General features: G+C 43.8%; 99 protein-coding genes and 28 pseudogenes. 60 read left to right on the forward strand and 67 right to left on the reverse strand.

Annotation, left to right across the window (positions count from 1 at the left end; genetic code table 11):
* The first annotated feature begins 3 nt into the window (after positions 1–3).
* Positions 4–948 carry a zinc-binding dehydrogenase gene (locus tag AM1_RS32305; protein WP_012167331.1) on the forward strand — a complete coding sequence of 315 codons (945 nt, stop codon included), beginning with the start codon at positions 4–6 and terminating at the stop codon, positions 946–948.
* A 133-nt stretch (positions 949–1,081) separates the two neighbouring features.
* Here the strand turns inward: AM1_RS32305 and AM1_RS32310 are convergent, their stop codons facing one another.
* Complete coding sequence (locus tag AM1_RS32310; RefSeq protein WP_041661310.1) at positions 1,082–1,990, reverse strand: LysR family transcriptional regulator; 909 nt, start codon at positions 1,988–1,990, stop codon at positions 1,082–1,084.
* Positions 1,991–2,274: 284 nt separating this feature from the next.
* On the opposite strand from AM1_RS32310, the gene AM1_RS32315 reads away from it, so the two are divergent.
* The 3 genes and pseudogenes from AM1_RS32315 to AM1_RS44580 form a co-directional block, all read left to right on the forward strand.
* Entirely contained in the window at positions 2,275–2,700 is a 426-nt protein-coding gene (locus AM1_RS32315) for a nuclear transport factor 2 family protein (RefSeq protein WP_012167333.1), read from the forward strand.
* A 45-nt stretch (positions 2,701–2,745) separates the two neighbouring features.
* Positions 2,746–3,414 carry an NADPH-dependent F420 reductase gene (locus tag AM1_RS32320; protein WP_238549368.1) on the forward strand — a complete coding sequence of 223 codons (669 nt, stop codon included), beginning with the start codon at positions 2,746–2,748 and terminating at the stop codon, positions 3,412–3,414.
* 235 nt (positions 3,415–3,649) lie between these two features.
* Positions 3,650–3,802 (forward strand): annotated as a pseudogene (locus AM1_RS44580) (alcohol dehydrogenase catalytic domain-containing protein); the annotation flags it as partial.
* 461 nt (positions 3,803–4,263) lie between these two features.
* Here AM1_RS44580 and AM1_RS32325 read toward each other — a convergent pair.
* A complete protein-coding gene (locus tag AM1_RS32325) occupies positions 4,264–4,830 on the reverse strand; it encodes a TetR/AcrR family transcriptional regulator (protein WP_041661311.1) in 567 nt (188 codons plus the stop codon).
* Positions 4,831–4,931: 101 nt separating this feature from the next.
* Between AM1_RS32325 and AM1_RS32330 the strand changes: the two genes are divergently transcribed.
* Positions 4,932–5,489 (forward strand): carboxymuconolactone decarboxylase family protein, encoded by a 558-nt coding sequence (locus AM1_RS32330; RefSeq protein WP_012166566.1) that lies wholly within the window; start codon positions 4,932–4,934, stop codon positions 5,487–5,489.
* Positions 5,490–5,833: 344 nt separating this feature from the next.
* Here AM1_RS32330 and AM1_RS32335 read toward each other — a convergent pair whose 3' ends face one another.
* On the reverse strand, positions 5,834–6,733 hold the full coding sequence (locus tag AM1_RS32335) for a WecB/TagA/CpsF family glycosyltransferase (protein ID WP_148216054.1): 900 nt from the start codon (positions 6,731–6,733) through the stop codon (positions 5,834–5,836).
* An 895-nt stretch (positions 6,734–7,628) separates the two neighbouring features.
* Here AM1_RS32335 and AM1_RS32340 point away from each other — a divergent pair.
* The 5 genes from AM1_RS32340 to AM1_RS32360 all read left to right on the forward strand — a co-directional run bounded on the left by AM1_RS32340 (position 7,629) and on the right by AM1_RS32360 (position 10,426).
* Positions 7,629–7,841, forward strand: a complete 213-nt coding sequence (locus AM1_RS32340) for a DUF2811 domain-containing protein (protein ID WP_012167338.1) — start codon at positions 7,629–7,631, stop codon at positions 7,839–7,841.
* Positions 7,841–8,275, forward strand: a complete 435-nt coding sequence (locus AM1_RS32345; protein ID WP_012167339.1) for a double-stranded RNA binding motif domain-containing protein — start codon at positions 7,841–7,843, stop codon at positions 8,273–8,275. The genes AM1_RS32340 and AM1_RS32345 overlap by 1 nt, the downstream gene beginning before the upstream one ends.
* Positions 8,276–8,311: 36 nt before the next feature.
* A protein-coding gene (locus AM1_RS32355; RefSeq protein ID WP_148216055.1) for an IS1 family transposase occupies positions 8,312–9,308 on the forward strand; the annotation gives its coding sequence in 2 pieces (ribosomal slippage) (positions 8,312–8,674 and positions 8,676–9,308; 996 coding nt in all).
* A 194-nt stretch (positions 9,309–9,502) separates the two neighbouring features.
* Positions 9,503–9,781, forward strand: a complete 279-nt coding sequence (locus tag AM1_RS39225) for a cell division protein SepF (protein ID WP_071820017.1) — start codon at positions 9,503–9,505, stop codon at positions 9,779–9,781.
* 27 nt (positions 9,782–9,808) lie between these two features.
* A complete protein-coding gene (locus tag AM1_RS32360; RefSeq protein WP_012167342.1) occupies positions 9,809–10,426 on the forward strand; it encodes a hypothetical protein in 618 nt (205 codons plus the stop codon).
* 319 nt (positions 10,427–10,745) lie between these two features.
* Here the strand turns inward: AM1_RS32360 and istB (AM1_RS32365) are convergent, their stop codons facing one another.
* Together istB (AM1_RS32365) and istA (AM1_RS43615) are read right to left on the reverse strand one after the other, a co-directional pair.
* Positions 10,746–11,564: an IS21-like element ISAcma26 family helper ATPase IstB gene (istB, locus tag AM1_RS32365; protein ID WP_083776804.1), complete on the reverse strand. Its 819-nt coding sequence runs from the start codon at positions 11,562–11,564 to the stop codon at positions 10,746–10,748.
* A 430-nt stretch (positions 11,565–11,994) separates the two neighbouring features.
* A pseudogene (gene istA, locus AM1_RS43615) lies at positions 11,995–12,999 on the reverse strand (IS21-like element ISAcma26 family transposase); the annotation flags it as partial.
* Between the two features lie 421 nt (positions 13,000–13,420).
* Between istA (AM1_RS43615) and AM1_RS32375 the strand changes: the two are divergent.
* The gene (locus AM1_RS32375; protein WP_012167344.1) at positions 13,421–13,786 is read left to right on the forward strand and encodes a hypothetical protein; all 366 of its coding nucleotides are present in this window, start codon (positions 13,421–13,423) and stop codon (positions 13,784–13,786) included.
* A gap of 120 nt (positions 13,787–13,906) precedes the next feature.
* Here AM1_RS32375 and AM1_RS41620 read toward each other — a convergent pair whose 3' ends face one another.
* From AM1_RS41620 to AM1_RS32400, 6 genes and pseudogenes are all read right to left on the reverse strand, one after another.
* Positions 13,907–14,152 (reverse strand): hypothetical protein, encoded by a 246-nt coding sequence (locus AM1_RS41620; RefSeq protein WP_148216056.1) that lies wholly within the window; start codon positions 14,150–14,152, stop codon positions 13,907–13,909.
* Between the two features lie 250 nt (positions 14,153–14,402).
* The gene (locus AM1_RS44130) at positions 14,403–14,528 is read right to left on the reverse strand and encodes a hypothetical protein (protein WP_012167347.1); all 126 of its coding nucleotides are present in this window, start codon (positions 14,526–14,528) and stop codon (positions 14,403–14,405) included.
* Positions 14,529–15,080: 552 nt separating this feature from the next.
* Positions 15,081–15,356: an RNA recognition motif domain-containing protein gene (locus AM1_RS32385; RefSeq protein ID WP_012167350.1), complete on the reverse strand. Its 276-nt coding sequence runs from the start codon at positions 15,354–15,356 to the stop codon at positions 15,081–15,083.
* 242 nt (positions 15,357–15,598) lie between these two features.
* Positions 15,599–16,438: a prohibitin family protein gene (locus tag AM1_RS32390; RefSeq protein WP_041661312.1), complete on the reverse strand. Its 840-nt coding sequence runs from the start codon at positions 16,436–16,438 to the stop codon at positions 15,599–15,601.
* A 110-nt stretch (positions 16,439–16,548) separates the two neighbouring features.
* The gene (locus tag AM1_RS32395) at positions 16,549–17,613 is read right to left on the reverse strand and encodes an IS4-like element ISAcma48 family transposase (RefSeq protein ID WP_012167352.1); all 1,065 of its coding nucleotides are present in this window, start codon (positions 17,611–17,613) and stop codon (positions 16,549–16,551) included.
* Between the two features lie 53 nt (positions 17,614–17,666).
* A pseudogene (locus AM1_RS32400) lies at positions 17,667–18,083 on the reverse strand (penicillin-binding transpeptidase domain-containing protein); the annotation flags it as partial.
* Between the two features lie 233 nt (positions 18,084–18,316).
* On the opposite strand from AM1_RS32400, the pseudogene istA (AM1_RS43620) reads away from it, so the two are divergent.
* A pseudogene (gene istA, locus AM1_RS43620) lies at positions 18,317–19,138 on the forward strand (IS21-like element ISAcma50 family transposase); the annotation flags it as partial.
* 664 nt (positions 19,139–19,802) lie between these two features.
* Positions 19,803–20,552, forward strand: coding sequence for an IS21-like element ISAcma50 family helper ATPase IstB (gene istB / locus AM1_RS32410; RefSeq protein ID WP_012167814.1), 750 nt, complete (start codon positions 19,803–19,805; stop codon positions 20,550–20,552).
* Positions 20,553–20,870: 318 nt separating this feature from the next.
* Here istB (AM1_RS32410) and AM1_RS32415 read toward each other — a convergent pair.
* Positions 20,871–22,018, reverse strand: a protein-coding gene (locus tag AM1_RS32415) for an IS3 family transposase (protein WP_148216058.1) whose coding sequence is annotated in 2 segments (ribosomal slippage) — positions 20,871–21,730 and positions 21,730–22,018 — 1,149 coding nt in all. Because the reading frame shifts where the segments join, the coding sequence is not laid out codon by codon here.
* 67 nt (positions 22,019–22,085) lie between these two features.
* Positions 22,086–23,551 (reverse strand): annotated as a pseudogene (locus AM1_RS32425) (transglycosylase domain-containing protein); the annotation flags it as partial.
* A gap of 281 nt (positions 23,552–23,832) precedes the next feature.
* Between AM1_RS32425 and AM1_RS44325 the strand changes: the two are divergent.
* The gene (locus AM1_RS44325; protein WP_315897254.1) at positions 23,833–23,964 is read left to right on the forward strand and encodes a hypothetical protein; all 132 of its coding nucleotides are present in this window, start codon (positions 23,833–23,835) and stop codon (positions 23,962–23,964) included.
* A gap of 189 nt (positions 23,965–24,153) precedes the next feature.
* Here the strand turns inward: AM1_RS44325 and AM1_RS32430 are convergent, their stop codons facing one another.
* Entirely contained in the window at positions 24,154–24,903 is a 750-nt protein-coding gene (locus tag AM1_RS32430; RefSeq protein WP_012167359.1) for a 2-phosphosulfolactate phosphatase family protein, read from the reverse strand.
* A 177-nt stretch (positions 24,904–25,080) separates the two neighbouring features.
* Between AM1_RS32430 and rpaB (AM1_RS32435) the strand changes: the two genes are divergently transcribed.
* Both rpaB (AM1_RS32435) and AM1_RS32440 read left to right on the forward strand, forming a co-directional pair.
* Positions 25,081–25,827 carry a response regulator transcription factor RpaB gene (gene rpaB, locus AM1_RS32435; protein WP_012167360.1) on the forward strand — a complete coding sequence of 249 codons (747 nt, stop codon included), beginning with the start codon at positions 25,081–25,083 and terminating at the stop codon, positions 25,825–25,827.
* A 63-nt stretch (positions 25,828–25,890) separates the two neighbouring features.
* Complete coding sequence (locus AM1_RS32440) at positions 25,891–26,253, forward strand: hypothetical protein (protein WP_012167361.1); 363 nt, start codon at positions 25,891–25,893, stop codon at positions 26,251–26,253.
* A gap of 513 nt (positions 26,254–26,766) precedes the next feature.
* Here AM1_RS32440 and AM1_RS32450 read toward each other — a convergent pair.
* Complete coding sequence (locus AM1_RS32450; protein ID WP_012167364.1) at positions 26,767–27,546, reverse strand: hypothetical protein; 780 nt, start codon at positions 27,544–27,546, stop codon at positions 26,767–26,769.
* 597 nt (positions 27,547–28,143) lie between these two features.
* Here AM1_RS32450 and AM1_RS32455 point away from each other — a divergent pair.
* Positions 28,144–28,848, forward strand: coding sequence for a phycobilisome rod-core linker polypeptide (locus AM1_RS32455; RefSeq protein WP_012167366.1), 705 nt, complete (start codon positions 28,144–28,146; stop codon positions 28,846–28,848).
* Between the two features lie 266 nt (positions 28,849–29,114).
* Here AM1_RS32455 and AM1_RS38290 read toward each other — a convergent pair whose 3' ends face one another.
* The 9 genes and pseudogenes from AM1_RS38290 to AM1_RS32495 all read right to left on the reverse strand — a co-directional run bounded on the left by AM1_RS38290 (position 29,115) and on the right by AM1_RS32495 (position 35,910).
* Positions 29,115–29,393 carry a phycobilisome linker polypeptide gene (locus AM1_RS38290; RefSeq protein WP_238549372.1) on the reverse strand — a complete coding sequence of 93 codons (279 nt, stop codon included), beginning with the start codon at positions 29,391–29,393 and terminating at the stop codon, positions 29,115–29,117.
* Positions 29,394–29,519 (reverse strand): annotated as a pseudogene (locus AM1_RS43630) (phycobilisome linker polypeptide); the annotation flags it as partial.
* Between the two features lie 14 nt (positions 29,520–29,533).
* On the reverse strand, positions 29,534–30,406 hold the full coding sequence (locus AM1_RS32465) for a phycobilisome linker polypeptide (protein ID WP_012167368.1): 873 nt from the start codon (positions 30,404–30,406) through the stop codon (positions 29,534–29,536).
* Positions 30,407–30,925: 519 nt separating this feature from the next.
* The gene (gene cpcA / locus AM1_RS32470; protein WP_012167371.1) at positions 30,926–31,414 is read right to left on the reverse strand and encodes a phycocyanin subunit alpha; all 489 of its coding nucleotides are present in this window, start codon (positions 31,412–31,414) and stop codon (positions 30,926–30,928) included.
* Between the two features lie 84 nt (positions 31,415–31,498).
* The gene (locus tag AM1_RS32475; protein ID WP_012167372.1) at positions 31,499–32,017 is read right to left on the reverse strand and encodes a phycocyanin subunit beta; all 519 of its coding nucleotides are present in this window, start codon (positions 32,015–32,017) and stop codon (positions 31,499–31,501) included.
* A gap of 627 nt (positions 32,018–32,644) precedes the next feature.
* A complete protein-coding gene (cpcA, locus tag AM1_RS32480) occupies positions 32,645–33,133 on the reverse strand; it encodes a phycocyanin subunit alpha (protein ID WP_012167373.1) in 489 nt (162 codons plus the stop codon).
* Positions 33,134–33,201: 68 nt separating this feature from the next.
* Entirely contained in the window at positions 33,202–33,720 is a 519-nt protein-coding gene (locus AM1_RS32485; RefSeq protein WP_012167374.1) for a phycocyanin subunit beta, read from the reverse strand.
* Positions 33,721–34,032: 312 nt separating this feature from the next.
* Positions 34,033–34,746 carry a response regulator transcription factor RpaB gene (gene rpaB / locus AM1_RS32490; RefSeq protein ID WP_012167375.1) on the reverse strand — a complete coding sequence of 238 codons (714 nt, stop codon included), beginning with the start codon at positions 34,744–34,746 and terminating at the stop codon, positions 34,033–34,035.
* Between the two features lie 345 nt (positions 34,747–35,091).
* On the reverse strand, positions 35,092–35,910 hold the full coding sequence (locus AM1_RS32495; protein ID WP_012167376.1) for a phycobilisome rod-core linker polypeptide: 819 nt from the start codon (positions 35,908–35,910) through the stop codon (positions 35,092–35,094).
* Between the two features lie 1,054 nt (positions 35,911–36,964).
* Between AM1_RS32495 and AM1_RS43635 the strand changes: the two are divergent.
* The 5 genes and pseudogenes from AM1_RS43635 to AM1_RS32515 form a co-directional block, all read left to right on the forward strand.
* Positions 36,965–37,370: pseudogene (locus AM1_RS43635) on the forward strand (IS701 family transposase); the annotation flags it as partial.
* A gap of 571 nt (positions 37,371–37,941) precedes the next feature.
* The gene (locus AM1_RS32500; RefSeq protein ID WP_012167379.1) at positions 37,942–38,976 is read left to right on the forward strand and encodes a chlorophyll a/b binding light-harvesting protein; all 1,035 of its coding nucleotides are present in this window, start codon (positions 37,942–37,944) and stop codon (positions 38,974–38,976) included.
* Between the two features lie 528 nt (positions 38,977–39,504).
* Entirely contained in the window at positions 39,505–40,665 is a 1,161-nt protein-coding gene (gene hemH, locus AM1_RS32505; protein ID WP_012167381.1) for a ferrochelatase, read from the forward strand.
* Between the two features lie 161 nt (positions 40,666–40,826).
* Positions 40,827–41,543: a biliverdin-producing heme oxygenase gene (locus AM1_RS32510; protein WP_012167382.1), complete on the forward strand. Its 717-nt coding sequence runs from the start codon at positions 40,827–40,829 to the stop codon at positions 41,541–41,543.
* 301 nt (positions 41,544–41,844) lie between these two features.
* Positions 41,845–42,255 carry a hypothetical protein gene (locus AM1_RS32515; protein WP_012167384.1) on the forward strand — a complete coding sequence of 137 codons (411 nt, stop codon included), beginning with the start codon at positions 41,845–41,847 and terminating at the stop codon, positions 42,253–42,255.
* Here the strand turns inward: AM1_RS32515 and AM1_RS40340 are convergent.
* Positions 42,237–43,074: pseudogene (locus AM1_RS40340) on the reverse strand (IS1 family transposase). The gene AM1_RS32515 and the pseudogene AM1_RS40340 sit on opposite strands and share 19 nt — an antisense overlap.
* A 506-nt stretch (positions 43,075–43,580) precedes the next feature.
* Between AM1_RS40340 and AM1_RS32525 the strand changes: the two are divergent.
* The 7 genes and pseudogenes from AM1_RS32525 (at position 43,581) to AM1_RS32555 (ending at position 49,473) form a co-directional block, all read left to right on the forward strand.
* Positions 43,581–44,141 (forward strand): hypothetical protein, encoded by a 561-nt coding sequence (locus AM1_RS32525; protein WP_012167388.1) that lies wholly within the window; start codon positions 43,581–43,583, stop codon positions 44,139–44,141.
* 171 nt (positions 44,142–44,312) lie between these two features.
* Positions 44,313–45,303: pseudogene (locus AM1_RS32530) on the forward strand (IS4 family transposase); the annotation flags it as partial.
* 22 nt (positions 45,304–45,325) lie between these two features.
* Positions 45,326–45,517: pseudogene (locus AM1_RS32535) on the forward strand (phycocyanin subunit alpha); the annotation flags it as partial.
* Between the two features lie 246 nt (positions 45,518–45,763).
* A complete protein-coding gene (locus AM1_RS32540) occupies positions 45,764–46,588 on the forward strand; it encodes a HEAT repeat domain-containing protein (RefSeq protein ID WP_012167391.1) in 825 nt (274 codons plus the stop codon).
* A 500-nt stretch (positions 46,589–47,088) separates the two neighbouring features.
* A complete protein-coding gene (locus AM1_RS32545) occupies positions 47,089–47,682 on the forward strand; it encodes a chromophore lyase CpcT/CpeT (RefSeq protein ID WP_012167392.1) in 594 nt (197 codons plus the stop codon).
* A gap of 409 nt (positions 47,683–48,091) precedes the next feature.
* On the forward strand, positions 48,092–49,015 hold the full coding sequence (locus AM1_RS32550) for a hypothetical protein (RefSeq protein WP_012167393.1): 924 nt from the start codon (positions 48,092–48,094) through the stop codon (positions 49,013–49,015).
* 14 nt (positions 49,016–49,029) lie between these two features.
* A complete protein-coding gene (locus AM1_RS32555; protein ID WP_012167394.1) occupies positions 49,030–49,473 on the forward strand; it encodes a hypothetical protein in 444 nt (147 codons plus the stop codon).
* A gap of 22 nt (positions 49,474–49,495) precedes the next feature.
* Here the strand turns inward: AM1_RS32555 and AM1_RS40345 are convergent.
* A protein-coding gene (locus AM1_RS40345) for an IS630-like element ISAcma32 family transposase (protein WP_148216059.1) occupies positions 49,496–50,594 on the reverse strand; the annotation gives its coding sequence in 2 pieces (ribosomal slippage) (positions 49,496–50,089 and positions 50,091–50,594; 1,098 coding nt in all).
* Positions 50,595–51,466: 872 nt separating this feature from the next.
* On the opposite strand from AM1_RS40345, the pseudogene AM1_RS39245 reads away from it, so the two are divergent.
* Positions 51,467–51,970 (forward strand): annotated as a pseudogene (locus AM1_RS39245) (transposase); the annotation flags it as partial.
* 644 nt (positions 51,971–52,614) lie between these two features.
* The gene (locus AM1_RS32575; RefSeq protein ID WP_012167400.1) at positions 52,615–53,058 is read left to right on the forward strand and encodes a hypothetical protein; all 444 of its coding nucleotides are present in this window, start codon (positions 52,615–52,617) and stop codon (positions 53,056–53,058) included.
* Positions 53,059–53,116: 58 nt separating this feature from the next.
* Here AM1_RS32575 and AM1_RS32580 read toward each other — a convergent pair whose 3' ends face one another.
* The 5 genes from AM1_RS32580 to AM1_RS32600 form a co-directional block, all read right to left on the reverse strand.
* The gene (locus AM1_RS32580) at positions 53,117–53,827 is read right to left on the reverse strand and encodes a hypothetical protein (protein WP_012167401.1); all 711 of its coding nucleotides are present in this window, start codon (positions 53,825–53,827) and stop codon (positions 53,117–53,119) included.
* Between the two features lie 232 nt (positions 53,828–54,059).
* The gene (locus tag AM1_RS32585; protein ID WP_012167403.1) at positions 54,060–54,725 is read right to left on the reverse strand and encodes a hypothetical protein; all 666 of its coding nucleotides are present in this window, start codon (positions 54,723–54,725) and stop codon (positions 54,060–54,062) included.
* 13 nt (positions 54,726–54,738) lie between these two features.
* Positions 54,739–55,218, reverse strand: coding sequence for a hypothetical protein (locus tag AM1_RS32590; protein ID WP_012167404.1), 480 nt, complete (start codon positions 55,216–55,218; stop codon positions 54,739–54,741).
* Between the two features lie 4 nt (positions 55,219–55,222).
* Positions 55,223–55,444: a type II toxin-antitoxin system HicB family antitoxin gene (locus tag AM1_RS32595; RefSeq protein ID WP_010479416.1), complete on the reverse strand. Its 222-nt coding sequence runs from the start codon at positions 55,442–55,444 to the stop codon at positions 55,223–55,225.
* On the reverse strand, positions 55,431–55,646 hold the full coding sequence (locus AM1_RS32600) for a type II toxin-antitoxin system HicA family toxin (protein WP_012166253.1): 216 nt from the start codon (positions 55,644–55,646) through the stop codon (positions 55,431–55,433). The genes AM1_RS32595 and AM1_RS32600 overlap by 14 nt, the downstream gene beginning before the upstream one ends.
* A gap of 160 nt (positions 55,647–55,806) precedes the next feature.
* On the opposite strand from AM1_RS32600, the gene AM1_RS32605 reads away from it, so the two are divergent.
* A complete protein-coding gene (locus AM1_RS32605; protein ID WP_012167405.1) occupies positions 55,807–56,853 on the forward strand; it encodes a tyrosine-type recombinase/integrase in 1,047 nt (348 codons plus the stop codon).
* Positions 56,854–57,059: 206 nt separating this feature from the next.
* On the opposite strand, the gene AM1_RS32610 is transcribed toward AM1_RS32605, so the two are convergent.
* Both AM1_RS32610 and AM1_RS32615 read right to left on the reverse strand, forming a co-directional pair.
* A complete protein-coding gene (locus AM1_RS32610) occupies positions 57,060–57,755 on the reverse strand; it encodes a DUF2887 domain-containing protein (protein ID WP_012167406.1) in 696 nt (231 codons plus the stop codon).
* A 96-nt stretch (positions 57,756–57,851) separates the two neighbouring features.
* On the reverse strand, positions 57,852–58,070 hold the full coding sequence (locus AM1_RS32615; RefSeq protein ID WP_012167407.1) for a hypothetical protein: 219 nt from the start codon (positions 58,068–58,070) through the stop codon (positions 57,852–57,854).
* A 610-nt stretch (positions 58,071–58,680) separates the two neighbouring features.
* Between AM1_RS32615 and AM1_RS32620 the strand changes: the two genes are divergently transcribed.
* Positions 58,681–58,992, forward strand: coding sequence for a 2Fe-2S iron-sulfur cluster-binding protein (locus AM1_RS32620; protein WP_012167410.1), 312 nt, complete (start codon positions 58,681–58,683; stop codon positions 58,990–58,992).
* Positions 58,993–59,069: 77 nt separating this feature from the next.
* Here AM1_RS32620 and AM1_RS32625 read toward each other — a convergent pair whose 3' ends face one another.
* From AM1_RS32625 to AM1_RS43640, 3 genes are all read right to left on the reverse strand, one after another.
* Positions 59,070–59,342: a DUF4253 domain-containing protein gene (locus tag AM1_RS32625; RefSeq protein ID WP_012167411.1), complete on the reverse strand. Its 273-nt coding sequence runs from the start codon at positions 59,340–59,342 to the stop codon at positions 59,070–59,072.
* A gap of 96 nt (positions 59,343–59,438) precedes the next feature.
* Positions 59,439–61,100: an IS5-like element ISAcma45 family transposase gene (locus AM1_RS32630; RefSeq protein WP_012167412.1), complete on the reverse strand. Its 1,662-nt coding sequence runs from the start codon at positions 61,098–61,100 to the stop codon at positions 59,439–59,441.
* A gap of 527 nt (positions 61,101–61,627) precedes the next feature.
* Positions 61,628–61,891, reverse strand: coding sequence for a hypothetical protein (locus AM1_RS43640; protein WP_012167415.1), 264 nt, complete (start codon positions 61,889–61,891; stop codon positions 61,628–61,630).
* 727 nt (positions 61,892–62,618) lie between these two features.
* Here AM1_RS43640 and AM1_RS32640 point away from each other — a divergent pair.
* Together AM1_RS32640 and AM1_RS32645 are read left to right on the forward strand one after the other, a co-directional pair.
* A complete protein-coding gene (locus tag AM1_RS32640) occupies positions 62,619–63,587 on the forward strand; it encodes a sodium-dependent bicarbonate transport family permease (protein WP_012167417.1) in 969 nt (322 codons plus the stop codon).
* A 4-nt stretch (positions 63,588–63,591) separates the two neighbouring features.
* Positions 63,592–63,897 (forward strand): P-II family nitrogen regulator, encoded by a 306-nt coding sequence (locus tag AM1_RS32645; RefSeq protein ID WP_012167418.1) that lies wholly within the window; start codon positions 63,592–63,594, stop codon positions 63,895–63,897.
* Here AM1_RS32645 and AM1_RS42610 read toward each other — a convergent pair.
* From AM1_RS42610 to AM1_RS32655, 3 genes are read right to left on the reverse strand one after another with little or no spacing between them, the layout of a single operon-like run.
* Entirely contained in the window at positions 63,892–64,044 is a 153-nt protein-coding gene (locus tag AM1_RS42610; RefSeq protein ID WP_187152991.1) for a hypothetical protein, read from the reverse strand. The genes AM1_RS32645 and AM1_RS42610 overlap by 6 nt on opposite strands.
* Positions 64,041–64,418: a hypothetical protein gene (locus AM1_RS32650; RefSeq protein WP_012167419.1), complete on the reverse strand. Its 378-nt coding sequence runs from the start codon at positions 64,416–64,418 to the stop codon at positions 64,041–64,043. Before AM1_RS32650 ends, AM1_RS42610 begins: the two co-directional genes overlap by 4 nt.
* Entirely contained in the window at positions 64,418–64,816 is a 399-nt protein-coding gene (locus tag AM1_RS32655; protein ID WP_012167420.1) for a hypothetical protein, read from the reverse strand. The genes AM1_RS32650 and AM1_RS32655 overlap by 1 nt, the downstream gene beginning before the upstream one ends.
* A gap of 51 nt (positions 64,817–64,867) precedes the next feature.
* On the opposite strand from AM1_RS32655, the gene AM1_RS42615 reads away from it, so the two are divergent.
* Positions 64,868–65,104, forward strand: coding sequence for a hypothetical protein (locus AM1_RS42615; RefSeq protein ID WP_012167421.1), 237 nt, complete (start codon positions 64,868–64,870; stop codon positions 65,102–65,104).
* 20 nt (positions 65,105–65,124) lie between these two features.
* On the opposite strand, the gene AM1_RS32665 is transcribed toward AM1_RS42615, so the two are convergent.
* The 5 genes from AM1_RS32665 to AM1_RS32680 all read right to left on the reverse strand — a co-directional run bounded on the left by AM1_RS32665 (position 65,125) and on the right by AM1_RS32680 (position 67,378).
* The gene (locus AM1_RS32665) at positions 65,125–65,727 is read right to left on the reverse strand and encodes a transposase (RefSeq protein ID WP_049783892.1); all 603 of its coding nucleotides are present in this window, start codon (positions 65,725–65,727) and stop codon (positions 65,125–65,127) included.
* A 109-nt stretch (positions 65,728–65,836) separates the two neighbouring features.
* Positions 65,837–66,373, reverse strand: coding sequence for a helix-turn-helix domain-containing protein (locus AM1_RS32670; RefSeq protein ID WP_049783886.1), 537 nt, complete (start codon positions 66,371–66,373; stop codon positions 65,837–65,839).
* A 239-nt stretch (positions 66,374–66,612) separates the two neighbouring features.
* Positions 66,613–66,744 (reverse strand): hypothetical protein, encoded by a 132-nt coding sequence (locus tag AM1_RS44135; RefSeq protein WP_012167422.1) that lies wholly within the window; start codon positions 66,742–66,744, stop codon positions 66,613–66,615.
* A gap of 105 nt (positions 66,745–66,849) precedes the next feature.
* A complete protein-coding gene (locus tag AM1_RS43645) occupies positions 66,850–66,990 on the reverse strand; it encodes a hypothetical protein (RefSeq protein WP_012167423.1) in 141 nt (46 codons plus the stop codon).
* Between the two features lie 94 nt (positions 66,991–67,084).
* The gene (locus AM1_RS32680; protein WP_012167424.1) at positions 67,085–67,378 is read right to left on the reverse strand and encodes a hypothetical protein; all 294 of its coding nucleotides are present in this window, start codon (positions 67,376–67,378) and stop codon (positions 67,085–67,087) included.
* A 523-nt stretch (positions 67,379–67,901) separates the two neighbouring features.
* On the opposite strand from AM1_RS32680, the gene AM1_RS32685 reads away from it, so the two are divergent.
* Together AM1_RS32685 and AM1_RS32690 are read left to right on the forward strand one after the other, a co-directional pair.
* Positions 67,902–68,243: a hypothetical protein gene (locus AM1_RS32685; RefSeq protein WP_238549371.1), complete on the forward strand. Its 342-nt coding sequence runs from the start codon at positions 67,902–67,904 to the stop codon at positions 68,241–68,243.
* A 72-nt stretch (positions 68,244–68,315) separates the two neighbouring features.
* Positions 68,316–68,729 carry a hypothetical protein gene (locus tag AM1_RS32690; protein WP_012167428.1) on the forward strand — a complete coding sequence of 138 codons (414 nt, stop codon included), beginning with the start codon at positions 68,316–68,318 and terminating at the stop codon, positions 68,727–68,729.
* Positions 68,730–68,972: 243 nt separating this feature from the next.
* On the opposite strand, the gene AM1_RS32695 is transcribed toward AM1_RS32690, so the two are convergent.
* Entirely contained in the window at positions 68,973–69,152 is a 180-nt protein-coding gene (locus AM1_RS32695) for a hypothetical protein (protein WP_012167429.1), read from the reverse strand.
* A 168-nt stretch (positions 69,153–69,320) separates the two neighbouring features.
* On the opposite strand from AM1_RS32695, the gene AM1_RS40355 reads away from it, so the two are divergent.
* Positions 69,321–70,204 (forward strand): IS630-like element ISAcma31 family transposase gene (locus tag AM1_RS40355; RefSeq protein WP_076611717.1). Its coding sequence is split into 2 segments (ribosomal slippage): positions 69,321–69,647 and positions 69,650–70,204, totalling 882 coding nucleotides; the frame shifts between segments, so codons are not numbered across the junction.
* Between the two features lie 605 nt (positions 70,205–70,809).
* Here AM1_RS40355 and AM1_RS32710 read toward each other — a convergent pair.
* From AM1_RS32710 to AM1_RS32720, 3 genes are all read right to left on the reverse strand, one after another.
* Complete coding sequence (locus tag AM1_RS32710) at positions 70,810–71,208, reverse strand: DUF1622 domain-containing protein (RefSeq protein WP_012167431.1); 399 nt, start codon at positions 71,206–71,208, stop codon at positions 70,810–70,812.
* Between the two features lie 814 nt (positions 71,209–72,022).
* Complete coding sequence (locus AM1_RS32715) at positions 72,023–72,901, reverse strand: DUF2182 domain-containing protein (protein WP_148216061.1); 879 nt, start codon at positions 72,899–72,901, stop codon at positions 72,023–72,025.
* Positions 72,849–73,481: a DUF1326 domain-containing protein gene (locus AM1_RS32720; RefSeq protein ID WP_012167434.1), complete on the reverse strand. Its 633-nt coding sequence runs from the start codon at positions 73,479–73,481 to the stop codon at positions 72,849–72,851. The genes AM1_RS32715 and AM1_RS32720 overlap by 53 nt, the downstream gene beginning before the upstream one ends.
* A 391-nt stretch (positions 73,482–73,872) precedes the next feature.
* On the opposite strand from AM1_RS32720, the gene AM1_RS32725 reads away from it, so the two are divergent.
* Together AM1_RS32725 and AM1_RS32730 are read left to right on the forward strand one after the other, a co-directional pair.
* Positions 73,873–75,051 carry an alkaline phosphatase family protein gene (locus AM1_RS32725; protein ID WP_012167436.1) on the forward strand — a complete coding sequence of 393 codons (1,179 nt, stop codon included), beginning with the start codon at positions 73,873–73,875 and terminating at the stop codon, positions 75,049–75,051.
* Between the two features lie 26 nt (positions 75,052–75,077).
* The gene (locus AM1_RS32730) at positions 75,078–76,238 is read left to right on the forward strand and encodes a hypothetical protein (RefSeq protein ID WP_012167437.1); all 1,161 of its coding nucleotides are present in this window, start codon (positions 75,078–75,080) and stop codon (positions 76,236–76,238) included.
* 252 nt (positions 76,239–76,490) lie between these two features.
* On the opposite strand, the gene AM1_RS40365 is transcribed toward AM1_RS32730, so the two are convergent.
* From AM1_RS40365 to pruA, 5 genes and pseudogenes are all read right to left on the reverse strand, one after another.
* Positions 76,491–76,676 carry a hypothetical protein gene (locus AM1_RS40365; RefSeq protein ID WP_012167439.1) on the reverse strand — a complete coding sequence of 62 codons (186 nt, stop codon included), beginning with the start codon at positions 76,674–76,676 and terminating at the stop codon, positions 76,491–76,493.
* A gap of 305 nt (positions 76,677–76,981) precedes the next feature.
* Complete coding sequence (locus AM1_RS32735; RefSeq protein WP_012167440.1) at positions 76,982–77,356, reverse strand: hypothetical protein; 375 nt, start codon at positions 77,354–77,356, stop codon at positions 76,982–76,984.
* A 43-nt stretch (positions 77,357–77,399) separates the two neighbouring features.
* Positions 77,400–79,046 (reverse strand): annotated as a pseudogene (locus tag AM1_RS32740) (IS1182 family transposase).
* Between the two features lie 191 nt (positions 79,047–79,237).
* On the reverse strand, positions 79,238–80,083 hold the full coding sequence (locus AM1_RS32745; RefSeq protein WP_012167441.1) for an Rpn family recombination-promoting nuclease/putative transposase: 846 nt from the start codon (positions 80,081–80,083) through the stop codon (positions 79,238–79,240).
* Positions 80,084–80,679: 596 nt separating this feature from the next.
* On the reverse strand, positions 80,680–83,625 hold the full coding sequence (gene pruA, locus AM1_RS32755) for an L-glutamate gamma-semialdehyde dehydrogenase (RefSeq protein WP_063710581.1): 2,946 nt from the start codon (positions 83,623–83,625) through the stop codon (positions 80,680–80,682).
* A gap of 866 nt (positions 83,626–84,491) precedes the next feature.
* Here pruA and AM1_RS38015 point away from each other — a divergent pair.
* Both AM1_RS38015 and AM1_RS32765 read left to right on the forward strand, forming a co-directional pair.
* A complete protein-coding gene (locus AM1_RS38015; RefSeq protein ID WP_012167444.1) occupies positions 84,492–85,124 on the forward strand; it encodes a hypothetical protein in 633 nt (210 codons plus the stop codon).
* Positions 85,125–85,281: 157 nt separating this feature from the next.
* Positions 85,282–86,454, forward strand: a complete 1,173-nt coding sequence (locus AM1_RS32765; protein ID WP_012167445.1) for a response regulator — start codon at positions 85,282–85,284, stop codon at positions 86,452–86,454.
* A gap of 196 nt (positions 86,455–86,650) precedes the next feature.
* On the opposite strand, the pseudogene AM1_RS40375 reads toward AM1_RS32765, so the two are convergent.
* Both AM1_RS40375 and AM1_RS32780 read right to left on the reverse strand, forming a co-directional pair.
* A pseudogene (locus tag AM1_RS40375) lies at positions 86,651–87,748 on the reverse strand (IS630-like element ISAcma32 family transposase).
* 25 nt (positions 87,749–87,773) lie between these two features.
* Positions 87,774–88,149 (reverse strand): annotated as a pseudogene (locus AM1_RS32780) (helix-turn-helix domain-containing protein); the annotation flags it as partial.
* A 168-nt stretch (positions 88,150–88,317) separates the two neighbouring features.
* Between AM1_RS32780 and AM1_RS32785 the strand changes: the two are divergent.
* Positions 88,318–89,031, forward strand: a complete 714-nt coding sequence (locus tag AM1_RS32785) for a phycocyanobilin:ferredoxin oxidoreductase (RefSeq protein ID WP_012167450.1) — start codon at positions 88,318–88,320, stop codon at positions 89,029–89,031.
* A 45-nt stretch (positions 89,032–89,076) separates the two neighbouring features.
* On the opposite strand, the pseudogene AM1_RS40380 reads toward AM1_RS32785, so the two are convergent.
* The 6 genes and pseudogenes from AM1_RS40380 to AM1_RS44690 form a co-directional block, all read right to left on the reverse strand.
* Positions 89,077–89,890, reverse strand: a pseudogene (locus tag AM1_RS40380) (IS5 family transposase).
* A gap of 480 nt (positions 89,891–90,370) precedes the next feature.
* Positions 90,371–90,859 carry a phycocyanin subunit alpha gene (gene cpcA / locus AM1_RS32800; RefSeq protein WP_012167373.1) on the reverse strand — a complete coding sequence of 163 codons (489 nt, stop codon included), beginning with the start codon at positions 90,857–90,859 and terminating at the stop codon, positions 90,371–90,373.
* Between the two features lie 68 nt (positions 90,860–90,927).
* Positions 90,928–91,446: a phycocyanin subunit beta gene (locus AM1_RS32805; protein ID WP_012167374.1), complete on the reverse strand. Its 519-nt coding sequence runs from the start codon at positions 91,444–91,446 to the stop codon at positions 90,928–90,930.
* A gap of 266 nt (positions 91,447–91,712) precedes the next feature.
* Positions 91,713–92,355 (reverse strand): annotated as a pseudogene (locus AM1_RS32810) (response regulator).
* Between the two features lie 23 nt (positions 92,356–92,378).
* Positions 92,379–93,170, reverse strand: a pseudogene (locus AM1_RS32815) (IS5 family transposase).
* Between the two features lie 98 nt (positions 93,171–93,268).
* Positions 93,269–94,621: pseudogene (locus AM1_RS44690) on the reverse strand (IS701 family transposase).
* A gap of 900 nt (positions 94,622–95,521) precedes the next feature.
* Here AM1_RS44690 and AM1_RS32825 point away from each other — a divergent pair.
* Together AM1_RS32825 and AM1_RS32830 are read left to right on the forward strand one after the other, a co-directional pair.
* Positions 95,522–95,788, forward strand: a complete 267-nt coding sequence (locus AM1_RS32825; RefSeq protein ID WP_012167461.1) for a transposase — start codon at positions 95,522–95,524, stop codon at positions 95,786–95,788.
* 43 nt (positions 95,789–95,831) lie between these two features.
* Positions 95,832–96,363 (forward strand): annotated as a pseudogene (locus AM1_RS32830) (transposase).
* A 190-nt stretch (positions 96,364–96,553) separates the two neighbouring features.
* On the opposite strand, the gene AM1_RS32835 reads toward AM1_RS32830, so the two are convergent.
* Complete coding sequence (locus AM1_RS32835) at positions 96,554–97,369, reverse strand: phycobilisome rod-core linker polypeptide (protein WP_012167463.1); 816 nt, start codon at positions 97,367–97,369, stop codon at positions 96,554–96,556.
* Between the two features lie 1,043 nt (positions 97,370–98,412).
* On the opposite strand from AM1_RS32835, the gene hemH (AM1_RS32840) reads away from it, so the two are divergent.
* The 12 genes and pseudogenes from hemH (AM1_RS32840) to AM1_RS39265 all read left to right on the forward strand — a co-directional run bounded on the left by hemH (AM1_RS32840) (position 98,413) and on the right by AM1_RS39265 (position 109,228).
* Positions 98,413–99,573, forward strand: a complete 1,161-nt coding sequence (gene hemH, locus AM1_RS32840) for a ferrochelatase (RefSeq protein WP_012167381.1) — start codon at positions 98,413–98,415, stop codon at positions 99,571–99,573.
* A gap of 161 nt (positions 99,574–99,734) precedes the next feature.
* Positions 99,735–100,451 carry a biliverdin-producing heme oxygenase gene (locus AM1_RS32845; protein WP_012167382.1) on the forward strand — a complete coding sequence of 239 codons (717 nt, stop codon included), beginning with the start codon at positions 99,735–99,737 and terminating at the stop codon, positions 100,449–100,451.
* A 303-nt stretch (positions 100,452–100,754) separates the two neighbouring features.
* Positions 100,755–101,427, forward strand: a pseudogene (locus AM1_RS43660) (IS5 family transposase); the annotation flags it as partial.
* A 69-nt stretch (positions 101,428–101,496) separates the two neighbouring features.
* Positions 101,497–102,628: pseudogene (locus AM1_RS41650) on the forward strand (IS3 family transposase).
* Between the two features lie 84 nt (positions 102,629–102,712).
* A pseudogene (locus AM1_RS32870) lies at positions 102,713–102,856 on the forward strand (transposase); the annotation flags it as partial.
* A gap of 512 nt (positions 102,857–103,368) precedes the next feature.
* Positions 103,369–103,887 carry a phycocyanin subunit beta gene (locus AM1_RS32875; protein ID WP_012167372.1) on the forward strand — a complete coding sequence of 173 codons (519 nt, stop codon included), beginning with the start codon at positions 103,369–103,371 and terminating at the stop codon, positions 103,885–103,887.
* Positions 103,888–103,971: 84 nt separating this feature from the next.
* A complete protein-coding gene (gene cpcA / locus AM1_RS32880; RefSeq protein WP_012167371.1) occupies positions 103,972–104,460 on the forward strand; it encodes a phycocyanin subunit alpha in 489 nt (162 codons plus the stop codon).
* 398 nt (positions 104,461–104,858) lie between these two features.
* Positions 104,859–105,731: a phycobilisome linker polypeptide gene (locus AM1_RS32885; protein ID WP_012167368.1), complete on the forward strand. Its 873-nt coding sequence runs from the start codon at positions 104,859–104,861 to the stop codon at positions 105,729–105,731.
* A gap of 14 nt (positions 105,732–105,745) precedes the next feature.
* Positions 105,746–105,871: pseudogene (locus AM1_RS43665) on the forward strand (phycobilisome linker polypeptide); the annotation flags it as partial.
* Positions 105,872–106,150: a phycobilisome linker polypeptide gene (locus tag AM1_RS42620; protein ID WP_238549372.1), complete on the forward strand. Its 279-nt coding sequence runs from the start codon at positions 105,872–105,874 to the stop codon at positions 106,148–106,150.
* A 571-nt stretch (positions 106,151–106,721) separates the two neighbouring features.
* Positions 106,722–107,348, forward strand: coding sequence for a phycobiliprotein lyase (locus AM1_RS32895; protein WP_012167468.1), 627 nt, complete (start codon positions 106,722–106,724; stop codon positions 107,346–107,348).
* A gap of 1,096 nt (positions 107,349–108,444) precedes the next feature.
* Positions 108,445–109,228, forward strand: a pseudogene (locus AM1_RS39265) (IS5 family transposase).
* A gap of 147 nt (positions 109,229–109,375) precedes the next feature.
* Here the strand turns inward: AM1_RS39265 and AM1_RS32910 are convergent.
* Both AM1_RS32910 and AM1_RS40385 read right to left on the reverse strand, forming a co-directional pair.
* Positions 109,376–109,579 (reverse strand): NblA/ycf18 family protein, encoded by a 204-nt coding sequence (locus AM1_RS32910; protein ID WP_012167470.1) that lies wholly within the window; start codon positions 109,577–109,579, stop codon positions 109,376–109,378.
* A 316-nt stretch (positions 109,580–109,895) separates the two neighbouring features.
* A pseudogene (locus AM1_RS40385) lies at positions 109,896–110,324 on the reverse strand (IS701 family transposase); the annotation flags it as partial.
* An 81-nt stretch (positions 110,325–110,405) separates the two neighbouring features.
* On the opposite strand from AM1_RS40385, the pseudogene AM1_RS32920 reads away from it, so the two are divergent.
* A pseudogene (locus AM1_RS32920) lies at positions 110,406–111,428 on the forward strand (ISL3 family transposase); the annotation flags it as partial.
* Positions 111,429–111,454: 26 nt separating this feature from the next.
* On the opposite strand, the pseudogene AM1_RS32925 reads toward AM1_RS32920, so the two are convergent.
* Both AM1_RS32925 and AM1_RS44585 read right to left on the reverse strand, forming a co-directional pair.
* Positions 111,455–112,323, reverse strand: a pseudogene (locus tag AM1_RS32925) (ISAzo13-like element transposase-related protein); the annotation flags it as partial.
* 84 nt (positions 112,324–112,407) lie between these two features.
* Complete coding sequence (locus AM1_RS44585; RefSeq protein WP_012167477.1) at positions 112,408–112,653, reverse strand: hypothetical protein; 246 nt, start codon at positions 112,651–112,653, stop codon at positions 112,408–112,410.
* A 76-nt stretch (positions 112,654–112,729) separates the two neighbouring features.
* Between AM1_RS44585 and AM1_RS40390 the strand changes: the two are divergent.
* Positions 112,730–113,380, forward strand: a pseudogene (locus tag AM1_RS40390) (transposase); the annotation flags it as partial.
* A 1,091-nt stretch (positions 113,381–114,471) separates the two neighbouring features.
* Here the strand turns inward: AM1_RS40390 and AM1_RS32940 are convergent.
* Positions 114,472–114,687, reverse strand: coding sequence for a hypothetical protein (locus AM1_RS32940; protein ID WP_012167481.1), 216 nt, complete (start codon positions 114,685–114,687; stop codon positions 114,472–114,474).
* Between the last annotated feature and the right edge of the window lie 656 nt (positions 114,688–115,343).

Raw genomic sequence — 115,343 nt, forward strand, 5'->3', positions numbered from 1 at the left:
CCTATGCAACGCATCATCATGAACTCAGATCAAGAAGGCGGTCTTTCTTTTGTCGAAACCGATTCCCTCCAACCTTTACCGCACCAAAGTCTGATTAAGGTCACGGCCTTTTCTCTCAACCGTGGTGAGATCAATATTGCTCAATCTCCAACAAGCGGGGGTAGAAGCATTGGCTGGGATTTCGTCGGCGTTATTGAGAACTCAGCGGCTGATGGCACCGGGCTAAAGAAGGGCACACGGGTCGTCGGCTGGCGACCGGAAATGGATGCATTTGCTGAATATGTAATTGGAGAACACCAGTTCATTGCTCCTATTCCCGATGCTGTTTCCGACGTCCAGGCTGCAACTTTGCCAGTTGCGGGCTTAACTGCCCTCGCAGCAGTGGATCAGGGAAATCGCCTAGTGGGCAATTCAGCTCTCGTTACTGGAGTCACAGGTGGTGTTGGCTACTTTGCTCTACAACTCGCTAAGCTAAGTGGTGCAAGAACGGTAGCTCAGGTTCGTCGATCCGAGCAAGCAACGTTCGCTAGCAATATTGGTGCAGATGCAGTGGTCGTAACAGAAGATGGGTCAGGGCTAGAGGGAGAAGGACCTTATCATCTGGTTGTGGACGGCGTTGGCGGTCAACTATTTAGCTCATTGCTGAGCGTCACAGCAAAGGGAGGCACTCTAGTATCCTATGGTTCCTCTGAGAGTCATGAATCGACTGTTAATCTCTATCCTGCGCTTTTTGGTAACGGGGGACAACGTCGAATCTATGGTCTAACGCTCTACAGCGAAATTGAAAAGGAACCCTCGTCTGCAGCTTTGACGCGGCTTCTGAATCTGGTTGAGCGAGATCTATTGAAATTGCCTGAAACTATAACTTCAGATTGGTCAGAAACCCCTCATCTTGCCGAAGACCTATTGGCGCGTAAGTTCACTGGCAAAGCTGTATTAACCCTCTGAACGACTGACTTTTCCTGTAGGAAATGCAGTAGTTGAAGCATGTCTGATAAGTTGAAATCTTTATTCTCTGGTTGGCTGTCAAACCTTTGCTTCCGACATAAAACTTGCAATAAATGTGTCAACAAAGCTCAAGTTATTGAAGGTTACTATCCGAATTTTTGAAGTCTACGATAGCCAAATCTACAAATGCTCTCACCTTCGGTGTCATATAACGACTGGAGGTGAATAATGCTGACACCGATACAGGTACTCTCTCCCAATCCTCTAGCACCCGAGTCAATCGTTTTTGAGCAAGCTGCGGTGCAGCATGGAAATGGGGTAGCAATGCAATACCCAGTCCATCTGCTGCGAGTTCCCTGGCTGCCAAATTATTGTTAATCACACACAACGCTTCTAACGTTACATCTTCTCGCTCTTTTCCCCGAACCATTGGCCACACTGGCTTTCCTCGTGGCGCAAACATGATCAATGAATGCTGGGCCAAAGCTTTCAATGACTTAGGCTCTCCTCTGGTATGCGCATAGGCTGGACTGGCATAGAGACCATAACGAATTTCACCCAGGGGACGAACGGATAGCTCTGAATCCACTAAAGGGCCGACCCGAATTGCAACATCAATGCCTTCATGAATTACATCCACAATGCGATCAGAAAAATCTGCTTCCACGCGCACTTCAGGGTAGCGCTTGAGATATTCAGCAATCCAATAATTGACTCGCATAGGCCCAAACTCTGCGCCTGCCGTGACGCGCAAGACACCGCGAGGTTCACCTTGGGCATGGGCAATGCTGGCTTCGGTTTCTTCCAGAGCAGCCAAAATGCCACAGGCCCGCTCGTAGAAGTCACGACCAATTTCAGTAATGTTCAAGCGCCGCGTCGATCGCTTCAGCAACTGTACGCCTAAGCGTTTTTCCAAACGGCTGACAACCCGACTGACATGTGCCTTGTCTTTATTCAAAACCCCTCCCGCTGCTGTGAAGCTCCCGGCATCGACAACGGCTCGAAATATTTCTAGGGATTCCAAATCAATTGTTGACTTCATAATCAACAGTCTATTGAGATTTTCAGTATTTATCAATCCAGGCGAACTCGATACAGTCAAAACAGGTTTGAAACATACCTTTGAACTTTTGAAATTTGTCCTAATGAGGTCATCATGAGTGGTCAAAAACAAACACTTCAGCAAACACTTCAAGCCAAGCTAGACGAGCCTAATCAGCCGTTTGCTCTACTAACCAAGCTACGAGTTAGAGACAAGGCTGCGGGTGATCGCCTCGAACAAGCCATATCTAAACCCTGCCATTGCGTTAGGAAGGAGAGCAACTCATGGAACAGACTAATGTTGAGACTGTACAAAAGTTTTTTGAAGCCCACTACGCAGGCGATTTTGACCGCGCTTTTCAAGCCTATGCCCAGCCTAACTTCCAATGGATTGTCTCCAGCAGTAGTAACGAGAGCTTAAGAGCAGCCATTCCCTGGGCAGGTTACACCCACCAGGGTAAAGAAGGCTACATCCGTCTCGTGACGTTACTATTCTCGGAATTTGAAGTACTGACATTTGAACCGAGTCGCTACACCGATGCAGGCGATCGCGTTTTCGTCGAGGGCCATTTCACCTTCCGCCATCGTCAGACAGGCAAGATAGCCGACAGCGACTGGCTCGCTCGCTTCGATATGGAAGACGGTCGGATCACAGGCGGTCAATTTTACGAAAACACAGTAGGCGTAGCTGAGGCGCGCCGAGCAGCGTAGCCCATTCAAACCACCCGAGCACAAATTTACTTTTCAAGGAGAATCATGATGAAAATTGGCATTATCAATGCAGGCAATATTGGTCGCACCCTTGCAAAGTCCTGGCATGAGGCAGGACACCAACTCAAGTTGGCTAAAGCTGGTGACCAGACCAAGCTAGAGCATTTTCTTGAAACGATTGGAGGCGTAAAAGGCACGGCAAGAGAAGCTGCGGAGTTTGGCGATGTGGCCCTATTCTCGGTGTACTGGCCTAACTTGGACGCAACCTTGGCTGAAGTGGGTGACCTGGCAGACAAGATTATCATCGATACGATGAATCCACTCAACGTCACCGAACAGTTTGAACACTATCACGATCTGGAATTCATGCAGTCCAACTCAACGTCCGAAGAGTTGCAAAAACGCCTACCCAAAGCTCGTGTGGTCAAGGCTTTTAGCACAATGCCATCGACTGTACTGGATGCCAACGAGTGGGCCAACAACCCAGTTAAGCCTGCTGTATTTGTCGCAGGCGATGACGAGCAAGCCAAGGAAGTCGTGATGCAATTGGCTCGCGATGCGGGGTTCGAGCCCTTTGATGCTGGGGCACTCGCCACCAGCCGTAATATTGAGCAGGTGGGCATCTTGCTGCACCACATTGGCACCCATCAGTTTGGCGGCGACTATGGACGGTTAGCTCCCACAATTTTGCAAGCGCGTGAACTTGCCGCTTAATCGAAACTGTTGAGGTCACTAATATGTGGCCTCACCTCCCTTTTAAGCAGCTCATTCCAACAGAAAATTTTCAGGAGATTTTGCCATGACAATCCAAACAATGATGCGTGCAATTCATATGACCAAGATTGGTGGCCCCGAAGTTCTTCAACTAGCGCATGCTCCTCGTTCTATCGCCCAAGCAAATGAGGCTTTAATTCGACTGAGCTATTCTGGGGTCAACTATAACGACGTCATGGTTCGCACCGATTTCTTTCGCCATCCCGGCGCTTCAGCCCCTGAACTACCGTTGATCTTGGGCGAAGAAGGTGCCGGAATTGTTGAAGCAGTGGGCTCTGATGATGACAATTTTACCCCTGGACAACGTGTTGGGTTCTTTTGGGATAAGACAAAAACCTATGCCGAATATGCGGCTGTCCCAGCGGAAAAACTTTTTGTCCTACCAGACGATATCTCGGAAGAGGTGGCTGTTGCTTTAATTCATTCTGGTTTGACGGCAAGGGCGTTGCTCTATGAATATCGTCCAATCGAGAAAGATATGCCCGTATTAATCACGGGTGCTAGCGGAAGTATTGGATCGGTTTTAGTCCCGTGGGCCAGCCAATTGGGCGCGAAAGTGATAGCTACGGTTACCTCTGTTGCTCAATCAGTTGGTTACAACAGGGTTAGTTGCATTACTACTCACCTATGTCGTGATGCCACAGCTAATGAAGCTCTTTCGTCGATGGCTATCGTCTTGACGATCACTCCATTCAATCAAATCCTCCATAAGTTTTCAATCGGTTCAAATCCCTTCACCGTATTCTCAAACATGGCTTCCACTCGTTCAAATCAACCTTATAAAAAGACTCAACCTGCTTCAATTAGCACCGATAAAGTGTTTCTAGCAAACCCTGCGCCATCTGATTTACCTTCAATAGTGGCCATCAAGCTAGCACCTCCAATCAACAGTAAATATTGCTGTGAAAATGCTTCAGGCTCCCGAACACCTGCTTCAGTCGCTAACCGCATAACATACTGTCGAATCGATTCTCTCACACTCATCGAGATGTGATGGGCCGGATGAGAGGCATCTGCAATTTCCAAGACAACGTTGATGAACGGACATCCTCGGAAGTTTGGGTCAGCATACCACTCTTCAAGTACATCAAAGGTTGCTAGTAAACGGTCCTTCGCAGTATTACCCCGGTCTTCTACAGCCACTTCAAACCACTCTAGCCACTGCATGGCGCGATGCTTCATGACTGCTTCAATCAGTTCATCTTTTGAGGCAAACCAACGATAAAGCGTACGCTTGGCAACACCAGAGGTAGCAATAACTTCATTGATACCAACATGCTGAGTCCCTTTCTGATAGAACAAATCAGAAGCTGTATTCAGAATCTTTCGCTGAGTTTCATTGAGTTTTTGATTCATTTCTGATTAAGTAGACAAGTTTGTCTCCATAGAGTTACGATATCACCAACCGCAGGGAGACAGACTTGTCTCTCAATAGCTATAGTTGTGAAACTGAACTTATGGACTTCAAAATTTACACCCTTGAGACAGCTCCAGATGAGTCTAAGGGAGCACTCCAACAGGCTGAACAAACGTTCAAATTTATCCCAAATCTGGAAGGAATCCTTGCAGAATCTCCAGCTACCTTAAAAAGTGGTATGGCCCTTTGGGATCTATTCGAGACAACCAGTTTTACTCCCATTGAGCAACAAGTTATTTATCTCACTGCTAACTATGAGCACGAATGTAGTTATTGCGTGGCTGCACACTCTGGTTTAGCCAAGATGGTTGGAATGTCTGCAGAAGATATTGAGGCAATTCGCAATGGCAAACCCCTAATAGACCAAAAGTTGCAGGCACTACGACATTTCACCAAAAGAATGATTTCAGAAAGAGGTTGGGTAGGTGATGAGGAGATTGAAGAATTTTTGGCAGCAGGGTATACCCGGCAACAAATTTTAGAAGTGATTTTAGGTATTGCCGTAAAAGTCATTCACAATTACACAAATCATATTGCTAAAACTCCTTTAGATAAGGCTTTTCAGCCCTATACATGGTCAAAGCCTTCTGTCCCTTAGAAAGCCATCAACATAACATGCTATATGATGCAGTTTGTTGAATTAGAAACCCCAATCTTTAACCTCAACCCCAGCCCCCCGACTGCCCAATCCTGACACTCCAATTCCCAAGCTCTCAGATCAGACAGCATTTCCCGAAAAGTACCTGAAAGCACATGGCAAAATAAGCGGGAGCCAGGATCTGCAAAGTGGAAAAGAACAATCGAAATTCACGGCTATCTTCCAGACCACTCCAAAATTATTTATACAATGTCCCTTTTAATGAACGCATGCTGGTCAGGGTATCTTTGAATTCAGTTCAGATTTGTCCACCTCTTATAAAAGTCTGATTAATCGATTTTTTGCTACCTTAGTTCAAAGTAACGGTTCCAAATCTGATTCAAGGCAAGATGGATAAATATTGAAGTGGTCTTAACATGTTTTTTCCAAAACTTTGTCGGTTCTTGAAAGAACCTATAGATCCACTCAAAACCTATTTCCTTCATCCAAGTGGGTACGCTGGAATTCAAACCTGCATAAGCTGGAAAGGCTCCACCAACACCGATCATGACTGCCTCAATCTGATTCTTATGTTCAGCCATCCAATATTCTTGTTTAGGAGAGCTATAGGCAACCATCACCAGCCCTGCACCACTGTGTTTAATCCGCTGTATCAGCTTTTGCCTTTGATCTAGTGTTAAGGGTCGAATAGGTAAAGGTTCCATTCCTGCAATCAGCAGCTCTGGAAAATCTTGTGCAAGTCGATGTCTCATCTTTTGCAGTATCAGGGACTGTGAACCTAGAAAGAAAATGCTGACCTTCTGCTGAGAAGCTTTCTGACAAAGGCATTGCATTAAATTTAAGCTCGTTACTATTTCTTGTGTTTTCACTCCCATTCTCTTCAGCAGCCACACCAATGGCATAGCATTTGGTGTGACTATGTCAGAATCTTTCAGCACTTCACCAAAGCTAGGTTTTTGATGAGCATCAACTAGCATATGAGTATTTGCAATGCAGACCATTTTACTTTTGTGTTGCTTTGCCCAAACTAGGATTACATTAACCAGCACATCAATAGGGGCTGCAGTGATGAGAGAGCCAATGACATCTATTCGAAGTGGTTCAATATCAGTTGAGAATAGCTCTGAATTAGGATCTTTGGCTAGCATTTCCATAGACTCCTTCAAATAAAAAGTAGGTAAAGAAGCTACTTGGGAGGAAGGGATAAAAGCTGTAGCACTTTCTACTAATAGAGCAATAAGCAAAATTGAGGATTAAAGCTTGGCTCTATTTCCCAGTGATATTAGCGACCTCAAGAAGAAGAATATTTTTAAATGCTTAGCATGTCAGTCTAAAACGGCAAGGAAAAAGTGAAAATTATATAGAAGTCAGTGATACGCTATATGGAAAAATATGTAAATAAGTAGAATATAAAGATATAAAATTTATTCTCTCAATATACATAAATAATTTTAAATCATATTCTTATGAATAAGCTTATTCAGCTAGTGATCTAAATATAGACACCAGTTAGAATTCTTGCTAGATTGAGATTTATCCCAATAGAGTAGTCAGTAGCTAAGTTAATTTACGTTTTTTTCTTCATGATTTTAGCTTTTTCATTCTGTTATAAAAATAGATAAATGGAGAATTGTTAAAAAGATTTGTAGACTTTTTAGATAGTCAGTATTTAGCAAGTATAAAGACAGATAACTAGGGATTGATTAAAGTCGGTTTAACTAAGAAATTATCTCATAGACTTTATCTTATAGAATTGCTTAAAAGGTACAGTAGCTCATAATAATCCCAATCTTAAACCTTGGTTAAAGAGTAAGTGATGTTTATTAGTAAAGACCTCGTTCTTTCTCAACTTTGAAGTCTCTGCATTAGAATAACCGCAAGTCTGCATCAATGGAGCTTCCTCCATGCTCTCTGTGACTATCGAAAAGCTCAAAATAGATTTGACATTCTCGCGTGTTGACCGCAAGATAGGATACCCAGCCTTAAGTGCATGCGCTCAATATCGAGCAAACTATAGGGTCGAAGAAAGTTGTTCGACACTAACTGGTTTGATCAAAGAGGGCGTCAATTTTCGTGCTTATTTTTTTGTATATAGACCATCGATACCGACCTCACTGTTGTTCAAGGATGACCGAATTTATGTCTACGACGATTAGCATTCTGGCTGATATCCCTGAGGAGCTTCATGAGACGTTGATAAATTACTTGGAAGACCATCCTGATTGGGATCAAGATCGGGTTTTCTCAGCGGCACTATCATTATTTCTGATGCAGTACGGTCAATCAGACCGTAGGACAGCTCGTGTTTATCTGGATAGTCTATTTAAGAAAGATTTGCCAACCGCTTGTTAATGCCGACCCCCCAGCCAATCTCCAGTCTAACCATCCACCTCACCCCTGAACACCTTGGCTTCCTCGCCTATCTCTACCCCAAAGAAGATCCAGAAGACGCACTGATCAAGCTCCTCGATAGTGCCCGAACCCGAGCCATTCGCAGAGCAGAACAGCAAGTGAGAGTCCTACACCTAGACCAGGAGCAAGCCGAGGACCAGGAGGAAGACCCAGAGGAATCCGTGAGCTTGTCTGCCGATGTGGTGGAGAATCCGATTGGAGCATTACAGGAGTTATGCCAGCGTCAGCAAATCTCTATGCCCAGGTATGAGTTCGAGGTAATACCGGAAGGATTTCGCTGTTTGGTGCTGGCGATGGGATTGCGGGGAGTTGGTGAGGGGCGGTCGAAGAAGCAGGCGAAGGTGATGGCTGGGCACTGTTCATTTAAGAAGTGACTGCTAGGATAATTCTGCAGTATCAGTTTCAGAGCAATGCAATGTATCCATTGTCAAAGCGAGAATGTTGTTAAGAATGGAACTAAGACGCTGAAAACAGCTCAAGTGGTTCAGTACTTTCTGTGCAAAGACTGTGGTCGTCGCTTCAACGAGCGTAGTGGGACACCGATGGCGAGATTGAGAACGCCAGTAGAGACGATATCAATGGCCATCAATGCCCGCACTGAAGGTCTAGGGATTAGAGCCGCAGGGAGAGTACTTGGGAAATCTCCCACCAGTATTCTCCTTTGGGAGAAGCGTTTATCCGCACAATTATCAAATTTCTCTCCTCCTTCTCCAAAAGAAGCTGAGGTCACAATTAAAGGAGATGAAGTGTACACCCGCGTGGGTAAAAATCTTCCCCCCCTGGCTCAGTGAAGGTTGGACTATTCATTTCATCGACCGTGAGAGTCGCTATTGGTTCGAGGCTCGCGCGGGTCTTAAGGATGAATCATTATTTGAGAAAAGTGTCAAAGCTGCTTGGGATTGGGCTAAACCCAGTTCATCGATTCGTTGGTTCACAGATGGAGAACGTCGATACTCCAAGGTATTGTGGAAGCTAGCGAGTGCCTACTTGCCCAGGAGTACCACGACCCAGGCCTATCCTTTTCGCAAAATATGGCGAGCGGGTTTAGAGGTGGCGATGAAGCTCAAAGGGTCTCAAGGAAAACCTCGGGTAGTGTGGGTTAATCGAGAGCATCCTTATACGGCCATTAGCCCCAAGAGCGATGTCCATGCCAATCATCTTGAAGCCCTCCACAGTTCTTTGAGACGACGGGCTAGCAGTTATCGTAGACGCCAGAATCACTATGCCAAAACTGTTGAGGGATTACAAAGAGCCCTGAACGTGCAGCGATTGATTCACAATTGGTGTCGTTCTCACTACAGCCATGGATACCAGCGAACCCCAGCAATGGTGATGGGATTTATACAAAGGCCCGTTAAGATTGGCGAAGTGTTAACAGTCAGAGCTTTTGAATGCCTCACTTCTTAACTGAACAGTGCCGATGGCTGCGGAGGAGCTGTTGAAGAGAGCATCAGAAGGTCGATGTCACATTTCACCATCTAAAAGCTAAGGATGCGATTTTGAAGTGATGTGAACATTAAATTTATTTTTCGATTAAAGAAAAGTAAATTCCTTCATGGAAGAATTAAGACATACCACTGAGCAAGTAATAGCATCATTCTGTGAACAATTTAGTCATATTCCCAGGACAATCTTCATCTGAAATATATTTGTCGAATCCGAGTTCTTTTAGGGAGGCTAAAGAAGCGGCACATTGCCTGAAGAACGGACAACTGCTACTCGTCAATTTAGAAAACCTACCTCCAAAGTCGGCCCAGAGGATAAGTGATTATCTAGCAGGTTGTACTAACTCTTTATGTGGTGAATATACAGAAGTAGGAAATGGTGTTTATCTGTTTGCTCCTCAAACTTTTCCAATTGTGAAACAATCCAAGTATTGAGACTTTAGTGAATTTGAGAATTCCGCAATGACTCCCCCAATCGTCGCCCTCAACCCCAAGCCTATCCCTCAGACCATCCCACAACTACCTAAGTCCGTCCCTTCCTCCCTCAAACTGGTTAGTAGGACAGCATTTCCTAAGGAAACACCGGAAGGCACCCGGCCACCCAAGCGAGAACAAGGGTATGGAGAGCTGGGAGGAATACGCCGGAGTTCTAGACGAGCTTCCCAGACAACCAGACTAAAGAAAGTACCTCATTCGACATCCTCTGAAACCCTCCAGGTCAATCAACCGCGAACTTCTAGAGAATCAGCAGAGCTGGAGAGGCGATTCAGGAATCTGGAGCTGCGCCAGAAGAATCTAGTTGAGCAAGTCAGTAAGAGAGGGGAGCTGGAGTATCTGGCTGTTGCCAAGAATGGGGCTGGACGATACTGGATTACCGTGGCAGGGACGGGGAAGCCTTTTATGAGGGAATCGTTTGCTACACCTGGGTTCTGTTGGGAGTGTGCCGTTGAGATTGAGGCGAACTTTGAGATCCTTCAGGTGATAGAGCTACGGCCACCGGAGACTATCGAGCGGATTGAAGAGATGGTCCAGGCGGTGTTGGAGCGGGAGCGGGTTGCGGAGAGCTGGGGTTGGGGGTGACACCGGTCTCTGCTGTTTTGTTCTTGGATACTTCATCGGGCTGAGTATCTGCTCTTTCCAGGACAAATCCTCAATTCAGAGTAATTCTGGGTGAAAGATGGAGGTGTTCTTGAAGGCTAATGTAACTGTGACACAGAAGATTATTGGATGTCAACCCCATAGGCGATGTCGCGACAACCACAAGGCGGATCAACCCCCAAATTTGAACCGTATTATTTGGCGTACACTCCCTTTGCGTTAGCTCTTTTTCAGACCTCATACGATACCTTCAGAACAAAACGACAACCCGTGATCGAAATGACAACCAGTGATCGCTCGATTATTTGGACTGGGATTTTTGAGGTGGAGACTGAGTTTGAGCCGTTCTCTGAGTCGCTGATTTGCGCCGATAACTATCGGCTTGAATTTCGATAATCAAGCCATGATGAATTAAGCGATCAATGGCAGCCACCGCCATCATCGAATCAGTGAAAATGTCATCCCATTGGCTGAAGGGTTGATTCGCTGTAATCAACAAACTTTTTCGTTCATAGCGATGCGCAATTAATTCAAACAGAACGGACGTTTCCGCTTCCGACTTTTTGCAATAGCCCAAGTCATCCAAGATCAACAGATCATAGCGGTCCAGTTTTTTGAGCATTGGATGCAGCTGCAGTTGGAGCTTCGCCTGTTGCAGTTGCTGGACCAATGCGTTGGCTGCAAAGAACTTCACCCGCTTACCGAATTCCAGCATCTTTTTGGACACCCCAGTGGCCAGATGTGTTTTTCCAACACCCGAGGGCCCCAGAATAAGGCAATTCTCGGCGCGCTCCAACCAACCCGGATCTGCGGCTAATTGCATCAAGGGAGCTGGATTGAGCTGGGGACAATGGCTAAAGTCAAAGTTGGTAAAACTTTTTGCGTTTGGGAGCCTGGCTTCGGTGAGGGCACGTTTTAGACGAGCTTGTTCTCTTCGTTGGGCCTCCGTTTCGCACAAGGCTAGTAAGAATTCCGCATAAGACCAGTTTTCCTGCATGGCTTGGGATTCGATAGATTCCCAATGGGTCAACATGTGGGAGAGCCTGAGCTTTTTTAAATAGAGGCTCAGGTGCTGGTAGGGGCTCAGCGGGGACTGAGCAGGAGGGGAGGAGTTTGTCATAAAGTTCAAGTGAATGTTGTTCAATGCTGAGTTCAGGAACCTGCTTCATCTGAGGCGGCTCAAACTGTTTTTTCAGGCGATTGAGGGTAAGGCTGGATGAGCGAAGCTGCTGCTGTAAGTACACTGCTACGGCCTGTTCTTTATCTTGAACCGCAGCAATATACAGGGCTTCCACGATGATCTTGGCAGCCTGCTCCAGGTCAAATTGGGCTTTGAGCTGTTCCCAGATTTGGCGGTATTCAGGATTGGGAAGTAGGTCTGATTGCCAGGTGCAATAGATAAAAGCACGAGGCTTCAATCGCATTGAACCAATAACATGGCGATAGTTGATGCAACGGTCGCGACGTTTGCCTTTGCCACTGACGCGCTTCCTCGGCAATTCCACCACCGGGTGTCGCTCCAGATAGCCGACAATCCGGTCATGGTATAGATGCAGTTCCAATTGACGACCAATCAGTCGAGAAGGGACGGTGTATAGAATGCAGCGAACATCGATGGTGCTGCGTTTGCTGACTTTAGCCGTGAGCACTTCATAGTCAGGGGTTCGATATTTGGGCAGTGGTTGTAGATGGTCTTTCTCTTGCTCATACTTGGTTTGGCACTGCTGATTCAACTTGGCAACCTGTGCATCAATTAAGGCTTGATACTCAGCAACGCTCGTAAAATCTGCACTGCCGCGCAGATAGATCGCCTGCTTAATTCGGTTTTTGAGATGGCCATGGGGAGATTCAATGGAGCCATTCTCATGGGCTACACCTTTGTTGTTACGAGTGGGTTCTAGCCGATAGTGGTCACACAGTTCGTCGTACAAACGCGTGAGGTTTTTGGACCGGCGGCCGCCCATGTTGCGATAGGCTGCACTCAAACTATCAGTACGATGCTGTGTAGGAACACCTCCACAGGCTGCAAAGGCATTTTGCAATCCTTCTGAGAGGGCAACAAAGCTTTCGCCTCCTTGGATGATCTGGGCATATCGCCAGCCGCTATATCCCAGACGGTAATGGTATATCAGGTGCTCAAAGGGTTTGCCGGCAATGGTAATCGTGATGCCTTTGAGTTCTGTAAAATCGGAGAACCCTTGTACCCCTGGTTCATGACGCAATTCAAACATCACTTCAGGGCTTGGTCCATGTAAGGCTTTCCACGTTCTCACCCGACGTTGTAGGGTCCGCAGGACTTGGGGATACTGGCCTGGATACTTATCCTGCAGGTACTCATACAGGGTCATGGGTTTGAGGCGTGGGTCTCGACGCAGCATTGGTTCTAGCTCGTCTTCCCACACATCAGCTAAGGGGTCGGGAACGGTGCGTTGGTCCTGAAGGCGGCCGCGATTAGGTTGATGGGTGCCGGCCTCAATTCGTTGTCCGGTTCTTGTAGATATTTCGGCAATGTAAGCTGCATCAGCTTGTTTTAAGCCGAGGTCTCTTCCGTTCATATAAACACGAGTATGATAGGAATCAATTCTTTTGTTAGGCACTTGTACAGCCCTCTATTGATTAGGGATGTAAAAAGTGTCTTTTTTCTTGAGATTGAATTCTAGAAACGCGATCTCACACATCATTTCTAGGGAATTGAGATCTAGTTTTATCCTTCTCAGGGGATGCCTGGTTTCTTCATAGCTATAGCCGACGTGACATCGTCATTAATCCGTCAGCTCGATTGTCGTCTAATAGAAGATTTATGAAACAGGAATTTCGCTCACTAAACAAGCAATGAAAGGCATTGAGAAACGATTGAAGAGACATCCTCAGTTACCCAAGTGGGACATCCTAATTCATCCAATTTAGTACGGGGCTTCTTTTCAGGAAATCACCTTACACATTGCTTCTAGTACTGCTGTATGGTACAAAACCGGTATGCCACCGATTCCCATTCGCTGGGTCTTGATCCGCGATCCTCAAGGTCGATGCAAGCCACAAGCACTGCTTTGTACAGACCTAGAGATTAGCTCTATCAAGATGATGCAATGGTTTCGACAAGGTTGGCAGGTTGAAGTCACTTTTGAAGAAGTCCGTGCCCATCTCGGTGTCGAAACCCAGAGACAATGGTCAGACCAGGCGATTCTTCGCACCACGCCTGCACTTCTAGCACTCTTCTCCATTGTGACCGCCTTAGCCCATCAATTGCAGTCAACACATCCAGTCGCTTGTCCCATGACAGCTTGGTACCGAAAACTAAATCCATCATTTGCAGATGCACTCGCACAAGTTAGGCGGCACTGATGGCAGCTTCAGACTTTTCACACGTCAGTTACAGATAAGGATGTGATCAAAGTCCCTAGGAATTTATTCAACACCTGGTCTGAGCTTCTCTGCTATGCTGCTTGATTGGATAAAGTCGAGTTAAGAGGTTGTTGATTTAGTTGGACCTTGTTGAGCTGATTGACCATCTGGAAAGCTAGGATATGGGTTCATTTCATCCACAGTTACCCTTAAAGCAGCTTCATTGCTACTCAAGAGGTTATTGCAATGGAAAGCGCATACCCAACAGCCTCGATTACTCATGTCTTTGGCTTTCATTAACACCCCGCCATTAATGGATGGGTCTCGTCCACAAAGGCAGCAAGTCATGGTGTTTTGCTTATTCATAGGGGCTTGAAAGTCTTTTTTACCTACTATATACACCTACTGTTCGAAGATTGCAGTGATTAAAAAATTGCAATGCTGTGATCTAAAACACTTAATCTTTTTCAATCTGGAATAATTCTTCGAAGGAGTGATAAAGCTTTTATCCCTAAATTTATCAAGGCATATAGGCAATCTAATTATAGACCCAGAAACTCGGAAACATCATCAATTTTTAGGTAAATAAATCTCCCTCTTGGGTGGGAGAAGTCTTTCAATCTAGTGGGGGTAGATTCCCCGCTGCTTGCAGCGAAGAAATGGGATTGCAATCCAAATCTACGGTTTGGGAACAAATCGTATTCCATACCCCGTCTGCTTGCAGCGGGGTAGTTGATTTCACTCATTGGGGATGAGGGAGAATCGTCTTCAACCCAACCAATAGAAATACACAAGTAACCCATCTGGTGCCCTGCCAATAAGGATTAGAATGACCTTTTTCCTCACCCTATCAGTCTATTCCCGATTTGTTTGATTGACCCAGACCTTTTGGCCGCTAACAAGAGTCGATGAATCAGAAATCTCCATCCAAATGGCGAAGCGATTGAGTGGATGAGCGTCAAAGGCTACCAACAAACTTGAAACGGGGGCATTGAAGTGCAATCATCTCTGCCTTCGTTTGTGGGTCAAGATGAGTAGCAACAATGACAGCTTGGAGATCAGGCCAATGATTTTCTATACCTTTGATCCCACATCCATACGATGGTAAGAAGGTTCCATCCCAAACAATTTTACTAAGGTTGAGTTTTTGCAAATGGATACAATTCTGGCAAGACTTTTTGAGTTGGTTTGAGGAGTCTGGCATCTAGAACGGCCTCAACATAACTAATGCTACCAATGAACATGTGTGAGTAAGATCTTCTTCTTCACACATATCATATAGGGAGAAAATCAGCTATTCTCGTTTCCTGCTGCTTCCTCTATTCTTCTCTCGAGGTCTTGCCTTGTTCACTTTCAGGGAACGTCCCATCCATTCGGCACCATCTAGGTCTTCAATGGCTTTGACTTCATCAGCATCATTCCCCAAATCAACAAAGGCAAAACCCCGTAACTTACCAGTCTCACGGTCTTTTGGGAGATGAACATTTGTGACTTCTCCATATTCAGAAAAAATGGCCCTGAGATCTTCTTGAGCAACTTCGTAAGAGAGATTCCCAACGTAAATCGACATAAATAATACCCAAAATCAGCAAGGTGAGGACTAGACATGCCATCATTGTTTAAGCTATCGTCCCACAACTATTTAACTTCCTCCTTCCGCGAAATAAAGTATTTTCCTGACATTATGAGAGACTAGTACTTTGGTATCTTCCTCAAAAAATACTTCAGTTTCAGCCGATAGGTTGGAGTCTTCAAGGAAATTTGCAGCATATTCAATTAACTTTGCCTAATTAAATCATAGGCGGGAGGATATCAATGAGCATCTTTGATATTGAAGAGGAACGGAACGCCAGATTGTTCAGACCCACCATTTACTAAAACTTCTGGTACTTGAGAACCTCCTTCTCTCCATGCCTGTATAGCTTCTTTTTGCAACACCAACTCACCACCCTGAGCTTTTAGGGTTTCAGCGAGTAATCTTTGCGCTTCAGCCTTTCCCCTGGCTCGGTTTATCTCGGCTTGAGCCTCTTGTTCTGCTTCTTGAGCAACATAAATCGCTCGTTTAGCCCTTTGTTCAGCGATTTGCTTATCTTCGACGGACTTGGCAAATTCAGGTGAAAATTCTAAATCAACCACACTGGTATCGAGAACAATAATGCCGTATTTGTCTAACCGGGCACCCAAGACATCATCAAAGTCTTGTTTTAGTTCTGTTCTTTGAGTAATAGCCTCTTCAACGGTTTTCCTTGATGCTGCAATTTTGAAGGATTCCTGGGTTTGGGGAGCTATGATTTTAGTAACTATATTTTCTAGGCTGCCTTGTGTTCTACGAATTTCCACCACTTGAATTGGATCAAGCCGGAAATTGATGGCAAAACGAGCATTCAAATCTTGTAGATCTTTAGTGGAACTTTGGGCTGGAACTTCAAATTTTTGCACCGTTACGTCATAAACATCTACAGCAGATATTAAGGGAGGTTTGAAGTGAATTCCTTCCAAAAATGCAACGTCTCTAGCTTTCCCTAGAATGCTGACAACCCCAGCTTGGCCGGGATTAATCACAAAAAAACTACTTAACCCAAGAATCAGAAGGCTTATTACTACACTGATAAGCGGTAATAAATTATTACTGAACGGATTTTGTCTTTTCAAGATGGGTTCTTAAGGCAATGAATAACTGCACAGCCTTAAGTATAGTCATACAAACTGGGTTATTAATTTGAGCGGTCCAAACTGTTTGATCATAGTAAGGTACAGTGCTTCTAAGTACTGGACAAAAGTTGTAAAGATTGCAGGAACTCACGTTCATTACCGGGAGAAGGATTGAGAATCATCTGCCGAAAATGGTCAAATCCTAAACGGAATAGACTCTTTGCTCGACGTTCATGGGTTTTGAGGGCAATGGGTTTGAGTTGATGTAAAAACAGCCCTGTCTTCATCGCCCAATACAATGCCAAAGTCAATAGGGCAAATAGCTTTCGTAAGCGTTCCGCTTCAGTAAAGTGAGTCGATTCAAGACAAAAACCGCGAGTTTTGAAAATACCAAAGAGGGTTTCAATTCCCCATCGCAAGGCATAATCATCAATGAGCTGGTCATCTTGTGTCGGACCAATCACAACCAGCAGTGCACCATCTTCCAAGCGCAGTCCTTCCACCGCAACCGGCTGTCCCCATACACGGCAGTCACCTTTCAGGCGCTGGCGTTGACCCACTTGGAGATGAGCAAAGACCACCTTGGTTTGAAGGGCCTTACCCTGGCGCTCAATTTTATCCGTCGCTCGAATTCTGAGCCGAAACGGCAAGAGTGGAGCTAAGCGTAAATAGCGAACCCAAAGCTGGCCAATGAATTCTCGATCCCCACACAAATATCGGATTTGGAGATCAGGGCAGATATGCAGGAGCGCTTCAACAAATCGCATCCGTTCATCACTACTGGAGTTGCCTTTCTTCTGGAGCATCCACCACAACAGAGGGAAAGCAACTCCCTCATGGACGACACCAATGCTGAGGATGTTGAAGCAGTGAGTACCAAACTCCCAGGTGGTGCGGTCAATACTCAAGACCCATGGCTGTGGAGTTTGCATCCAGTCGATGACCAGCTTGGCGATGGTCGCATACTCAAGGTCAAATCCTCGGAAGAAGCGTTGCAAACGTTTGTACTTGGAGTCGGATTGAGCGCTCCCTTCAAACCCCAGTGCTAATTCACTCAGGTTAACGGTTTTGACCTTAAACAAGGCCAACAAGAACAAGGTCAGGAATGATAAACGGGCACCATGCCAGTTCAGGTGGGGTTGGAGAGCACTTTTGAGTTCGCTATATTGAGTCATGGGGTTTCTAGGGATTGTGGTAATCCTATTGAAATCCCACCTCTATAGACCTTTCAAGCTTTTTGTCCTGTACTGAGATCCTTGAGGGCCTCACTCATAAACTCTCGCCAGACGGGTGCCATCCATCCGCCCCCCGTTGCCCCCGCTCCAATACGGGCGTAGTTGTCATTTCCTTCCCACACCGCTACGGACAGTTGAGGAACGTACCCCACAAACCAAACATCTCGTTCAGATGAAGTTGTACCTGTCTTACCCGCAGCCGGACGGCCAATCTGGGCCGCAATGCCCGTCCCACTCTGAACGACGGTTTGTAACGTGCTGTTCACGGAGGCCACCGCCCATTGATTGAGTACTAACTTGGGTTGTGGGGGGTTATCAATCAAGGCTTTGCCAGAGCGATCCGTGACTTGGAGGATAGCAGTCGTTTTAGACTGCCAACCATTATTGGCAAAGGTAGCGTAGGCAGAGGCCTGAAGTGAACCCCTGAGTTGAGTGACAATTACGTAGACAGAGGTTGTCAATTGCATAGTCTTCTCTAGGAATCAGGATCTAGTTCAATCCAGAGATCACATCTGCAGAGAGAGCATCAGTCACTTTCGATTTTTTATATCCCCATACAGGAAAGACACTAGGGTTTGTACTCCTACGCAATTAGGAACCTCTAGTGCCAGCTCCTATTAAACCTCAACAGGTTCATCTTTATATGCAGACAAAACAATCCGGCTCTTCTCAAGAAACAGCAGCTGCTAAAGCTGGCATTTCTACCCGCACAGCCCACCGCATTGATAGTGGTACTCATCGTCCCCAACGCGGCCGCCCTCATGACTGGAAAACCCGTGAAGATCCGCTGGATGGATTATGGGAATTAGAACTTGAGCCGATGTTAGAGCGTGAGCCTCGATTAGAAGCGACTACTCTATTTGAGACCTTACAAGAGAACCATCCTGGGCAATATGATGACAAGATCAGAACCGTGCAACGCCGAACCGCTAAATGGAAGGCAGCTCATGGCAAGCCCAAAGAAGTGATGTTCAAAATTCAACATCATCCTGGGGAGATGGGACAGTCAGACTTCGCTCAGCTCAAAGGTTTCAGTGTGACGGTTCAGGGTGAAGCCTTTCACCATATCTTGTATCACTATCGACTGAGCTATAGCGGCTGGCAGTACGTGCAGGTGATTCAAGGCGGAGAAAGTTTTATCGGCTTATCCCAAGGGCTACAAAATGCTCTAACCGCCTGTGGTGGCGTGCCCAAGATTCATCGTACCGATAGTCTGAGTGCGGCTTATCGCAATACTGGCGGCCGCAATCCCCAGCTGACCCAGTTGTATTCGACTCTGTGTGACCATTACCGGATGCAGCCAACACGCAACAATCTGGGTGTCTCTCATGAGAATGGCGGAATAGAGGGGTCTCATGGCTATTTCAAACGACGCCTGTGCCAAGCCCTGTATCGTCGAGGCAGCTTTGACTTTGACTCGGTAGCTGAGTATCAGCAGTTCATCGAGCAAGTCATCGCCAAGCTGAATGCCAAGTGCCAAAAAAAGTTTGCACTGGAGCTGCCCACCTTACAGCCCTTGCCCAGATACCGAACTCCTGATTATGAAGTGCGCAGTGCCAAAGTCAGCTGCAATAGCACGATTGCCGTCCGCTGTGTCCTTTACACAGTCCCCTCTCGCTTAATTGGCCACCGCTTGAAATTACACCTATACCATGACCGCCTTGTCGGTTTCTTAGGCACCACTCCCGTAGTGGAATTGGCGCGGGTCCATGTCCATGGCTCTGAGAAGAAAAGACGCGCTCGCAGCATCGATTACAAGCATGTGGCAGAAAGTCTCAGGAGAAAGCCAAACGCGTTTCTCTACTGCCAATGGCAATCAGAGCTACTGCCCAATCTTCAGTGGCATCAGCTGTGGGAATCACTCAAAGCTAATTTTGAGCAGGACCAGGCCGCACGATTAATCACCGAAGCCCTCTATATCGCTGCAACTCAAGATCAAGAATCTCAGGTGGCTGACTACCTACAAACTCAACTGGAACAGTCCACCCTGACCTTGAGCAGATTAAAACAAGCCTTTGAATTCAAGCTCTCGACTGAGCAATATCCTGACGTCACCTCACAACAGCACGATTTATCTGACTATGATCAACTCCTCCACAGCAGACCCGGACAACCCATACCAGTTGCTGATGACAACCCTAAAACAGTTGCGGTTGAGGCATTTCCTCGACGAGTGGCAGAGCATCGAGCATCAAGCGACTCAGGAGAATTGGTCCTACGCCCAGTTTCTGTTGGCTTTAGCTCAAGGCGAAGCCAGCCGTCGGGAGCAGAATCGGATTTCACGCGCTCTAACCGAAGCGCAGCTGCCTTACGGAAAGTCCTGGACCAATTTTGAGTTTGCCCATGTTCCCACCCTTAATCCAGCTGCTCTCATGGAGTTTGCCCAAACGACTCACTGGCTAGAGTCCGGTAGCAACATTCTAATTTTTGGGCCGAGCGGAACAGGGAAAACACACGTCAGCTCTGCATTAGGAGCTTCTATTATTGAGTTGGGTAAGCGAGTAAAATTTGTCACAGCCACAACCCTGGTGCAACAACTACAGCTGGCCAAACTTCAATTGGAATTGCAGAGTCTCTTGTCCAAACTTGACCGCTATGATCTGCTTATCATTGATGATCTCGGTTATGTCCAAAAGTCCGATGTTGAAACCTCGGTACTGTTTGAGTTGATTGCTCACCGGTATGAGCGAAAGAGCCTACTCATCACGGCTAATCAACCTTTCAGTCAATGGGACAGCATCTTTCCTAACTCAATGATGACCGTGGCTGCCATTGATCGCTTAATTCACCACGCCACCATTTTCGAGATGCAAGCAGAAAGCTTCCGCAAACAAGAAGCGGCCAAACACACAGCCAAGTCTCAAAAGACTGACAGCTGATCTCTAGTCAGAATAAAACCTCTGTACCCCACTATTAATAGAGTTGCTTACTTATAAGCAACTCTATTAATAGTGGCTTTATTGATAATTGTCATTTTGTCCATGGCGCGATCACCTGAGGTAAAAACCATGATTTTCGATGGTCTCCGACCGCTCTTCGGGCATCTCAAGATGATATTGCAAAGATCTAAATCGACTCACGAGCCGCTATTAAAAGTATGAAGTTAGAACCAAAAAGTTTGGCCTATCTAATTGACATTAAACACCCCTGAACTTGGACAGTAAAATCAGGAATGAGATAGAACCACACAACATGTATCACATCTGAATATTCTCTTGTTCATACCTCCACTTTTCTTCAAATTCACTCGGTGTTAAATAGCTCAATGATGAATGAATTCTCTTCTTCATGTATACCTCTTCCAAGAACATTTCTATTCGTTCATTGACCTCTCTAAAATTTCGATATTCTGATAAGTCAACTTCCTCTTCTTTAATGGTTCTCATCAGTCGTTCTGCAAAACCATTTTCATAGGCTTTTCCTACTGCAGCCATACTGATTTTGACATCGTTATCCTCCAGCATTTTGACATAGTCATTTGCAGCATATTGGACACCTTGATCTGAATGATGAATCTCTGGGGTGTGGCCAAGCAAAGCTTTTTCCAGGGCTGTAATCGTCAAGCTCTTTTCCATCGTCCAATCCAAATGCCAACCCCGAATTCCCCGCGTAAAGACATCCATCAATACCGCTAGGTACACAAACTCTTCTCGGAGTCGGATATAGGTGATATCGGCTACCCATACTTGGTTGGGACGCACCATCGTTAGGGCCTTCACTAGATTAGGATATCGTTTGTACCCATGAACACTATTGGTGGTTCGCTTCCGCTGGACCCGCTGTTTAGCAAGTAACCCCATTCCTCGCATCAAACGACTGACTCGCTTGTGATTGACGGTGTGGCCTTCACGACGTAATTGCTGAGTAATACGCCGATAGCCATGGGTCGGATATCGACCTGCTACATCTGCAATCGCAGATTTAAGAATTACTTCTTTCCGATTTTCCTTCCCTGGATTTTGATGGTAGTAATATCGACTTCTACTGTATCCAATCACATTACAAATCATCTGAATGGGATAGTGTTCTTTGAGTTGATTTACCATTTCATATTTTCGTTGAGATTCCACATGTCGGAAGCCTTTTTTGCTACTTCTAGCTCCATCGTTAATCGACCAATCATCCGCTCCAATTCAGCAATTCGTTCTGATGCCTTATCGTTGACTTCTTGGGTTCCAAAAGCACGATAAGCCTGTTTGAGAAATTCATTCCGCCAGCGGCTGAGCACGGACATATGAATTTTGTGGGCTCGACAGGTTTCAGTCGGTGTTCGCTGACCACTAACCACTTCCAGTACCACTTTTGCCTTGAATTCGTTGCTATAACTTCTTGGCTTTTTTGCCATGATCCCAATTCCTCCAGGACTTCAGCTTACTCTCTCTGCTGACTGTCCAAATTTTGGGGGTCACTACAGCCATCTCTATCGGGGTCAAATCCACCGCTCCTAACGGTAACGAAATGACATTAGGGATGAGACTCGTGATGCCCAGTTTGCGACTGACATCAATCACATTTTTAATGCCCACTTTTTGGCCCAGAACAATTGCAGGGACATTCCGGGATTGAGCCAATGCTGTACGAATGGACATCGATCCACGAAACGTACGGTCGTAATTTTGGAGTTTGTATCGCTCCAAACCCCCATCATTGAAGCTAACGGGAGAGTCTTTAATACTGGAGTCAGGAGTATATTTACCCGTGGCAAATGCGGTATATATAGACAAACGGTTTAAACGCTGAGCCTGGTTGACGGTAGGCTTGGGTTGCCCGGTTAAACTCACTTTTCTCGCTATCAACACCCCCCACAATTGCTTTAATGAAATGGGTACGGGTGATAGGCGACTAACGCCATCTGATCAGCGGCGTGGGAATAGTATTGATGATTCCTGTGAATGGTCTGCTCCGCAATCTGCTGCATTTTCCAGTCCAGGGCGGTCTGTACTCGCAGGCCCCCTCTCACGAGAGCCTCCCGACCAAAGCGTTGGGTTAGCTCCTGAACAACGGTATTGGTGACATCTGGGGCTTGACTGCGCTGAAAGGAGGTAATCTCTCCTAGGGCAATTTCTTCAGCTTGTGCCGCTTCTGCTTCATCTGGGGTAATCCACTTCAACTCCAATAGCCGATTCAGAACAATGTTCTGTCGTTCTTTAGCAACCTCAAAATCCACGAAAGGGCTGTAGCTTTCTGGGGCTTGAATAATACCCGCCATCATCGCGGATTCACCGAGGGTGAGTTGCTCAGCAGATTTTTTGAAGTAACTGCGGGCTGCTGTTTCTACTCCATAGGTGTTATGGCCCCAATACACCTGATTTAGGTATAGCTCCAAGAGTTCATCTTTACTGAGGAGCTGCTCGATTCTCAAGGCGAGAACCGCCTCAGCAAGTTTCCGACTCAAGGTTCTATCTGGGGTTAGATAGAGATTCTTCACGAGTTGCATACTCAGGGTTGAAGCTCCCTGTACCGTTTGACCCGCTTGGTAATTCGTTAATGCGGCTCTCAAGATACCGAGGGGATTAATCCCGTCATGATGGTAGAAGTTGCTGTCTTCGATGGCTAGAACAGAGAGTTTGAGGTGAGGAGAGATTTTATCTAAAGGCACGACCTGGCGATTTTCTTCCTCATGCAGTCCCGTCAGTAGCTTCCCATTGATGTCATAGATGTAAGTGGTTTCGTTGGGAGCATAGGCCGCTAACGACCGCACATCCGGCAGATCGCGGTAGCTAATGGCCATTCCCATGAGCGCCCCAGCGACACTAGCACTCCCCAGGAGGGTCAGTGTCATCATCATTGTCCAGGTAACTCGGCCTATCCCCAGTAAAAAGGCAGAGGCAGTGGATTGAGTGTGAAGGTCAGAATGAGTGGCAGCACTAGAAGTCATGACGATAGGAAGAGGATGACCTTCACACACCCAAGGGGGTATGAGGCCACTATAAGGAAGTGACTAAAAAGCTTTCTATATCTGGAGACTACCCATTTTTATGAGAAGGTTTTCCTCAGTAATTCGCACTGCAAAATAACTCAACAAAATGTGGATTCAATGTGGTACTTAGCAATCCAGGACTTTTGAGGGTATATAAGTTGTGATTCTAATAAATTGCAAAACTGCTGCAATTCATCAGCCTTGGTATAATCCTAATTATCGCCCTTGGTCCCATACCCATGCCCATACCTATGGTCACTCCCCTGACGGCCCAAGTCCGTCCCTTCTGCTCCCAAGCTCCTAGACGAGACGGTATTCCCCAAGAAAGCACCGGAGGGTACTCAGCCACCCAAGCGGGAATCTGTTCATGAGGAACTTGGAGGAATACGCCGGAGTTCTAGGCGAACTTCCCGGTCAGCTAGACCAAAGCAAGTACTTCAGTCAGCGTCCCCAGAAACCCTCTAGGTCAGCAGAAATCACAGGTTCCTTTACCAGTGCTTGCGAGGTGACGACATGATCAGCAAAGAAGTCCTTTCCGCCCCACAAATCGGCCCAAAAATTCATAAGTCTTCAGGCTTACGCTGAACAAAAGTCCCGATACCTCGCTGAATCGGTAACGTATCCAAAACATCCAACTGGGCACAATAGGCCACATCCGCCTGTCCTCGCATTTTCAACAGCCGCTGACCATGACTGGCACTCATCAACAACTCCGGCAACTGGTCTTGCCACTGCCGAAATAACGCAACTGCAGCAATAGCCTCGTCATTCCCCGTTAGTTCGGCCAAAGGTGTTTTCTCAGCTATTAAAATGCCATCAATAACTGCACCAGCACAAACCGTATCTTCTAAGGAGTAACTACCTTGCCAGCCGGAGCCCACCAGCCAAACCGTCCCCGGTCGCTTGGTGGCGAGATAGTTGACAACGGCCTGACGGTTGGTCAGAGAGGCCATAATCACATTAGACGCATTGCAGACACTTTCAGAACATCGTGTTCCATTCGTTGTACTTAAAAATAGTTGACGTCCTTCCGTATTTTCAGGGGTAAACGCCAAAGGAGAGTTTCCAAATTCACAGGCTTCGACTTTTTGGCCGCCTCGTTCGCCAGCCCGAATCCGTTTGTCTTCTTCTATCCCTTCACTGGCTTCTAATAAAGGTTCGATATCACGAAACACCCTGACTGCTTCTGCTCCTGCATCAATCGCTGCGGCAATGGTACTGCTAGCTCTGAGCACATCAATTACGGCGGCACAGCCGGGGAGACAATCGCTGGGAACCTCTTCGGGGGTATGGTAAACGAATAATTTCACGGGATAAATATGGCCAATATCTTTATTTTCTATCGAGTTTTATTTTATGAGGCTAAGTCGCTACTGCAGTAGTGACTTATAGATTCTTGCTAGCTATCTTAAGAATCTTGTCTCTCAAGCGTTTTAAGCATTATTGCTTAGGTATAAATGCTACTCTGATTTGGAGCGGATCCAAAGATGCCTGCATTTATGAGTACTCTGAACAATCATCAGCAATCAATTTTGGTAGCTGATGACGAAGTACCTATTCGTCGGATTTTAGGTACACGCCTATCCAAAATAGGTTACCAAGTCTACACCGCTGCTGATGGAGTGGAAGCACTCGATGTCTTCTATGATCAATGTCCCGACCTGATTATCTTAGATGTAATGATGCCCAAGCTCGATGGTTATGGGGTCTGTCAAGCAGTTCGCAAGACATCGAGAGTTCCGATTATTATGCTGACTGCATTGTCGGAAGTCAAAGATCGCATTACTGGCCTGGAAATGGGTGCTGATGATTATATGGTCAAGCCCTTTTCACCGAAGGAATTAGAATCCCGTGTGCGATGTATCCTAAGACGATTGAGTCCTCTTAAAGCTTTCAATCATCAAATGACGGGTGTGATTGAAATCGGTTCAGTACAAATTGACACCGACAAGCGGCAGGTTTTCCGAGACCATGAGCGAGTCTTCCTGACTTATAAAGAGTTCAACCTCCTAGCATTATTGGCGAGTCGTCCTGGAGAAACCGTTTCTCGTCAAGAGCTGTTACAGAAGGTATGGGAGTATAACAAAGATTCCATCGTTGATACGCGAACTGTCGATGTTCACATGTCTCGTCTGCGTCAAAAACTCAAGGAGAAACTAGGAGAAACTATTCTGATTCATACGGTTCGTGGAGTGGGTTTTACATTGAAACATGGTGAGAGCGGGCCACTATAGAGAATTTCATCAAGTAGTAGACCATTAAAGGTGAGTTAGTACCCCTAAGTTAGGAAGCTTTCTATGCAAGCTAATGAATCCATATCAATAAATCTCTTTTTCCCTGCTTTTGTTGCAGCAATTCTCCTCATTATTTTCTTACTTAGCCGTTCAGTCCTGCAACAGCAAACGATTACGCAGGAGCTGGAGGAAAATCAAAGCACAATTTCATCCATAACTGATCAGATTCAAACCTTGGCGGATGCACGAGAACGATGGGTTGAGACAATACAAAAAGCCCAGGAAAATCTAGTCCTAATGTTTTTGGAATTGGAAGAAACCAAAGAGAAGGTAGGGCTCTTGCCCTACGCTGAAGGAGATTTACCAAAATTATTAGAAGCGGCCAAAGAGCAACTTACAAAACCTATCGAACACCAAAACAAATGATTAAGTTTGTATGGCGAATGGTCTATCGGTGAATTTTGAGTGATTTGGCAGCCTGTCGCATTAATGCTCAAAGTGAATGGGCTTCCAGAGCAGTCTGATGGATGATACCTACAAGTTGCCCAAAAACTTGAAACTAGGACATTGGAGTGCAATCATCTCTGCCATAGTTTTTGGGCCAAGGTGTGCAGCATCCATGACAACTTGGGGATCAGGCCATTGATGTTCTATATCGTTGATCTCACATCCATACGATGGCAAGGAAGTTCCATCCCAAAGAATTCCCCTAAGGTTGAGCTTTTGCAAGTGGATACAATTCTGGCAAGATTTTCTGAGTTGGCTTGGGGAGTCTGGCATTTACAACTGCCTCAACATAACTAATGCTATTTATGAAAATACGTGGGCAAGAAAGTCCTTCTCTTTCCCACACATATCATAATAGTTAGAAAAACAGCTAGTGGCTTTTTAAAGTAGCTATCTAGAGGACAATTGACCTTTGCCTTCATTAAGCCTTATTCAATTTGCCACCTCAAAGAAAAAACCTTGCTCAGCAATTGAATCAGCAACGACAGCATCCGGATTTAAGGGAATTTCTTTCTGCTGGATGACCAGTTCACCTGTTTCTGTGTCAAATATCAAGCGTTGATCGTCAGAACTGGCATCTTCTCTTGAAAGATTTTTCAAGTATTGTTGAACATCTTGTGTGTCAGCTTGGCTTGCTTGAGTATCAGCACTAGCCTCATCGTCATCAACTTCTTCAAGTTGCAGTGGAATATCTAGTGAGTCAGCCTGATTTACCTGAATGTCAGAACTAGCCTCATCGTCAAGCAGTAGTTGAGCTTCTTCAACTTGTTGTGTATCTTGCGTATCAACTTGGCTTACTTGAGTATCTTCATTAGCTTCATCGTCATCAACATCATCAAGTTGTGATTGAGTATCCTTCGTATCATCCAGATTTGCCTGAGTATCTGCACTAGCAATATCATCATCAAAATCTTCAATTTGTGTAGGAGTATCTAGTGAGGCAGCCTGATTTACCAGAGTACCTTCACTAATCTCATCATCAGGCTGTAGTTGAGCTTCTTCAGCTTGTTGAGTACCTTGCGTATCAACTTGGCTTACTTGAGTATCTTCATCAGCTTCATCGCCATCAACATCATCAAGTTGTAATTGAGTATCCTTCGTGTCATTCAGATTTGCTTGAGTATCTTCACTAGCTTCAACTTCGTTGTCATCAACATCTTCAGGTTGCGGTGGAACTTCTTCAGGTTGATAAATCTCTTCAGAGTTTGTCATAACATCTATTTTCTTGAGTCTGCACTATAAAAGCACATTAGCTATCTTAAAAGACTAGTATTTTTATAACTTAGCTAGGGTATATCCTAAACAAATTTTAATGAGGATTGAAATATATTTTTCCTTGACAATTGGTATTATAAGTCCTTTGTATAGCTGCTATTAGCCAGGATAGATTTCACCGAAATCTTACCAGAGTTATATATTTTTTGCATATAATTTAATTAGCCAATATCAGCTTCTAATTCGGGTGTTTATATGGGACTCATTGACATTTAGCTATTTCATTTGCTCATTGAGGGAGCCTGAACCTGGTGTAATAATTTTATCTAATATAATCCATAACTTTTTACGAAGATTATAGACTTTTCTTGCAATTCTAAGAACCGCAAGAAAAGTCATGTATTCTAGACTTTGTTAAAACTTTAGTTAATTAGTTCTACTAATCACTTCTAGATATATTTTCTTTGCTTCTTATCGTTACTACAAAGTTTATAGAACAATCCCTTAAAATGCTTTGATTGGGCTGTATTGGCTATGTTAAGTTTTGGGATTTATATCTAGAATTTTGATTTTATCCAGTTGGGAGTTTTTAATATGCCCTTGCCTTTATTAGAGTACAACTTGACATCTCAAAATCAGCGTGTTGATGGTTTTGAAGTCCCAAGCGATGAACAAAAAACATTCAGTTCAGGGAAACTTACTACCCCTACTGAAATTGCGACCATCATTGATGCTGCCTACTTGCAAATCTTCCATGAGCAACAGATGCTAACGGCTAACCGTCAGGCGACCCTGGAATCCCAACTCAAAGCCGGGCAGATTACCGTCAAGGATTTTATCCGGGGTTTGATTTTATCAGATTCCTTTCGACGGCTGAATTATGATGCCAACAACAACTATCGCTTTGTTGAGCTTTGCTTCCAGCGGGTGTTAGGCCGCCAGGTTTATAACGAAAGAGAAACCCTGGCTTGGTCAATTGTTCTAGCTACGAAAGGGCTTCAAGGCTTTATCGATGAACTGCTCAATACCGATGAATATTTGGAAACTTTTGGGGAAGATACAGTTCCGTATCAACGCCGTCGAATTCTCCCTAAGCAGGAGATCGGTGAGTTAACCTTTGCTCACGTCACTCGTTATGGTGAAGATTATCGGAATAAACTTGCCCGTTACAGCCGCTCTTCTGAATTTCGAACCTTGGATGTCCGCTCTGAGAAGGTTTCCCTATTTTTGACAACATTGGTTATCGTCGTGCTACTAGGCATTTTATTAACGCTCCTGAATGCAGCCCCTATTAGTTAGCGTTCGGGATTTATTTATAGGAAGTATTGTAAGTGATTCACTACAATACTTCCTATTCTGGTGTTCAAGGTTAATGTCCAATACTGGAAATTCAGAGTTCTATCTTCGGTCAGACTGTCAAAGAGAACCTCTTTGAAGAGAATGATAGTCTCCAAAGAGGTCTGTCAATTTATTAAGTCGTTATTCCAACAGTATTGCTTGTGAAAGAATCACTTCAAAATAGTTGCTGATTTCCTCAAAACATCAAACAGTGATAAATCAGAATCTTACGCAGGAGACACATTAAGTACTTTGCTACCTTTTTGGTTGAATCGCTTCAGGGCAGAAGAGAGTTGTTCATAGGGAATAAGATATTCACTGATGCTTGCTCTCACCTTGGCTGTCCTTGCTAAGGATGATTTGGTCACACGTACTCTATATAGCTTCTGCCGATTCCCCCCAACCGTTCCAACGACACCCTTAGTACCAGATGAATAATCACTCGCTGGACGGATACGGACAATTTTGCCACCCAAACGTGTAATCCGCTGTGTTTCTGCATTCATCCGGCTTAGAGGAACTTGAATCAAAACACTACTGTTTCGAAATTGATGATTTCGATTCTGGGTTTCACTGTTTTGTCGTAAACCGGTTACTTCATATATGAAAGTTTGGCGAGATTGCCCTAACATTATGTTTCTAACTCCTATTTCGCAACAGTAATGCTTGCAACCTTACCACCCAACTTATTGATCTGTTTCAGGGTGTTATTGAGTTGATTGTAAGGAACAATAAATTCCCGATTGCTCCTTCTCACCTTCGGATATCGAGGTAGACTAATGCCAGAAACCTCAATCCGATATAGACGGGCAGTAGAAGATTCAGACGAGCGTCCAAACGCTAGATTTGGGGTCGTTCCTTGTTTAGAAGACTGATATCCCCAGCCGTCGCACCCGCCAGAGGGTGCGATTACTGCAGAAGCGGAATTAGTAGCAAGTTGGCCAGCCAAGCGAGACGCTGCACCCGCTAATTGAGCGCGGTCGCTATTGGCATATCCACGGTATAGATTGAACAGGCGGGTAAATCCAACCGTTTGCTGACCGACACCTGTGGTCACCAAATCGCGGTAGTAAGGAACGATGGAATCACCAAAACTCGCATCATATTCCTTGGAGTCAATATAAGAATCAATATCTGCCTCATATCCCTCATTTTGGTAACGATCGAGATGTTCAATCACCTCTGCTTCACTATAGGGTGCTCGCCCTAAGAGGTGCTTGAAGTTTAATTCAATGACTCTCGTATGAAAATGAGGGTAGAGAAATTTGGACTTATATAATTCTGATTTAGCAACTGCACGAACAAAATCTTTAACCGTTAAAAGACCGTTGGCAAATTGAGACTCAAGCCCGCTGAGTCGCTCCGCTTCCATTAAATGGTCGTTTCCTAACACCTGGCGGTAAACCGCATTAATGGTCATCTCAGCATCTTTCTGTGACCAGTTGGGACGAAGCTCCGTAGGTGGCGTTTCATCGAATACTGATGTACCCAGTCGAGATGCTGATGTCGTTATTGCCACAAGTAACTCTCCTTTGACACTCGTGTATCGCTTATGTTTTTGGTCGCTGGAAATTCAATTAAGTGATAGTAATAAGTATCAATCACCTGGTTCTTTTAGATGAATACTAAAATAATGTCGGCAAGGCGTGAATATAAAAAGACTCAAGGAGGTGCCAAAAACACTATCTAGCAAATACACCAACCCAGGGCTGTTTCAAATTTTTAGAGATACTTTGAAGAACTGGAAAATCTTGAGAGGCAAACGTGCAATTTGAGGATCTGAGTATTAATAACCTTAGTTACTAAGTTCTCTGTGCAATTTGAAACAGCTTAGAGCCATAACACTAGATTCAATCGATAGCCTTACCAAAGGCAAACCAATATGTCCAAAACTTTGTTGGGGTTGATTAATACGAATGACGTATTTCCAATCTCCTTACCTATTTGAAGGAGATAAACCCAAAATAGCAACAGCTCAACTGTTATTCCAGCCGATAAACCAGAGCAGTGCCATTTTGGGTTATCAAAGCTTCTACATCTAGCTCAGTGCATTAATCGCATAGTCAATATACGAGTTGGCTTCAACTGCCGAGTCACCACTTAAGCCATGGTTTGCTTTAATGTGCTTCAGAGCCTCAACATACCAGCTTGGCGATAAATCAAACGTTCTATTGATCTCAGCTAAACCATTAATTAAATAGTCATCCAAGGGACCTGTGCCACCTGCGATTAAGCAATAGCTGATAATCCGTAGATAATAGCCAATATCTCTAACACACTTGGCTTTTCCCTCTGGTGTTGAGGCGTAATTGCTCCCCGTCATTTGAGTGGTGTAGGGAAACTTCTGATACACAGCATTGGCTGCACCATCAGCCAAACTATCTGCTTTGGAATTTAAAGTTTTCGCTGCATCCAGACTTGCAGCTGCCTGACGGAAGCGACCAAAGGCGACTTGCAATTCTGTCGAACTTAAAAACCGTCCTTGAGAATCTGCAGATGAGACGGCTTCAATCAAAGGGGTTTGCATGTTTATTTTCCTCTAAAGAATTTAGCAAAAGGAGGCAAAAATATATAAGTACAGAAAAATGAAGGACTGAATTTCTTCCTAGATTTAACCCACAGCAGAGGAAGCTAAATCAAAATAGCTACCTATTTCAGCCATAAGATTACTGCAATCACCTTGAGTAATCCCTTTAGGATCATTGGCTATTTCGATAGCTGCTTCTTTCATCTTCTGAACACCCGCAGCGACTGAACCGCCAGGAACGCCAAGAGCTGAGTATGTCTCACGTAGGCCATTGAGGCAACGGTCATTCAGGACACTGGCATCGCCAGTATAGACAGCATAGGTAACATAGCGGAGGATGATTTCCATGTCACGTAAACAAGCAGCCATCCGACGAGAAGTGTAGGCATTTCCACCGGGTGCACACAATTGGGGTTGATCAGCAAATAGGGCTCTTGCTGCATTGGCTACAATCGTCGATGCGTTGCCTGTGATTCGGTTGACAGCATCAATACGCTTATTAGCATCAGCCACCATTGCTTTGAGAGCATCTACCTCTGCATCGCTGACGTAAGCTCCTCTTGTGTCAGCCTGAGAGACTACTTTAGTAAAAGCATCTAGCATTCTGGTATCTCCTAAATTTTGTAATTCCGAATGAATTCAATTTTGTTGTAAAGAACAATCATTGAACAAAAAACAACCAGTTTTAACGCCCTGTTGCTATGGAGACAATGAAGCTAGAAAGTAGTTAACCTTAAAAATATCATTTGATTAAGATGCCTTGCTTTCTGGCGAATCTATTGACTCATAGTCAGTTGTGTTAATCAGAACTGGAAGACAAACTTCCAATATAAAGATTCATTTTGTCAGCATTTGATGCATTGATCAATGAATCTTAGAAAACACGCATCCTGAAATATTTGGAAATTGAGTCTTTATGCTTTTTGAACTCCCTTTATAATTAAACCAATGTAATTGTGCAAAAATTGTGCAATCGGTCTAATTCAGTCAAATAAACTATGTTTGCTATAGATTCTATTGACTGAGAAGCTTCTATACCTTGTTTCAGTAGAGGGCGCAGCTAAGAGATGAGAAAGACTGTCCTCTAATTCTTCAGAACGAGAACTATGGCAAGCATAATAAAAACCCAGAAGAGTTAATATTCACCACCGATGAGGTGCCTATTTCCCTTCTGGGTTTTCAATTGCTAGAGGAGGGTGGCAGCAATTTTAATCGTTAGACCACGATGGGCTAGCTAAGTGCATTGATGGCATAGTCAATATACGAGTTGGCTTCAACAGCCCCATCACCACTTAAGCCATGGTTTGCTTTGATATATTTCAGCGCTTCAACATACCAACTGGGTGACAAGTCAAAGGTGCGGTTGATCTCTGCCAGTCCGCTCACTAAATAGTCATCCATGGGACCTGTCCCACCCACCACACAGCAGTAGGTGATCATGCGCAGGTAATACCCTATATCGCGCACACACTTGTCTTTGCCCCGCTGAGTGGAAGCATAGTTATTTCCCTGTAATGAAGTTGTGTAGGGAAACTTCTTGTATACGGCATCAGCGGCTTGAGAAGCCAGGCTATCTGCTTTCTCGCTCAATGCTCTTGCGGCTTGTAAGCCCGTCGATGCTTGACGAAAACGTCCAAAAGCAACCTGGAGTTCTGTTGAGCTGAGGAACTTTCCTTGGGAATCGGCTGAAGCTAGGGCCTCAGTCAAAGGGGTTTTCATTTCTAAATTTCTCCTAATTACCGATATCTAAATGGGGCGCGATGGATGGCTATTTCTAACGAGGCCCGTTAGCCTACGGCGCGTGCCGCTAAGTCGAAGTAGTCGCTGACTTCTGAAATCAAGCTGGAACAATCTCCTTGAGTGACGCCATTAGGGTCACTCGCAATTTCTAATGCTGCATCTCGCATCTTGCTGACGCTCAGGGACATCGACTTGGTTGGGACACCCAGTGTTTGATAGGTTTGCTTGAGGCCGTTCAAACAGCGATCTTCAAGAATGCTGGCATCACCGGCAAAGATGGCGTAAGTCACATAACGCAGAATAATTTCCATGTCTCGTAAGCAAGCGGCCATCCGACGATGGGTGTATGCATTACCACCCGGCTGGATGAGTGAAGGCTGCTCCTCGAACAAATCACGCGCCGCATTCGCAACGATGGTAGACGCATTACTCGTGATTCGATTGACGACATCCATCCGCTTATTGCCATCCGAGACGACAGCTTGCAGGGCTGCGATCTGGGAATCACTCAGAAAATCCCCTCGGGCGTCTGCTTGTGAAACTACTTTCGCAAATGCATCATACATAGTTCTATTGGAATCTCCATAAATGTCATAAATGCGCTTTATTTCATGTGTGTCTTAGTACTGAAATAAGCTAAGAATTTCAATAATCTTGACCTTAAACTGCAAATTGATGAACAATTTGAGAAGGTAGCCAGAAAGATTATCCAACTTAGAGAAACATCCTTCAGCGAGAACAGCGCAAAAATTTACGGAATTTTATAATATTTACAAAGTTATGGATTTGTGAGATTTTCTGCTATGAAGCTAGAGCTAACACACCATTTGGGTGGTGCTCAAGCGGGTAACCATAGAAGTGAGCTTGGCCTAAACTCTCTAGGGCTTCAGGGTATAACCTACCCCGTGTACGGTATGAATTAGTTTGGGGTTGCCGCTGCTATCCCCAAGTTTGCGACGTAAGTGTGAGATATGAATATCAACGACCTGAGTGTCAACGTTAGCCTCATGGCTATATCCCCATACTTTATGCAAAAACTCTGACCGCGAAATAGGTTCTCCTGGATGGGTCGCTAACAATTCCAATACACTAAATTCCATATGGGTAAGGGAAATACGGCTACGTCCCTTGAAAACCTGTCTTTTGTTGGTATCGACTGTTATTGAACCAAATCGAATGACACCATTACTTTGATGATGAAAAGGAAGAGGTTTTGTAGTCTCCATTCGGCGAAGAATAGACCTAACACGCGATTCCAGCTCCTTCAATGAAAATGGCTTAACGACATAATCATCGGCACCCATTTCTAAGCCAGTAATTCGGTCAACGACATCGGAAAGCGCAGTTAGCATAATAATGGGGACTCTTGATGCCTTGCGAACTGCTTGACAGACCCCGTAACCGTCCAACTTAGGCATCATCACATCTAAGATAATCAGGTCAGGACGTTGATCATAGAAGACATCGAGTGCTTCCACCCCATCAGCAGCGGTGTAAACTTGGTAACCTATTTTGGAAAGGCGTGTGCTTAAAACTCGTCGAATGCTGGCTTCGTCATCCACGACCAAAATGGCAGGCGGATGACTCCTCATACTATTCATTAATTCTATGTTCGGATTAATCGCGTCTCAGATAAAACAGAATATTCAGTAAGCAAGAATCATTGATAGATGCAATGTCTGGGCAGTTTAATGATGCAATCCACATGAAGCGACAGGATTATTTCCCTGTTGGCACCATTCAATATCAATGATGGCTGCTACGATAAACAAACGGCTGTATATCAAGCGTTATGATTCTCACAAATGTGTATTAAAGACCATTTGGTAAGATAAGTGAATCATATCCATGGTGAGGGTTGTCATTGAGACAACCCTACTTTACTTCTCTTTGTCTCTAGCCTGAATTGTGTTTGCAGATCATTAGTCAACTCAAGACTAAGACCCAATCACAAAGGAAGCAATTATCACACCACTCAGTGCGCCAAAACCAATTAGAATTGCCGCTATAAGGCCAGTATAGCTACCGGATTCCTCTGAAGAAGAGCTAGCTGAGCTAGTTACTCGACTGGGTGTACTGGGGCGACTAGTGTTGGAACGACTGGGTGCACTAGAGCGGCTTGGTGCACTGGAGCGACTCGGCGGGCTTGAACGACGAGCAACGCCCGAAGACCGACTAGTTCTGGCAATACTATCCCGAAATTCCTCACCAAAACGAGTGACGTGAGCAAAGGTTAACTCACCGATCTCCTGCTGAGGGAGAATTCGACGGCGTTGATACGGAACTGTATCTTCCCCAAAAGTTTCCAAATACTCATCGGTATTAAGCAGCTCATCGATAAAGCCTTGAAGCCCTTTCGTAGCTAGCACAATCGACCAAGCGAGAGTTTCTCTTTCGTTATAAACTTGGCGGCCTAACACCCGCTGGAAGCAAAGCTCAATAAAACGATAGTTGTTGTTGGCATCATAATTCAGCCGCCGGAAGGAATCAGATAAGATCAAACCCCGGATAAAATCCTTGACGGTAATCTGCCTGGCTTTGAGTTGGGATTCCAGGGTCGCCTGACGGTTAGCCACTAGCATCTGTTGCTCATGGAAGATTTGCAGGTAGGCGGCATCAATGATGGTCGCAATTTCGTTAGGGGAAGGGAGATTCTCAGTCGTAAAGATCCTTGGCTGTTCATCACCCGGTACTTCAAAACCAGCTACACGCTGATTTTGAGACATAGGGGTGTACTCCAATAAAGGCAGAGACATATGTAAAACTCCTTGACTAAAAAATGGCCAAAGTACTGTGTAAATTGATAAATTCCAATCAAATGGCAATAGTAGAAGGCCGCTCGATATTTGAATATTGCTAGAACTTCCTTCTAGGATCTAATGATTCATCGTACTACTGAAGCGGCACCTTAGCTGACGTCTAGCTTGGAAAGTAGAAATTTGCAATATTTACTAGAGGTTAAAATACTCTGAATGGTCTAACTTCTGATAATAGCCTTTTAGCCTCTATATAGAGATTAGATTCTCCCGTATCTTCTCATGTTTTTTAATTAACATAGGTATTCAAACCTGACTGGGTTAAGATTACATTCTGGATGTGCAGTACTCATGGGTCCATCTGCAGAATCTTTACTTAAAAATTGAAGCATGATGAGTTTATATGCTTGAGCCTCAGATTAGGAAAACGGTAGAAAGACAGGTTAATGATAAAAAATGAATATAATTCCATGTTCAATCTAGTAGGGGTTGATTCCCCGCTGCTTGCAGCGAAGAAATGGAATTGCGATCCAAATCTACGGTTTGCTATCAAGTCGTATTTCATACCCCGTCTGCTTGCAGCGAGGTAGTTGATTAGACTGTATAATCATTCACTCGATAGGTGTTTGAGTACTGCAATCTTACTTACTTGGTATCCATAAAGATTTATGAGGCGAGATTTGTCCTTCCTTCAGTCAAAGTAGCCAGTATCTAAAAGAATCCAAGCAGTTTAATCCTTTCATTAATTATAGAAATCGAACTGTTTTGACAGATAAATGAATATTTTTAACTACTTATTTAGAATCATGCATTAATTCCAATACCTTGGTGAGTTAAGCATTCGATGCAAGAACTTATCTTCGGTCTAAAGATATCCATGATAGATTTTCAATCATAAAGATACCTATCGATTGGGCGGCTTAACGGAGTTGTGAGTCGCCTTTTCCTTGCAGGGGATAATCCGAATTTGACCTGTCCCTGAAAAAGTGGATAGGTAGTTTATAATGCTGACGCTTGTTCATCGCTTTAACGCCGTCAAAGTGTTTAGAGACTCATGACTCCTAGATGTCCAGCCGCCTCCACCTTGACCTTCAATGTTGGGTACTGTCAGTTTTATCCTCACTTGTTTACAGATGTCAAAGTTCCTTGGTCCCCCTCAGACCTCGAACAAAGAAAGACTCGACTGGATCTTGCAAGTGCTATCGGGATATCCACTCACTCTGAGTCATTGATGAGATAGGAGACCTCAAAAAGGACACACAGCCTGATTACGTCCAACACCGGCATCCTGGCAATTGAGGCAAAGTTGGCAATGGTATCGTTGCAGTCACTGCTACCGACGTTGAGGAAAAATGACATTGCCCTTCATGTTCCGAGTGTACCAACCCAAAAGTCGCATCAAAACTGAAGATGTTTATCAAAGCAAACCTGAAATTTCGGGTTCGATGATTGATGACCTCACTGTAAGCCCTGTCAGCTAAATTTATTTTGTTAGGAATATTTTTTATATATGGAAGCAACGATATAACTTGCTTGTAAAAACTGGAGCTTCCTCAATATATGGCTTCTCAATGTAGTTATCGCTGATATATCCTATATTTTCTATGAAATATCGGATCTTTGTAAGCGGCAGTAATCATTTATTCGAATCTATTCAGATGACTCTACTGGAACGCGCTGTATGACAGGAGCTGATTAATCTTAAGCACCTTGAGAAACAACAGACGTCAGGAAATACAAGGTACCTATAATTAAGATTTGTTTTAAACATACTGCACTATAGTATGATACTTACTGAGAATAACAGTCAATAAGAGAGTCTTTATTTTATCCATCTGATTTCCGAAAAGAAGTTGCAACTATCTCGGTCTTAATTTAGTTTCATCGCCTGAGACACAATCCCTAGCACTTGCTGAGGGAAGTTTTCTTTGTCCAATTGGTGGCGAACAGATACCAACTTCAACCATCACTTGACATTTTCCTGGTTGGGATGATCAACAAGAAATAATTAATTTGGAAGGAGACTTTTTTATGCAAACCTACGGTAACCCTAATGTTACCTACGACTGGTGGGCAGGTAACTCCCGCCTAGCAAGCTCTTCGGGTTTATTTATATCCGCTCACGCTGGACATGCCGGGCTCATATCCGTCTGGGCAGGTGGTTTCACCCTATTCGAATTGGGACGATACAGCCCTGATTTCCCCATGTGGAGCCAAGGATTGGTTCTTCTCCCCCACTTGGCAGCGGAAGGGATTGGCATCGGTGCTGGTGGTGTAATCGTTGATCCTCAAACGATCTTTGCGGTTGGCATGGTGCACATCATAGCTGGTGCGGTGTTAGGTGCTGGAGCACTATTTCATCTACTCAAAGCACCTCACGACTTGAGTGAGGCTTCTGGACGAGCGAGTACCTATCACTTTGAATGGGATAACACAGAGCAGCTTAGCCGTATACTCGGGCATCATCTACTCATTTTGGGATTCTATGCCCTGCTGTTTGCAGCTCGAGGTATGTTTTGGGGTGGGTTGTACGATCCTGATATCCAAGATGTCAGATTGGTGACGAATCCAACCCTTAATCCAGCCGTCATATTTGGTTACCAGACTCATTTTGACAGTGTTGATAATCTCGAAGATATTGTCGGTGGCCATATTTTCGTCGGTCTGTTCATTATCGCAGGGGGCATTTTCCACCTGTTGGTTCCGATGTTATCTTGGGCCAAAGAGCGGGTTCTTGTGAATGGAGAAGCCATTCTGTCCTATTCTCTGGGAGCAGTAGCTTTCTTTGGATTTTTATCTGCCTATTGGTGTTCTGTAAATACCTACGTATGGCCTGAAGAGTTTTACGGTCCTGCCTTACAAATCAAGTTTGGAATAACTCCCTATTTTGCTGATACGTTAGATCTCCCTGTTGGTGTGCACTCTGCTCGGTGTTGGTTATCCAATGCTACCTATATCTTGGCGTTCTATTTTCTCCAAGGTCACCTATGGCATGCCCTCAGAGGTCTAGGCTTTGATTTCAAGAAGGTAGATGAGTTCATCAATTCCATGGCTTACGAGACATAAGCTATTACGGTTAAGGACAAGATTTGGAAAAATACCATGGCTCTAAAAATCCTCTGAAGGGCAATCTAAACAATCAAATAGCTTGGATTTGACCTTCTTTGACTGAGAGCTAATACGACTCAACTCAATGTGTTGAAGAAAAAACCAAGGTAAGGGTGTGAACAACCTGGGCATTTCACACCCTTACCACCTTAATCATAATGAAGCAGGATATTGCAAAAACTGAGGCACTTAATTCAGCGGTCAACTAGTTTGTGAAAGGTCTATTGGTAACGTGGCTCTAATCAGAGGATGAGCTTTTGATTGGTATTACTCCTATAAAAACTAATACAAATTGTCAAAATTTATTGTTTACTTGCGAGTTTTCTGTATTAACTTTGTGCTAATCATCATTAAATTCATTGAGTCAAATTAAGATGTTCTTTTCTTGTAACAATATTTGATATCTTTACAATTGTAATGAAAAACTTGAAGATAGGCCTTGGTTTGACGGTATGTCTGAAAGTTGAACTCATCTGAGCCATAGGTATGAGCCGAGCAGGAATATTGCTGTTAAATTTGGGAGGGCCTGAGAGGCTAAGAGACGTCCGCCCCTTTCTATATAATCTATTTTCAGATCCAGAAATCATCCGTTTACGCTTTCCTGTTTTACAGGCTCCGCTTGCATGGTTAATTTCTGTATTAAGGTCTAGTAAATCTGAGAAAAACTACCAAAAGATTGGTGGTTTTTCTCCCTTGCGCGAGATTACTGAGTCCCAGGCATTTGCATTACAACAGGCATTATGTTCAGCAGGCTATCCGATTAAAACCTATGTAGGGATGAGATATTGGCATCCCTTTACGGAAGAAGCCATCGAGCAAATAAAGCGAGACAGAATCACCGATCTCGTCATTCTTCCCCTTTACCCGCAGTTTTCAATTAGTACCAGTGGATCTAGCTTTCGCCAACTAGAGAAAATTTGGATGGCCGATCCAGGCTTGCAGACCATTAACTATACAATCATTCCTTCTTGGCACGACTGCAAAGACTATATTCGAGCGATAGCTGATTTGATAGATGGCTGCATTGATCAGCAACCTGATGCCCATCAGGCCCATTTATTTTTTAGCGCTCATGGTGTACCCGTCAGCTATGTCGAAGAAGCTGGCGATCCTTATCAAGATGAGGTTGAGAAATGTGTGGGTTTAATTATGAAGGCCCTAAACAGGGATATACCTTACACATTGGCTTACCAAAGCCGAGTAGGTCCAATTGAATGGCTGAAGCCTTATACGGACGAGGCAATTGTCGAAGTTGCACAACAAGGGTATAAAGAGCTAGTTGTTGTCCCCATTAGTTTTGTCTCAGACCATATTGAGACCCTCGAAGAAATTGACATAGAGTATCGGGAGATAGCGATCAATGCTGGGATAGAAACTTTTATTAGAGTTCCTGCCCTCAACACAAATCCAGACTTTATTCAAGCCCTAGCCAAGTTGGTCATTCAAGCCTTAAGTGAACGCCCTGTTTTATTTAGTGATGTTTGTCCAGAGAACGCAGTGAAATTGTATCCTCAAGAACAATGGGCTTGGGGAATAACTCCCTCCGCAGAGGTCTGGAATGGGCGACTAGCTATGTTTGGGATGTTGGGAGTACTACTTGAATATTTCGTAGGATCTGGACCGCTACATTTATTAGGCTTAATGTAGTCATGGTCATAGTGAGGATGTTTAACCTGCCTCTCTTATTGGACTATTAAGAAATTGTAATGGAAGGGTTGTTCAAATTAACCTAATGTAGCTAACAAGGTTATCTTTTTCACAATTAGATTTTTTATCAGCAGTTATCATCAAGAAATGGGAAGTTTGGCATGAGGGAAAAATTATCAATTCAATTGAGTGAAGGCACTAAAAAAGCTCATACAATGGCAGAGAATGTAGGCTTTGTGCGGTGTTTTCTAAGAGGAGCAGTTGACAAGACATCTTATCGGAACCTCATCGCAAATCTATATTTTGTCTACACTGCGATGGAGCAGGAACTACGAGTTCTCAAGAAACATCCTATCATTTCCAAGATATATTTTCCTGAGTTAAATCGTAAATCCAGTCTTGAGAAAGATCTCTGTTTCTACTATGGAAATAGTTGGCAAGAGTCTATAGAACCATCTGCTGCTGCAAATAACTATGTAGAAAGAATTCATGAAGTAGCGACTACTCATCCAGAGCTACTAATTGCACACTCATATACACGCTATTTAGGCGACCTTTCAGGAGGACAAATTCTCAAGGGTATAGCTGAGCGTTCGATGAATCTATCGAATGGCGCTGGGACTGCCTTTTATGAATTTGAGTCCATCCCTGATGCGAAGGAGTTCAAGGAAGCCTATCGTCAAGCACTGAATGAACTGCCAATCAATGAGACGGTTGCTCATCAAATTGTAGATGAAGCTAATGCTGCATTTGGGCTCAATATGTTGATGTTTCAAGAGCTTGAAGGTAGTCTCATTAAAGCGATTGGGCAGATGCTTTTCAACACGCTCACACGACGCCGCAAACAAAACGGTCCTAACCTTGCGATAGCTGAATGATTTAGTTCATTATTCCTTTTCTACGGCTTGTTTTCCATAACACCTCAACACAGTTTTAGGCTTAACTCCTTGTTTCGCTAAACCTCTGTTTTCAACAGAGGTTTTTTTACTATCTTCGCAGCTTATTGATTCCAAAAGGGGTATGGCAACGATTAGATACTGTTGGCGAATTCAATATTATTTCTGAGCTAAATATTATGGCGCTTTATTCCCATCGGCTTGGATCAACACTAGGGAACACTTAAGGAGCGATCAAGGTAACCTGAAGTCTTAATATCACTCCCCTGAATTGCTCCTCCGCATGATTTCAACCCCTGCAATTTCAGCCACACTTCTGCCAAAGATCCGCAAAGATATTGGCATTCAGGCTCTATCAAAATCAATTCCCATTGCTCGCATTGCTAGAGAGAATCAAACCAGTCGTAAGTTTGTCTATGAGCTGAAAGCAATTGCTGTACAAGCGTTGGATGAATCCTTCCTCAGCGATAAAGCGGATGACGCAGTTCTGTTCTATCTACCGATCACCAAAACTTGGTTGTTCCAACTGATTCTAGTCTTGGTGCTGATCTGCCATTCCTCCTATCGAGGTGTTATTGAGCTGTTGCGTGATCTTTTCGACTGGTCCATCAGCTTGGGAACAGTTCGCAATCGCTTGCAAGTCGCAGCAGCCAAGGCAGAAGAAATGATTGTGCGTCAACAAAGTGTGGGATAGGAAGCTAAGTCTCGCCATTCCCACGCATGCTCCGTCAGCCCAGCACGTTGTGCAGCCGTATTTTTGAATCGTGAGTGGCACCAGATCCAGTTGAAATAAGTCAGCACCAATCTTAACATCATCGCACTCTGTTGCCAGACTTTGCCAAATTTATTCTGTCGTCGATGCCAGCGCCCGATCTGTTGACGAAGTATGCCATTGGTCCGCTCTAACCGTTGGGTCAAGACTTTACTCACGTGATGAATCACCTCATCGGGGAATTGTCGTGATCTCAGCCATCGGTTTGCCAATGGTGATAGGCGGTTTTGCCTTCAGTATTCTCAATTAATTCTTGAGCAAGTTCATCGGTATGTTTGCCAATGCGACCGCTGAACACCAAACCACTGTCTTTGGCGAGACTCAACACTATCCAGCAATCGCCGACGCTCAACTCTTCTGGTTCACAGTGCTTTTGCTTTTTTTAACAAAAGACCACAACTCATCCGCATTGATGACATCGGTCGAAACGGCTTGAATGTCTTGATTGTGAATCATTTGGGCTTTATGGCTCGCTGAACGAACCATGCTTACACAGGTGTTATAGGACACACCTGTGATGCGAGATAGGCCCCTCAGACTAATGCCTTCAGCATAAAATTGAAGGATGGCCTGGATGGTTTCAAAAGAGATCTGACGGCGATAATACAGGGTATCAAAGGTCTCACTGAAGGTTTGGTTAAAGTGTGGGCAAAGGTAGCGTTGGCTACATTTACTGGTTTTACCCTGTTTGTGGGGCTTTGGATGACCACATAGAAGACATTACATGAGGAAATAAAACAACTCATACCAATTTCGTGTAGGGATGAACTACTCAATATTTTGAAGTGAAGTATTGACAGTGCTTTAGCAGCTTAATACAGGTCATCTTGAGAGGTAATTGGTATCAACTCCCTATCGGTTTAGCAAACCCACACTTTTTTGATGCACGACCAAAGATTCCAAAGTGCATAGCCTAACCTGATTAGGTAGAAATAGACCTCAAGCCATCGAGAAATCATGGTTTATTTTGCTGTGGTAGTGTTACTCAAAATCCACTGTTTTTAAACCATGCCATTTTTTATCAAATTTACCCTAACTTCGCTAAACCACTAGGCAAGCTTTTTGCAATGGCTGGATTACTACGAAGTTCTTTTTGATAGATCTTGAATTAAATAATTTAAGAAACTTAAATGGATTGAGATTGAATAAAAATGAGGTCAATCTATTAAACATTTATTGCAATCAGTAAAAACTCGATATTTATCTTTATGCTACCTTGAAATAATGTTAACTTAAAAGACAATTCGATGATACTAGTTGATTGGCAAAAATTGGCAAAAATTAATGAACTTAAAGAGTATTTTGAGGCTGATTTTATTGGTTTTCAGGAGCGAATTGAGTATCATATTCTTGCCTTAGAAAATATTGATGCTAAAGAGCTTGATAAGCTGGCTTTGCTGAGAGTTCTTGAAGTTACTAATGGATGTACCCAGTGGGGATTTAGACGAAAAGATCAATATTGTTTATCGGTAGAGAAAACTCGTGAATGCATGAATACTGTCATGGGTTTTATTTTGTCAAAAAAAATAGATCTTCCTAGTGGGGAATCAATTTATTTTGCTAAGTCCACTGAACAGTTAATGGATGAAGTACGTGAACTATATCATAATGCTTTTAAGAAACATCATGCTAGATCTGAGAGAGAATTCTATGCTAGGTCTACAGCAATATTCTTGGTGTGTGGCTATAAGCGATTAGAAGTTGCAATGCAGGTAGTAAATAAAGAATTTGTATCTTTGTTTACAAAGCATTATCTGGACAAAGGTCAAAAATATATTACTCCCTATATTGAGGCTATCGTTCCTTAAATTAATAGCAGGTAGTATGCGTAAAGTCTTATAGTAATCACTTAGCTTTGCTGTTGCTGTATGGCTGAAATGAAAGAGAAATCGGTAAAGAGGCTACTCTAAACTAGAACGAATCCTTTCTTCTATTAGACCTCTTGCAATATTCATTTCACGACGTGTAACGGATAGCTTCGGCCAGTGAAAGTCTATGACGGAACGACCGTGCTGATGGCCGATAGCGCTGATAATCAAGCGGAGTATCCTCAACATGGCAATCAGGCCGCTGGATGTGGATTCCCGATTGCCCGGTTAGTGGTGTTTTTTTTGCTTAATCACAGGCACGGTAGTTTCGGCCTGTATTGCTCCGTGGAACATGAGTGAAATCGTCATCAGTCGGCTGCTTTATGAGGATCTTGAGGTTGATGATGTGGCAATAGCAGATCAAGCCTATGGCAGCTATGTTGATCTAGCCCTGATTCAACAACAAGGGGCGGATGGGGTTTTGCGTAAACATCATGCCCGCCACACAGACTTCCGCAAAGGACATAAAAATGGGATAGGAGACCACCAAGTCACATGGCGAAAACCAACCCGGTGTCCAGCCCACATGAGTAAGGAGGAGTTTGCGACGATTTCCAAAACGTTGACGGTCAGGGAGGTATCGCTTCGCCTATCGCGTCGAGGCTTTCGAGACCAGTTCATCATCGTCGTCACGACTTTACTGGATGCTCAGCGCTATAGTGCTAAACAATTGACTCGTTTGTACAGATGGAGATGGCAGGCGGTTGAGGTCAATTTGAGACACCTCAAAACCACCTTAAAAATGGAGATGCTCACAGCAAAGACACCTGAAATGGTGCGCAAGGACATTTGGTCCCATTTGCTAGGTTACAACTTACTCAGAAGCCTCATGGAACATGCTGCCCCTTTGGCAAAATATGACCGCTCTCGACTCTCTCTACAAGGGGCTCGACAACACTTGAATCAGATGCTGGGATTATTAGCAACGGCCACACAAAATACCTGTCAACGGTTGTATGCTCATCTGCTTGAGAATATTGCGACTGACCTTCTGCCTGTTCGACCCCATCGGCTCGAACCCAGGGTTGTTAAACGAAGGCCTAAGCCTTTCCCCAGAATGAGACAACCGCGCTCTGTACTCAAAGCCAAGCTGGCTACTTGATTAAGGTTAAGTCAGTGACATTGGTCCCATGAATGACTATTTAGTGAGCGGACTGGCAGAGATCAACCGCACCTTTGACTTGTCACCCAGTTGGTATGTTGAAGCGCTGAAATATATCAAAGCAAACCATGGCTTAAGTGGTGATGGGGCTGTTGAAGCCAACTCGTATATTGACTATGCCATCAATGCACTTAGCTGGCCCATCGTGGTCTAACGATTAAAATTGCTGCCATCCTCCTCTAGCAATTGAAAACCCAGAAGGGGAATAGGCACCTCATCGGTGGTAAATATTAACTCTTCTGGGTTTTTGTAGATTTCATCCATAATAAAAAAATTGTTGTGAAATTTATTCGTCAAGATGAATTATATTAACCTGCAAAAGTACTAGCAGCATGTCACATAAATGAATCTATAAGTTCCTATAGACGCAAGATTGATCTTTTTTAAATTCAGGTAACCAATGACAAATCGCGAAAATCAACCAGAAGGACAACTTACACCAACCCAGATGATAAAAAATCTTAAAGGGAGCGACTTGGGATTAAGAGTTTATGCGGCTTGGTGGTTAGGACGATTCCGAGTTAAAACTTCTGATAGTATCAATGCTTTGATAGGTGCCTTAGAAGATGAAGATGATAGAACAGATGCAGGTGGATATCCACTTCGACGTAATGCAGCTCGAGCTTTAGGGAAATTGGGTGACAAAAAAGCTGTTGTACCTCTTATGGAAGCACTAACCTGTACAGATTTTCATGTTCGTGAGGCTGCAGTTCAATCATTGGGTATGCTGGGAGATCAATCGTGTATCACAAGCCTTGTACAGCTGCTTCAGGACAAAATATCAGGCACAAACCCAGCCCCAGAACTACCTAATCTTAATCAACCTTACGATTCAATTCTTGAGACGCTAGGTGAGCTTGGAGCATCATCAGAATTACCATTAATCAGTTCTTTCTTAAATCATGAGTTGTTACGCATCCAATTCTCTGCAGCTCGTGCAATGTATCAATTGACATCCTCTGAAATAGATGCAAAGCAGTATGCTGACAGACTAATTGAAGGTTTATCTCATCAAGATTTACAACTTCGAAGATCAGTACTACTAGATTTAGGCGCAATAGGATATTTTCCAGCTGCAAAGGCAATCTTTAATACCTATGCGGAAAATAGTCTTAAGTTAATTTCTATGAAAGGGTTATTAAAACATGAAATCCAGAATGAAAATAATCCTACTTTGTCTGAAAAATCCGTTATTTTAATGGAGTTAATTGACAATCTAATGTAATAGAGAATACTCTATCTTGGTTATATTGATTGAGAGCACAATTCAAAGATAATATTTATTCTGCTGGTGATACCAATTTCATTAAAAGGATGAATACTCAATATTCTGTAGGGATTATTGCTGGATTCTAGCAGCTAAATCCAGCTCATACATATAGAAAATTAGTATTAAGAATATGTTTTCAATATGATCATGAAAATAAGTGACTACATCCAACTATGGTTTTTCTATAAATATAATTTAAAGTAAAGTCCAGAAATATATAAAGTTAAGTCTATAGTTTTTGACACGTGTACTTAGTATAAATAATCATCAAGAATTAATATATTTCATAAGAGATATGCAACAATAGGATTTATTATTGAATAAGTGTAATGTAAATTCGGCTTAGGATATATTTGGTTTTTTGAACTTAAATTGAATCACCATAAAATAATTAATCAAGATTTGCATTGATCTATATAATCAATTTTTAATCACATACAAAATAAACTTTGAAAATGACCCACTCTACTGATTCATATACATTAGCAAAATGGCTCGCTGCAGAATTCAGTAATCAAGCTCAAGCCATAGAAAATCCACCACTGTATGCTCATATACAAGTTAGTATAAGACCTTTGCCCAGAAAGCTATTGACTGGGTATTGTTTATATCTTGAACAAGCATATGCCTTTATGTTAAAAAAACCTTATCGTACGAGGGTAATACATATACTTGAACATAAGGATTCTATCTTAATTGAAAATTATGAACTTCATAAAAAAGAGCTTTTTCTTGGTGGAACTAGAGACCCTTTGATATTGAATAAAATCTCTACTGAGCATTTAATTAAGAAAGAAGGTTGTGACATGAACGTAGAGTGGACTGGTCATAGCTTTGTTGGAACAGTAGTCCCAGGGAAATCCTGTAAAGTTGTACGGAATGGGAAAACAACTTATTTAGATAATTCCTTTGAAGTTGATCAAAATAAATTTATTAGTATTGATCGGGGGAGAGATCCGGAAACCGATGAGCTTATTTGGGGATCAATTGCAGGCCCTTTTCATTTTTCTCGCATCAAGAGTTTTGAAAATGAATTGATCGCTACTTGAACTATTTTTAACTTAAAGTGAGTTTTTTTTGGAATTTAAGTACTCATTAGTAAATACTTATGTATATAAAAAAATTTGAAAAATGGTTTATCTAGAGTTTTCCTTCTATTGGATATTTGTGATTTTTAATGCTTCAAAAAAGCATCGATATTATTCAATACAATAATATTTTGAATTCAAGTTTAGCTATATTATTCAATCTGGAAATCCGAAATTTTAAGTAATAGTTAAACTCTTGCCACAATCTAATGGCACCAGTTATATTACTTGGAGATTCTGATAAGTATATGTGGAGCTTTTTTTTCAGCTACTACCAAGATATTTTATATCAATTTAACCTTTTTAGAATTTTAAATATTTACTATAATCTTACCGGAAGTTAAAAACGATATATAAATATATAAAAATTATGAGTCAAGAAAGGTTTAAAGCTCTTATATATAAGAAAGATTTAGATCGAATTTCTGGATGGGTCATGGCACATCCTAATTTAGAAACAGGAGGTGACTTATTTGGTTTCTGGACTCATACTGGTTCTCCGATAATACAATTTGTTTTAGGTCCGGGAGTAAATAGTAAACATAATGAATTTAGCTTTTATCAAGACAAAGAATTTTTAGTTCAATCAGCTGAAATTCTTATTAACGAATATGGATTGCAACATATTGGAGAATGGCATTCCCATCATCAAATAGATCTTGCAAAGCCAAGTAATGGCGATATAAATACAGTAAATAGTGCTCTTCATAAGCACAATTTTGATAAATTTTTACTATGTATAGCTAATTTAGAGCCAGTTGAGGATATTGATAGTTTTAACACCAGTCTAGGAGCCTTTTTATTTGAAAAATCTAATTCTTATTATAAAACTGGAGCATGGGTAGTTCTTCCAGAAGATAGTCCTATTCGAATGAATTTAATCCAAAAATATAAATGGAAGAAGAGTTTCCTCCATGATCCATTTCATTCAGAGAGTTGGAGAGGCAATATCTTAGAAACTAAGCTAAGTGATCCTACGATGATATCAACAAAACCAATCGAAATCTCCAATCATGTATGGTACAGATCTTTCGAGGGTCAAGCCTTACTTAGGGCCGTACACAATGATTTAGATGAATCATTTCAGAATTTAAAAATGCTTATAAAACCTTCTGAAGATATTTATTTTGTGTTTTATGACCAACAGAGTAAATGGCGTGTTGATTTGCCAGTAGACTATCCTCTATCATGTCCAGAAATATTTTTAAACGATGAAAAAATTGAGTTTATTAATTGGGATAGAAGATTATCGCGAGAACTATCTAGACTAATATTTAATTTGAATGGCATATAGTTAGGGTAACTAACATGAGTTGGAGTCTAGTACAACAAAAACGCTTGCTAAAAGAAAGAGAGATATTATCACAGTACTTTAAAGCATTTGAATGGGTTAACCCAACAGATAGTTGTAATACATGTATCGAAGGAGATTTATTAACTAATTCAAAAAATAAGTATCAGATCAGAGTTTACGTTCCAAGTGATTATCCAAATTCAAGGCCTGATATGGTTGTGGTCTCTCCTGACCCATTGATAGGTTTCAATGGTAAAAATTTGCTTGATTTTGGAGCAGATATGAAGATGCACACATTGTCACCAAGGAATGGACATGTAAATATATGCCATTATCGAGATTGGTTACCTAACCTGACTCTTTATCTTGTAGTTCTAAAAGGTAGGATATGGCTAGAGGCATTAGATGCTTATAGGAATTCTGGTTTAGAAATAAGTGAGTATTTACCACACATGTAATTACTCCCTTCCCGCCATAAGATTATGGAACAAGTGAAAATATAAAATTCAGGCTGTTTTGAACTTGTTCAGCCGATAGAAACTGGTTAGCAGCAAAGAACTCATGGAGCTGTTGTTTGATCTGTGTCAGGGTCGTTCCAAGAGGGAGATGGTGCAGACATCGTAAGCGTAGTAAGTGAATCACATATTCAACCAAGTTCAACTTGGGAGAGTAGGACGGCAAATATAAAAACTCAACTTGAATCGATTGGGTGAGCCCCATCTGCTCTAGATGGATAGCGAGTTGGGAGCGCATCTTGCCCTTATGGGTCGGATTGTTATCGAGAATAAGGCACAGTTGAGTGTAGCCCAGCTCAACGCTATCCAGACATAGGCCTGCAAAGTACTCAGAGATATCTTCCGTTTTAGCCTGTGGGCTCAGAGCGAAATACTCTTCGCCACTGTGGGCATCGACGCACAGTAACCCATTGAGCTTGTTGCGAGCCCGCTCATTACTCTTGACCTGTGGACGAGTGTTGCGTTCTGCCCAGCCATAGAACAAACTAGGACGCTCAGACACCGCAAATTCGTCAAAGAACAAGATGCGCTCATCCGATTGTCGTGATTGCAGTTTTTTTAACAGCCGCCACCCACTCTTTCTGGGCGTTCAGGTCAGCATTCGCATAGTCACGATGGGCGCGTTGGTAAGATAACCTCAACTCTGATAGCAATTCGTAGATACGCGAATCTTTCAGCTGCACCTCGAATCGCTGCTCAATCACAACGGCTAAAATTGCACCTGTCCACATATTGCGGTCAATACCATAGTCTGTCGGACGTTGCGTCAGAACCATCTCTTTGAGTTGTTGTTGTTCCTCTGGGCTCAACCGACTAGGTTTTTGATGTCGAATGGATTGGACCAAGCCCTGGAGTCCACCATCGAGATATTTGTCCATCCAACGCGTTAACGTATCATAGCTACACCCCACTTGTTCGCTCACTTGGGTACGACTGTGTCCTTCATTCAGCAATTTGATCGCGGTCAAGCGCTGTCGAATGTAGTGTTGTTGATTGCGGTAGTAGAATTTCTGCCACTCATCCGCATCAAAAGGCTTGTCCAGAAAGGCTTGTGTTCGATTCAATGTGACTATTTGCTCTTTTCCCCATTTTACAGCGGGAAGGGAGTAATCAGAGCTGATTGCTGAATAATGGATAAAGCTAACTAATTGGCAGAAGTGTGCAATGCGTCTGAACATTCAGTCCTCACTACAGTCTTGAATATATGAGCTGTCTTCCTTTGATTGCCCACCGTGAGCGTAGAACCTACCCCAGTGATATGAGTTATGCGGAGTGGGATGTACTTCGTCATCTACTGCTTCCTACTTAAGGATTCGGAAGACCTCAAATCGTCAGTCTCAGAGAAACCCTCGGTGCCATATTCCATGTCCAGCGCAGCGGTTGACAGTGTGAAATGCTTCCCCATGACTTCCTCTCTTACGAGACAGTCTATAAGTATTTTAAAAATTGGCATCGTAAAGGTATCAGGTAGACCATTCTCACTGCCCTACGGCATCAGCTCTGAGAAGGCGTGGGTCAAGCAGCGGACTTCAGTGTGGTGATTGCAGACTCTCAATCGGTGAAAACAGCAGAAAAAAGGGTTCGGTCTATTGACAAAAGCGAATATCTCAAAATGATTAGGAGCTGTGGTGGTTTTAGATGAGCATCGGGAACGTTTGTCTCGTCTAGAGGTTGTTTGAGTGGACCAAGGGTACTCTGGAGAAAACTTTGAGTGAGCGGTATGGAAGGTATGTGGTGAGCAAGTGCGCAAAGAGATGATCAAGCGAGAGACTCAGGGCTTTCAGATATATCCTAAGCACTGGGTTGTTGAACGATGTTTTGGTTAGCTGAATCGCTATTGTCATTTGGGGAAAGACTACGAGCTCTATCCAGAAACGAGTGAAGACATGATATATGGGTATTTTTTTTGACTGATCATGCATCGATTAACAAATTTAGTTCCGCCATCTGCGATGCTCAATCGGTCAAAGTGGGCAATCCCCGGTGTCACTCGATTGGGTTTGATGGTGGAAAAATGGTCAAAGGTCGTAAACGTCATGTGCTCGTTGATACTTTAGGGCTGGTTTTGATGGTGATGGTCACTGCTGCCAATATCTCTGACCAACGAGGGGCCAAAATACTGTTTTGGAAAGCTCGACGCCAAGGTGCGAGTTTGTCCCGTCTAGTTCGGATATGGGCCGATGCTGGCTATCAAGGACAAGCTTTTATGAAGTGGGTAATGGACCGTTTTCAATATGTCTTGGAAGTGATCAAACGCTCAGATAATCTAGCGGGGTTTCAGGTTGTTCCCAAACGATGGATTGTAGAACGGACGTTTGGATGGTTGTTGTGGTCTCGACGTCTTAATAAAGATTATGAGCTTTTGACCAGAACAGCTGAAGCGCTCGCATATGTGGCGATGATTCGACTCATGGTTCGAAGGCTGGCGCAGGAGTACTAAAACTTCTCAAACAGCCTCTTAAACGATACTTGTATTCAACCTTTTTGTCTTGTAGTTAAGAATACAGTTTTTTGTAATCAAGCATAAATTTAAACTGGCCATAGAAAAATTGTCATTATGGTTTGATAATTAGTTTTTATATAACTAATAAAATTTCGTAATTAAGATTCCATCATATACTTTGAAACTACAAAAAGTTGAATAAAGGGTAAATTTGGATACATTTTCTTATAGTGAAATTTAGATCTAGTGAAAGGATATATGAATATAAAATCAAACATAGATGGAACATTTCTGTAGGTTTCGATACGTTCTATTGCCTAAACGCTAGCTCCTGAGAAGCTAACCAACAGGAATGATTAATTCAGGAAGGAATGTAATATTTGCTTTGTTGATGGGTAACATTACTCTAATTAGGTTCAGATTCCTGAACTGTCAGAAATAAAATAATGTAACCATCAGTATCATTTGTAACAGAAATTTCCTTAGAACTAGAGTTTGTTTACTCAAGGCTTGTGTACGAAAACTGATTCAAAATTTAGGTTTTGATTCCATATTTTGTATTTGAATATACCGAAATAAGAATTGATTATTCTAATTTCGGTATATTTCTAAACTAATTTCTATTATTGGAAAAAATAACCATGAGAACAGAAACTAATAATCTAGGTAATGTAAGACTTAAAAGTCAAAATAATGATATTTTTAGTGGATTTGATACAATAATCCCAGTTCTAAAAATTGGTGGCTGGTCTACTTATGATGTTGGATATGGTCAACAAAAGTATAAACATAAGGGCTTTGACGTAATTTTCAAGGGTTTTAAAACCCAGGCTTTCATGAATATAACTATATGGCCAGCATCATATGATATTGGCCTTACAGTCTCATATAAGAATAAAGAAAAAACAGTAATACTCTATAGACATACAGATATAGCAGAGCCATCTAGTTTATCCAATGAAGTAATTATCGATATAGCTAATAAGGTTGGGACTGATTTATTAGAAGAACTAGTAAAGCTAAATCTTACAGAAGACCTAGAAAAAAGGTATCCATGGATCCATGATCCAGACTTTATCAAATAGTGGAAAAGAGCGATAATCTGTAAAAAATGGCTTTGGCTTTAATGGTTAAGTTTTCTCGTTACTTATGGATAGATGGGTGCGAATATGACAGAGAATTTAATAGTTTATTCTCAAATTTCTGAGCAAGCTTAGATGTAGTCATTGCAGGTATGCTTTCATTTAGGCGTCCAACAACTAGCATTGCACCTAATCTATTTCTTCGAAAAGCAACCATTTCTGAAAATAAAGTCATATTCCTTGCCTTCGCCGTCACTGCCATACCAGTGGAAACTTGGCCTATTGTTTGAGATAAGGAAGGGACAACTCTTTTTTCAATAACATTTACCGAACCCAAATAATAGTTACTCTTCTTAATCCCCGCGACAAACTTATCTAACGCAGCAGGCTGTTCTAACCCCAAGTCAAATATTTGAATAGCATTTTGATTATTCAGAGGGGTAACAAACCCAATTATGAGCGTCCATTTATTCAAATTCATATAAGTGACTAAATCTGTGATCTGAATCCCATTGCCACCAAAATGATCTTTCATGGTTGAAGATATTGCCCCACGGATAAGTGAATTGATTGGGGTTGGGACTTTTCGAAACCCTGGAGGTAAATCAGCCAAAGTTAACTTTGGCTGACGAGGACTATCAGCCGTGACTGGAATCGCCACAGCGAATTTGGGACTAGTATACTTCAAAAGGTAGGAATCAAATATTCCGATTACGATTCCAACTATTAAACTAGGGAATACTAGATTGATAATTTTAGTAGTTTTAGCCATTAACAATCGTTGTTATTACAGTATTAATGAGTTGAACACTAAAATTGACTATTGAAATAAAGAAACACTCTTAAAAGTAGGATAAAACTTTTAAGCCGATGTTTGATAATAACTCTATGTAATGTCGTAAATTTTAAAAGTATTCTCCTAAACGATTGGGCGTTGAACAATGCCAAGTCTGATACTGGCTAACGAACCTCTAATAAGTACAAAAAATGAAGAATGATTGACTTCAAGGTTTGCTGCTAGAGATTTTTGCTTCAATCCAGACATTCAGATCGTAAAACCCACCCCGCTGCTCAAACTGAAATCCACCGAGTAGCATTCCTAGCCAGATAGGAACAATTGACAGCTGTAGCTCCTGCTTTAGCTCGACCAAAGGCACCATCCCAGATGTCCCCTGTAAGTACGTTGAGATGGCATGTACCCATGCCAAAACATCCTCTTCTTCCAAGACTTGCAAGACTTCATCAGGTTGCTCAACCCTTAACTCAGTCTCCAGCTCTCCCAGCAACGATGCCTTGTCCTTGAGCACAACGATCGACTCACACTCCTCTTTGGGTAATGTTCGCCGAGTCACCGGGTCGGGTTCAGCAATTAGATCATCGTCTAACACCATGGATTGCCGAACCATCCCTATTTCGTCATCCCAATCAAGGATGGGACCGTCATCGTTGTGGGCATCTCGCCAGTCCCTGAGGAAGACCTCCGCTCGCCGACTCAAGATTTCCGCCATCTGCAAAAGGGCAGTCCCCGCCGTGGATAACTTCTCCTCTAATGGCAACTGGGCTATCACTAAGTCCAATCGCTCCTGCAACTGCTGGAGGTCACTCTCCACTGGAACCGCTTCCGCTTGATTCAACTGCTGCCAAAGATCGAGTTCCAGTTGCAATGCCATCGTGAACAACCTCCTACGGGAACAAAGGGCAGGGACGAATCGGGCATTGACTTGGATCCACTTCGACTTGCGTATCAAACTGATGCAGTACTTTTCCGTCTAAATGCTCAGAGAAGCGGTTGAGTATATTCCTGGAGTATTTCGTCACATCAGAGTTAGTCCACCCCAGGGTATGGACAGGCTCAACGATCGCAACCCGCTTTTGGCCTATCCACAGCTCCGCTGACATGGCATGAAGGGGCGCATCCCTTCTCGCTCGATACATCCGTCGAATAGCCGCAGGTTTGACGGGGACTTCCACCGTAACTTCAGGAATCAGCTTCCCCGTCTGTAGTTGATATTTCCGTTTCTTATTTCGGTTATAGCGATCGCGGTGTTTATACGAGGAACGTCGCACATGGCAACGCTGGCCCACCCAGCACTCCTTTAACTTTGCTTGGTCCACGGGTAGCTTGGAACATCGACGGCATTTTTCTGCGATCGCACGGGCCATCGTCCTAAACCATTTGCATCATTTGAGGGGCAGGCAAAGTCCAGCCTTCCGCTTCGTAGAATTCCATCAAGGATTCTATGGCTTCCTGCCCATGTTTAGCAGCCTCTTCATAGGTTTGGCCATCAGTAACGGGCTGCATCACCCGGTCAAATTCTGGTAACGACACTACATAGCATTGATCCTCTTCCGACCACTCGATCACCATTCGATACTTAGTCTGAGTCATTCGATAACGCCTCCAATTGCTGTAGCGCTTTCTGCACTTTGCGTTCCAAATAGAGTGGGGCATCTGCCCCATCTTTGCGGGCAACCGTGATCACCTGGGGCAATTGAGGATGCTTCCAGTTACTGTGAGAGTATTTGCCCGGTCGGGAGATAAACCCAGCCTCCTTGAGCATAGCCTTGATCTCACGAATCTTCTTAGGCATCCACCTCTCTCTCCAGCGATGATATAGCAGATGACCTCACTCTACCATGCTTATTAGTCAAAGTTTAGTCAAAGTCCAAATAATGATTCATTGGGTTATGTGTACGGAAATTGCCATTGACGTACACTAAAATGGACGTGGATTCAGATCGGCGATCGCAATGGAAGCATCAGGGTTAGTTCGCTTAGAAATCGATGAGTCGGCAGTTGATGTCGATTTGCTTAGAGCAGTCTTGGTGGAGAAAACCAAACCCTCCACGCGGGAAGGGTATACCAAGGATCTGGTGGACTTCTTTTTATTCGTGACCCAAGGGGAAATGGTCTATGGAGTTGAGGGACCGAAGCGAAAAAGTGAGATAAAGGCGCAGGTGAAGAGGGAATTATCTAGGCTGAGTCAATCCTTTGTGGGGATTGGCAGACTGAAGGCTTTAGAATTAGCCGCTCGGTATCGAGAATGCATGATGCAGCGAGGGTTACAAGCGAATACTATCAATCGGCGGTTGTCCGCAGTGAAGTCCATGGTGCGGATGGCCCGTCGTTTAGAGATGTGTGATTGGACTTTGACGGAAGTTGATGGTTTAACGGTGAAACCTTATCGAGATACCAGAGGAATTACAGCCTCTAAATTTCGACTGATGATGGTATTCATCAATCGGTTTTCCCTAGCTGGGGCTCGGGATTTCGCCATGATGACGCTACTCTGGGAGGCGGGATTGCGACGGTCTGAGCTGGTGGGCTGTGATGTCCGTCATTTTGACTCGGAGCAGAAACGGTTGTCGATTTTAGGGAAAGGAAGGAACGAAAGGGAGTGGATTGATTTGACGGAAAGTGGGGTACTAGCGATTTCAGAGTGGCTGAAACTACGAGAAGTTTATGCCCTCACGGAGCCGTTGTTTATCTCGTTGGATCGGGCGAATTGGGGGTCGCGGTTGTCAGGGACATCGGTATATCGAATTGTCCGGGCTCTAGCGAAGAAGGCTGGGGTGAGCGAGAACTTTGGGCCTCATAAGGTACGCCATAGTGGCACAACGACTTATTTGGAAATGACGGGTGGAGATTTGCGCGGAGCACAAGCTTATTCCCGACACGCCAATCTCAATACGCTCAAGTTCTATGATGACAATCGCAAGCAGCTTCAGAAGAAGGCGTCTGCGAAGTTGGCAGAGACGATCTCTTGGAATGAGGCATCAAGTGAGTCGTCAGATTAAGGCTGCTGCAACCAGTTCAGTCGTGAAGAGTTAATCACTATCTCCACTTAAATGCGCTGGGATCTATATTTGCCAGTAGATTTAGAGGATTTTGCCGGTGAAGCGGTAGCGGGTTACTCCCGCTGATTTTAACATGCTGAGTCCTTAGAAAATAATCGCCTGACCTGAAAGCCCTGCCTAAGCTTGCTTTGAGAAGTAGTCCCTTGTTACTCAGATCGGTGATCCTGCAACCAGTTCACTAGATCAGCAGGTTGCTTAAAGTCGGGCAATGCCTCACCCAAAGCTTCAATCTGAACTAGGGATAGAGCTCGGATCTGCGATCTCAACTCAGGAGCAACGTCACCAATACGACGGGTGAGTAGGCGAAGAATAAGAGATTGCCCCTCTTCCTGACGGCCTTCGTCCAAGGCTTCCTGGTATACCTTAGTTTGCTTGAGTTCGCTTAAGCCCAACATGCTCTCTATCTCTTCTCGGCTCAATTGTGGAAATTTATAGACCACAATTGTTTCAATTAACTCCATTATCGCCGCAAATCTTGGATTTGTCTGTTCTTGAGGCTGAACCCTTGAAAGCAAAGCTTGAGCCTGGGTGGCGGTATCTCCTGAATCAGCCACAATCAACTGCATCAGTCCCACGCCAAGAGAGTCAACGGATTCATCCAAGTCTTCCAAGTAAACGCGATGCACCTGATAGCTATTCAGATTGGCCCGGTACACATGGGGATAGTCCGTCTCAATACTGCGTTTGGGGTAGATAACAACGGCTTGCCAATCGATGGTGTTGGGATGCAGATTCAGATACAGATAAATCTCCGAAAAGAAACGCTGATAGAAAACCGGGTCACGTTGAAACTGAACTTCGACAAACCAGGCAGTCTGGTCTACAGCCTCCGGGGTGGGCAAGAACACTCCATCAAGGCATGCAATTGAGTTGATGGATATTCTATGGGGAATGGCGATCTGAATTTTGAGCTGACTGTCGTAAATTTAATTGAATAGTTATTCAATTAAATTGGACTGCATAATCATAGCCTGTAGTTCTTCATATTCCATCCCTTGAGTTGCCATTGCTAGGCCAGCATGAGCTCTGGCTATTCCTTGTCTTGCCTTTGGACTAAAGTCGTCACCAGCTTCCTCCGCACATTCAATAATTTTTACCGCCAGCGTTAAATTATCATTGACGAGTATCAATGCATTGGCTAAATATAGGTTAGACATTCGAGCGCCATCTCATTTTTAAGGTCATTAACTTTTAATTTAATAAGGTCTTTCCAAAATAAACGGGATATCACTGAGCTATTTTCTTGGTATGAAATTCAATCCAAAATGTTTTTTGAAATCAAAAAATACATCAATATTGGCCTATTTTTTACCATGCAAAAATTTCGAAAATTAATATTCCTAGGCTATCAATCTAAATATTGAATTGCTATACTTTATCCGCATGATGATCATCATGCGGATAAAGTGATAAAACTACGAGTTCTAAACAAGCAAGAATCAAAAAGACTGATTTAATTATAACGGCTTTTTCTGGATACTAATTGATGAATTTTTATCTTGCTTGCATGTAGTTTTTCATTTAAATGCTGTGAATAAATAATCCAATAAGGTTTCTGGTTCATGCCCATGATTCCCTCTCAGATCAAGGTCATTCATCGGCCAACGATGCCTAGAGTTAATGAATGGAGACCTGAATTGATTTGTCAATTATTGAAGCTTCTTCAATTTTCAGTGTATTCGCTGAGGATGAAATATAAATTTTTGTAAACAATAGAAAATAACTAAGTATTCATCTGTTTATTGAGCATGGAGATAGACACAAGCAATGGGTTACGACGTCACATTAGTGAATGAAGCAACGGGAGAGGAGAACACAATTTTTGTCTCGGAGGATGAATTTATTTATGATGCAGCGGAATTAGAAGGAATTGAACTTCCCGCCTCTTGTCGTTCTGGATCTTGCATTACTTGTGTGAGCAAGGTTGTTAATGGTGATGTTGAGCATGATCACTCTATCTTGAGTGATGCAGAAGAGGATGCTGGTTTTATGTTGACCTGCTGTGCCTATGCCCGGTCTAATTGCACGATTCTGGTGAATCAAGAAGATGAGCTGCTAGATTTCAGCACGGTAGCGTAAATAATCTATGACTTTTCCCGAAACTTATGTACTGCATAGAGAAGGTAACATCTTAATTTGCATGTTCTACAGATTGATTAGCCTTGTTCAAGAACGTCGGGATTAAACTCATACACCTCTTGACAGAACTCAGATAGGTCTTCTGGTAGAGTGGAAAAATTGATCCCAACCGTCGCGTGGTCCACTTCCACCACTTCAAACTCAAATCTTTGGGACCAGGCTATCAGCCGATCAACGATATCCTCCGTTTCGACATCGCAGTTGATGCCGTTGGTGCCCAATTTCCGAATCTTCTTAATGGCTTGAGTCAATTCGCGCAGCAAACCCAGCAGGGATTTGGGAACATCCATTCACTCTCTAATCCCATAAAACCACATCCGCACTCAGGTTATTTCGAATAATTTGGCCCAATTGAAGGGTTGACACTGTTGGCGAATTCCAAGAAGTCACGCTGGTAATGGCTGAAGTATCCTCTTGAAAAGAGATACACGAGTTTTTGCTAGTGGAACATCATTAAACCAAGCGTCTAAGCGGACAAAATTGAGAGCAATGGCACAGAAAACATTCTGTAGATGGCTCTTCGCTAACCCGATATACCTTGATTGGCGCATGCCAAATCGCCGTATTCCCTGTGAATGGGTACTCTCAACACCAGCCCGCAGGCTATATTTTTCCTTGAACTCAGTAGTTCGTTGTACCTGACGTCGTTCATTAAGGGCTTGATGTAACTCACGGGGACGGAACGTCAACTCTCTTGGCTGGGTCTTTGATTTCGTACATTGAGATCGCACTGGACAACTTCGGCAAGTGGTCCCCTGGAACCTTGCTTGAATGACATCCTTTCCGTGAATATCCTTTCCAGGCAACCATTTCGTACTGAAGTGGCCTTGAGGACAGACAACCTTCTGTTGGTCCCAACTGATGAGGAAGAAGCTCGAATCAAATCCGTTTCCTGCCTTTGCTTGCCAACTATGATTTTGACGCACTGGACCAATAACATCCATGTCATATTCTGCTTTGCTATTCACCAAATGCTCTGCCGAGAGGTAACCCCCATCTAACAAATGCTCTTTAGGCAACAACTGTTTTTTAGCCAGAGCCAGGTGAATGGGTTCAACAACTTGATCATCTGGAACCGTTGCACTGGTGGTGTGCACATGAGTGATGAGACGTGGACTTTCAGGATCACACACTTCTGTTAAATGAACTTTATAGCCCACCCAATCCATACTTCTTTTATTGCTATAGCGGGCTTCGACATCGTAAGGAGAATGAATGGATGAATCAGAAGGGGGCATATCCTTCACTTTTCGCCATTCGACTGTGCCGTCTGCATTGGGCGGGTAGAATCGCTGGAGCCAGACTTGTCGCAGAGTTTCCACTGCAGGTAGATGCTTTAACCACGGTGGTGAACTAGGGGCATATATGGCGTCAAGCAGTGTCAAACCATCTTGACCGATAGTACTGCCCAAAGCTTTGCGTTCGCTATCGGGTTTGGGCAAGCGATAATTCTCTATTCGTCGACCATAGCGATCAAACCAGTCATCGTGCATGTGTTCGCTTAACCACTGTGGATCTGCGACAACCAAACTATTGAGAGCAGCCCGAAAGGTTTCACCAAATAACTCCAACCGATTGAGGGTTCGGATCGACGCTAGGATATGGGTCGCATCCGTTCGTTGTTGATGGTGTTCTTTAAGGAACCCTTTTGCTTGAAGGTGCTCAAGGAAGCTATCAAATAGCTGTTGTTCCTTGTCACCCGCGATCAGACGCTTGCGAAATTCACTCAAAACAGAATAATTAAATCCAGAGTCTCTCAGCGGTAGGCTCAGGGCATATTTCCAATCTATCCGGGCTCGAACGGCATCAGCCGCTTGACGGTCTGAAAGATTCTCAAGAAATTGCATGATGCAAACTAGCACAAGCTGCCAGGGGGATAGAGCTGGTTGTCCTTTCTTCGGAAACAGATCAGCAAAATCGTGATCGTGATAGATAATGCCAAGTTCATCACGTAGTTGCATATACAGATTGCCATCAGGAAAGGCAGCCCTAGCTACTTCAATGGTTTCACTGGGGATGTCCAACAAGTCTGTCGGGCGCATAGACATAACAATGAGCCTCCAGAGTGAGCGTGATTGAGTTTGAGTTTTAGCAGTACCATACCTCAATCCACAAAAGGCTTACTGCATCAAGTGTTAGAAGCTATTTTCAGCCGACTTAGATCATTGCGGAATATTTCGCCAACAGTGTCAACCCTTCAATTGGGCCAATTTAAAGCGTAGATTAACGAGTATTTATGGCTCTGGAGAACTCTGAGGGTAATAAAAAGACAGCTTCAGAACTGAAAGCTGTCTAAAAATATGCTGTGGAAGATTAGAGAAATGCTCAATTCTCATCTCTTCTCAATAGAGAGTACCCTAGTCGGAAATCAATATGATCGGATGGGTCAATCTCTTACTAGAGAATTATCAATGGCTCACTGATGAGTTGAAAAGCTAGAATTATCTCGAGGATCATCGAATGTCCTAGTCGGTGTTTGCCAAATTGTGTAAAACCGCTTTAACCCTTTCGGAGTGACATCAATATCATCATTTCTTAAGACCAATTCACCATTGGCGAACGTACAACCTATAGCTCAGAGAATGCCAAGGAACTCTTCGCGATTGGCTATGACGGGAATCACTTCATCCAACTCTTGACTGCTGTATATCTGTGCCACTTGATTTAAGCGCTCAGGATAGTGATCATCCAATGTCTGCGTATAGTAAAACAGCAATGGGGTTGGATGATCATCTCCAAACAGGGCATTACAAATGCAGGTGGAGGTCATCAACATCCACATGGCAATCTTCTTAGGATCTGTAGACGGATCCCGCGCAATATCCAAAAGCAAATCCATCAAGTTATTCCTTAGTGGAACATTCAGGATAGCCTCAACGTTTTTCCAAACAGCAAGGGTACTGGGGTTCATCAGCAAGTCAGCCTTGTGTTCATCATCTTATTGGGATACCTAATTTCCACCCATAATTTCAAGTTATCCCTCGTCCATCTGTAAATTGTTCTGGGTTGTAGTACCCCGTCATTGATTACTTGCCACAACCAATCACTAGAACATCTAAGCACCAATTAATTTTTGTGTTGAACCAAAATAGTGGATTTATTGGTATTAATAAATCATCATGAAATTGCTAAGAAAATCTATAACTTTCCCAGAGCTAATAGCGAATAATCCTTATCAAGCAGATATCCTGCTAATTCTCAGAGAGCTAAAATTATTAAGATCTAAGTAATTAGTTAGTAAAGTTTCTGTATTCAGGGATAATAGAGTGATTGAATCATGGGAGTCTTGCAGGTAAGCTGATTGCTCTCTTTGTTTAATCCTTAAATACACATATTTTTCATAATTGTGTTGTTTTCATCTAGGTTGATAAACTTAGCTTGAAGAAAAGTATTATCTGATTTCTTGATTCTATTTTCCTATGTAAATCTATCCACTTAAAAATTAAGATTTTCGTCTTTCTTGATTTATTTGAATTAGCCTACTATCAATAATAAATAAGGAATTATTGAAGAAGATGTCTCCTGATATTTTCGTGTAATTTTTTATTTCGTTGGAAGGTCTTTTTATGGACGTTAGCCTAATCATATCCAATATTCTTAATCCACCTGTGCTGTTCTTTTTCCTGGGTATGATGGCTGTTTTCGTTCAATCTGACTTAGAAATACCAGCCCCAATTCCGAAGTTATTCTCACTTTATCTGCTCTTTGCAATTGGCTTTAAGGGGGGCGTTGAATTAGTTAAGAGTGGGATTACCCAGGATGTAATGCTCACCTTAGCCGCTTCAGTGCTAATGGCCTGTTTTGTCCCGCTCTATACGTTCTTTATTCTCAAAATTAAGCTGGGGAATTATGATGCCGCTGCGATCGCAGCCACGTATGGTTCCATTAGTGCCGTGACATTCATTACCGCTAGTGCTTTCTTAACCGATTTAGGGATTGATTTTGATGGCTTTATGGTAGCCGCCCTAGCCTTAATGGAATCTCCTGCAATTATCGTTGGCTTGATTCTCGTTAACCTGTTTGCCGCCAACCGGGAACAAGACTTGGAATGGTCGGAAGTTTTAAAGGAAGCGTTTCTCAACAGTTCAGTGTTTCTTCTCGTCGGTAGTTTGCTGATCGGCGTCTTAACGGGAGAGCATGGTTGGGAAGTCCTAGAACCTTTCACCCAAGGATTATTCTATGGCGTGCTCACCTTTTTCTTACTCGACATGGGACTAGTGGCCGCTCGAAGAATTAAAGACTTGCAAAAAACCGGAGTTTTCTTAGTTGGGTTTGCCATACTGATACCAATCGTAAATGCTGGTATCGGGTTAGGAATCGCCAAACTGATTGGCATGTCCGTTGGCAATGCGCTCTTATACTCAGTACTTTGTGCAAGTGCTTCATACATTGCCGTTCCTGCCGCAATGCGCATGACTGTTCCTGAAGCCAATCCGAGCCTCTATGTTTCAACGGCGTTGGCTGTGACCTTTCCGTTCAATATTATTGTCGGAATCCCTCTATACCTTGCTGGAATCGAGTTTTTATGGAGTTAAGGGCATGCATCCTGTTAAGAAAATTGAAATTATTGCCAATTCCTTTGAACTCGGTAAAATTTTAGACGCTTTAGATCAATCGGGGGTTCATGGGCATGCCATTATTCGGAATGTGGCGGGCAAAGGGTTGCGAGGGACCACGGAAGATCTTGACCACACCATGCTGGATAACGTTTACATTATTGCCTTCTGCGCACCTGACTTGTTGAAGCCAGTCGTGGAGAATATTCGCCCTATCCTTAATAAGTTTGGCGGGACTTGTTACGTTACAGATACTCAAGAAATTCGGTCTGTGCGCTGCATTTCATAGCGAATGGCCACAGGCTTGGCATTTGTGATACTGTCCAGGTTCGCATCCAGAACGAATGGACTGACTGTGATTACTCAGACACCCGAGTGCCTTTAGACGCAAGATAACTCGACCACTTTGAATGGAGTTCCACTTTTGTTTATTCATGGCAAATCCTCCAATTTCATCTGTCCAAACCATTCCTGTTTTGTGGACGCATTGGCTTTTCGGAACAGCGCATCAAATTTCAAGTGGCAGGGCGCACAGAGAGCATTGAGATTATCTGGGTGATTGTTCTGTGGATCTTGGTCAAGGTGGGCCACCGTGAGAGTGAATCGCTGAGGTTTTTCTTCTTCCCCCTCTGAAGTGATCGGGAACCATTCAGGGTACGTAATCATCAGACAGAAAGCGAAGTGCAGCCGCTCAACCCCCGGTTTTCGACAGGGTTTACCGCACTGAGTACAACACCAGTTGGCGTCTTCCTTGACTTGCAATGCAATCTCATCCCAGTTTTCGGGATATCGTGCCCGGATCATTGGCATTACAGAACCTCCAATGTTTGTTGCTTTGGGGCTGGATACTTCCATTCGAGATAGGATTTAATGCAACGACCCGGATCATGGTCAGAAGTGATGAAAATGGCTAGGTCTGACTTCATACCCAACTCTTCTAAGCAGGCCAAGATTTCATCTCGACTAAAACCTTTGTATCGATTGCTAATCAACACACCACATTGTTTAGCGATGCGTTTTGCAGCTCTCACAGGTTCTTTCCCACACAGCACAACTTCATGAAGCCATTGGCGATAGGTGTTGTAGCAAGGTTCGGCGTCTTTTTCGGGGTGGAAGGGATGGAACGGGCTGATTAGGGGTGACTGGTCGATTCTGAAACCGGGCTGGGATTGATTTGCACGGGTTGATTTTGTAAGGGTAATATTCATCGTGATTTCTCCAAATCTGGAGCAGGTTGGAATCAGCTAGTAATGAGGGTCATGTTCTCGGCAATCTCATTGGCTAGAGTCACCATCATTCGTTGTTGTGTGGTGAGTCCTGACGAGAAAGCCTCTAAGACCGCTTCAGCGGCAGGGACCGAAGGACTGATGATCGAGAGTAGTGCCGACGTAATTGGACTGCCTCTCGACAAAGTTGATGTAGATATACCCAATAAGCCGAGAGCCATAGAAGACATTGAGCTTTCGGTTGTTGTCAGCAGTGGGCCTAGTCCATAGATCTGTAAATAGTTCATCAGTTATCCATGCGGCGTGAATCCCTTAAATTGCCACTGGAAAGGTTTGGCCATAGTGTGATTGAAATATTCAATAAAATCGAGGATGCGCTGTTGCAAATCATCCGTGGAGGTGAAATTTCCTCGACGAATCAATCGACGCACCAAAATACTAAACCAGCATTCAATCTGATTGAGCCAGGAGGTATGTTTGGGGATATAAACAAATCGGATCCGATGGCTGGGGTCGCTCAAGAAGGCCGTGCGAGTTTCCATCGATTGAAGGATACCAGATTGACCCTTAACGCCTAAATCTGAATCAATACCGCAACAGACAGCGACCCATCGCACAAGGGAAGCAGATCGATGGGTATTGAGCTGGTCGAGCAGAAAAACCCACCCATCGTCCGGTGCTGTTTCAACTGTCTTGGCAATATGATTGGCAAAGTCAAATTCTTTTCGCGTGGGTCCGATAGAAGGCGCAATCACCTTTCCCAGAGCCACATGCCAGTTGGCGATGAGACTGAGGGTACCATGCCGCTCATATTCAAATTCCAAACGACGCGGTTGACCTGGTTGCATAGCTTGGTCTGGGTGCAGTCGTTCAAGCGCCTGAATGCCAGTCATTTCATCCGTACTAACAAGGTGAATCTGGTGAGCTTCCAGTTCAGCTGCTGATTCATACAGTTGGCAAACCTGGCGCACTTTCGCCTCGAACGCTTCTGGGTCCTCAGGGTTAGCATTGAGCCAATAGCGACTCCGATGAGGCTGCAGCTGAGCCTCTCCCCAAAAAACGTCTCACACTGCTGGCCGACAGGTGAGGGACGATGCCGCGTTTAATCGCTTCATCAGCAATCTCTTCAGGCGTCCATTGACTCACAGGCCGGGCTGAGTTCTGAGGAGATTCACAGGCAATGGCCACAATTTGGACCACCTGCTCTGGGGTAAAGGTGGGTGGGACACCTGGACGTGGGGCATCTGTTAAGGTCGCCAACACTTGCTGGTTCAATGCTGGTTTGCTGTCGTCTACTTGCTCACAAAGGGCAAGACGCTCTTGGTTATCTACCCAGCGCTGACGCCAATAGCGAACTTGGTTGCGGTCGAGTTGCCATTGACGGCTAATCTGGGTGTTACTTTTGCCTGAGGCGGCTGATAGGATGATGCTCGCTCGACGCACCAAGCGATAAGGATTGGTGGTTTGTCGAACGATTTGGAGCAAACAATGGTGTTGTTGCTGTGATAGCTCAATAGGAGTGGCTTTGGGAGTTGGCATTGGCAGAGAAAGGATCTTGAACAAGAGGGTTTCTCTGAAACTATCTGATGTCTGTACAATTTTGCATAACTGATGGGTTATCTTCAAAATCTAGGACTAGTATGGAGTTCGTAGGAGAGAAGTTCAATGTTGTCGAGAACTTGATGGGGGAGAACTGTATGATTCATAACGAATAACCTCAAGGTTGTTTCTGTAAGTCATAGGCATCGCGTTGTTTGTTCATGAGCTAGTGGTGCCTTTTACTGTTTGGGAATGAATGAAATAGTGTCATAACCGCCGTGAATCAGTGCCTCAAGCATCAGTGCCACCTCCATATGCTTAAGGGCATCGACATGCCGACGCTCTGACCTCAGCGTCGTGGCCTCAGCCATAAGATAAGCAACGCAATCTCTAAAGCACTGCGCCTTTTGCCAGTCAAAGGGTATTCGTTGAATCTCTGGCTCTAACTGGGGCCAGACCAGCGGATTAAACAGTTTCTAGGCACCACTGATAGTCAAATCACCAGAAGCAATCAGGTTTTTTGCCGTGGTAATCGTCATGACAGCCACTGGGGAATACACGGTGTTAACGACGGGCAGATTCAGCGAGAATTGGGGTAAGCATGGTTGGTCTTTCATGGTTTTCTCCAAAAGGATGCTAATGAGGAAAGGCCAGCCCCGATGGTTGGGGGGATAGCTATAGGGCTGACCCAGAGATGGATAGGGGAAAACGTTAGGCAGCTTTGCCAACCTGTTCAAGTAAATGGTTGTGTGCCCAGTCCCACCAAGAGCGGCGTTCCCAGTTAATTGCTTCGATGTCTTGGCCTTTTGCTTCGTTGTAGAGGGGCACGATTACTGAATCGAGGTCTTCAACTGCGCCTGGAGAAACCCCAGAGAGTTCGTACACAGTATCGGCTATGGATTCTAGTTCTTTGCGCTTACTTGCAAGTTGCTCGAAGAATGTCTCCCAGCTTTTAATTCGGGTAATGGCGAGTTGATCCTTGAGTTCATTCAGGGCAACGAACATTAACACGTCCTGACACGCAACCTGTTTTAGAACCCTGAATACAGCTTCTTTGAGGGGAGAGCCTTTTGCTTTATTCGTCTTCCGCTGTTCTAGCCCCGTTGCTTCAAGGGTCAGCAGTCAAAACAGCTCAAGGACATGATCTCGGTTCCGTAGATTGCGGTTTCCGTGGTGAAGCTCCCAGGCAAATTTGGCGAGTTTGTCTTGTCCTGTAGGTTCATCAGGCTTGTAGGCGTTTATTTATCAATGGAACGGTTTTGGTCGAGCTATATCTTGGCATTGAGTCGTCTCCCCTAGACAAATAAAGCAGACTTTTGATAGCCATTGTTAGCCACACGGACCAAAATGGCAAAGAGTATCACCGCTAGTTTGAATAGCAAGACTCTTGAACTTGTCTTGTTTAGCTTGCTCACCTCATCTAGGGAATCTTAAAAGGTAGAAATCAAGATTACACCTTCTGGCAGTTAAGGGAGATGCCTGAAAGGTGGTTTTTGACCATCACACTCTACCTCACCCGATAATTTTAATGGACGCAGATTTTGACTTAGACTCCCTATATCAGCAGCTTCAGGACGAAGATGTCATTGAGTTAACTATCATCGACGGAGACTTGGCTCCCGGTCAAACAGCCGAAATTACCATTGCCAGTAAGTGGCTGACCAGATATCACCTTTATCTATTTTTTGAGCATCACTCGCAGAGCTTCGACTTGGCAGGGGTCAAAGAGGGAGCCAGTAAGACAAAGGTGAATTTAATCATTGACCACATGGATGCCATCAGCTCGGAGAAAGCCTACATATTTACTTATGGCAGTGAAATGTCTTGGAGTATTCAACTGGTGCGGTGGAAGAAACTCACTAGGGCTTAAGACTTTGAGTAGAAGTTGAGTGTTGGTAAACCCCGAATCAATACACTTGGACAAGACAAGTGAGATTCAACCATGACTCAGATTCCATCCCTGACTCACCAACAGCTAGAGCTGCTGAGAATAGCCAAGAAGAATACTGTGGCCGAATTACGGCTTTCCTATGAGTTTCCAGTGCTCGATGACAATGAACCCCCAATCGGCCATCCACCGTTCATCCAAGAATTGATTGATCACCATTTCATCCAGGTGCAAGTCAAAGAAACTTCCCTGCGTGCTTCCGAGTTTCAGCAAGAAAATTGGATGGAGTACTGTGATGGGATTGACTATCCTCACCAAGCCGATTGGGACCGATGGCGGCAGGGATTCATCGCTCAATTAAGTGAAGGGATTGAGAGCCTGATGATTCCAGGGAAAAATCTAAGGCAATTTACGCAGGTTTGGATCCGAGAGATTAGTCTACGAGCGGTTCAGCCGAGTAGTCCGTGAGTGGGGTTTGTGGCTGGGATTTAATTAAACCTAATTAAAGGCTGGAGTTGAAATTCAATGAGCGATAGATGTCACTACGTCTTTGGTTCAATAGCCATCATTCCCCTCATAGCTGTATGCAACACAGCTCAATGACATGGGGGATGGAGACAGGCTTAACCTGCATGTTTTGAGTAATTATTGGGTATAACCGACCGTTCTGTTGGGTGTTGAATATAGAATCTCCAAGCAAGTATTGAAGGGTTAAGCAGACTTGGACACTTTTCTTAATTGATAATTCAGCAAATCAGTATAAGACAACAAGGGAGAGCCATGATTCCATTGTGCAGGTAGCTCTCCGTTGTAAATAGCTTGGCGAATGTCAGTCAGGGTGAGACCGAATAGAGATGTGGCTGCTTCAGGCGAAATTCGGGAGGAAAACATGATGTCTCCACTAGATGATTGAGGAACGGATACGAGGAGAACATTCAATGCCAAAGAAATTATAAATATTTAGTTAAAAAAGTATAAAAAAATTAATGTTGTCTTTATGATTATAGCCCTACGAAACTATGTTAGTACTATTGATATAGAAGATATCCCTACATTAGTATGCCAGCACCCTATAGTTATGACCTTCGTCGTAAAGCCGTTGATGCCTTCAAGAATGGTGAACGGAAAGTCGATATCTGTCGAATGTTGAACATCAGCCGTAATACCTTGCATCTATGGATAGTCCGCGAAGAAGCTACAGGTGACTGTCAGGCGATTACCAACTACCAACAAGGGGCTCGCCACAAGATCACAGATTGGGAGCGCTTTCGTGAATTTGCTCAAGAGCATGGGGGTAAAACCCAGGCCCAAATGGCTAAGCTATGGGGGGATAATGTCACCCAGCAAAATATCAGTGATGCCTTGAGAAAACTGGGATTGAGTCGAAAAAAAAGACCTATGGCTATCGAGAACGAGATGAAACACAACGTCAAGCATTTATAGAACGATTACAGACCAAACACCCTCATCAGATCGTCTATGTAGACGAAGCGGGTATCGATAATCGAGCGGACTATCCTTATGGATACTGCCCTGTGGGTCAACGATTTTATGACCTCAAATCAGGCAAGCGGACAGAGCGAGTCAGTTTTATTGCTGCGCTCAAAGAAGGCCAGTTATTTTCTCCCATGACCTTTGAAGGGTCTTGCAATCGGTTGTTATTCGAAGCGTGGTTACAGCAGAGTCTTATATCCCAGTTACAACTTGGCGATGTGATTGTGATTGATAATGCCAGTTTTCATCATGGCCAGAGGATCGAAGAAATCGTAGCTGAAGCAGGCTGTGAGATTTGGTATCTACCGAGCTATTCTCCAGATCTCAATAAAATCGAGCGATGGTGGTTTGTGCTCAAAAACTGGATGAAGCAGCGGTGGGATGAATTTGATACCTTTCGTGATTGTGTGGATGCTGCTTTCAAAGAGCGTACTAACATATATCCGTAGTGCTATAACGGCGGCTTAAACCGATATTGGACTATCTTCCCTCCTAAATTCTAGGTGTAAGTTTTTAGTCTCGATGTTAGAGCTTGAGTCCCTTTGGGCAAAATTAGTCTAATCAGCTATTACGAACCTGATTACTTCATCAAGGAAATAGGAATATCTAGCCCCTATGACGACAAAGGTAGGGGCTGTTTTCTTTCTTAATCGAAAAATGGCTCATGAAGCTTGCGCCTTAAAAGAAAAAACACCACATTCTTCCCCAAGAGCGGTGTTTTTTCTTGAATGACAATGAATGCCTCAATCAGACTTATTGTTCCCATAGAGGAGAAAAGGCAAACATCACAAGAATGCCAATGAACAAGACTTAATCATCACAGGGTTATTGGAATTGGGGTGAACGTGGTTAGGAAGCTTTATCACTTCAGATAAATGAAATTTGAAACGACGTAATTATGTTTGGGGTGAAGCCAATCATCAGGCCAAGCACTAATGTAACTTCAAGCCTACAGATACTCTTCTACCAAAGTGATAAAAGAGGGCTAAGCAGAAGTGAAGATGCTAAACCATCCTCACTCAACTAGAATTATCCAACTCACATCCAGGTCTGGTTAATTGGAGTTGGATAATTCCGTCTCGTCCTCATCAAAGCGCTTTTGCATCTCAAAGACCTCGATCAGTTCTTTGTTCAGAAAGTAGTTGAGAAAGGTACGAATGATTGCGATGGCACCCAGTTTCCCGAGTGCCTCAAACGTAGGAGCAACGGTCGTGGCTAAGACATCTGCCCCCAATTGAAACTCCAGAGCTAATGCTAACCATCGTCCAAAAGTTAACCGCAATCGTCCCAATGGGAACTGTATGGTTGAGCGACGACGGCGCAAAACAACCGAGAGCTTGATGCTCACGAGCAGGCCCAACACAATACAAAAAGCCGCTACTGCTTCCAGTACTACTTCTAAAAAAGATACGATGATTTCCAAGTTGCCTTGGAAATGGTGGACGAATTCCATCAAGCTTCAACCTTGACCAGCACAACACCCTGCCAAAGAGACTACCCTGTTGTGTACCTTTATTGAGTTAATCTTGCAGGAGGATTGACAACTCAAAGGCTTGAGCGTATCACAAACATTTCCTGCCTAATCTATTCCGAAACCTGTTAACAGTAATACCCGTCAGAGATCGCATGTGCAAGAGACGCCTAGCGCAAATCCGGAGAAATCAACGTTGATAATAGTGCTGGCGAGATTGAGAGAGCCGAAGAGTCGATTCAGGTTTACAGTTTTTGCTGACCTGGTTCAGTCTCCAGAGATAGGTAATATAAAATCCTTAGGGAATCCAAAAAATAAAGTATTGGCCTTGGCTTGATATACATGAGTGAAGAAGTGAGATAGGTAATATAGAATCCGCAGAGAATCTAAAAATTTAAAAGAGTGAGTGAATTAATAGGTGCGATATCGCAGGTTGGTATCAGAGTGCGATGCTCGAAGAGCGGCCTTCGGCCATCGCAACCCCCGATGCCAATACCCCATACTCAAAACGGCACGTCATCAAATGTTAGCTCTGGTCCTGGCGTACCACCGTCCTCACTCTCAAATTCCAGACATTGCTCGGTTGACCACAGACAATGGAGACGACTGCGCAATAGTCATAATGTTTGCCTATGTGCTTACCTCAAATACAGCAGTGGAAAGGACAGAAAGGCGTTTACTCGATACTGGGATCTACCTTCTCGGCAGCAAACGAAAAATCTTGACCAAGTTCTTTAAACACCTCAAAGTCAGGGCAAACTACCTTTTTGAAAGAAAATCGCTAAGTCAAGAGGATTCAGAGAATACCAATAACCCAGCCAAATCCCCAGGCCACCAAACCTACCCCCACAATTTGGCCAACTTGCTCTCCTTTGGGTAACACCTTCTCAACGAGAACATATAGGGCGAGGCCCGTAATCCAATACAAATTCATAACCCCTCCCACTAGCAGCAATGCCATTAAGAACCAGCAGCATCCCATACAGTACATACCGTGCTCTAAACCCATGATCAGACTCCCGGTATTGCTTTGACGCCGATGTTGAACCAAGAACTTCACTGGGGAACGGCAGTGTTTAAGGCAATTATGTTTGATCGGGGTAAGCTGCCAAAGTCCCGCTGCAATCAAGATGCCACCAGTCAGCACGGTGTTTGTACTTTGCATTAGCGAAGAAAGCAATCCGCTTACGGTAAGACCCCATTGCACAACAACCGCAACACCGCTAAATAACGCCCAGGCCAGCAGGTAGCCAGCTGCGAAATAGCCGGATGTCCCATAGGGCTGGCGATGGGGTGATGCCTTTCGATTTAAGGCAGCGGCAAGCAAAATCATCGGGGTGGCGCTGGGTAGCATCATGGCAATCATCATGATCCACCACATGAAGAACATCAGCAGGCCATAGCCAATACTCCATGTTGTGGTTTCTCCCATGTCCATCATCATGCCGTCACCGGACGAAAGACGCGTCATCTCTATCCCACTCATCCCCATCCCTGCCCCAAGTAGGAGATAGATCCAAGACAGCAAGATGACGACTGTTAAGCCAGCCAGAACGATCCAGCGATCACGCTTCAAGATGGTTTCCAATTGGATTGATGTCAATAGACTCAACCTCCATGCGTTAGCGATGTACGACACCACTGCCAGAATGGCGCAGGATGTTGAATTGGCCATAGGTGTCTTGCAAATCTAGACGAATGGCTGCAGTTGCTTGTGTTGTACCACTACCCATCTCCGCAAATTCAAACTCAATGCCATTGGGAATATCAATCCTTACTCGATGTTCCTCTCCTGTCGCAGGGCTTTTAATGGGGCTACCGATAGATTTAAGGACACCAGGAATATCAACACGGGCAGTACGATGCTCTTGATCAACCTCATACTCAATGGGCTTATACAATGGCTCGTGAATCGTATCTGACATGGCGTGGAAGACCCACCAATGGGTTGCTCCCTCTTCAGTCTCCTCCCCATGCAGAATCTTGACTAACGCTTCACGCTGGGGTTGATCCGCTTGCTCATCGATAATGGCTTGTAGCTCTCCCTTCCCTTCAAATACTGGACCCGGCCATGCATAGAGCACTGCAACTTTTAGGTCATTGAGGGGAACATCACCAAAGTGCCCCTTGTCGATATGCAGCACTTCAAAGCCACGGCAATGACCATTCGTGGGTAGCGCTTCAAACTGGCACGGGCAACCATAGGCGCAATTGCAGTTGGAAAATTCCGTTCCTTCAACATACCAATCAATCATAGTGATATTTTCCTCACTACTTGATAATTAAAGCTCTCTCAACGAGAGTCGATACTGGACCTTAACCTTGAAAAACCTGTTGTTCAATTAAGGTGATTCCGGCCTTCAAGATAAAGCAGAACGTATAAATGGCGGTCTTCTTGCCTTTAAGTTTACATAGACTGTGACAGTGATATTGAGATGACATACAAATCTTTGTACGCAAGCTCTTCGTTTTGTTTTCTGCGACCTGAAGCACTGTGAAGTGGCATCGCTTGGAAGGAGATTTGAAATTGCAGCACGATACCAATACCGTAGACTTTGAAATTTTACCGCTAAACTAGCAGTGCAATAGAGCAACATTCCTGCTTTGCTTTCTGCCTATCTTTAACTTCCACTTGATGGAGTAGATATGGACTCTCCACAACTGAATCGCAGGCAATTCCTTACCTATCTGAGTGCTAGTACAGCATCGCTGCTGGTTCACCCAAAACAGGCAATCGCTTTTCCCTCAGAGAATCAGGATTACTCTGGTCCCAACGTCATTTTGATTCGCTTTGGAGGAGGGGTTCGGCGAAGGGAAACGATCGATCCAGATTACACCTATGCTCCCTATCTGCGCCACATTCTGGCATCTCGCGGTATCCTGTTTAGCAATATGATGTTGGACCAGCTCCGACACGTCACGACCAGCCATGGGGAAGGAACACTCTACCTGTTAACAGGTAAGTATGATGGGTTCAGCAAAAAACCAGGACTGCGAAATCGTTTCGAGCCCCAAGTTCCCACACTTTTTGAATATTTACGCAAAACATTCGCCATACCAGACCACCAAACCCTGTTAATTAATGGTGAAAATCGTGCCACTGAAGAGTTCTTCTCCTTCAGCAATCACCATATGTTTGGTGCCAACTATCGTTGTCAGGTTCTTAGCTTATATCGCTTTAAAGTGTTTCTTCTGCGTCAGCAGCTTAACCAGGGAGACTTAACAGGACAAGAGCAAAAGGAAGCCGTCCAAGCGTTACAGGAACTAGAGACTCTTGATTACCGAAATCAAGGGCAATTTCCCTATTCCCCAAAACTTACAGAGTTTTGGCAGGAGTGGCAGAACTACTATGGTACGACTGGCTTAGTGAATCCTCGTGGTGACCGGTTGTTAACAGAGTTAGCAATCTGGGCAATCAAGCGTCTACAACCCAAACTGTTGATGATCAATTACAACGACCCTGATTATGTTCACTGGGGTTTTCCCTCTCATTACACAAATGGCATCGCTGTTATTGATCGGGGGATACAGCGCATCGTCGAGGCCGTAGATTCGGATGACTATTATCGGAACAACACCGTATTTTGTATCGTTCCAGATTGTGGTCGCGACTCTAATCCCTTCCTTTCTGTCCCCTATCAACATCACTTCAATTCACGATCGGCTCACGAAATCTTTGCCTTATTTTTTGGTAAAGGAATCCAATCGGGGCAAGTTGTGGATCGCCCCGTTTCTCAGATTGATGTAACCCCCACGCTTGCTCAAATTATGGGGTTTAAGGCCGACTACGCCGAAGGAAGCGTTCTAGAAGAGATCTTTACCTAGTCAAACGAGGTACAGCCGTTATCAAAATGTGGAAAAAACTATTCTGGTTGCTGGGAACCCTATTGCTCGCGACGATCTTATGTCAAACACTCTTGACGGCGGTAATTGCCTTGGGATGGATATATCGATGGGTCAAACATCAAGTCAGCAAAACCATTTTCACGCAATCTAAGTTAGCTGAGACCACCACCTGGCACACGTTTGTCAGCAGATTTCCTGCGCTTATGCCTGTGCGGGACAAACCCTACTTTTTTCGCCGACAAATAGGCGTTTCATCTCCAAAGCATCTCCTCTTCAACAAATTACACTGGCTGTTGCACTCCTTATGGGTGAATCTAAAAACCGGGGTTGCTAGCATCTTGACGACTTGGTCATGTACTTTATTGCCCTGCATCCTCTGGGCAACAGCCTGGTACGTAGGCTGGCATATTTCCTTCAACAAACTATATGAGGAATCCGAGACTGGAATCTCTTTAGGCATTCTGGGGATGCTCATGTTCATGGTGGCCATGCTATATGTACCTGCGGCCCAAGCTCGACAAGCCTTTACGGGGGATTGGCGCAGTTTTTTTCAACTCAGATTTGTGCAAGCAATTGTCTGCTCTCGATCTTTGCAATACTTTTTTCTCTCAATTGGCTATGTTATCAGCAGTTTTTTCTTAACCCTAGGTAAAGCCATACCCGTTTTTTTGCCAAACACTAATCCTAATCTCTCAGCGCTAACAGCATCAGAGGCATTGGAGTACTTGAATCAATATTATTTGCTGATAGGTGTGCTTGGATTCCTGTTGGTGTGGGGTCTAAGAATGGCCGGGGGCTGTATTTATGCTGGGGCTCTAGTTGATCTCTGGCAGCAATCGTCACAACCACAGAGTGCGTTTCACCCCAACGAATCACACTTTCTCCAGTTGGTGGACATCCAGTATGGTAGTACCCATCATTCAACCCATGTCATCAGAAAAATCTTGTGGTTACCCGTTTCTGTCAGCTATCGAGTGATAGCCATGACTTTCTCTTTATTGGTTTGGGCTCTCGTTAGTTTTATGCCCTTCGCCTCTCAATTTGCTAATTATGCTCCAGTGAGGGGCTTTCTTAATCAGCCATTAGTGCAACTTCCCTGTTTTCGCTATGTCCCCAATGATCTAGAAACAGCAGCAGAAAGACTCCCAGACCAAGTCAGAGTTTAGGCTGGCACTGCTCCCTTATCACTCCCCGTCTTCAGTGTCGAATTTTGGCCGTTCCAGCGTAATTTTCCAAGACTCGCCACATTCCGACATTTTCTGACTAATGTTGTAAAAGTCTTCCATTAGCTCCTCAACCGTAGCCAGATAAACTGTGTGGGGTTTGTCCAGCTCAGGTTTTTCAATGGAAATCATGAAACAATCAAGGGCAGGCCAGAGCTGTTCCTCGACCCACCAAGTCGGTTCCCAGATGGCCTCTTAATCGGGGACATCAGAGAGTCGATAGAACCAGCGGGCCTGATCAGGCCCTGGACATTGTTGGATGCCAATCACTCGAACTATACCCTTGGGAGTGTGTAACCGCTGATGCAATCGGTAAAGCGGCTTGGTTGATGTGGGAATGGACTTGCTGAGTATTGCTAATGAGGTATTTTCGTTGAGCATGATAAGTCACCTTGATATAATTTAGCGAAAGGGACACAAAGACCTCTTGGACTGGAAAGACTGGGAGGCGTTTTACTGTTTTTTGGGGTGTGGATTAGCGGGGTTAAAGTTAATACAAAATCCATATGGAAAATGAAAAGCTAAACCTTGACCTTGAGTAGATAGGGGTGATAACGCTAGGTAATATAGAATCTGTCGAGATTTTGAAAAGGTGAAAGTCTGGGTGGAATTAATAGGTGCGATATCGAGGATTCGTATTGAATTTTGCGATCACAAACCCCATAACCCCAATACCACCCCCGAAATCACTTCCCTGAAATCTGCTCAACGGGCGAAGACACAGCCGTATTCTGCCCAACGCTCAGGTGATGGAGTAAGCCGCCAACGGGGACCCCAATGAGAAAACCGATGCCAATAAACGCGATTTTGAACCATGTTGCCTCCCTCCTGATCTCCTGCTTTGTCTTTCTCATTTTCAGAACTTGCTCAAGACGCTTACACTCAAGCGCTTTCAGCTTTTCCGCTTCCAGTTTTCGCTTGTGAACGTCTCGGCAATTTTCTATGTAGAGGTTGAATTGGTTGAAGATGAATTGTCGGGCTTGAGCGATGCCATGCTCGTGGGATTCAACGATAGCTTTCCCAGGGGTATGACAACGATTCGATACTGTTGGCGAATTCAATACTCTCTAAAAAGAGAATAATGGCTCAGGAGAACGATTTTAATTACGAGACTGGTGCAAGCTTGGCAAAACGGGATTGTCGTGTCTGGGCTAAGGGCACCTCCTCTAACCAAGACACTGCCCGAACGACATTCATGGCGACGGCTGCAACAACATGCTGCAAACGAGTCTTGGCCATGCCAATGTAGCGATACTGCCGAATCTCAAAGGTCCTAACACCCTGGGAGATGGTCCCCTCAACCCCTGCTCTTATGGCATACAGCTCCTCAAATTCTTTGGTTTGTTGCCGTGCTCTGGCCTTTTGCAAGGCTTCATAATTTTCTTGAATCTGAAAGGTCAGATTTCGTGGACCTGACTCTGACTTCGTACATTGAGCGCGAACCGGACAAGCTGAACAGTGACGATGACGGAATTCAACGCGAATGACAAGATGACCATAGGCATCTTTTCCCTTCTTCCAAGCTTTGCTGGACTTCCCTTGAGGACAGCGCACCTTCCTGTTTTTCCAGTTCACCTGAAAATCAGATAGGGCATATCCTTGACCCGCTTTTGCTTGCCAATGTTGGTTGACAGGGACGGGTCCAAATAAATCAATATCGTACGCTCTCTGGCTATCCACCAATATTTGGGCTGACGTGTATCCCTGATCCACCATATGTTGATCAGGAAGTAACTCTTTGAAAGCGAGCGCTTGATGAATGACTGGGATGTTGAGCTGGTCTGAGGTGGTCGCTTTCAAAGTCTCGTCATGAGTAATCAGGTGGGGCCGTTCCTCATCACAGGTTTCGGTTAGATGGACTCGATAACCTGTTCAGTTCATTGTGCGCTTGGCACTGCGTCGAGCCTCTAGATCATAGGGAGAACGGATCCGAATCGCACCAGGGGCTGAGTCTTTGGCACTGCGTAATTGAACGGTCTCATTGGGGGGATAGAATTGCTGGAGCCAAACTTGACGTAGAATCTCTACGGCCTCAATCTGGCGAAGCTGTTCACATTGAGGATCTGCATAAATGAGATCTAGCAAATAGAAGCCATCTGCACCAATCTGACTTGCAAAAACATCTCTCTCTTGTGGCTTAGGGGGTAAGCGGGCATCTTCAAACCGTTTACCATAACGGTCATACCAGTCTTGTGGGACATGGGCTTGTAGCCAACTGGGGACAGTTTCTGCCAGAGCATTGAGTGTATACCGTAGCGTTTCTCCCAGAAACTCCAACCGCGTCATCACCCTGATCGCTGCCAGGACATGGGTTGAATCAGTTCTCTGCTTTCCCCGACTACGAAGCAGATCGAGGTCTTGAAACCGTTCCAGCATTTTGTTGAACAGTTGATTTTCCGCTCGGCCATCTATTAAGCGATCGCGGAATTCACTCAAAACGGAGAAATCGAAACCAGTATCCGTCAGCTCCAGAGATAGGGCGTATTTCCAATCAATTCTGGCTCGAACCGCGTTAGCCGTTTGGCGATCACTCAGTCCTTCGACGTATTGCATGATTGTCACTAAGGCCAGACGCCAGGGTGCTACAGCAGATTGGCCCCGAGTGGGATACAAGCGTGCAAAGTCTTCATCTTGCCAAAAGACGCCCAATTCATCTCGCATTTTCATGTACAGATTCCCTTTGGGGAATGCAGCACGGGCAATACAGGCAGTTGTTTCTAGGATGGGGGTACCGCTTGAGGATAAGGGCACATCGGAAACCTCCTTTATAAGTGTAGCGACACAGTAATTACCACTACTGTAGGTGGGAACTAAAACGCCATAATATTTAGCTCAGGAATAATATTGAATTCGCCAACAGTATCGACCCTTCAATTACTCCTAGAAAATAATCGCCTGACCTGAAAGCCCTGCCTAAGCTTGCTTTGAGAAGTAGTCCCTTGTTACTCAGATCGGTGATCCTGCAACCAGTTCACTAGATCAGCAGGTTGCTTAAAGTCGAGCAATGCCTCACCCAAAGCTTCAATCTGAACTAGGGATAGAGCTCGGATCTGCGATCTCAACTCAGGAGCAACGTCACCAATACGACGGGTGAGTAGGCGAAGAATAAGAGATTGCCCCTCTTCCTGACGGCCTTCGTCCAAGGCTTCCTGGTATACCTTAGTTTGCTTGAGTTCGCTTAAGCCCAACATGCTCTCTATCTCTTCTCGGCTCAATTGTGGAAATTTATAGACCACAATTGTTTCAATTAACTCCATTATCGCCGCAAATCTTGGATTTGTCTGTTCTTGAGGCTGAACCCTTGAAAGCAAAGCTTGAGCCTGGGTGGCGGTATCTCCTGAATCAGCCACAATCAACTGCATCAGTCCCACGCCAAGAGAGTCAACGGATTCATCCAAGTCTTCCAAGTAAACGCGATGCACCTGATCGCTATTCAGATTGGCCCGGAATACATGGGGATAGTCTGGCTCAATGCTGCGTTTGGGAAAGATAACAACGGCTTGCCAGTCCACGGTCTCTGGATGAAGGTTGAGATACAAATAAATCTCTGAGAAGAACCGTTGATAGAACGCCGGGTCCCGTTGAAACTGAACTTCGACGAACCAGATCGTCAGATCGGACGCCTCGGGCGTGGGTAAGAAAACACCATCGATGCGAAAGGCAACCTGCTTGATTTCAACAGACTTAAATTCATAGCCTTGAGCCCTGTCTGGGGATTGACCCAGCAGCTCGAACAAGATGCCGGGGTCCGTCTGGAAGATGCGATAGAAGATGGAATCTGTCTTCAAGAGGTGCCGTACTCCTGAGCTATGCCAGTCATTCTACTGGATGGAAGTGACTCTAAAAGCTCGGTAGTGTTTAGAGGATATGGACAAGGACCATGGATAGCTGAAGACCACTGTAAATTTTCCCCGGTTTCGTTGCCTAGCCTAAATTTTGAAGATTCTTTCAATAGTCTTGATTGACTCAGATCATGCGGTGTTTCCGTTTAATGAAAGCCAAAATTATCCTCCGCTAGTCTGAACGAGGAAGTCGAGCCTTAGGAATGATGAAGACGGTGGAACTCAATGGTCAATGGCGGCAACTCTAGTTCCCTCAAACCAATGCAGGGTAAGAAAACCCAGAAAAATTTACAGGTGGGAATCTCTTGATTTCTGGTTCAATCTAGTGAGGATAGATTCCCCGCTGCTTGCAGCGAAGAAATGGGATTGTAATCCAAATCTACGGTTTGGGAGCAAATCGTATTCCATACCCCGTCTGCTTGCAGCGGGGCACTTGATTGAATGGTTACAGGCAGTGACTTCCAGGCCACTCCACAAAAGCCGAAAGAACGAAAAACGGACAAAGCAAGGCTGGGATAGTCTGCGTCAGGGAACTTTTATACTTAGGTGAAGAGTTCTCCCACAGGGGCAAAACCCTGACGTTGAATGTTTTCGGTCACTACTCTTGGCTCCATAAATTGCATCAGGTAATCGCGTCCCCCAGCTTTGGACCCAACGCCAGAGCATTTGAACCCTCCAAAGGGTTGACGATCTACGATGGCACCGGTAATACTGCGATTAATATATAAGTTCCCCACTTCAAAGTTGGTTTTGGTGAACTCAATATGAGACGGTGTGCGGGAGTACAAGCCACCTGTTAGTGCATAGGGAGAGTTATTCGCGACTGAGATCGCATCCTCAAACGTCTGCACACGAATTACGGAAAGGACGGGACCAAAGATTTCCTGTTGGGCAATTTGGGCTTGCGGTGGTACCTCACTAAAAATGACGGGACCTACAAAGTAGCCGAACTCTGGAGCAGTCCGCTCTAAGACTACTTTTGCCTCCGTTTTCCCTAGAGCAATATAGTCGCGAATCTTAGCTTGCACCTCTGCAGTGATAACTGGCCCTACAGTGGTACTGGCTTGATCAGCGGCTCCGATGTTCAAAGATTTGGCAGCCTCGACCAGCCGCTTCAAGAAGGTGTCATATATACGGTCGAGCACAATGACGCGAGAGCAGGCCGAACATTTCTGGCCACTATAGCCAAAGGCGGATCGTATTACCCCTGTGATCGCCTGATCTAAATCAGCACTTTGGTCAATGATGATTGCATTTTTGCCTCCCATTTCCGCAATCACTCGTTTCAGATGGGTTTGACCGGGACGCAGAACGGCAGCATCCTCATAGATTTGGCTACCTACGGCTTGTGAGCCCGTAAAGGCAATCAAGTGAATCTGGGGATGTCGGGTGAGATAGGGGCCAATCTCAGCCCCAGGTCCTGGCAAGTACTGATAGACTCCGGCTGGGAAGCCTGCCTCCACCAGAATCTCGGTTAACTTAGCTGCCACCACGGTTGCCGGAGCCGCAGGTTTAAGAATCGTACAGTTCCCTGTCACCAGTGCCGCCACGGTCATACCTGTGGCAATCGCTAGTGGAAAATTCCATGGAGCAATGACCACCACTATGCCTCGTCCTCGGTAGGCGTAGCGATTGGTTTCGCCGGGTAGATCTCGCTGGTAACCCGCTGATAATCGCTCCATTTCATCAGCATAGTACCGACAAAAATCAATAGCTTCTGAGACCTCTGCATCGGCTTCCGGTAACACTTTGCCTACTTCCAGCACAATCCAAGCAGCCAGCTCGTGGCGACGCTGCTCCATTAAGTCGGCAGCTCGTCGGAGGTGCATGACCCGCTCCTGGGCAGAGGTGTTCTGCCAACTAGCCATCGCAGTGGCCGCCGCTTTTATCGCTCGCTCAGTCTGCGGAATCAGGGCTTGTCCTACCTGTCCGATTACTTGGGTAGGTTGGGAAGGATTGACTGAGGCCTGGATCTGGTCTGTGATCATTGCCTGCCCTGCAATCCAAGGCCAGTAGGGCTTCCCTAATTCTTGACGAACCTGTTGTAAGGCTTGTTTGGTCTGCTCTCGGGCTGTCACCTGAGAATAGTCTGTATTGGCTACATTGTTATACGGAGCGTCTTCAGACAGCTCGTGCTGGGCAGTGGGCTGAACGACCGAGTGTTGCTTGCCCTCATGCTTGCCCTGTGGCGGCGCTAAAAGCTTTTCTGGATCAGGGCTCTCAATCCGTTGCCGGAGAAATGAGGTATTAGCAGTGTTTTCCAATAATCTTCGGATCAGGTAGGCCATACCTGGTAGGAGCGGACCATAGGGACAATACACTCGGACCCGATGCCCGAGATGAGCTATCGCTGCGGCCAGTGGATCGGCCATCCCGTAGAGGACTTGCAGTTCATAGCGATGTTTAGGGATTTGGAGGCGGTTTGCGATTGCGATGGCATGGGCTTGCGATCTCACATTGTGGCTTCCAATTGCTGCCGTAACTATCTCATGGTTCTCTAATAACGTCAGGGTCATGGCTTCGAAGTTAGCGTCCGTTTCCGCTTTGTCATTTAGGACAGGCTGAGGCCAATGGTTTTGAATCGCTTTTATCGTTTCTTGATCCCAATAGGCTCCCTTGACCAGCCGAATCGTGATGGAAGTACCTCGCTCCTGCGCCCAATCAATCAGGGTGTGCAAGTCCTGATTGCTATCACGTAGATAGGCTTGGAGCGTGAGGCCAATATCCGTTCGGTTTCTAAATTCTGGTTCTAATAGTAGGTCTTTAAGAATAGCAAGGGTCAAATCCTTATAGACAAACTGCTCCATATCAAAGTGAACTGCGACCCCCAGCTTTTGGGCATGACGTAAAAGGGTGCGGAGGTGTTGACTGACGATTTCCTGACTCCCTTGGGCATCGAGCGGATCAAATTGGGAGTAAAAGGCTGTTAGTTTGACAGAAACTTGAACCTTGGGAAAGGCCACTCCCTCAACCCTATCGATGAGGGCAATCTCTGACCAGGCTTTAGCTGCCTGGGCTAGCTGGGTCATCAGATGCAGATACCCCTGAAGATAAGCGGTTGCTTCTGCTTCCGTGATCACCGCTTCCCCCAGCCGGTCCAGGGTAAAAGCCAAACAATGTTGTCGCAGTTGAACCAGGCGCGGCAACGTTTGCGGTAAAGTTTCCCCCACAATGTAACGACGGGCCAAGGTGGAAACCGCTGATTTGAAAGTCACTGCTGCCACTTTCCCCAAAATCGAATGAGGTTGAGCCCAAGACAGTAGTGTGTTTAACCCTGAAGGTAATTTGACTTCAGGGAGTGATAGATATTCCTGTATGTGACGAGCAATCTCTACATTGTCCGTAAGGGATGGTAGCACATCTATCAGGCGAAAGATCTGGACCTGCAATGCTGGATTCGTCATTGCCCAAGCTAGCAGTCGATCATCCCAGTGAGGTTGCATCCACAGTCGTGTCGCTAAAGATGATGGACGGCTCATCTCCTTCATCAACAGGCGAGCAATATGTTGGGTCTCCAGCTCAAGGAGTTTGCAGGTATCAGCGATCAATCATCTCCCCCTAACCAATGCATATGGAATACTACCTACTCCCATTATTGTGATTGAACCCTAGAGACGCTGGCCTGTAGGTTCGTTTTACCCACATCCTTATACATTTAATCTGTCACTGAATGTCTGAGGGTGGCTGAACGAAGGAGTAAGATTTTTGCAATGATACCCAATCAGCTGGAAAGGATTAACAAGCGAGGATCTCTATAACTAAGCACAACCTTGAGCGTGACTAAAACCGGGGAAATTAATCAACTATAGAAATTTGTTCGACCTGGTTAACCCTTGATGCCAACTCTTGATTGCAATTTTCTGCTCCTCTTAGGCGTTTGCCAACTGCTAAGTCAAACAATATTAGTTATCTCAGACAAAAGAAACAATAAATAATCCGAAATTATACTGAGGATGCCGAGGACAAAAGATTTTACCCTAAAAGAATAGAAATGTGTTTTCTACACATCATCTAATTTTAAAATCAAAAACGCGGCTGCCAATAAAGAAAAAATAATTATTACAATGCAAGAAAAAATGGGGCAAAATCATCGGTCGCATATGGGGAATGATTCAGTTCTAAGTAAGACTCAAAATCCCTTTGTTTCCAATTTTTTACAGTTTTCTAGTAGTGTCTGTGCTGTGGCAGGAGGAGTTATTCTCTCTTCCAACACATCAGTAAGCAAATATGGGTTCATACTCCTAGCCCTAAGTTCTAGTCAGATTTTTATATCTAGCTCTATTTCAAATAGCAGAGGTTTGATGGTCTATTCTGCCTCTCTATTCATTTTTGTAGATTGCCTTGGGATTTATCGATGGTTGCTGTACTAAATTTGCACAATGCACAAAAGACATCTCCCAATGCCCTTAATCCCGATAATATCCAAACTGATTCAAGCACAAAAAATACATCATTATTTTCATTAAATGCTGATTCAGATATCGGCTGGATGAAGTTGGGAGATGCTTATCAGCATTTTGTTAAAGATCAACAAACTAATATTCCCCTTTCCGTATGGTTGATTGAAAATCCAAGTAGTCCTTTTTCTTTGCCGGGTAGTGTCGATCTCAGAGGGCATGATTGTATTCATCTCCTCCTCAATCGAGGGATGTCTCTATTTGATGAGGCTTTTGTTATTGGCTATACAATGGGTAATTGTTCAAATATCGGCAACCACCATATTTCTGTATATAAGCTATTTTCCAAAATTTGCTTCCCCGAAACCTATAAATTCAATAGCTTCCATATGAAAGCTTTTGACTTTGGATTTCTGTATGGAAAAAAAGTGAAAGTCAAGAATATACATCAGGTTAAATTTGATATTTACAATGATCACTTAATTCATGATATTCGCACTCATTTCGAAATAAGTCTAATGGAAGTTAATTGCTTATGGAATGCTGAAAAGATATTGTTAAATACTCAAGTATTTAATAGAGAGTCCTAAACAAAATAACAGCGAATTATACAATCTCTAGCAATAGGGAATTAATATCGTCGAATAAGAGTTTATGCTAAATAATTAAACACGGTGCTCAATATACTGTTACTTTGTTTGTATATGCAGCCTTTAAGATTCAAAGAGTTTAACCAATAGAATAACCATGAGTCATATTCATTCTTTTCCCTTTAGTAAGTTGGATTTCGTTAGCCAGCTCTTGGCAGCATTTCAATCCTCCCAGAACGGATATTGGCATTTCAATTTTTCAAACTCAAGTCTTTCACCTAATTATTCTGCATACTTAGGTGTAAATGAAAAAGGCACTGTGTGCTACGCAGGTAGCCATCGATTGACGAGTGAATCATTCCTTAGAACTGTTAAACGATTTAATGTGGCTGCTCGTCAAGAAAAATATAAGCCCTACTTCTTGGAATGGTCTGCAACTATAGAGCAAGGGAATACCTCAATTTGCACTGTAATGACTGACATACTACTAAAGCGAGTCATTTCACCTAAGGAGTTAAGACAAGCCTTAAAACAAAAGATTCTACTCCAATTCGATAATCTATTCGCTGCTGAAAAAGGTGATGCCAGTTTCATTCTTGATTCACACCTGAATGTTATCGACCCTCTCCTTGGATTTACCGCACATGAAATTATCAGTGAAGGGTTACTTCGTCAAAAAAAATGGGAGCAACTAAAGTCGTTTATTCTATCAATGGATGGAATCCCAATAATTAACCACAACAAGTTGAATAAAACCAAATTGCCTCCGTTACAGAAAAAATTGCTTGAACGAATATCTAAGCATGAAAAGTCTTTGGAACAAATTTCCGTAGCTTTAGGCAAAGATCCATTAGAAATTGCTTCACTATTTGCCCAATGGGTGCAGTTAGAGCTAGTCGAGATTGAAAGACCCATGCAATTCGATTGTGCTCCCATCATGATTATTGATGACTCACCACTCGTTATTAAGCAATTTGACCACCTTGTTAGGGCATTAGGGCATCAAGTGGTGGCTTGCCAAACACCTGATAATGCCGTTGATAAGATTCAACGAGTGAGACCTTCTATGGTTTTCATTGATATTAATATGCCTGGGATTACAGGCTTTGAACTAGTGAAGCAGATACGCCAAAATAGCAAAATTGCATCTATTCCCCTTGTAATCCTAACGGGTGAACAAAAACTATCAAATAAATGGCGCGCTCAATGGAGCGCATGTGAGTTTTTGACGAAGCCTTTAGGATTAGATGAAATCAAGTCCTTTCAGTCACAACTTAAGGATTTAATTCAACAATTTGTTGAAGGAGAAAGCTGTTTAGTAACTGCTTAATTGAAGCAATATTTATTCAATCTAGTGAGGGTAGATTCCCCGCTGCTTGCAGCGAAGAAATGGGATTGTAATCCAAATCTACGGTTTGGGAGCAAATCGTATTCCATACCCCGTCTGCTTGCAGCAGGGCAGTTGATTACGGCCCGCAACATCGTATTACGACTACTTTCATAATTACTCCCTTCCCGCCATAAGATTATGGAACAAGTGAAAATATAAAATTCAGACTGTTTTGAACTTGTTCAGCCGATAGAAACTGGTTAGCAGCAAAGAACTCATGGAGCTGTTGTTTGATCTGTGTCAGGGTCGTTCCAAGAGGGAGATGGTGCAGACATCGTAAGCGTAGTAAGTGAATCACACATTCAACCAAGTTCAACTTGGGAGAGTAGGACGGCAATATAAAAACTCAACTTGAATCGATTGGGTGAGCCCCATCTGCTCTAGGTGGATAGCGAGTTGGGAGCGCATCTTGCCCTTATGGGTTGGATTGTTATCGAGAATAAGGCACAGTTGAGTGTAGCCCAGCTCAACGCTATCCAGACATAGGCCTGCAAAGTACTCAGAGATATCTTCCGTTTTAGCCTGTGGGCTCAGAGCGAAATACTCTTCGCCACTGTGGGCATCGACGCACAGTAACCCATTGAGCTTGTTGCGAGCCCGCTCATTACTCTTGACCTGTGGACGAGTGTTGCGTTCTGCCCAGCCATAGAACAAACTAGGACGCTCAGACACCGCAAATTCGTCAAAGAACAAGATGCGCTCATCCGATTGTCGTGATTGCAGTTTTTTTAACAGCCGCCACCCACTCTTTCTGGGCGTTCAGGTCAGCATTCGCATAGTCACGATGGGCGCGTTGGTAAGATAACCCCAACTCTGATAGCAATTCGTAGATACGCGAATCTTTCAGTTGCACCTCGAAACGCTGCTCAATCACAACGGCTAAAATTGCACCTGTCCACATATTGCGGTCAATACCATAGTCTGTCGGACGTTGCGTCAGAACCATCTCTTTGAGTTGTTGTTGTTCCTCTGGGCTCAACCGACTAGGTTTTTGATGTCGAATGGGTTGGACCAAGCCCTGGAGTCCACCATCGAGATATTTGTCCATCCAACGCGTTAACGTATCATAGCTACACCCCACTTGTTCGCTCACTTGGGTACGACTGTGTCCTTCATTCAGCAATTTGATCGCGGTCAAGCGCTGTCGAATGTAGTGTTGTTGATTGCGGTAGTAGAATTTCTGCCACTCATCCGCATCAAAAGGCTTGTCCAGAAAGGCTTGTGTTCGATTCAATGTGACTATTTGCTCTTTTCCCCATTTTACAGCGGGAAGGGAGTAAGTGAACGTTACGCTCCTTCGCCAGTTTCTGGGACAGTTGTTGGCTATTTGTAGGTACGTTCTTCTTGATGTAAACACTCCATATCTTCCGGGTGCCACCGCCGCTGAGCACCCGGATGAGGCGCATCCCACAGTCCTCCTAATCCCTTCTGTTGCCAGCGATGAAGGGTTTGGCGAACGGTCCGAACATTATACTGGAATAGGGCTGCAATTTTCTCTACATACATCCCCTGATGACTCAATCGAATCATTGCGGCTCGATCTTTGACCCGTTGGGGGACTGTTGTTGCTGTCCTCAGTTCAAATAAGGTCTGCTCTTCTGAGCTATTCAATAAAGTACGTAATCCGGCACCCATCCGCACAATCTCCTAAATGATAGTGTGGGTAGATTCATTCAACTTCATCTAATTGAGCTTTTCAAGGCTGGGCTACTTAGCTTAAACTACACTAGAAATTAAACTAGGTATATGTAATCCTTTCATAATGCCTTAACATCCCTTAAACTCCTTAAGTTCCTTACCTTTATGTCAATACGCCACCTTCAACATCATTTAATCCAGAAATTAGCTAATCAAATAGAAATGATTTGGGTGAAAAAATTAGATATATCTTGTTACTTACTACCTCCAGAATTTACTTATTTAAAAGGTATATTTGAGGATCAAAATTTAGTAATTGAAAATATTTGTTATAAGTCAGAGCATTTTCGAAAATTACATATAGAGTTAGCTCATTTAGGCAATGGGCTGGATGTTTTACACTGTGTCATGTTTCCAAAAACTAAATATGATTTACCAATTTTTGGTGCAGATATAATAAGCGCTAGAGGTAAAATATCAGCTGCAATCGTTGATCTTTCTCCAGTTACTAGTGACCGAACTTTACCAAAAGATTATTGTAAGTATCTTAACAATTTACCGGAGGTAAAATTCTCTAAAATAAGAAAATTGCCTGATTGGGGCGATATATTTTCAGAATATTGTCTATTTATACAGCCACAAAATACTGAAGAAGAGAATCATTTTTTAAACCGCGTAACTTTATATTTAAGTTGGCATTGTGAGAAAGCTTTATTATCTCAAATTGTGGAGCCATCAGAAATATCAAATATCCATGAAGGACACGCCCATTACTGCCAGCAGCAAAAGCTTAATGATAAAACTCGCCGAATCTTAGAAAAAGCCTTCGGGAAAGAATGGGCTAATACCTATATGGATAGAGTCTTATTTGATTTTTAATTATATGAACTACCCCGCTCTAAGAGCTAATTTATAAACTAAACCTTAAGCTGCTAGGCGGCGAACCATAAGCCTAATGAAAGAGCCAAAAATCATTGCTTCACTATTTTCTGTATAGATTTCATAGTCTTTGTTCAAACGTCGATAACGGTTCATCCATCCAAAACTACGTTCGACAATCCAGCGCTTAGGCAACACTTCAAATCCTTTGGATTGACGCTCAATAGCATCAACCTTGACGGTCTCACCACAAACCTGCTGCACAGCACGCTGAAAGTTTGGTCCTGAGTAGCCTTGGTCAACCCAAAGCACTTATAAGCGAGAGAGTTTTTCCATGGCGTCACTTAGAACAAACACAACTCCCAATCGTTCTGAAGTGTTTGCTCCTGTCACCACAACCCCAATCATTAATCCCTGAGAATCGACGACTATATGTCGCTTACGGCCTTTAACTTTCTTGCCACCATCAAAACCATAGACTGCCCCCTTTTTTCCGTTGTCTTCACCGATTGAGAGCCAGCAATGGCAACAGCAGAGTCTTTTTCTCGGTCCATCTCTTGCCTCAATTGATGGCGCAGAGTGTCATGGAGCAAACACCAGATGCCTTTGCGTTGCCACTTCTGAAAGTAGTTGTGGCGGCTTCGTGGGCTAGTAAATCATGGGGAAGCATTTCCCACTGACATCCCGTCCTTTGCACGAAGAAAATTGCGTTGAGGATTTCTCCCAAGTCAACAGTTCTGGGGAGTCCAAATCCTTTATCTTTGGTCAACAGCGGCTCTATAACGTTCCATTCAGCATCACTGAGGTCACTGGCATAGGCTCGACGATGAGGATTTTCAATCTCAGGTAAGCGACTCATGATACATAGCGCTTGAAGTAGCTACAACCCACCCTAGAGGAGCAATTTAACGACCTTATCGCCCTTAATACTTACTTTATAAATTAGCTCTAAATATGATGAGTTCAATGATTGACTACCTAGAAGTCTAATCCCAAGTCAGTCATTAAAGGCATCAATTAAATCATTAGTTTTATATAATCTTAATGTTGCCAGAATTAATTGAATTACCTATCACATCTAATATCATTAAATTTCAAGGCAAAAAACCTGGAATAAATATGGACTTTAGAGAACATGTTTACTTTAGGCTCATGACTTTCTAATCATGACAGTATTAATCAAAGAGGTTATTTATATTGAAAGCTTATATATCGACAATTCAATAACACAAAACCCAGAAGAGTTAATATTCACCACCGATGAGGTGCCTATTTCCCTTCTGGGTTTTCAATTGCTAGAGGAGGGTGGCAGCAATTTTAATCGTTAGACCACGATGGGCTAGCTAAGTGCATTGATGGCATAGTCAATATACGAGTTGGCTTCAACAGCCCCATCACCACTTAAGCCATGGTTTGCTTTGATATATTTCAGCGCTTCAACATACCAACTGGGTGACAAGTCAAAGGTGCGGTTGATCTCTGCCAGTCCGCTCACTAAATAGTCATCCATGGGACCTGTCCCACCCACCACACAGCAGTAGGTGATCATGCGCAGGTAATACCCTATATCGCGCACACACTTGTCTTTGCCCCGCTGAGTGGAAGCATAGTTATTTCCCTGTAATGAAGTTGTGTAGGGAAACTTCTTGTATACGGCATCAGCGGCTTGAGAAGCCAGGCTATCTGCTTTCTCGCTCAATGCTCTTGCGGCTTGTAAGCCCGTCGATGCTTGACGAAAACGTCCAAAAGCAACCTGGAGTTCTGTTGAGCTGAGGAACTTTCCTTGGGAATCGGCTGAAGCTAGGGCCTCAGTCAAAGGGGTTTTCATTTCTAAATTTCTCCTAATTACCGATATCTAAATGGGGCGCGATGGATGGCTATTTCTAACGAGGCCCGTTAGCCTACGGCGCGTGCCGCTAAGTCGAAGTAGTCGCTGACTTCTGAAATCAAGCTGGAACAATCTCCTTGAGTGACGCCATTAGGGTCACTCGCGATTTCTAATGCTGCATCTCGCATCTTGCTGACGCTCAGGGACATCGACTTGGTTGGGACACCCAGTGTTTGATAGGTTTGCTTGAGGCCGTTCAAACAGCGATCTTCAAGAATGCTGGCATCACCAGCAAAGATGGCGTAAGTCACATAACGCAGAATAATTTCCATGTCTCGTAAGCAAGCGGCCATCCGACGATGGGTGTATGCATTACCACCCGGCTGGATGAGTGAAGGCTGCTCCTCGAACAAATCACGCGCCGCATTCGCAACGATGGTAGACGCATTACTCGTGATTCGATTGACGACATCCATCCGCTTATTGCCATCCGAGACGACAGCTTGCAGGGCTGCGATCTGGGAATCACTCAGAAAATCCCCTCGGGCGTCTGCTTGTGAAACTACTTTCGCAAATGCATCATACATAGACTTAAATTAACCTCCTAAATGGTATAAGTCTGATTCCAATAAAAAACGATTTAACACGCTGTTCAACCATGCTTAAATCATGGCTAAATTAAAAAGCTGTGAAAATAACAACTTGAGAAGGTAACAAGGGAAATTATCCAACTCTGCGGTAGTCACTTTGCATATTTCAATGCAAAAATTCATGGAAATTTATAATTTTTACAATCCTCGCCTTCAATTAATCTGGAGAAGAGAAAATCCTGGTGAGATAATTTCACGTTAACTTAAAGCTTCAGGGCATAACCTACACCATGAACTGTATGGATCAGCTTGGGGCGTTCACAGCTATCCCCAAGTTTGCGACGCAGGTGAGAAATGTGAACATCAATAACCTGAGTGTCGATGTTGGTTTCCCGGCTATATCCCCATACTTTGTCCAAAAACTCTGACCGGGCAATGGGTACCCCAGGATGTGTAGCTAATAGTTCCAACGCACAAAATTCCATATGTGTTGAAGAAATACGGCTATGACCCTAAAATACTTGCCTTTTGTTGGTGTCTACGGTTATTGAGCCAAACTTAATGACACCTTATACTTTGATAATGAAGCGGTTTTGAAGTCTCCCGTCTACGAAGGATAGTTCGTACACGTGATTCCAACTCTTTCAATGAAAAGGGTTTTACCACATAGTCATCGGCACCCATCTCTAAGCCAGTGATTCGGTCTACTACATCCGATAGAGCAGTTAACATAATAATTGGCACTCTTGATGCCTTTCGAACTATTTGGCAAAAACCATAACCATCCAACTTAGGCATCATCACATCTAAGATAATCAAGCCAGGATGTTGATCATAGAAGATGCCAAGTGCTTCATGTCCATCAGAAGCAGTGAATACTTTATATCCAATCTTGGATAAACGTATATTTAGAGGCTGTTTGAAAAGTTTTAGTAGTCCTCCGCTAGCCTTCGAACCATCAGTCGAATCATTGCCGCATACACAAGCGCTTCAGCTGTCTTGGTCAAGACCTCATAATCTTTATTGAGACGTCGAGACCACAACAACCATCCAAACGTCCGCTCTACAATCCATCGTTTGGGAACCATCTGGAACCCTGCTAGATTATCTGAGCGTTTGATCACTTCTAAGACATATTGAAAACGGTCCATCACCCACGTCATAAAGGCTTGTCCTTGATAGCCCGCATTGGCCCATATCCGAACACAAACTTGCACCTTGGCGTCGGGCTTTCCAAAACAGTATTTTGGCCCCTCGTTGGTCAGAGATATTGGCAGCGGTGATAATCACCATCAGGAGCAGCCCTAAAGTATCGACGAGCACATGACGCTTACGGCCCTTGACAATTTTTCCACCATCAAACCCAATCGAGTGACACCGAGGATTGCCGACTTTAACCGATTGAGTATCGCAGATGGCGGCACTGGGACTCGGATGACGCTCTTCACTCACCCGCACTTGCATGCGTAGATGGTCATTGATGTGGACCCAAGTGCCATCATCGCGCCACCTTCGAAAATAGCTATAGACCGTTGACCAACAGGAAAAATCATGGGGTAGCTGTCTCCACTGACACCCCGTAACCAAGAGATAAAAGATGGCATTAAGCACACTGAGCATATCAGTCGTGCGAGGTCTACCTCCAGGTTTAGCAGCAAGAATCAAGGCTTAAGTAATTCCCATTGCAGGGTGGTGAGGTCGCTATCAAAAACTGTCGGCATTGCTCTCAAGGTCCTGTCCAATGTTTGTGTATTGACAGATTTGTCCCTTGAGAGCTTTACTCACTTCTCAAACAGCCTCTTAGCTCGACTTTATCCAATCAAGCAGCATAGCAGAGAAGCTCAGACCAGGTGTTGAATAAATTCCTAGGGACTTTGAACACATCCTTGTCTGTAATTGACGTGTGAAAAGTCTGAAGCTGCCATCAGTGCCGCCTAACTTGTGCGAGTGCATCTGCAAATGATGGATTTAGTTTTCGGTACCAAGCTGTCATGGGACAAGCGACTGGATGTGTTGACTGCAATTGATGGGCTAAGGCGGTCACAATGGAGAAGAGTGCTAGAAGTGCAGGCGTGGTGCGAAGAATCGCCTGGTCTGACCATTGTCTCTGGGTTTCGACACCGAGATGGGCACGGACTTCTTCAAAAGTGACTTCAACCTGCCAACCTTGTCGAAACCATTGCATCATCTTGATAGAGCTAATCTCTAGGTCTGTACAAAGCAGTGCTTGTGGCTTGCATCGACCTTGAGGATCGCGGATCAAGACCCAGCGAATGGGAATCGGTGGCATACCGGTTTTGTACCATACGGCAGTACTAGAAGTAATGTGTAAAGTTTAGTTGGCCTTGCCATACCAATCTTGAAGCACAATCGTTTTCCAGGGCGTATTTGCGTTCTCTACTGTTGCTTTGAGTGTAGGCAGGCGCTGTCCAATGATACGAGGACGGCCCATTTGTTTTGGCTTTCGAGGGGGCGCAGGTTGCCATAATTCCGCATCCAAACGCAACCGAGTAACCACATGAACTGGCTGCGACATTTGAGCGAGAGAGGATAAGAATTCAAACGTGGCAAAGCTACTATCGGCAACCACATATATGGCTCGGTGAGGCAACCATCGTCGAACCTGCCGCAGCATTTGCCGTCCCCAATCGGTCAGTCGTTTATGACGATGGCGATGGATGTGGTTGTAGCGTTTTGAGGGGGCCAGAACGGTTAGAAAGGGTAAAGCCCAAGTTCGTTTGGCCCAAGGGATGGGTACCAAGAGCATCAAGCTCAACCAGCGCAAGCCACTGGCTTTGACTAGGTGTGAATGACTGGAGCGAACTGGATCACGATAAATTCCACGAGCGGCAATTCGTTTGCCCCAGCGACGCTCTATCGTGTCGTCTAAGCCCAGCAGTACTGGTCCCGTGGGGATAAACAGGTTAACCAACTGACGTAAGAGAATCTGACTGGCCCCTCGACTTGACCAGATGGCTCGATTTAAGACCCGATGATAACGCTGAGATTGCTGCTCCTCAGACAATCCCATCACTCTCAGAATTGCGCTGACTGTTCGTTTCCCAGGAGCGAGAATAGCACCGACGAGAAGTACTGAGGCTGAAGACCAAACCGGCTGAGAAAATAGAGGGCGAAACGCTAAGATCAAAGGCAGAAATATTTTCGGTAGCATTTTCTCAGGACTCTCGATACTTGCCTATCTCTGATCTTGCTACCGTTTCTTCGTATCAGCATAAATGGATAAAGTCGAGCTTAGAACTCTGCGAATGTTGGCTTCATCACCAAAGACTAAAATGGCAGGTTGTTGACTCCTTGAACTATCCATTAATTCTATCTGCGGACTACAAGTATCTAATGTAAGACGCTCAATATTTTGGTGAAAAATACAACGAAAAATATAGTAAGTTTGAGATAAATGTTTCCCATGAGGAAAATTAGCTACAGCTAATTCCTAAGAGGAGCTAAAGCTTAGGATAGTTAGAAAATGCTTACTAATTTAACTAAGTTAATAGGTATATAATATTTCAGTATTCAAGAGTCATTGATATCGCAAATACTACAGTTGAATACTTTCAACCTCGTGTACTCAGCAGTGGATTTTCCTATTGGCATACTTACGATTAGTGACGTACTCCAGACGTTGATGCAAGCATACAACGCTGGCTTCTCCTGTCTTTCAACCTTCGCGTTTTAGAGTGAGGCGACGCCCAACCCAACTGTCGGAGCGGCAATTAGCACGTACTCCACTGTTGTTATTATTTTATCGCGGCATTGTTCCCTTCGGCCACGCGCCTCTCATGCCGTCGTTGATTGACTTGCTTTGCTCTCAAAACAACGCGGGGCTTCCCACCGACTAAGCTAAAGGCTGCTCCGATCAATATGGAACTGTATAGAACCCATTTGAGATCTTTTGCCTAATACGCAAAACTGTCAGAAGCGTTCTATTTCAATCTAGTGAGGGTAGATTCCCCGCTGCTTGCAGCGAAGAAATGGGATTGTAATCCAAATCTACGGTTTGGGAGCAAATCGTATTCCATACCCCGTCTGCTTGCAGCGGGGCAGTTGATTGGTTATGACCTACTCAAGCAGTTTGACTGATACCGAATGGGAAATCCTCGAACCGCTGTTGCCAGAATTTCTACCGCCCAAGAAAAAGACAAAGCCTCTAGCCTGGAGTTACCGAGAGCTGATGGATGGGATGCTCTATCGACTCAAAAATGGCTGCAACTGGCAGGACTGGCCCAAAGACTTTCCTCCCATCTCAACGGTCTTTTGGCACTACAACAAGTGGCGCAAAGCAGGATCGATTGAGACGTTGATGACGCTGCTGAATGGATAGGTTCGTGAGCAGGTAAAAAAAGCCCAAATGGACAAGGTTGATAATGGCAGACTCGCAAGCGGTGAAGAACACTTGCAATGCGAGGGTGGAGTCGAAAGGGTTCTGTTTCTACAAAGCCACCCATGGAATCAATCGACAATACCCTTGGTTTCCCATTCTTTACCCTGTGCACACCCCCACATGCCTCAGACAATATGGGCTTACTGATGATGTTGACCCTCAATATTGAGTACTTCAAAGCCAAGCCTGTCAATATCCCTAAAATCACCTTTTTGTTGGACAACGGCTATCATTTGGATACATTGACTCAGAAGCTTGAAGCGGTCTATCCAGCCATCATGAGAAAGATCAGATTTGAGCTATCGCCGAAGCCCTTAAAAACAGAAAAAGCAGCTCAAGGGAAAACGGGCTTTGTTCCGGTTGCGACCCGATGGGTCATTGAGCGTTCCAACGCTTGGATGGGGCACTGTAAGAGCCTGACTAAGAACTTTGAGCGAACGCTTGTGAATGCAAAAGCGCAAATGGATTTGTGCTTCGTCAGGCTTATGCTTAAGAGGCTTGCGGCTAAGTCTTAAGATCTCAAATGGGTTCTATAGAAAGCACTATGATTCTTGCAAATATTTACTTTGTAACCATTTGGTAGGTTAGAAGAATCATATTCATGGTGAGGGTTGTCTGATAGACAACCCTATTCCCCTTATGTGAAAGAAGCTTTATACCTAATTAGAAGTGGCTCTGAGTAAGCAACTCCTCGTTAATTAAAAACTAAGACCCAACCACAAATGAAGCAATTATCACACCACTTAGTGCGCCAAGACCAATTATAATTGCCGCTATAAGGCCAGTATAACTTTCGGATCCCTCTGATGAACCTGATGAAATTGAACTGGCTGAGCTAGTAGAGCGACTAGGTGTACTAGAACGACTGGGTGCACTGGAGCGACTGGGTGCGCTAGAACGAGTCGGTGCGCTAGAACGGCGAGGAACGCTAGAAGACCGGCTTGTTCTAGAAATACTATCCCGAAACTCCTCACCATAACGAGTAACGTGAGCAAACGTTAATTCTCCTATCTCTTGCTGAGGGAGAATTCGACGTCGTTGATATGGAACAGTGTCTTCCCCAAAATTTTCCAGATATTCATCGGTATTAAGCAGCTCGTCAATGAAGCCTTGGAGTCCTTTCGTAGCTAAAACAATAGACCAAGCTAGGGTTTCTCTTTCGTTGTAAACCTGACGTCCCAATACGCGCTGAAAACAAAGCTCAACAAAACGATAGTTGTTATTGGCATCATAATTCAGTCGGCGAAAGGAATCTGATAAGATCAAACCCCGAATAAAATCTTTAACAGTAATCTGCCTGGCTTTGAGTTGAGATTCTAAAGTCGCCTGACGGTTGGCGGCCAACATCTGTTGCTCATGATAGATTTGCAGATAGGATGCATCAATGATGGCGGTGATTTCGTTGGGCGAGGGTAGATTTTCAGTCGTAAAGATCCTTGGCTGTTCATCGCTGGGTACTTCAAAACCATTGACACGCTGATTTTGGGATATTGGGGAGTAATCTAATAAGGGTAGGGACATATATAAAACTCCTTGACAAAAAATGGCCAAAATACTTTATTAGTGGAAAAATTCCAAGTAAATGAAATATTGAAGAAAGTAGTTCGATACCCAAGTATTTCTAGAACTTCATTTCTTGAATCTAATGATTTATCGTACTACTGAAGCGGTACAATAGCTGACTTCTGGCTTAGGAAAGTAGAAATTTGCAATATTTACTCTAACTACTACAAGCTTAGATGCTGAGCCTCATACCATACCCTAAGTATCGCTGAAAGAGCTAGCTTGTACATTCTTTAGATCAACATGTTCGGGCTCAACTCAGAAAAAACTATCAATTTCATTGATTAAGTTCTTCCTTTTTCTAGAAAATGCCATAATTCTCATCAATTAAATAGATAACGCAGTTTTTCCCTCCAAAAGTTGTAGCTTTTAATTTGCCCGATTCTCCTCACCTTGGGCTGTTAGAAGTTCGTAAAAGCTAATTTAGACAATGATGAAACCCTGCAAGGCCGAAAAATCAACTGTGAGGATTGAGGCATGCAAAAATAGCTGTCTCTGATGTTCTCCCAGATATTTGAATAGAATCAAGTCCCTTACATTAAGATGGGATCAATCATTTTTTTACTGCGCATCAATGTAAGAAAAGCGTCAAAATTAACAAATCTTTAGAAGATATATCAAGTTCATTTTATTATGAATTAAAGTTCTCATTCATAATAACTGTCAAATCATATATCATATCAACTATCATTAAGATTACCTATATCGATTGGGCGATTTAACCGTGACGTTAATCGCCCTTCCTTCAGCAGAATTAATTTAGCAATCTCTGAATCATTATTTTCTAACTAAGAATTAGCAGTAGGCATCCTAATCACGGAATTATAAATGTTTTCTGAAAATTAGACTATTCTTATAAAAGAAGTACAATTTTATTGAGTCTAATTAAGATATCTTCGAATTGTCACGAAATTTGATATCGTGACTCTTGGTAATAAAACTTGAAGATAGGCCTTGGTTTGACGGTATGTCTGAAAGTTGAACTCATCTGAGCCATAGGTATGAGCCGAGCAGGAATATTGCTGTTAAATTTGGGAGGGCCTGAGAGGCTAAGAGACGTCCGCCCCTTTCTATATAATCTATTTTCAGATCCAGAAATCATCCGTTTACGCTTTCCTGTTTTACAGGCTCCGCTTGCATGGTTAATTTCTGTATTAAGGTCTAGTAAATCTGAGAAAAACTACCAAAAGATTGGTGGTTTTTCTCCCTTGCGCGAGATTACTGAGTCCCAGGCATTTGCATTACAACAGGCATTATGTTCAGCAGGCTATCCGATTAAAACCTATGTAGGGATGAGATATTGGCATCCCTTTACGGAAGAAGCCATCGAGCAAATAAAGCGAGACAGAATCACCGATCTCGTCATTCTTCCCCTTTACCCGCAGTTTTCAATTAGTACCAGTGGATCTAGCTTTCGCCAACTAGAGAAAATTTGGATGGCCGATCCAGGCTTGCAGACCATTAACTATACAATCATTCCTTCTTGGCACGACTGCAAAGACTATATTCGAGCGATAGCTGATTTGATAGATGGCTGCATTGATCAGCAACCTGATGCCCATCAGGCCCATTTATTTTTTAGCGCTCATGGTGTACCCGTCAGCTATGTCGAAGAAGCTGGCGATCCTTATCAAGATGAGGTTGAGAAATGTGTGGGTTTAATTATGAAGGCCCTAAACAGGGATATACCTTACACATTGGCTTACCAAAGCCGAGTAGGTCCAATTGAATGGCTGAAGCCTTATACGGACGAGGCAATTGTCGAAGTTGCACAACAAGGGTATAAAGAGCTAGTTGTTGTCCCCATTAGTTTTGTCTCAGACCATATTGAGACCCTCGAAGAAATTGACATAGAGTATCGGGAGATAGCGATCAATGCTGGGATAGAAACTTTTATTAGAGTTCCTGCCCTCAACACAAATCCAGACTTTATTCAAGCCCTAGCCAAGTTGGTCATTCAAGCCTTAAGTGAACGCCCTGTTTTATTTAGTGATGTTTGTCCAGAGAACGCAGTGAAATTGTATCCTCAAGAACAATGGGCTTGGGGAATAACTCCCTCCGCAGAGGTCTGGAATGGGCGACTAGCTATGTTTGGGATGTTGGGAGTACTACTTGAATATTTCGTAGGATCTGGACCGCTACATTTATTAGGCTTAATGTAGTCATGGTCATAGTGAGGATGTTTAACCTGCCTCTCTTATTGGACTATTAAGAAATTGTAATGGAAGGGTTGTTCAAATTAACCTAATGTAGCTAACAAGGTTATCTTTTTCACAATTAGATTTTTTATCAGCAGTTATCATCAAGAAATGGGAAGTTTGGCATGAGGGAAAAATTATCAATTCAATTGAGTGAAGGCACTAAAAAAGCTCATACAATGGCAGAGAATGTAGGCTTTGTGCGGTGTTTTCTAAGAGGAGCAGTTGACAAGACATCTTATCGGAACCTCATCGCAAATCTATATTTTGTCTACACTGCGATGGAGCAGGAACTACGAGTTCTCAAGAAACATCCTATCATTTCCAAGATATATTTTCCTGAGTTAAATCGTAAATCCAGTCTTGAGAAAGATCTCTGTTTCTACTATGGAAATAGTTGGCAAGAGTCTATAGAACCATCTGCTGCTGCAAATAACTATGTAGAAAGAATTCATGAAGTAGCGACTACTCATCCAGAGCTACTAATTGCACACTCATATACACGCTATTTAGGCGACCTTTCAGGAGGACAAATTCTCAAGGGTATAGCTGAGCGTTCGATGAATCTATCGAATGGCGCTGGGACTGCCTTTTATGAATTTGAGTCCATCCCTGATGCGAAGGAGTTCAAGGAAGCCTATCGTCAAGCACTGAATGAACTGCCAATCAATGAGACGGTTGCTCATCAAATTGTAGATGAAGCTAATGCTGCATTTGGGCTCAATATGTTGATGTTTCAAGAGCTTGAAGGTAGTCTCATTAAAGCGATTGGGCAGATGCTTTTCAACACGCTCACACGACGCCGCAAACAAAACGGTCCTAACCTTGCGATAGCTGAATGATTTAGTTCATTATTCCTTTTCTACGGCTTGTTTTCCATAACACCTCAACACAGTTTCAATTCAAAAATAATATATCCTAGAACCTCTATATCAATTAGAGCTAATTTATAAAGTAAGTATTAGACCTCTTGCAATTATTTGTTTCATGGTGTGTTACGCACTCAATTTATGCCGCGATCTGACTTGAATTTTTAGTCCGCTACCATACCGTTAGCTGAATTATGCAAGAGGTCTATTAAGGGCGATAAGGTCGTTAAATTGCTCCTCTAGGGTGGGTTGTAGCTACTTCAAGCGCTATGTATCATGAGTCGCTTACCTGAGATTGAAAATCCTCATCGTCGAGCCTATGCCAGTGACCTCAGTGATGCTGAATGGAACGTTATAGAGCCGCTGTTGACCAAAGATAAAGGATTTGGACTCCCCAGAACTGTTGACTTGGGAGAAATCCTCAACGCAATTTTCTTCGTGCAAAGGACGGGATGTCAGTGGGAAATGCTTCCCCATGATTTACTAGCCCACGAAGCCGCCACAACTACTTTCAGAAGTGGCAACGCAAAGGCATCTGGTGTTTGCTCCATGACACTCTGCGCCATCAATTGAGGCAAGAGATGGACCGAGAAAAAGACTCTGCTGTTGCCATTGCTGGCTCTCAATCGGTGAAGACAACGGAAAAAAGGGGGCAGTCTATGGTTTTGATGGTGGCAAGAAAGTTAAAGGCCGTAAGCGACATATAGTCGTCGATTCTCAGGGATTAATGATTGGGGTTGTGGTGACAGGAGCAAACACTTCAGAACGATTGGGAGTTGTGTTTGTTCTAAGTGACGCCATGGAAAAACTCTCTCGCTTATAAGTGCTTTGGGTTGACCAAGGCTACTCAGGACCAAACTTTCAGCGTGCTGTGCAGCAGGTTTGTGGTGAGACCGTCAAGGTTGATGCTATTGAGCGTCAATCCAAAGGATTTGAAGTGTTGCCTAAGTATAATGGCCCCCAAAATTTGGACAGGTGTCTAAGCTCTGGATCCTTCAAAAAATGATAGGAGTGATTCATGAGTAAGAAACGAAAACAATACAGCCCAACGTTCAAAGCGAAGATCGCGATTGAAGCAATCCAGGGGCAGAAGACAACGCCTGAATTATCGAGCCAATATGGGATTCACCCGACGATGATCAACACCTGGAAGCGTCAGCTTCTAGAAAACGCCAGTGAACTGTTTGACAAGGGGAAGCGGGCTAGCAAAGCCCAATCGAACACCGAAGCTCAGATCAATGAGCTATATCGTCAAATTGGTCAACTGAAGGTAGAGCGGGATTTTTTAGCCAAGCACTCCGCACGACTGGGTCTGATACCCGAAAGTCCCTGGTAGATGCTCAGCATCATGCTCTGAGTGTGGTTCGTCAGTGTCAGTTGCTAGGAGTGAGTCGTTCAAGCCTTTACTACCAGCCGATTGCCCCATCAGGGGAGGAAATGACCTTACTCAAACTGATGGACCAACAATATCTAAGAACTCCGTTTTACGGCAGCCGTCGGATGAAAGCTTATTTGCAAACCCAAGGCTACACCGTCAATCGTAAGCGGGTTCAACGATTAATGCGTCAGTTAGGACTGCAAGCGATTTATCCCAAACCGAAACTCAGTGAATCGCATCCCGAGCATCAGATTTACCCTTATTTACTCAGAGGGGTTGATATTGTCTCAGTCAATCAGGTTTGGAGTACTGATATTACCTATCTCCCTGTGTTTCGAGGGCATTTCTATCTTGTAGCAATTATGGATTGGTTTAGTCGAAAAGTACTCAGTTGGCGAGTGTCGAACACAATGGATGTGTATTTCTGTCTAGCGGCTCTGGAGGAAGCCTTGAACAAATATCCCATCCCTGAGATTTTTAACTCAGATCAAGGGTCACAGTTTACAGCTCATGCTTTTACAGACTGCCTCAAACAGGCCAGGGTGAACATCAGTATGGACGGTCGAGGCCGTTGTCATGACAATATTTTCATTGAGCGATTATGGCGTTCTGTGAAATGGGAATTGATTTATCTCAAGGCGTTTGAGGATGGTCAACATTTATCTCAGGAGGTGAAAAATTGGTTTCACTGGTATAACCGACAAAGGCCACATCAATTATTAGGCTAAAAACACCTGATGAAATTTATTATGCGGGTGACTCACCTGTGTAATACTCGTTGAACAAGGCAAACATGGGGAGATTTCTCAGAGCTTAGAGACCCTGCAAAATTGTCCAATCAGTGGGGACCACTTCAAAGCGCTGGATTGTCGAACGTAGTTTTGGATGGATGAACCGTTATCGACGTTTGAACAAAGACTATGAAATCTATACAGAAAATAGTGAAGCAATGATTTTTGGCTCTTTCATTAGGCTTATGGTTCGCCGCCTAGCAGCTTAAGGTTTAGTTTATAAATTAGCTCTTACTCGAAAGTAATTTTCTTCAGATTGCTTGCCCCACCAACTAAATTCTGTGGGATTGGTGCTTCCTGTATGCTTCTACACTAGATTTATTATCAGTAATGAGCTTTGAGATAACTGCACAATTTTTGCACAATCTCATTGCTTTAATAAATACAGAGTTCAAAAAGCATTGAGACTTAATTCCCATAAAGGTTAGGATGCATATATTAGAAAAGTCCTCTTATCAGCATTCACCTGTTGACAATGTGGCTTTTCATATTGGAGATTAGTCTTAGCAGTTCTTAATAGATGGAACTGACAGTGATTCAAATTATTTGCCAGAAAGCAAGTTATCTTAATTAAATTATATTTTTTGGGGATTACTTAATTTCTAAGCTTTATTGCTTCTATGTCAGTAGTCAATTAAGTCTGAATAGTTTTTTGATCAATGATTGTTCTTTGCAACAAAATTGAATTCATTCGGAATCAAAGAATTTAGGAGATACCAGAATGCTAGATGCTTTTACTAAAGTAGTCTCTCAGGCTGACACAAGAGGAGCTTACGTCAGCGATGCAGAGGTAGATGCTCTCAAAGCAATGGTGGCTGATGCTAATAAGCGTATTGATGCTGTCAACCGAATCACAGGCAACGCATCAACGATTGTAGCCAATGCAGCAAGAGCCCTATTTGCTGATCAACCCCAATTGTGTGCACCCGGTGGAAATGCCTACACTTCTCGTCGGATGGCTGCTTGTTTACGTGACATGGAAATCATCCTCCGCTATGTTACCTATGCTGTCTATACTGGCGATGCCAGTGTCCTGAATGACCGTTGCCTCAATGGCCTACGTGAGACATACTCAGCTCTTGGCGTTCCTGGCGGTTCAGTCGCTGCGGGTGTTCAGAAGATGAAAGAAGCAGCTATCGAAATAGCCAATGATCCTAAAGGGATTACTCAAGGTGATTGCAGTAATCTTATGGCTGAAATAGGTAGCTATTTTGATTTAGCTTCCTCTGCTGTGGGTTAAATCTAGGAAGAAATTCAGTCCTTCATTTTTCTGTACTTATATATTTTTGCCTCCTTTTGCTAAATTCTTTAGAGGAAAATAAACATGCAAACCCCTTTGATTGAAGCCGTCTCATCTGCAGATTCTCAAGGACGGTTTTTAAGTTCGACAGAATTGCAAGTCGCCTTTGGTCGCTTCCGTCAGGCAGCTGCAAGTCTGGATGCAGCGAAAACTTTAAATTCCAAAGCAGATAGTTTGGCTGATGGTGCAGCCAATGCTGTGTATCAGAAGTTTCCCTACACCACTCAAATGACGGGGAGCAATTACGCCTCAACACCAGAGGGAAAAGCCAAGTGTGTTAGAGATATTGGCTATTATCTACGGATTATCAGCTATTGCTTAATCGCAGGTGGCACAGGTCCCTTGGATGACTATTTAATTAATGGTTTAGCTGAGATCAATAGAACGTTTGATTTATCGCCAAGCTGGTATGTTGAGGCTCTGAAGCACATTAAAGCAAACCATGGCTTAAGTGGTGACTCGGCAGTTGAAGCCAACTCGTATATTGACTATGCGATTAATGCACTGAGCTAGATGTAGAAGCTTTGATAACCCAAAATGGCACTGCTCTGGTTTATCGGCTGGAATAACAGTTGAGCTGTTGCTATTTTGGGTTCAACTTCTTCAAACAGGTAAGGAGATAAGGGAATAAGCTATACATAAAGAGACTGCCCAACAAGTTGGGAATATCTGATTTGCTTTAATTTCGCAATTGCCCTCTAGGCTGTTCGCAGAGTTTTGATCATGTAATCGCGCTCACAGAGTATAGTCTTGTTTGATTGGCAAGTTCACATCCCTAACATCATCAATTCTTATCACCTCTGTATTCTTTTTTCAAAAAATCAGGTGATTGATACTTATTACTATCACTTAATTGAATTTCCAGCGACCAAAAACATAAGCGATACACGAGTGTCAAAGGAGAGTTACTTGTGGCAATAACGACATCAGCATCTCGACTGGGTACATCAGTATTCGATGAAACGCCACCTACGGAGCTTCGTCCCAACTGGTCACAGAAAGATGCTGAGATGACCATTAATGCGGTTTACCGCCAGGTGTTAGGAAACGACCATTTAATGGAAGCGGAGCGACTCAGCGGGCTTGAGTCTCAATTTGCCAACGGTCTTTTAACGGTTAAAGATTTTGTTCGTGCAGTTGCTAAATCAGAATTATATAAGTCCAAATTTCTCTACCCTCATTTTCATACGAGAGTCATTGAATTAAACTTCAAGCACCTCTTAGGGCGAGCACCCTATAGTGAAGCAGAGGTGATTGAACATCTCGATCGTTACCAAAATGAGGGATATGAGGCAGATATTGATTCTTATATTGACTCCAAGGAATATGATGCGAGTTTTGGTGATTCCATCGTTCCTTACTACCGCGATTTGGTGACCACAGGTGTCGGTCAGCAAACGGTTGGATTTACCCGCCTGTTCAATCTATACCGTGGATATGCCAATAGCGACCGCGCTCAATTAGCGGGTGCAGCGTCTCGCTTGGCTGGCCAACTTGCTACTAATTCCGCTTCTGCAGTAATCGCACCCTCTGGCGGGTGCGACGGCTGGGGATATCAGTCTTCTAAACAAGGAACGACCCCAAATCTAGCGTTTGGACGCTCGTCTGAATCTTCTACTGCCCGTCTATATCGGATTGAGGTTTCTGGCATTAGTCTACCTCGATATCCGAAGGTGAGAAGGAGCAATCGGGAATTTATTGTTCCTTACAATCAACTCAATAACACCCTGAAACAGATCAATAAGTTGGGTGGTAAGGTTGCAAGCATTACTGTTGCGAAATAGGAGTTAGAAACATAATGTTAGGGCAATCTCGCCAAACTTTCATATATGAAGTAACCGGTTTACGACAAAACAGTGAAACCCAGAATCGAAATCATCAATTTCGAAACAGTAGTGTTTTGATTCAAGTTCCTCTAAGCCGGATGAATGCAGAAACACAGCGGATTACACGTTTGGGTGGCAAAATTGTCCGTATCCGTCCAGCGAGTGATTATTCATCTGGTACTAAGGGTGTCGTTGGAACGGTTGGGGGGAATCGGCAGAAGCTATATAGAGTACGTGTGACCAAATCATCCTTAGCAAGGACAGCCAAGGTGAGAGCAAGCATCAGTGAATATCTTATTCCCTATGAACAACTCTCTTCTGCCCTGAAGCGATTCAACCAAAAAGGTAGCAAAGTACTTAATGTATCTCCAGCGTAGATAATATGCTGACTGATCATTGGATAAACATTGTTACCATTTTATTGAAGCAAAAAAACGTTTTAACGACTCTGTCAAAATCTGTGTTAATAACACGGCAGCTTAAGCATCATTAGACTATTGATGGCGCTAATAATCAAATTACATACCAAAACCCTTTGGAGACCTTTTTCTCTCATAGGGTTTTTTATTTGATCAGTTAGCTCGTTTGAATAATAAGCTTCTTTCTGTAATAGAGTATGACTTGCAATATTCTAATCTGCGAATTGAATTATAGTTCATCAATACAATATATCTCATGTCGAAATCAAATATGCCTAAATCGATTAAAGTTCTTCCAGTAGTTTTCCTGCTTTTTATTTATTAGGATGATAATCCTTGTGTCATGAGCTGAGATCTTATTTATAGCTTATTTATTCCCTTGATATTGGAGTATTGGATTTAGTTATATCCTTTCATTTCATAAAGTGATAACTAATAAATGGTATGATTCTTTTCTTATATACTTTTTATTAAGAATAAACTTCAAGGTATATACTTTAACCGCACACAGAAAGAGGTATGGAAGATAATGAATATTTTGGAATTTTTCCAGAAAAGTGAAGGATCTTGGAAATCAATTAGGACAACCCATCATCTTGCATTCAAAAAAGCTGAATCAGGAGAATCAGTAATTTGTGTAAAAACTCTCTCCCCAGATGATACTCAAGTATTAGCTACCTGCAAAATCCATAATTTTGATCCCAAATTATCTATCGGCGGAGCATATGTCAGTTGGACGGGAGGGATGGAATGGGATAAGGAAGATGTCAAGCATGATGGGTCAACCGCATTCGCCATTATTCAAGATACTGAGCAACCGCAAAGTGGGAAAATACTTCGTGATCGTGGATATGCTGATGCAGCACCTGTAGTGAGTAGTTATCAACTGAGCGAGGAAGATGTTCTTACTCTAACCACCAACTATGGAGGTATGGATTCAACTGAGCAATTTTGGTTTGCTGCTCCAAATGTACGTCTTCGGACTAGCATAGTATCAATATCTGGTGGGATTACTACTGCCACTTTTTGCTCAGAAATTAGGATAATAAATACTAATGATTCTGAAGCTGTATCAATAAAGCAAGAGAAAAAACTGGTCCAAAATAAGCAAAGCAAAATTGTGATGAATAAAATGACTCCTTCTTTTGGATGGTGATTTTTGGGGCAGATAATCATTTATCAGACATAATCCCAGTTGCTAAATAAATCTAGCTATAGTCTTCAGCATTAGCTCCAAGAGAAATTAGTCATTATCAACTATTTTCCTAACCTAAATAGTTGAAAGTCTTTGCAATAATATAATTAGTTTTAGTACTATGACTAGTTTTATTTGATAGATATCTTGAAAAGAATATTTTTAGCTAAAAAGCTCATTACTTTTGTAGTTTTTGTTCTGAGTCCGTAGGATTATATGAGTTAACCAATAAACTATAAAACTATTCAGTTTGTTTGACATATATTGAGCTGGTAATATCTTCAATCTAGTGAGGGTAGATTCCCCGCTGCTTGCAGCGAAGAAATGGGATTGTAATCCAAATCTACGGTTTGGGAGCAAATCGTATTCCATACCCCGTCTGCTTGCAGCGGGGCAGTTGATTAAATTCTTTACAATAGCTGAGGAAGGAATACTTGAGAAAAAGGCTATGCAAAGATAGTAGCCACTATTAATATCTATTGAACTTTTTACGAATCAAAAATTTTTTTTTCTAGGATTTTGCAAGAGGGAATCAAATTGATCCTTGATTTTTCACAAAATTTCAAGTAAATCACTTAATTTCATTGATTTAAAATCAGTGATTTTTAATAGATACTTATAAAAAAGAATCACCGTACCTAATTACAACAAGAAACGATGATCTTATAAGAAACGCTATTTATGCAGATAAATCAACTTACGAAAGAAGTTAATTCAATGATTATACCTGAAAAGTTTTACCTCCGCTAATTCTGAAAATTAATGGTTACAGTTATGATGATTGCAAGGCAAGTGTTTCTTAATCACTTTTAGGAGAAAAGATAATCTGAATACTGGAGAAGTAAGGCTGAGAACATTATGGATTTGGTGGGCTGTTGAAGCAATGCTCATGTGGCTGTAATGAGCCACATGATGGAGACAGTTATAGGTTGTTTTAAACGAGCTTTGTAGCGGACAGTTTCAAGGTATGCAAGTAGTAGTGAGAGGAAGGGTGTAGTTAGTTATGTAATGGTAGGAATATTAGCAAAGCTGAAATCATAGATGGGCAGTAAAAAAAATTAACAATAGCGACCTCACCACCCTGCAATGGGAATTACTTGAGTCCTTGATTCTTGCTGCTAAACCTGGAGGTAGACCTCGCACGACTGATATGCTCAGTGTGCTTAATGCCATCTTTTATCTCTTGGTTACGGGGTGTCAGTGGAGACAGCTACCCCATGATTTTTCCTGTTGGTCAACGGTCTATAGCTATTTTCGAAGGTGGCGCGATGATGGCACTTGGGTCCACATCAATGAACATCTGCGCATGCAAGTGCGGGTGAGTGAAGAGCGTCATCTAAGTCCCAGTGCCGCCATCTGCGATACTCAATCGGTCAAAGTCGGCAATCCCCGGTGTCACTCGATAGGGTTTGATGGTGGGAAAATGGTCAAAGGTCGTAAACGTCATGTGCTCGTTGATACTTTAGGGCTGATCCTGATAGTGATGGTCACCGCTGCCAATATCTCTGACCAACGAGGAGCCAAGATACTGTTTTAGAAAGCTCAACGCCAAGGTGCAAGTTTGTGTTCGTATATGGGCCAATGCGGGCTATCAAGGACAAGCCTTTATGAAGTGGGTGATGGACCGTTTTCAATATGTCTTAGAAGTGATCAAACGCTCAGATAATCTAGCAGGGTTCCAGATGGTTCCCAAACGATGGATTGTAGAGCGGACGTTTGGATGGTTGTTGTGGTCTCGACGTCTCAATAAAGATTATGAGGTCTTGACCAAGACAGCTGAAGCGCTTGTGTATGCGGCAATGATTCGACTGATGCTTCGAAGGCTAGCGGAGGACTACTAAAACTTTTCAAACAGCCTCTAAACCATGTGAGATTAGCTTACGGCTTATCATTCCTCTCCAAAGCAATAATCTAGAGCAACCTCTCTGTCTGGGCATAGATCATAACTGCCAAATCTTGTTTGGAAAGATCAGTCTTAGAAAAGTTAGTTAGTCATCTAAGGGAGCAAAGGGTTTGCTTATATCCCATTCCTGCTTGATGAGCTGTTTGTACATTGTCTCTTTAATGATCATTTGTTTATAAAGCTGGATTAAAAAATCCTGAGCTTGTTCTTTACTCATCTTTTGGACTTGGTACTCAAATGATTGCAAACTGAATTTTTGTTCTAGGGAAAGCTCTACAAAATTGTCCACCGGTTATCCACCTCACATGTGTATTACGATTATCCAGGTAGACTACGTCAGGTAATCCTCTAAAGATTGACTCAACTGGTAGCCTGCCTCATTACTTTCATCTTACATAATGTAAAAAATATTTGACAAAAATGCTACGGCTTAATCTGCTCTTCAACATGTTCCTCTTTAAATTACAACCTAAGCCTTTAATGCCCTCTCTCTAATCTTGCTTGCCATCCTCATCCAGCCAATCTAGTGGTATGGCTAGAGTTTTCCCGGATCGCTCCGAAGATTTTCTGCTTCAATACCAATTGACTAACGCTCTTTCATCACTCTAGGCAGATAAAAACAGCGTTTTCACCCCAGGCGCAGCTCTGGGTATGGCTCCATGGAGTTGATTCATCATCACAATCAATTGTGGAAATCATAGAGATAATCTGGAAATGGGAAAAACCTCCAACCAAGGTTGAATCTGATTGAATAGAATCAACGGTTGTATCACTAACCTCAAGTTGTTGAGCAGATGTTTCCACCCTTTCCCTGTCTGCCAATATCGGTGCTGTGAAAACGTCTCTATCACAGGAGGGACTTGCTGTTTCGTGGATAATCCTGTCGGTAATTCAAACCTATCGGAGTGGAGACTCACCATCAGGTACGCACTCATGACGACCTGCCACCATCGTTCAATCTGGGCATAATCCGTGACCCGAAAATCGGCCCAGAACTCATTCTTGCTTTGCTTGAGACCATATTCGACCCAGTTTCACCTCGGGATCTAGTCCACTTTTGGTGATGCCAATTATGCGGTAGAGGATAGAGGGGTAAACCCTTTCCAGGTATGGTTATGGAACTCCTCCAACAATTCCTCCCATGCCAAGACACCCTCCATTTGGATAGTTGGGATCTTGACTCCATAAACCTTCAGATAACATTCCACATTTCTTCAACTCAAGTTTTGGCTTGTTGTCCAGTCTGTCATCAGACCGCTCACCGGTTTCACAGTCGCTATGAGCGGACATTGAGAGACCTTCCCGGTGTGGATTTCTGCTTAACTATCCTGCTTCAGGTCTGTAAGTTTTTCTGCCTTAATGAGACCTGCAAATGTCGCATCTTTACTGAACGTATGCCTCAAGTGGCACTCCCTTGGGCTCGACGAACCGTCCGTTTTGCAGAACACCTGAGTAAGATCGGCCTAGCCCTCGGCGGTGAAGCCGCAGCTCGTTTAAGTTATCTGATTAATTATGAAAGTAGTCGTAATACGACGTTGCGGGCCGTATTCAAACTTTCCCTACCGCCAGTGACAACTCCCAAAATATTAGGGGTGGATGATTTTGCATTCCGTAGGGGCCAACAATATGGCACCATTCTGGTGGATCTCGAAAAGCACCAACCTCTTGTCCTATTGCCAGATCGCGAGGCCGGCACGCTAGCAGATTGGTTACGGGAACATCCAGGTGTCGAAATCGTTTCTCGTGATCGCTCGAAGACATACAAATCAGCCATAACCGCAGGTGCGCCTGATGCGATTCAGGTCGCTGATCGCTTTCACCTGCTACAAAATTTAGAAGCAGTGCTAGAAAAAGTGTTTAACTCCAGCTCACAGGCTATCAAGACCGCAGAGTACATGCTGCTGAAATCCAAAATGACTGAGCATCAAGAAAAAGAGTCGAAATCGTTACCTATAGATCCGCCTGTTGATCCAAGTTCACGCAAAGCTCAAAATCGAGCTAGACGATTGGCCAAATATGAACAGACTCTTGCTTTACGGCAACAAGGATACAAGATCAAAGATATTGCCCATCATCTGGGTATTGGGAAACGCACCGTTTATACCTATTTAGCGGCTGATACCTTTCCTGAATATAAGGTGATTTCCTGAAAAGAAGCCCCGTACTAAATTGGATGGATTAGGATGTCCCACTTGGGTAACTGAGGATGTCTCTCCAATCGTTTCTCAATGCCTTTCATTGCTTGTTTAGTAAGCGAAATTCCTGTTTCATAAATCTTCTGTGTCACAGTTACAACGGGGTGATTCCCCTTCCAAGTCATGGTGCTAGCCCATCCCAACAGGGTATCAACATCGGTTAATAAGGTTCCGTTCCAGTGTTGCTCCACAATCCCCCAACATCGCTCAATGGGGTTGTACTTGCTGTGATAAGGCGGATAGTACAGGAGTTGAATAGCGGTGCCGATGTGATCGCTAAATGCCACCAGTCGATTGAGGAACTGAGTGCGTACCCCACTATTCTCAGGACCGTTATCCAACTTGATCTGGATGAGCTGCAGGGTTTGCTGTTCGGTGGGGGCCAGGGTGTTCCACCAATCCTGGAGATTATCGACCATAAAATCGCTCGTTTTGTGAGAATGGCCAAAAATGATGTGTAACGTATCGGTGTCCTCCTCTAGGATGCCGCAGGGAATATATTTTGGCCCACTCCCCATATCGTGATCACAGGCTTTCGTTTGGGTTCGAGTCTTGCCCCGACGAGAGGACGCCCCTAGTTCAACGGTGGCTTTGCAATCGATGCTCAATCGTTTGACGGTACCGTCATGGTCTTTCAGGTCTTTGTGTTTGAGATTGGCAAAGATGGCATCGGTTTCCGGCAGTTTTTTGGGGGTTTAGCTTTGAGGACACGGCGGAGTCGATAGCCTAACCGATTCAAGACGACGGCCATGGTACTCTTTGCCGGTACAGACTTGGGGGGAAATCCTTGCGTTCTCAAGTGGGTAATAGCGGCAGCCGCTGTTAAGCGGGTATAGGCAGTTGAGCTGGAAAAGGTGGGGTCTTGTTGGCAATGGGCTTCTGCAAGCTCCCGTAAGGCGGCTGCGACCTCTGGGTGAAGGTCTTACCAACGTTTCCTGCCACAGAAACCCGACTGAGCACCCACACAAATCATGCCTGTTCGCTTCTCACCTAAACCTGTTGCCACCGTATTTCGACCCCAGCCAAAGATAATTTCTGTGAGATTGGGGTTCCCGTCACAGTATTTGAGGGCGATGTCTGCCTGGAAAGCCCGGCGGCGGACTCCTGTCATTTTCGAGGAGGCAAATTTCAGATCTTCAAGTTGATTCCAGGTTAATTGGTCATGCATGCTCAGAGTTAGATTCAATGCATCACTATTACATTCTGTGGTCAGAAGTATGTGAGGTCTTTCCTAGAAATCGCCTAAGAGTCATACACGATGTAGACGAAGTGGTCTAGATCGATACACACCATATCTTCTTGAGCAGTGGAACAATGGTCATCAAAATACCAAACAACTGTTTGAAGCGATTCAGCAGCAGGGTTACAAAGGTAGTTATGCGACCATTGCCCGCTATACTCACCAATTTCGTGTGTCTTCACAACCACGGCCTAAACGCGACTCACTTAATCAACTACCTGGGCTTGGACCTGCTCCTCCGACCGAATCGAAGCCCCAAAAGCCTTTGACTGTCTGCAGTGCTGCTTGGTTGGTGATGCGTAAGCTAGAGCATCTTACTGAAGAGGATGAAGGGGTGCTAGAGCAATTGAGTCAGCAATCTGAGCTATTGGAAGAGATTGGCCTAGCTCAAAGTTTTCTATTCATCGTCAGGAAGTGATTACCCCAACATCTAGACCTGTGGTTAGACAGAGCGAAAAATAGTGCACTCAGACCTTTTAAGAGTTTTGCGATAGGATTGCTGGATGACTACAAAGCGGTCAAAGCTGCCCTGACTCTAGAGGTTAGCAATGGCCAAGTTGAGGGACAAAATAACCGTTTGAAGATGGTGAAGCGCCAAATGTATGGGAGAGCTGGCCTCGACCTTTTGAATAAACGCTTGGTACTGATGAGCTGAAAGGATGTTTAGGTAAAGCTTTGAGTACGTTTACTCTGCATCACCAAAAGTGGACTAGATCCCGAAGATGCGCAAATACGCAAATGACAAGTCAGCCCTCAGATTCAAGATCCGAAGGCTGGAGAGCAGAGAAATTTAAAAAAGAAATTGAAAAGCTGGCCAGCGGTTTTTATCGGTAGAGGATAAGTCCCTCCCCTAACTATCTTCTTAAAATGAAGAAGTTGAACTTATCTTAAGCATCAGATTAACTTATCTAAAGTTTATTAATTAATATCCTTTACAATTTTTTTATATTTAACATTGCCATATATCTATTCCCGACTGCTGCACCAAAGTCATATTCCACAAAACTTGGCTCTGGGAGAAGGATAGACCATCGGAGTCGTCATTAATTCATCTGGCTATTGAAAGAGTTAGCACACAGTTATTCAATGAGGAGCGATAGCCATTTTTATGGTTCTTTACTCAGCTTTCAGTTAGAAGAATGAATCAAGAGCATTGAAAGAGATGGCATAAACCTCTTTCTCTTTTCCCATGGACTTCCATTAGCAGATAACCGTGACGTACTCCAGACGTTGATGCAAGCATACAACGCTGGCTTCTTCAGTCTTTCAACTTTCACGTTTTGGAGTGAGGCGACGCCCAAATCCACTGTCGGAGAGGCAATTAGCACGTCCTCCAATGCTTTTATTACTTTTTCATGGTAAGGTTCCCTTCACTCACGGGCCTCTCATCCCAGCGTTGATTGACTTGTTTTGCTCTCAATTCAACGCGGAGCTCCCCTAACCCCAGTTCTGGTTAAGCCCATTTTTGAGCCCCTTCTACGAAAGAATGAAGGTTTCAGCCCACGCAAGAATAAGGGTCTTAGCTTATCCCGAACTCAGGTTTCCCTACTACTATGCTAAAGTTTTGGCGCATGACAAGGAAAACACCAACTCTACTGCGGCGATTGATTTGACTAATCCTGTTTATTTTTTTCCCAGGGCTGCTCTTGAGTCTCTATAGCTTTATCCGCTGGCGATTCTGACTAGATGGGGTACTGTGTAGCTTAGCCCTCCGCCCGATTCATTGTTGGTGAATCTTTCTTCTCATCAAGCCATCAATGAGTCAGATACATCACGAATTAACATCATGTGAGTATTCAAGTAGCCTTCCACTGCTTTCCGTTCTTCGGTTTTCAGGTGTTGGCGGCGCTCTAAATGAGACAGTACCCAGGTCACTAAACCCGAGTCGTCTAGTTTATCAAGAGAATGCTGGGGAAGCTCTTCTATCATTTGCCAGAGTCGGCGCAAAAGGGGAGGAGACATAGCAGTTTAACCACCTAATGATTTTGACACGGGTATAATGGGATCTTGTCCACTTTTGGTGATCTGAGTAAGAAATACAATTTAGAACCTCATTACTTACCAAATTGACTGAGGTTCATAACGCTATTCCAAGGGTTTCAGCCTTGTTTAGTCTTAATTTGTGAGCAGAATTACAACACATTTTTCTGGATCACCAAAAGTGGACAAGATCCGTATAATGGCTGATTTATAACTAAATTTAATATTTTCTTAAAATATTTCACTACTCTAATCTTACAGCCTAGTCTTTATCGTTAGGACAAAAAAAGCATCTTTACGGCCAGTCACCGAAGTATATTGAGAAGTACTACCTTTTATGAAAAACCTCCCAACACGAAAAGGGTGAGAGGTTTTTACCTAGTTAAATCAACTACCCCGCTGCAAGCAGACGGGGTATGGGAGATGTATCGCTCCCAATCCGCAGGCTTGGATTGTGATCTTTGTTCTTCGTTGCTAGCAACGGGGAATGTACCCTGACTAGATTCAATTGAGACAATTTTAGCCTCGGTGCCATCACTGCAGCCTGTTTTTTATTGCTCGTTCTGCTGCACTTTTTGCTTGGGTCGTTGTTGCTGAGTAATTCGACCCTGAGCCCTCCTTACCGTGCGAGAAATCGC

This window comes from Acaryochloris marina MBIC11017, assembly GCF_000018105.1.
Taxonomy (GTDB): Bacteria; Cyanobacteriota; Cyanobacteriia; order Thermosynechococcales; family Thermosynechococcaceae; genus Acaryochloris; species Acaryochloris marina.

What these genes read in the sequence shown, in the direction of transcription:
- AM1_RS32305 (WP_012167331.1), top strand. Translation starts at nt 4, where the DNA reads ATGCAACGCATCATCATGAACTCAGATCAAGAAGGCGGTCTTTCTTTT.
- AM1_RS32310 (WP_041661310.1), bottom strand. Translation starts at nt 1,990, where the DNA reads ATGAAGTCAACAATTGATTTGGAATCCCTAGAAATATTTCGAGCCGTT.
- AM1_RS32315 (WP_012167333.1), top strand. Translation starts at nt 2,275, where the DNA reads ATGGAACAGACTAATGTTGAGACTGTACAAAAGTTTTTTGAAGCCCAC.
- AM1_RS32320 (WP_238549368.1), top strand. Translation starts at nt 2,746, where the DNA reads ATGATGAAAATTGGCATTATCAATGCAGGCAATATTGGTCGCACCCTT.
- AM1_RS32325 (WP_041661311.1), bottom strand. Translation starts at nt 4,830, where the DNA reads ATGAATCAAAAACTCAATGAAACTCAGCGAAAGATTCTGAATACAGCT.
- AM1_RS32330 (WP_012166566.1), top strand. Translation starts at nt 4,932, where the DNA reads ATGGACTTCAAAATTTACACCCTTGAGACAGCTCCAGATGAGTCTAAG.
- AM1_RS32340 (WP_012167338.1), top strand. Translation starts at nt 7,629, where the DNA reads ATGTCTACGACGATTAGCATTCTGGCTGATATCCCTGAGGAGCTTCAT.
- AM1_RS32345 (WP_012167339.1), top strand. Translation starts at nt 7,841, where the DNA reads ATGCCGACCCCCCAGCCAATCTCCAGTCTAACCATCCACCTCACCCCT.
- AM1_RS32360 (WP_012167342.1), top strand. Translation starts at nt 9,809, where the DNA reads ATGACTCCCCCAATCGTCGCCCTCAACCCCAAGCCTATCCCTCAGACC.
- istB (WP_083776804.1), bottom strand. Translation starts at nt 11,564, where the DNA reads ATGACAAACTCCTCCCCTCCTGCTCAGTCCCCGCTGAGCCCCTACCAG.
- AM1_RS32375 (WP_012167344.1), top strand. Translation starts at nt 13,421, where the DNA reads ATGCCACCGATTCCCATTCGCTGGGTCTTGATCCGCGATCCTCAAGGT.
- AM1_RS41620 (WP_148216056.1), bottom strand. Translation starts at nt 14,152, where the DNA reads ATGAATAAGCAAAACACCATGACTTGCTGCCTTTGTGGACGAGACCCA.
- AM1_RS32385 (WP_012167350.1), bottom strand. Translation starts at nt 15,356, where the DNA reads ATGTCGATTTACGTTGGGAATCTCTCTTACGAAGTTGCTCAAGAAGAT.
- AM1_RS32395 (WP_012167352.1), bottom strand. Translation starts at nt 17,613, where the DNA reads ATGACTCAATATAGCGAACTCAAAAGTGCTCTCCAACCCCACCTGAAC.
- istB (WP_012167814.1), top strand. Translation starts at nt 19,803, where the DNA reads ATGACAACCCTAAAACAGTTGCGGTTGAGGCATTTCCTCGACGAGTGG.
- AM1_RS44325 (WP_315897254.1), top strand. Translation starts at nt 23,833, where the DNA reads ATGCCCATACCTATGGTCACTCCCCTGACGGCCCAAGTCCGTCCCTTC.
- rpaB (WP_012167360.1), top strand. Translation starts at nt 25,081, where the DNA reads ATGCCTGCATTTATGAGTACTCTGAACAATCATCAGCAATCAATTTTG.
- AM1_RS32440 (WP_012167361.1), top strand. Translation starts at nt 25,891, where the DNA reads ATGCAAGCTAATGAATCCATATCAATAAATCTCTTTTTCCCTGCTTTT.
- AM1_RS32450 (WP_012167364.1), bottom strand. Translation starts at nt 27,546, where the DNA reads ATGACAAACTCTGAAGAGATTTATCAACCTGAAGAAGTTCCACCGCAA.
- AM1_RS32455 (WP_012167366.1), top strand. Translation starts at nt 28,144, where the DNA reads ATGCCCTTGCCTTTATTAGAGTACAACTTGACATCTCAAAATCAGCGT.
- AM1_RS38290 (WP_238549372.1), bottom strand. Translation starts at nt 29,393, where the DNA reads ATGAATGCAGAAACACAGCGGATTACACGTTTGGGTGGCAAAATTGTC.
- cpcA (WP_012167371.1), bottom strand. Translation starts at nt 31,414, where the DNA reads ATGCAAACCCCTTTGATTGAAGCCGTCTCATCTGCAGATTCTCAAGGA.
- AM1_RS32475 (WP_012167372.1), bottom strand. Translation starts at nt 32,017, where the DNA reads ATGCTAGATGCTTTTACTAAAGTAGTCTCTCAGGCTGACACAAGAGGA.
- cpcA (WP_012167373.1), bottom strand. Translation starts at nt 33,133, where the DNA reads ATGAAAACCCCTTTGACTGAGGCCCTAGCTTCAGCCGATTCCCAAGGA.
- AM1_RS32485 (WP_012167374.1), bottom strand. Translation starts at nt 33,720, where the DNA reads ATGTATGATGCATTTGCGAAAGTAGTTTCACAAGCAGACGCCCGAGGG.
- rpaB (WP_012167375.1), bottom strand. Translation starts at nt 34,746, where the DNA reads ATGAGGAGTCATCCGCCTGCCATTTTGGTCGTGGATGACGAAGCCAGC.
- AM1_RS32495 (WP_012167376.1), bottom strand. Translation starts at nt 35,910, where the DNA reads ATGTCTCTGCCTTTATTGGAGTACACCCCTATGTCTCAAAATCAGCGT.
- AM1_RS32500 (WP_012167379.1), top strand. Translation starts at nt 37,942, where the DNA reads ATGCAAACCTACGGTAACCCTAATGTTACCTACGACTGGTGGGCAGGT.
- hemH (WP_012167381.1), top strand. Translation starts at nt 39,505, where the DNA reads ATGAGCCGAGCAGGAATATTGCTGTTAAATTTGGGAGGGCCTGAGAGG.
- AM1_RS32510 (WP_012167382.1), top strand. Translation starts at nt 40,827, where the DNA reads ATGAGGGAAAAATTATCAATTCAATTGAGTGAAGGCACTAAAAAAGCT.
- AM1_RS32515 (WP_012167384.1), top strand. Translation starts at nt 41,845, where the DNA reads ATGATTTCAACCCCTGCAATTTCAGCCACACTTCTGCCAAAGATCCGC.
- AM1_RS32525 (WP_012167388.1), top strand. Translation starts at nt 43,581, where the DNA reads ATGATACTAGTTGATTGGCAAAAATTGGCAAAAATTAATGAACTTAAA.
- AM1_RS32540 (WP_012167391.1), top strand. Translation starts at nt 45,764, where the DNA reads ATGACAAATCGCGAAAATCAACCAGAAGGACAACTTACACCAACCCAG.
- AM1_RS32545 (WP_012167392.1), top strand. Translation starts at nt 47,089, where the DNA reads ATGACCCACTCTACTGATTCATATACATTAGCAAAATGGCTCGCTGCA.
- AM1_RS32550 (WP_012167393.1), top strand. Translation starts at nt 48,092, where the DNA reads ATGAGTCAAGAAAGGTTTAAAGCTCTTATATATAAGAAAGATTTAGAT.
- AM1_RS32555 (WP_012167394.1), top strand. Translation starts at nt 49,030, where the DNA reads ATGAGTTGGAGTCTAGTACAACAAAAACGCTTGCTAAAAGAAAGAGAG.
- AM1_RS32575 (WP_012167400.1), top strand. Translation starts at nt 52,615, where the DNA reads ATGAGAACAGAAACTAATAATCTAGGTAATGTAAGACTTAAAAGTCAA.
- AM1_RS32580 (WP_012167401.1), bottom strand. Translation starts at nt 53,827, where the DNA reads ATGGCTAAAACTACTAAAATTATCAATCTAGTATTCCCTAGTTTAATA.
- AM1_RS32585 (WP_012167403.1), bottom strand. Translation starts at nt 54,725, where the DNA reads ATGGCATTGCAACTGGAACTCGATCTTTGGCAGCAGTTGAATCAAGCG.
- AM1_RS32590 (WP_012167404.1), bottom strand. Translation starts at nt 55,218, where the DNA reads ATGGCCCGTGCGATCGCAGAAAAATGCCGTCGATGTTCCAAGCTACCC.
- AM1_RS32595 (WP_010479416.1), bottom strand. Translation starts at nt 55,444, where the DNA reads ATGACTCAGACTAAGTATCGAATGGTGATCGAGTGGTCGGAAGAGGAT.
- AM1_RS32600 (WP_012166253.1), bottom strand. Translation starts at nt 55,646, where the DNA reads ATGCCTAAGAAGATTCGTGAGATCAAGGCTATGCTCAAGGAGGCTGGG.
- AM1_RS32605 (WP_012167405.1), top strand. Translation starts at nt 55,807, where the DNA reads ATGGAAGCATCAGGGTTAGTTCGCTTAGAAATCGATGAGTCGGCAGTT.
- AM1_RS32615 (WP_012167407.1), bottom strand. Translation starts at nt 58,070, where the DNA reads ATGTCTAACCTATATTTAGCCAATGCATTGATACTCGTCAATGATAAT.
- AM1_RS32620 (WP_012167410.1), top strand. Translation starts at nt 58,681, where the DNA reads ATGGGTTACGACGTCACATTAGTGAATGAAGCAACGGGAGAGGAGAAC.
- AM1_RS32625 (WP_012167411.1), bottom strand. Translation starts at nt 59,342, where the DNA reads ATGGATGTTCCCAAATCCCTGCTGGGTTTGCTGCGCGAATTGACTCAA.
- AM1_RS32630 (WP_012167412.1), bottom strand. Translation starts at nt 61,100, where the DNA reads ATGTCTATGCGCCCGACAGACTTGTTGGACATCCCCAGTGAAACCATT.
- AM1_RS43640 (WP_012167415.1), bottom strand. Translation starts at nt 61,891, where the DNA reads ATGGATTTGCTTTTGGATATTGCGCGGGATCCGTCTACAGATCCTAAG.
- AM1_RS32640 (WP_012167417.1), top strand. Translation starts at nt 62,619, where the DNA reads ATGGACGTTAGCCTAATCATATCCAATATTCTTAATCCACCTGTGCTG.
- AM1_RS32645 (WP_012167418.1), top strand. Translation starts at nt 63,592, where the DNA reads ATGCATCCTGTTAAGAAAATTGAAATTATTGCCAATTCCTTTGAACTC.
- AM1_RS42610 (WP_187152991.1), bottom strand. Translation starts at nt 64,044, where the DNA reads ATGAATAAACAAAAGTGGAACTCCATTCAAAGTGGTCGAGTTATCTTG.
- AM1_RS32650 (WP_012167419.1), bottom strand. Translation starts at nt 64,418, where the DNA reads ATGCCAATGATCCGGGCACGATATCCCGAAAACTGGGATGAGATTGCA.
- AM1_RS32655 (WP_012167420.1), bottom strand. Translation starts at nt 64,816, where the DNA reads ATGAATATTACCCTTACAAAATCAACCCGTGCAAATCAATCCCAGCCC.
- AM1_RS42615 (WP_012167421.1), top strand. Translation starts at nt 64,868, where the DNA reads ATGTTCTCGGCAATCTCATTGGCTAGAGTCACCATCATTCGTTGTTGT.
- AM1_RS32665 (WP_049783892.1), bottom strand. Translation starts at nt 65,727, where the DNA reads ATGACTGGCATTCAGGCGCTTGAACGACTGCACCCAGACCAAGCTATG.
- AM1_RS32670 (WP_049783886.1), bottom strand. Translation starts at nt 66,373, where the DNA reads ATGCCAACTCCCAAAGCCACTCCTATTGAGCTATCACAGCAACAACAC.
- AM1_RS44135 (WP_012167422.1), bottom strand. Translation starts at nt 66,744, where the DNA reads ATGGCTGAGGCCACGACGCTGAGGTCAGAGCGTCGGCATGTCGATGCC.
- AM1_RS43645 (WP_012167423.1), bottom strand. Translation starts at nt 66,990, where the DNA reads ATGAAAGACCAACCATGCTTACCCCAATTCTCGCTGAATCTGCCCGTC.
- AM1_RS32680 (WP_012167424.1), bottom strand. Translation starts at nt 67,378, where the DNA reads ATGTTCGTTGCCCTGAATGAACTCAAGGATCAACTCGCCATTACCCGA.
- AM1_RS32685 (WP_238549371.1), top strand. Translation starts at nt 67,902, where the DNA reads ATGGACGCAGATTTTGACTTAGACTCCCTATATCAGCAGCTTCAGGAC.
- AM1_RS32690 (WP_012167428.1), top strand. Translation starts at nt 68,316, where the DNA reads ATGACTCAGATTCCATCCCTGACTCACCAACAGCTAGAGCTGCTGAGA.
- AM1_RS32695 (WP_012167429.1), bottom strand. Translation starts at nt 69,152, where the DNA reads ATGTTTTCCTCCCGAATTTCGCCTGAAGCAGCCACATCTCTATTCGGT.
- AM1_RS32710 (WP_012167431.1), bottom strand. Translation starts at nt 71,208, where the DNA reads ATGGAATTCGTCCACCATTTCCAAGGCAACTTGGAAATCATCGTATCT.
- AM1_RS32715 (WP_148216061.1), bottom strand. Translation starts at nt 72,901, where the DNA reads ATGGCCAATTCAACATCCTGCGCCATTCTGGCAGTGGTGTCGTACATC.
- AM1_RS32720 (WP_012167434.1), bottom strand. Translation starts at nt 73,481, where the DNA reads ATGATTGATTGGTATGTTGAAGGAACGGAATTTTCCAACTGCAATTGC.
- AM1_RS32725 (WP_012167436.1), top strand. Translation starts at nt 73,873, where the DNA reads ATGGACTCTCCACAACTGAATCGCAGGCAATTCCTTACCTATCTGAGT.
- AM1_RS32730 (WP_012167437.1), top strand. Translation starts at nt 75,078, where the DNA reads ATGTGGAAAAAACTATTCTGGTTGCTGGGAACCCTATTGCTCGCGACG.
- AM1_RS40365 (WP_012167439.1), bottom strand. Translation starts at nt 76,676, where the DNA reads ATGCTCAACGAAAATACCTCATTAGCAATACTCAGCAAGTCCATTCCC.
- pruA (WP_063710581.1), bottom strand. Translation starts at nt 83,625, where the DNA reads ATGAAGGAGATGAGCCGTCCATCATCTTTAGCGACACGACTGTGGATG.
- AM1_RS38015 (WP_012167444.1), top strand. Translation starts at nt 84,492, where the DNA reads ATGGTTGCTGTACTAAATTTGCACAATGCACAAAAGACATCTCCCAAT.
- AM1_RS32765 (WP_012167445.1), top strand. Translation starts at nt 85,282, where the DNA reads ATGAGTCATATTCATTCTTTTCCCTTTAGTAAGTTGGATTTCGTTAGC.
- AM1_RS32785 (WP_012167450.1), top strand. Translation starts at nt 88,318, where the DNA reads ATGTCAATACGCCACCTTCAACATCATTTAATCCAGAAATTAGCTAAT.
- cpcA (WP_012167373.1), bottom strand. Translation starts at nt 90,859, where the DNA reads ATGAAAACCCCTTTGACTGAGGCCCTAGCTTCAGCCGATTCCCAAGGA.
- AM1_RS32805 (WP_012167374.1), bottom strand. Translation starts at nt 91,446, where the DNA reads ATGTATGATGCATTTGCGAAAGTAGTTTCACAAGCAGACGCCCGAGGG.
- AM1_RS32825 (WP_012167461.1), top strand. Translation starts at nt 95,522, where the DNA reads ATGACCTACTCAAGCAGTTTGACTGATACCGAATGGGAAATCCTCGAA.
- AM1_RS32835 (WP_012167463.1), bottom strand. Translation starts at nt 97,369, where the DNA reads ATGTCCCTACCCTTATTAGATTACTCCCCAATATCCCAAAATCAGCGT.
- hemH (WP_012167381.1), top strand. Translation starts at nt 98,413, where the DNA reads ATGAGCCGAGCAGGAATATTGCTGTTAAATTTGGGAGGGCCTGAGAGG.
- AM1_RS32845 (WP_012167382.1), top strand. Translation starts at nt 99,735, where the DNA reads ATGAGGGAAAAATTATCAATTCAATTGAGTGAAGGCACTAAAAAAGCT.
- AM1_RS32875 (WP_012167372.1), top strand. Translation starts at nt 103,369, where the DNA reads ATGCTAGATGCTTTTACTAAAGTAGTCTCTCAGGCTGACACAAGAGGA.
- cpcA (WP_012167371.1), top strand. Translation starts at nt 103,972, where the DNA reads ATGCAAACCCCTTTGATTGAAGCCGTCTCATCTGCAGATTCTCAAGGA.
- AM1_RS42620 (WP_238549372.1), top strand. Translation starts at nt 105,872, where the DNA reads ATGAATGCAGAAACACAGCGGATTACACGTTTGGGTGGCAAAATTGTC.
- AM1_RS32895 (WP_012167468.1), top strand. Translation starts at nt 106,722, where the DNA reads ATGAATATTTTGGAATTTTTCCAGAAAAGTGAAGGATCTTGGAAATCA.
- AM1_RS44585 (WP_012167477.1), bottom strand. Translation starts at nt 112,653, where the DNA reads ATGCATGACCAATTAACCTGGAATCAACTTGAAGATCTGAAATTTGCC.
- AM1_RS32940 (WP_012167481.1), bottom strand. Translation starts at nt 114,687, where the DNA reads ATGTCTCCTCCCCTTTTGCGCCGACTCTGGCAAATGATAGAAGAGCTT.